Here is an 81,936-nt window from a genome sequence, read left to right as displayed (position 1 = left end):
GTTTAGGCCTTTGTTTTTTTGCGTTTTATATGAAGTTCATTAAATTTGGTGGTAGGCTGCTGAACCTTTTCTAACTTACGAAAAGGAGAAGAGTATAGTGAAATCTCTTTTTGAAAATTCTGTCAGAGCATTTATTACGTAACATATCATAATGAAAATGAATGTATTACTTTAGCTGAAAACATTAAATCAAAAGTATCCTCATGTGGGAGTTCCAGTGTTGCATATTCACTATTCATTTTCTATTAATCATGTTAGTGATGAATGATGATTTATATGTCTTACTTGTAATCAAGTGGCTCGAATCGTTTCTGCTTATAAGTCGTTTCACTTACTGTAAACATCCGTAGTGTGTACTGCAACATAATAGTTGTCAGTTATAGAGATGAAACAAGCTGATAATCGGAAACGTTGGCTTTTTCTTGATTCTGTTCACATTTACTTTTCTAACAAATTGTTTTGTATACAGCAATGAATTCACGGTTCGAATTACTATTAGATTTCCTTCATCCCTTGAAATCCAAGTGCATCTTCGGAGTTCTTTCATTTACTGTAGTGCTAACAGTGAAATGGAACAACCTTTCAGACTTACGAGTGATGCTGGCTTAAACAATTGCTTGTTTATTTCACGAGCCAGTGCTTTACTAAACTATTCGGTAAACCATTTAAAAATCACTTCTATATGGCTACCAGCTGTTATTAAGCAACCAACCACCGTATTCTTCTTTGACAAGATGTTTTATTATCTTGTCACTTATTTAATACCCGCTCTACAAAAATATAACCTTTTTTATTAAAAATTTTTTATTTTTTTTATATAAAAAATCAGAACATTATAATTGTTTATTGTGAGCATTTATAATAGAATATATTAAAACCAACTAAACTTATTTGAATTTAATTATTTAAAAGGGAGAGATGAATATGGCGGTACAAACATTTAAAGTGAAAACAACTTTAAAAGAGGGTGTATTAGTAGAAACTGAAGCAAGGGGACATAAGGTTATTGTTGATGAGCCAAAGAGTCTAGGTGGAACGGACAAAGGGATGAATCCTGTTGAATTAATATTAGCTGGATTAGGCGCATGTCAATCAATCGTTGCTCGTACATATGCAAAGAAGTTTGATATTGAATTTGAAGATTTCTGGATAGAATTAGAAGGTGATTTAGATACAGATGGTTTCCTAAATAAATCAGATGTAAGACCAGGGTATTCAACAGTAAGATATACCATCCATATTCAAAGTGATGCTCCAGAAGAGAAAATTGAGGAGTTTATCAAATTTGTAGAAGCACACTGCCCAGTTGGAGATACGTTCGCAAATGTAGTTGATCTTGTTTCAGCGGGTGTAGTAGTTGAAAGTACAGTGAAATAATATTACAGAAAGACGGAAGGCAGGTTGCCTTCCGTCTTTCTGTGTCATTCATATAATAATAAGGGTAGTAATGAGGTGGTAGGTTGCTAACCGCATTGCCTTTTTAATGAAAAGGTAAGCATTAGTACTTAAAATTTACGATGATATTCGTTCCACTCTGTATGCAGAGTTTTATCATTTTTTACATCCTCCAAGAGTTTACTTTCTATAATGTTACTGATTACATCTATCTGATCAGCCTTTAAGGGTTTTGTTTACTCTTACTGTTAAGGTGTAAGAATGAAGGTTTCTGACATACAACCATTTACTTTCATACTATTGTTAAATACTAAATAAACAGATGTTACATCTAATCTATGTCATTTTACAATAGTGAAATGGTAAGAACTTTAGTATCGGGTGATGCTAATTTTTTTGCTATAGAGTGAACGAACTTGTTCACTATATGAGCATGGTAGAATGCTAGTAATATAGCTTTTCTCCAAGCATATAGAGCAACCTTCCACCAGATGATGACGAGTATTTGCTCGTCACTTATATATACCCGCTACGCATAATAATAATCACTTGTATCAAAAAAAAGTTCTCTTTATATGGAGGTTTGGGAAAGTTCTTTTTTGAATGTCTAATAATGAAGATACATCGATTTCATCTCTACCGAAAGCGCCAAATAGAGACAATTTAACTTACTCGGAAAGTTAATAAATTTAATGAAACCCTGCTACGAAGCGCAATAAAGCGATAAACGGCGTTAGAAAAGTGAGTGAAATCACTTTTCTAACAGCCTGCCTCTATATTTCGTCAATGCATTTATAACTTCTTGTTGTCTTTGTTTTGCGCGGTCATAATGTTTGCTGAGAGCATAGGCGCTAGGTGCTTGTGGTAAGCCAGCTAGCAGAGTTGCTTCTTCATAGCTTAAATTGATTGGTTTCTTATTAAAATAGTTCATACTGGCATTTTTAATACCATAATTGCCATCACCGTAGTAAATGATATTGACATATAGTTCTAATATTTTATCCTTATCAAATGTTTCTTCTATGTGATGAGCGACAAATAATTCAGCCACTTTACGAATGAAACTTTGTTCGTTTGAAAAATATAAGTTTTTAGCAACTTGTTGTGTTAATGTACTTCCACCTTGAACGCTTTCACCTTTTATACTGTTAACAATTGTTGCTCTTGTTAGACCAATAATATCAATTGCACCATGCTCGTAGAAGCGATGATCTTCAACAGCAACGATTGCTTGAAGAAAATCAGGACTAATATCTTTAGTTGGTGTATAGCTAGGTTTTTCAGTGATAGCAGCCACTTTATCTGTTAGTGGTGTAGTATTAATAGCCATTTTATATTTTCCATAGCCAAACGCAATGATTAATGTGGCTCCAATAAGTAGGAGGGTAAAGATCAGTTTAAATAATTTTTTGATTAGTCTTTTCATATAGTAAACCTCTGTTTGTTTTAATCTTTAGTAACATGAGAATTCGTAAGTCATAATCGAGTCGGCTGAAGTAAGTAAATGGACTAAAGCTTTGTTTCATTATATATCCTTTAATTGTGAATAGATATTGAATCTCATGACAGACTCTTACATAATTGTAAGGGTTCTTTTAGTATGCGTTTAAAGTAGTAAGAAATAATTCTTGATTTTCAATCATTGTAAACCCTTTCTTCTAAAATCAACATAAAACATGTGAAAATGTGAACAAAGTTTGAAAGTGTTTTAAATGCTGTTGATAAATTATTATTATGGTGATAAAGTTTTATTGTAATAATAATTTATTATCTCGATAAGAAATTATCAAATGAAGTAAGAGCAATTATAACGGTTTTGTTACTACTTTAAGGTGTAAAGGGGGGCGTTAAGAATTGGTGGAGGATATTCATCTTTCTTTAAAGCCTTATCTTGAAATAATGAAATTCCTCACTAACATTCTTGGAGAACATTCTGAAGTGGTCTTACACGATTTAACTCGTGAAGAGCATACGATTGTAGCAATTGAGAATGGTTCTGTAAGTGGGCGAAAAGTTGGAGATACACCAACGAATTTCATCCTTCAGGTAAAGCAAAAGAAGATGTATGCGGACCAAGACTATCTATCGAATTATAAAGCTGTTGGTAAAGATGGAAGAGTATTTCGATCATCGAGCTTCTTTATTAAAGATGATCAACAGCAACTAGTTGGAATGCTTTGTGTCAATACGGATATTAGCTTCTTTCAAAAGGCTAAGGAAGTAATGGATTATTTCACTACCTTTTCCGAAACGACAAAAAATATACCACAAGTGGTGTCAGATAGCAATCATGCAGATGAATATCTACATGGGAATCTAGATGATGCTTTAGAATCGGTAGTTCTTGAACAGCTACGTAAGAGTGAAGTTACTTTTGAAAGAATGTCACCTGATGAAAAAACAAGTTTCATCAAAGTGCTTTATGAGCAAGGTGTCTTTCTATTGAAAAGTAGTGTGCATCGAGTTAGTGCATTGCTACAAACTTCTGATCCTACAGTGTATCGTTACTTGCAGAAAGTAAAGGAACTGTCCAAACGGGATTAGAAACTACATTGCTTCGTGTATTAAAAAAAAGAAGTTGAAGTGTACTTTGAATTGCTCATGATTTCACATTCTTTTTCCGCTTATCATTGTGAATATATTCACATGAATATATTGGGGAAAATATCTTCCTAAAGATGAGGAGAAAATAAGAGCAGTTGAACTACTTTCATTGAAGATGAGGGGATTACATGAATTACAAAGATCTACAACATGTACTTGAAAAAGAATTAATCGTTGCGATTGGATGTACAGAACCAATTGCTATAGCGTATGCTACAGCGGTTGCTGCTGAACACACAACAGCTCCTATCGAGAAGATAGAACTATCATGTAGTCGTAACGTAATCAAGAATGCCATGGCTGTTGCAATACCTGGTAGACAACATACGGGTATCGCATTTGTTGGGGCACTTGGTGCAATCGTAAAAGGTTCAGACAAGAAACTCTCTTTAATTGAAGCCGCTACTGAGGATCAAGAAAAAGAAGCAGTTGCTATGTGTGAAGCAGGAAAAGTTACTGTTACTGAAGCAGACACTCCAAAAGTGTTAGTAATTAAAGTAACAATGGAAACAAAAAATGAAAATGTAGTTGTCTTAATTGAGGACGATCATACAAATATTACTTCTATTAAAGTAAACGACGTTGAACAATTACAAGAACAAACTACAGAAGAAGCTACAGAAGGCAGCAAGAAAGACAATGATTTCACATTAGATGAAATTGTAGATTTCTGCTTAAACTGCCCGCTTTCTTCACTAGACCTCGTTAAGAAAAGCATTGATATGAACATGGCTGTTGCGAACCATGGTTTAGAAAATGCTTATGGTATGCAAGTAGGTAAATTAATCAAAGAGCAAGTGGAAGAAGGAATTCTTTCAGATGACCTAGCAAGTCGGGCGATGAGTTATGCTGCTGCTGGTTCAGACGCACGTATGGGTGGTGCAACATTACCTGTAATGGCGAACTCTGGTAGTGGAAACCAAGGTATTGCGGTAACACTTCCTGTTATTGCTGCTGCGGACAAGCTTGGTGCAGACGAAGAGAAAACAATTCGTGCTGTTGCCTTAAGTCATCTAATTGCAATCTTTGTTAAATATCAATTCGGACGTTTATCTGCATTATGTGGTGTAACTATTGCGGGAGCAAGTTCTGCAGCTGCCATCACATACTTGTTAGATGGAACGAAAGAACAAATGTACTTCGCAATTCAAAACACATTAGGAAATGTTACGGGAATGCTATGCGACGGAGCAAAAGCAGGCTGTGCGATGAAAGTTTCTACGTGTTCTGGTGCGGCAGTTCAAGCGGCATTAATGGCGAAGAAAAATATCTGCATTCCAGGAACAAATGGATTTGTAGAAAATGATGTTAACAATACGATTCGTAACTTCTCACAAATTGGAAACGAAGGTTCTCCAACACTAGATACAATCGTTTTAAAACAAATGTTAAATAAAAAGAACTAATTAATTTTTTAGAAGAAGGTGCACTTTTAATGGAAACAACTCTATTTGTTGGGTTAAGTATCGCAGCATTATTAGCAATGGTATTTGTATTATACCGCATGCAAACTAAATACGTTTCGTTCTCTAAGCGTGTATTCGCTGGTTTAGGAATGGGTATCGCTTTCGGGGCAATCCTACAATTAATCTTCGGATCAGATTCAGAAGTAGTTAAAACATCTACTGACTGGTTCGGTATTATCGGTAATGGTTATGTTCGTTTATTAAAAATGATCGTTATGCCACTTATCATGGTTTCAATCATCTCTGCTATTACAAACCTTAAGTCTTCAAAAGGCTTAGGAAAAATGGCTGGTTTAATTATCGGTATTCTTGTATTCACAACGTTAATTGCAGCAACAGTAGGTATTTTCTCTGCAAACCTTTTTGACTTAAACGCTGAGTCTATTCAAGCTGGTGAAGCTGAACAAACTCGTGCAGAAGATTTAGAAGGTCGTGTAGATGCAGCAAACACATCTATTCCACAAAAAGTATTAGAGTTTATTCCAACAAACCCATTTGAAGATATGGCTGGTGGACGTTCAACTTCAACTCTGGGTGTCGTTATCTTCTCAGCATTCGTTGGTATTGCATCATTAGGTATTAAGCGTAAAAAACCTGAGCAATTTGAAACATTCCATAAGATTGTTGGTGCAGCATATGCAGTAACAATGCGTATCGTAACATTAATCTTACGTTTAACTCCATTTGGTGTATTAGCATTAATGGCAAGCACAATTGCAACAACTAGCGTCGACGGTATTATTAACTTATCAACATTCGTAATCGCTTCTTATGTAGCGTTAATTACAATGATTATTGTTCACTTAATCTTAGTAACAGTAGTAGGTTTAAGCCCAGTTCAATTTATCAAAAAAGCAATGCCAGCTTTAACATTCGCATTCACTTCTCGTACAAGTGCAGGTGCTATTCCATTAAACGTTAAAGCTCAAACTAAAGGTATGGGTGTATCTGAAAGTGTAGCTAACTTCGCGGCATCTTTCGGTTCATCAATCGGACAAAACGGTTGTGCAGGTATCTACCCAGCAATGTTAGCTGTAATGATCGCTCCAACTGTGGGTATTAACCCAATGGATCCTGGATTCATCTTCCAAGTAATCATAATCGTAGCTATTTCTTCATTCGGTGTTGCCGGTGTTGGTGGTGGAGCTACATTCGCAGCTCTAATCGTACTATCTGCTTTAAACTTACCAGTAGGTTTAGCTGGTCTTCTTATCTCAATCGAGCCATTAATCGACATGGGTCGTACAGCAGTAAACGTTTCTGGTTCTATGACAGCAGGTGTTGTTTCAGCTAAAATTTTAGGTGAAATGGATACAACTGTTTACAACAGCAACCATGACTTAACTGACGAAGAAGATTCTGACGTAGCTTAAGTAGTAAAAATATGTGGGTAGGGAAACGAATGGTTTCCTTTCCCACTTTACTTGTTTATAAAACCATTTAGTAAATTGAAATATCTCTTCATTGAGAAAGGACGAATATCATGAGAATTATTATTATCGGTGGCGAAGCAGCTGGAATGAGTGCCGCAGCAAAAGCAAAACGTATGGCGAAAGACGCAAGCGTAGTAGTTTATGAAATGGGTGACATCGTATCATTTGGTGCATGTGGCTTACCGTATTATGTAGGTGATTTCTATGATAACGAAGATCGCTTAATTTCTAGAACTCCTGAGAAATTCCGTGAATCAGGAATTGAATTAGAAATCCTTCATCAAGTAACGAATGTTAACACTGTTGACAAGAAGGTAACTGTGAAAAACTTAACTACTGGTGAAGAATTCGAAGATAACTACGATCGTTTATTTATCGCTACAGGAGCTTCAGCTGTAATTCCTCCATTTGAAGGAAAAGATCTTGAAAATATCTTTACACTAAAAACAATGGAAGATGGAAGAGCATTAAAACAAGCTGCATTAAAAGAAGAAAATAAAAATGTTGTTGTAATCGGTGCTGGTTTCATCGGTCTTGAAGTTGTAGAAGCAATGAAGAAATTAGGAAAAGAAGTAACGTTAATTCAATTAACGGATCACATTTTACCAGATACCTTCGATGGTGATATTGCGACAATTCTTGAAAAAGAAATTGAATCTCATGATGTAAACCTTAAATTAGCTGAAGGCGTTACTGCTTTTAAAGGCGATGGAAAAGTACAATCTGTTGTAACAAATAAAGGCGAATATGCTGCTGACATCGTAGTAATTGCTACAGGTGTACGTCCAAACACTGCTTTCGTTAAAGAAACAGGTATGGAAATGTTAGGGAATGGCGCTATCGTAATTAACGAATATGGCGAAACTTCAATTGAAGATGTATACGCTGCTGGAGACTGTGCATGTGTATATCACTTAATCCGTCAAGAAAATGTATACATTCCATTAGCAACTACTGCTAACAAAATTGGTCGTATCATTGGTGAAAATTTAGCAGGCGCTCGTTCTACTTTCGAAGGAACAATGGGTTCTGCATGTCTTAAAGTAATGGACTTCGAAGCTGGCCGTACTGGTTTAAACGAGCAAGAAGCTGAAAAAATGGGTATCCCATACAAAACAGTATTCATCACTGATAAAAACCAAACAAGCTACTACCCAGGTCAAGAAGATATCCACGCTAAGTTAGTGTACCATGCTGAAACTAAGAAAATCTTAGGTGCTCAAGTAATCGGTAAAAACGGAGCGGTTCTTCGTGTAGATGCTTTAGCTGTAGCAGTTTACGCTGGTTTAACAACTTCTCAACTTGGAATGATGGACTTCTGCTATGCGCCACCATTCGCAAGAACTTGGGATGTAATGAACGTTGCAGGTAACGTTGCAAAATAAGATTATATTAAAAAAAGAACTTCCGATATAATGGAAGTTCTTTTTTGTTTAAAATAAATGATTTTATAATGGCAATAAGAATAGACGTATTTTTTCAATTCATAAATCTTTGATGTATATAGTTCTTAATGAAATTATATATTTGAATTATTGTTTACTTCTTTAGGATCATTTGAGACGGGGAATTTTTTGATTCTATTTGAAGTAATAAATTTTGTGTCTATACATCCGACCAATACGAATAGTAATAAGAATACTAAAACGAATAGTATTTGAGTCATTATGCGCACCTCCAAAATGTATTATATTTATAGCATAATGTGAATATTGTGTGAATGCAATTTATTGATACTATTCCAAATTTTATTAAACAAAGAGGGCATCTTTGTTTAGTAGTTCAAATAATTTGATTTTATTGTTATTTCAAAATAATAATTGTATACTGTTTTTATAAGCTTACTAAAGAAAGGCTGATTTTTATGTTCAGAAATGTTATTGTTCGTGTTCCTTCAGAAACAATCTGTAATGGTATTACTAGTGCAGATTTAGGAAAACCAAATTATAAATTGGCACTAAAACAGCATGAAGAATATGTAAGCGCTCTTTCAAAAACAGGTGTCAATGTAACAGTATTGCAGCCGCATGATGAATACCCAGATTCTTGTTTCGTTGAAGATGTAGCATTATGCACAAGAGAATGTGTCATTATTACACGTCCTGGTGCTGACAGTAGACGGAAAGAAGCAGAACTACCGGACATGCTCGAAACCTTGAACAACTTTTATACGCATATTGAATACATAGAGGAACCGGGAACTGTAGAAGCTGGCGATATTATGATGGTTGGGGACCATTTCTATATTGGAGAATCTGCTAGAACGAATAGAGCTGGTGCAGAACAAGTCATTGCAATTCTTGAAAAGTATGGCTTGTCCGGATCAATTGTTCCTTTACAAGAAGTACTTCATTTAAAAACAGGTACGACTTATTTAGAAAATAATAATTTGTTAGTAGCAGGAGAATTTAAGAGTGTTCCTGATTTCGAAAAATTTCATAGAATTGAAGTTGAGGATGAAGAAGCATACGGAGCGAACTGCATTTGGGTTAACGACTATGTAATAGTCCCTGAAGGCTATCCAAAAGTGAAGAAAGCTATTAAGGCACTAGGCTATAAAGTTCTTGTAGTTGATACTTCAGAATTTAGAAAAATAGATGGTGGATTAAGCTGCTTATCGCTCAGATTTTAATGTTTCTTACTTTAATAAATATTGTGCGTAAAGAGGCGTCTTAAAAGCGATTGAAAATCGCTTTTAAGACGCCTCTTCTAATGTTATTTACCTCTATGCTTATTTTTGGCTTTTTGAACTTTTATCTCTCTTTTATACTGCTTTTGTGCTTCTTTTACTTCCTTCGTTTGGATGTGCTGAACTTTTTTTCGTTGTTCATATTCTTCTTTTAACGCTTCTTGAGCTTTAGTAGAGATACCTCTTTGCTGTATTTCCTTTGAAACTTTTCTTTGTAGCCGTTTAGGATTGATTTTCTTTAGACATTCTTTTTTGATTGGTACTCCTGTTTGATCATGTTTCTCAATCAAACGTAGTAAATCGTTGTGAATAAAGTCTAAAACGTCTTGATCTTTTGGTTCTTGCCCGAAAATATAACGATATACTTGAAGCTTATTGTTGGACTTGATTTCTACCAGTCCAATAAAATATTGGCCATCATAAAATATACTTAATTTCATGATAGGTCCCTCCTCTAAATTGATTAGAATGACGGACATCCCGAGGAGGGAAGGCTACTTGTATCAAATAACTTGATACACTCGGACTACCAACCGAGTTGTGTTTTTACATTCTATAATTAGTATATCCTATTGTATGCTGCTTTTGAAATCATGCATAAGCAAAACAAACAAAAGAAGAGAAGCGATTTTGCCTCTCTTCCTACTAAATAGCACCTATTTCTAATGGATGAATAATAATGGTGGTTAGGTTGCCTGTTACTTTTTCATTTCAGAAAAAGGAGGTAATAACTTGAACCATTTAACACACGTAATCTAGTGTAATGTCAGCATCGTTAGACTTTCTGATGATTCCTTTTACTGCTAGGACATCTACTTGTAATAGAACCATAGTCTGTCTTTCAATAGCTTCCATTCTTTGCAACGATTACATTTTATATAACTGAACCCCTTGTTAACCATAACTATTGTTTCTCCTCAACAGAAATGCTAAATCTAATGGAAAGCTTTCAGAACCCTTACGAATGATTTCTTCTTATTATTGATGTTTTCAAATCTGTAATATGAAATCATTGTGTGTTATTTTAGTGCTTTCCATCTGTTTTAAAGTTGATTCGAAACAGCACTTAGTTTGACAGTGAGAAAACAGCACTAAACACATCGTTACACTTTTTATGATGCCTGTTTGATGTAATGATTGCTTTGGAAGATTGAACTCATTAAATCCAATGTAGTGAATACCCCGATTGAAAAGAATAGTTCAACTTCTTTATGTGTTTCATTTACATCCTTACAGTATTGCCTTACATCATAAGATTCGGTTTTAGCTTTTCTGCTTTTGGGGTAAGATTCACTCGTAGTAGTATACTCTTGAGTGATTCTCCCATCTATTAAGCAACCAACCACCGCGGCTGACGAGATGTCTTCTTTATCTCGTCAATGTATATATACCCGCTTTACAAAATATTAACCATTTTATTAAAAAAGTTTTTAAATATTTTTTAGATGTTATTCTTTATTCTCAATAATAGTGATAAGTTGTGGTGAGAGTTCTTTGAACGAAGTCATTGAAGTTTCTGGTTTACTTGCTTTTTTAAATAAGAGCACTCCTAAAGTTGTATTTTCACCTTTAATTGATTGATATACTTCATGGTCCATAATCATGAATGAATCAACATGGTGGCGAGATGAGCCAATCACGATATTACCTTCATATTTGGTAGCATATGATTTTCCTTCAATTTCAGGATTTGAAATTTCATCTTTGGCAAATAGCACACTTTGTTCTTTCGTCACTGTAGGTAATGAATGAATAGGAGTAGATTTTTCATCTTTTATTTCACGGAACAATCCTTTTGCAAATAATGCGTCTGCTGTTGTTTTGTCCATAATCATTATTTTTTCTGCATTGCTTTCTGTTATTTTAGTTTCATATAAATGAAAGCTTTTTAAGTCATTTTTTACAGGGCTTACCTCTGCTTTGATTGCTTCTTCATTTCCATAAACAATGATTCCATTGGCGCGTTCACCAATTATTTTATCGATTAAGCTACAGCCAGCAAGTGCTGTAAAAGAGCATAATCCAACAAGTAAAATAATCCATTTCTTCATAGCTTGTTACCATCCTTTTTGTATTGGTTTCCTCTGCTCATTGTAGAGGAGACCATGAATTTGTCGTATCGAAATAGCTTTCGTAAAGCTTACATTTTTGTCATTTTAATCATTTGAAAAAGCGCCATACGTTATACATGATTCAATGAAACTTTATAGATAGAATTTTCGTATAAATAGGTAAAGGGAGTTGACATCAATGAGTGAAAAAGGATGTATCAAATGTGGAAGTAGAGATGCAGGAAAGAAAGAAGTAGCGATGACAGGTACAGGTTTGTCAAAGATGTTTGATATTCAACATAATCAATTTGTTGTTGTATATTGTAAAAAATGTGGATACTCAGAGTTCTATAACAAAGAATCTTCAACTGGTTCAAATATATTGGATTTGTTCTTTGGATAACGCAGTAAAGTCATAAATACGATGGAGAGATTTAGTATGGATCAGGTGCAATTATACAAACATGAAAATCAACAAGTATCTATTTATATTTGTGCATATATAAAGGATGGAAAATTAGAAATTATGGGGCAAGATTTAGGTTCCCTTGTTGAAGAAAAATGGGGTGGCAGGGAATACGAGTATTTTTATTCATTATCTAAGGAAGATACGAAAAAACTAAATGAGCTTTTACAAGATCATTTACAATCAAATGAATCAATATTACAGCTAGTAAAGCAAGTGTTTAGAGGATCAGAATGTGAGAAGAAGTTTCGAGATTTCTGTCAAAAGCATGGTTTACAGTATCACTTTTTTTCTTGTTGATAATATAAGAAAGCATCAAGGACTATTGTTCCTTGATGCTTTCATTTCATTCTTTATTCTTTTTCGGAAGAAACGTTATTCTACATGTTCCTGTAAAGTAACACTTTCTACATAGTTAACAAATCTTCTTAATTCTTTTGTTTGCTCTCTATTAATTTCGCCGGATGTGTACATTCTTTGGATTTCTGCGCGTTCTTTTTCCATGACGTTTATACGTAATTCTTCTTTTTGCTCTTCTCTTTTTTCATTATTGTATTTGGTAGGCTTTTTTAATTTGCCAATCATACTTTGATATTCTGAAATGACAGCTAATATGATGTCTTTTCTCTCTGATTTCTGTAATTGATTTTCTAACATTTCGAGAGCGGCCTGTGCGGCTTTTAACTGAATATTTTTTGAAAGTCGTAATGTCGTTAATGTAGCTTCTCGATCTTTACGTAAATGAAAGAATAGTTGATGCCATGCACGAATCATCTTGCCGAAAAGATATAAGAACTTGGAACGAAAATTATTTGAAAAAGCTTCTTCACGATAATCTAACAATTTTTCAAGTCTTTCAAAAGTCTTTTCTCTAATTTCTCCTTGGTTCATTATATTTTGTATGTATTTTCTTTCTGTTTTTAATGCTAATAATCGCACCTCAACGACTTTCCTCTGATAAGATACTATTTCATCATTTGTTTTTTGTTCAAATTGTGTTTGACGAAACATCCTTTTATACTCCGCAATTAATTCATTAGCTGCATCATGATTTTCTTCATTTTTTTCAATTTCAATCTGTTTAATAGCAGCTAATAAAACTTTTTGCTTCGCTTTATTAAAAGCGATATCACCAATTTCTCCTTTAGTCTTCTCGCTTTTGCTTAGCAAAGGTAGGAATACGGTTGCAACAATTAATGTGAATAAAATTACTCCAGCAGCAATGAAGAGTATTAAAGATCTTTCAGGAAATTCTTCACCTGTCATAACAACGTATGGAATAGACAGAACCCCAGCCATTGTAACAGCACCACGAACGCCAGTTAAGCTGATGACCATTGTGTTTTTGATGCTAGGCTTTTCGGGATTTTTTACTTTCTCGAAGCGATATTCATAATAAGAGAATAAGTAAGACCAGGCAAACCGAATAGCAAGAATAACGGCTCCAATCGCTAATACGTAGCCAATAATTAACCAATTACTAATTGTTGGATTGGCTATAGTAGTCATCATTGTTGATGGGATTTTTAATCCTAGTAGTAGGAAGACAATTCCATTTAAAATGAACAAAATGACAGACCAGAGGTTTTCTGTTACAACCTGCTCTTCTGCATGAACTGTTTCTGTACGTTCTTTCACTAAAGATGCTAGGATTCCAGCTACAACAACTGCAATTACACCAGAAGCATGTAATAGCTCCTCGGTAATAATATAGATGACAAACGGTGTCATAATTTGTAGTAAAGAGTAAAAGGTGACATCTCCAATTCCTTTTTTTCGTAGTGAAAACCTAATGCCGATAAATACAAAACCAAGAATCAGCCCTAGTATAGCTCCTGCAATAAACATATAAGAAAAATCGAATAGTGCTTCTTTTAACGAGAAATAGCCTGTAACAACAGCTGCAATGGCGTAATTAAAGGCAACTAATCCGGAAGCATCATTAATCAATGATTCGCCGCGAACAAGATTTAATACTTTATCAGGAATATGTATACGTTTTGCAATGCCATTTACAGCTACCGGATCGGTTGGAGATAGAATAGCAGCCAAAGCAAATGCAGCTGCTAATGGAATAGCGGGAATCATCCAATGAATAAAATAGCCACCAATTACTGTTGTTAATAAGACAAGAATAATGGCATTTCCCATTATAGAAGCTCTCATCTTCCACAATTCTTCACGAGGAAAATGCCTTCCATCATTGTACAAAAGCGGAGCAACAAACAATAATAAAAACCATTCTGTTTCTATATTTAAGGTTATGTCCTGCACGAGAAGTGCTAGTATAATGCCAAATCCAATTTGGATTAGGGCGGTTGGGATAGAAGGTATGTAATGACTAATTACATTGGAAATAAGCAAACAAATGAGCAATAACAAAACGGTTATCAATAAACTCATGACATTCTCCTTTCGTTATATGGTTTGATAATTTAATTTTATCATTTTCTTGAAATAATATTAAATAGAATTAGGTTTGAAAATAGGAGGTTTTCTAAAGAGTCTTAATGGGTCTATTTATATCTATGTGTAAGTTGGTTATTGTTTTCTTAATTCAAAAGATTTATGTACATCTTTTTAAAATCTTACAATTAAGAAAAATATTTGAAAATACTCATTGATAAATCAGCAAAGGTGAATGGGAATCTGGGACGGTTTAGGATTAGTTGAAGAAGAAAAAGAGTTAGAGACAACCTTTATGAAGGTTGCTTTTTAATGTATCAATTTTGGATGCAAATTTTTGTAGGTGGTAAAAGTGTATAATATAGTTAAAAAATTATCCAGAATAGCCTTTACTCCATCTTTATAAATACTAAATAATCTTCTATACTTTTAATAAAAAATAGTTTTTAGGAAGGATGAGCTTTATGCCAGTTCACAACAAACTAGTACGTGATTTAATTCCAAATATTATTGAAAAAACAGGAAAAGAATTTTCAACAAAAATTCTTAATGAAGAGGAATATATTATTGAATTACGCAAGAAAAGCGAAGAAGAGCTACGTGAGTATTTAGAAGCAAAAGATGATGCTAGTGCAATAGAAGAATTAGCGGATTTATTGGAAATCATTCATGCCCTAAGTCGTTGTCATGGTGCTACTCCTGAGAAAGTAGAAGAAGTTCGAAAAGAAAAAGCTATAAAGCGTGGGGCTTTTGATGAGAAGATTTATTTAATAGAGGTAAGTGATGACAAGTAATATTCAACTTATCACTAAAGACTTATCAGCACATGTGAAAGAGAGCATTAGAAGGGCTAACTCTTGTTATATATTAACTTCATTTGTGATGAATTCAGGGGTTAAGCTACTGGAAGATAGTTTACGCCAAGCAGCGGAAAATGGTAGTGATATCAAAATATGTACAGGTGATTATTTATATATTACGCAACCAGAAGCTTTAAAAAGATTAATTGAGATTCACCCTTCAATTGAAGTTCGCCTTTGGAAAAGTAGGGGTGTTTCTTTTCATCCGAAAGCGTATATCTTTGAAAATGAAAGCGATGGCATATTCTATGTGGGTTCATCGAATATGTCACGTTCTGCTCTAACTAAAGGTGTAGAGTGGAATGTCTCGATTAAAGGTGAGAAAGAAGCGGATATATTGGAGAATGCTATTCATGAATTTTTATCATTATATTATGATGAAGCCACTATTTCTCTCAATAATGAAACGGTGAAACAATATCAACTGGAATATGAAGAATTCCATAAAATTCATCCACAGCTCGCTAAAACATGGACAAAGCAAGAAGAAATCGATATGACTTTACCAGAGCCAAAAGAGAATGCAGTTCTACCGGAAAAGATTATAGAAACGAAAGAAAAGTATACAACTATTGCTCCTAGATTTGCACAAGTGGATGCTTTGACAGAGCTGAAAACGATACAAGACGAAGGCTATGATAAAGCAATGGTCGTAATGGCAACAGGTCTGGGTAAAACTTACTTAGCGGCTTTTTTCTCGAAGCAATTTAAACGAGTATTATTTATCGCTCATTTAGAAGAGATTCTTTTCCAAGCGGAACAATCATTTCAAAAAGTTATTCGTAATGCTAAAACTGGAATTTATAATGGAAAGCATAAAGATGCTGAAGCAGACGTTCTTTTTGCTTCTATTCAAACATTAAGCCGTAAACGCCATTTAGAAGTTTTCTCACCTGATGATTTTGATTTAATCATTGTAGATGAATTTCATCATGCTGCGGCTAATACATATCAGAAAGTATTGAATTACTTTACTCCTAATTTTTTATTAGGAATTACAGCGACGCCTGATCGTAATGATTATCGTGATATTTATAGCATATGTGACGGTAATGTTGCTTATAGAATCGATTTTATAGAAGCTATTCAAAGGCAATGGCTAGCACCATTTCATTACTATGGTGTCTACGATGATACAGATTATTCGCAAATACGATGGTTAGGTACGAAGTATGATGCAGAAGAATTGGCAATTGTACAATTGAAAGATGAAGTTGCTGAAAAGATTCTACAGGCTTGGCTACAATATCGTCAAACACGGACGATAGTCTTTTGTTCTAGTATTGTTCAAGCTGATTTTTTATCTCAATATTATAATAATCATGGATATAAAACGGTTAGTCTACATTCACAATCATCATTTGCTCGGGATACAGCCATTCAGCAATTAGCAGAAGGTGAATTAGACTGTATTATGACGGTCAATTTGTTTAATGAAGGTGTGGATATTCCTACAGTTGATACGTTATTATTCGCCCGTCCAACAGAATCTTTGACAGTTTTTACACAGCAAGTTGGTCGAGGACTACGTATTGCTGAAGGGAAAAGTCATTGTGTCATTATCGACTTAATTGCTAACTATCGTAATGCAGATGTTAAGCAATCGCTTTTTTATGTTCAAAATGATGAGAAGAAAAAAGTAAATGCAGGTCAACCAATTGTTCCTGAAGGCTGTCATGTAGAGATAGAGTTAGAAGCAAAACAATTATTAGACGAATTAGCTAAAAAGAAGATGCCACGAAAAGAATTAGTGAAGCAGAGCTATGAGCAAGTGAAGTTAGAAATCGGTAGACGACCATCATATTTAGAAGTGCATATGAAAGGTTCAACAGATAGTCGATTATATAAGCAGGAATTCAAATCATATATTCATTTTCTTCAATGGGCTGATGAACTTTCAGATGTGGAATCACAAACGTTTTTGCGTTATGAGGATTGGTTTACTGAAGTAGAAAAGACGGGTATGGCAAAGAGCTATAAGATGGTATTGCTTCTAGCCATGTTACAACGAGGTACTAATCAATGGATGAAGCCCATTTCTGCAAAGGAAGTAGCACCCTTTTTTTATACATATTTAACAGAAAAAGAATATCGAAAACGTATCGATTTTAGTGATAGTTCTTCAAAGAAGCTATGGGAATATGATGAAGATAAGGTTGCTAGTTTAATAGAGAAAATGCCTATGACGAAGTGGAGCGGCAGTTCGAAGGGAATGTTGAAGTTAGAGAATGGGATATTCACACCGAATTTTGAGGTCAGTGAAGAAGATCAAGCGATTGTTTATGCATTTACTAGGCAGATATGTGAATACAGATTGCATACGTATTTTGAGAGGAAGAGTAAGAAGTGAGTCATGTAAGTAATTGCTTAAAAATGATAAGTATTTTAAATTCTAGTGGGCTTGTGAAATCAAAGGATTTAACATCGATGTTAGAAGTAAAAGAAAGGATGATTAGAAAATATAAAAGTGATATCGAAATGGCAGGAATACAAATTGGAGCTAAGGCTGGAAGATATGGTGGCTATTATTTGGAAAAGAAGAGTGCTTTTCCTGAAATGGAGTTTCAACAACATGAATTAAATGCTTTAGAAATATTAAAAGTAACATATTATCAGAATTATAGATTACTAGAAAGGTAAGGTGAAAACATGGCATTTTGGAATTTCCCCGCTGTAACGGGTGGTAATATAAATTCAATAAATAATGCAGGGTTAGAAACATTCCGTGATAATGCATTAGATTCTTTAACACGTGAAATTTGTCAAAACTCATTGGATGCAGTGAAGGAGCATGATAAACCAGTTATTGTTGAATTTCGTAAGTTTTCAATTTCTTCAGAAGCATTTCCAGGTAAAGATGAGTTAGTTTCTGTCTTTCAGGATTGTAAAGATACATGGAGAGGAAAAAATAAGAAGAGTGAAGAGTTTATTGAACAAGCATTATCTATTTTAAACAGGCCACATATGGAATTTTTACGAATTAGTGATTTTAATACAATTGGTCTGAAAGGTGCTAAGGATGCAGATTTAGGTTCAGCATGGAGTTCTTTAGTAAAAGAAGCAGGATCTTCTAATAAAGAAGATGAATCTGGAGGAAGCTTTGGAATTGGAAAGGCAGCACCATTTCTAAATTCTCATCTTCGAACACTATTTTATTCAAGTTACGATGAAGATGGATATAAGTCTCATATTGGTGTTGCGAATATTATGTCTTATAAGAAGAATAATGAAATTACGTTAGGTAGTGGTTATTACACAAATAATCATGCATCCCGTGCTATAGAAGGACTACTCAACCTTGATCAAGCTTTTGAAAGAAGTGAGACAGGTACTGATATTTTTGTTTCAGCATTTGAACCTGTTGAAGATTGGCAAAAGGATATTATCCATTCTATTCTACATAACTTCTTTATTACGGTTTGGAATAAAAGATTAATTGTTAGAGTGAATGACTTTGAGATTAATCATAAAAATCTAGGGGAGTTAATTGCCCAACTAGAAGATAGTGAAGAAAATAGCGTATTGAAGAATTACTATAAAGCGCTTGTTTCTAAAAGGACAAGTAAAATTAAGTATCCTGCTCAAAAGTATAAATATAATATTGTATTTAATGAGGGAGAAGCAGAGTTATATTTAATGAGTGGAGAAGATTTGAATCGTCGCGTGTTGATGACGAGGAAAACAGGTATGAAGATTTTCGAGCAGAAAAATATTAATGGTAGTATTTCATTCACTGGAATACTCATGATTACAGGTACTAATATGAATAGTATTTTTAAACAGTTAGAAAATCCTGCTCATAATGGCTGGATGCCTAATCGATTTGAGAAAGATGCTAAATTAGCTGATAAAATATATAGTGATTTAAGAAAATTTATTAGGACGCAAGTAAAAGAGTTATTCCAACAAAAAACAGCGGATGTTATGGATGCAGTGGGATTAAGTGATTTTTTACCGAATAATACCCTTCTGTCAGATGAAGGTAAAAATAAAAAAGAATCAATATCGTCCACCATTAAAGAAATTACCTATAAGAAAAAAGAACAAGAGCCGAAAAAGAAAAAACGTAAAATGAGAGAGTTACCATCAAAGCTTGATGAAGAATTGATGGGAGAGTTTGGCATTATGCCAGAAGAAACAACAAGTGTAGAAACAAATGAAAATTCAACAGATACGGAAGAGAACTCTACCGAACAAACATCGAATTCTAATAATAATAGGACCGACAAAGATAAGCCAGGAGAAGCAATTGGAGAAAATCTTAAACCGAGAAAGAGCAAACCTGTTGGTAGTAAGCAAAAGTATATTTGTTCGAATAAGCAGGATGGAAAATACAATTTCCTAATTTCTACGGATAAAGCTATCGCAAGAGGTGAATTAAGATTTAAATTATTAGGAGAACAGAGTGATTATGATCTCCCAATTAAAACAGCCAAGTTTAATGATGGTAGTATTAAGCCTGAAGAGATTACTAATAATAGTATTTTCTTTATATCTTCAGCAAAAAAGAAAAGTTTTAGCGTAAGTATTGAAGTGGATTATTCGGAGTATTGTGTAATGGAGGTCGAGGTATTTGAAGCTTAGTCATTCGTATCCTTACCCTGTCCTACAGAATGAGAATGACGATTATCGGAAATCTTCATTTATTATTGACTATCATGTGGCTACAGAGTTTGGTGAATTAAAGGTCGAAGCTAATTGTATTTTATCAAATGAAGGAATCAAAGGTTTAATAGCTTCTAATGCAGCAGTTTATATGATTCATATTGAATGTGGACAAACAAGTTATCGCAGAGTATTTAAGACTGTGGATACGTCTATCCAGATAACTATTCCCGCAAACTTGCTTCGTGGAAAAGTAACGGTTCATTCATTTATTGTCGCTACAACCGCCATCTCAAATTATACGAATGAATTATTAAATGACTGGTATAAAGGGTTGGATATTCGTTTTGAAAAAGGGAATTTTTTAGCAATTGGCAATGCAATTGAGATGACATTATTTGAAGAAAATACAGAATTTTTGAATCTCCCTTCTATAGTTAATATTCAGAAGGCGGTTAAAGGTGAGTTTATGGAAGTTGATATTCATTCAAATCTTATCATTATTTCTTTACCGACGTATGAGTACGACCAATATGCAGGTAATGCAAATTCAAGATTAAAGAATACGATTTTATCCATGATTATAGTTCCTTGTCTGACGGAAGTATTTTCTAAAATCAATGAATATGGTGATGATTTAAAGGAGTATACATGGTATCAAGTTATGGAAAAAATCTTTACCGATAACAATTATCGATTTGAGGATGTTGGTACGGATAAGCTGTCATCTTTAAAGGCTGCTCAATTAGTACTTAGAAAGCCATTTAAATCGAGTTTTGAAGAAATAGAGAAAATGAATAAATTAGAGGATTGAACATGAAATTAAAGATTATTTCAGAAGAGACACTTCAAGATTTACGTGTTAATTTTACTGCTTATTGTAATCATTATTATACGCAAGATAATAATTGGTTTGAACAGTATTTTCAAGAAGAAGGTAGAGTCATAGAGACTACTATCGATTTTGAGATGCCAGAGCTATGCTATGGGGAAGAGTATGCGAAAAGTGATAAAGAAAATGTAAAACACATATATAGTTCATTAAGACATTTAACCATTGTTCAAGCAACACAAGAACGTTTATGGTCGGGACTTGCGCATCTTCAATTCAGAGATTTTTCATACTATCGATTAAGCAAAGAATTAGTAACAAAAAATGATAAAAGAATAAATACAGCATTGTTCTTTAAAAATGGTGCTAAGCGATCTCTATTTGTTCATATACTAGCTCGTTTATGGTGGGTTGGTTATATGACATATGATGAAGAAAATATGGATAATCCATATTGGCTAACAGATTTTTTCTGTGAAAAAGACTTCTCGGCAAGAAGTACAGTGTTTTTTTCAAGCAATTTTACTTCAAATAAAGACATAACGATTGGTATTCTTAGAGCACTTATTAAACTAAAGGAAAATGGATTAGAGATAAAAAGGGATCACTTTGTCCAAGCAACGAAATATTTAAACGTTATTGGTGGTGCAATGGTGCTCGATATGTTAAGTGTTGATGAAGTAGAAGAAATGGTTACAAAGCATTTGAAGAAGCTGTTCAATTTAGAGGGGATAGAAGGTAATATGACTCTTGTAAAATAAAGAATCTATTACCCTGAAGTGCTTGAAAGGACTAAAAAAATGAACCAACAACTAAAATCCAGCCTTCTGGGCTTCGTAATCGGAGACGCAATGGGGGTTCCTGTAGAATTTGTTAGTAGAGAAGAATTGAGAGAGAATATTGTAACTACTATGCAGGGCTATGGTTCACACGAATTAGAAGCTGGTACATGGTCGGATGATACATCTATGACTTTAGCGACTATGAAATCTATTGTAGATCAGCGGGCTATTGATTATAAAGCTATTATGAATAATTTCGCTTCATGGGCTAATTATGGTGAGTTTACAACTGATGGCAAAGTGTTTGATATGGGAATAACCTGTCGCAATGCCATCCTAAATTTTGAAAGAACAAAGTGTAATCCAATTGATGCTGGATTGAGTGATATCTTTAATAATGGTAATGGTTCATTGATGAGAATGCTGCCTATAGCATTGTATTCGTATTATAAACACTTGAATAGTGAAGAGGTAATTAATGTTGTAAACAATACTTCTTCGTTAACACATGGTCATGAAATTAGTAGACTTGGTTGTTATTTATATGTAAAATATGTAATGTTTTTATTGGATTATCATTCAAAAGAGTGTGCTTATCAAAAACTCATGGAATTAGAATTAAGTAGTTATAGTAAAGAAACTATTAATTGTTATAGCAGAGTATTAGATGGTACATTACAATCATTAACTTTGGATGAAATTGAATCTACAGGATATGTTGTTCATACTCTAGAAGCCAGTTTATGGGTAGTATTACATACTTCTAGCTTTAATCAAGCCATTATTGATGCAGTGAATTTAGGGAATGATACAGATACAATTGGTGCTATTACTGGTTCACTAGCGGGTCTTATTTATGGGTGGGATGAACTAAATACTGAATGGATGCATTCTATAAGAAATAAAGAATATTTATTTTGTTTAATAAATGATTTTATTCAAGCTTTAGGCTATGAATTGTAAGGTTTATTGGTAATGAAAAGTAGTATATTGTAACAATAATGTCTAAAACACTCTTTTACCTTTCCCTTGACAATTCCTCCATTCCGCGCAATAATATTAAAAAAATATCGAACGGTTAATAGAGAATTAGTAAGCAGTCCCTACGGTGAAAGAGAGCGAGATTTATAAGCTGAGAGATCTCGTCATTTGTGAGTTGCTGAACCTATCTCTTGAGTCCTGTGCAAACATAGGCGCGTGTCCTTTGCGTTATAAGGCTTAAGTGGGATGTTTATTTAATGAAATAAATGAACATTCAATCAAGGTGGTACCACGGAAGCAGAGCCCTTTCGTCCTTTAGTATAAGGATGAATGGGCTTTTTTTATTATAAAAAATGGGAGTTTTCGCAAATGGGAAAGAAACGTATTGTTGTGAAGATTGGAAGTAGTTCATTAACGAATGATAAAGGTGAAATTGATCAAAAGAAATTAGATGATCATGTGCATGCCTTGGCGGCTTTACGTCAGGAAGGGCATGAGGTTATTTTGGTATCTTCGGGCGCAGTTGCAGCTGGCTTTGCTCGTTTAGGCTATTCCTCAAGACCGATTACGTTGAAAGGAAAGCAGGCGGCAGCGGCTGTTGGGCAAAGTTTATTGATTCAATCATATATTGAAAAGTTTATGCAGTTTGATATTGCACCAGCGCAAATATTGTTAACACGCATGGATTTTTCAAATCGTGATCGTTATAAAAATGCGTATGAGACATTGATGGAGCTACTTGAACGCAGAATTTTACCAATTATCAATGAAAATGACACAGTGTCGGTTGAGGAATTAACTTTTGGTGATAATGATATGCTTTCTGTTCTAGTGAGTGGCTTGATTCATGCAGACCAGTTAATCATTTTGACGGATATTAATGGGCTTTATGATGCGGATCCTCGTAGTAATCCAGATGCGAAGAAGATGGATTATTTAGAAGAAATAACAGATGAAATGTTAGGATTTGCAGAAGGTGCGGGTTCCAAAGTTGGAACTGGTGGAATGAAGTCTAAGCTAATTGCAGCTAAGACAGCACTTAACGTCGGTGTTCCTGTTTTTATTGGACGTGGAGAAGGCAGCGATAAATTACTAGAAATTCTTGCTGGTAATGGTGATGGCACATATATTCAAAACAATGATCTTACTCAAGTAAAAACAACTCGTCAATGGATTGCGCTTCATTCAGAAATAGCTGGAAGTATTACTGTTGATGAAGGCGCAGAGCAGGCAATTCTTTTTAAAGGAAGTAGTTTATTGCCAGCAGGTGTGTTTGAGGTAAAAGGAGATTTCCAAAAAGGTGATGTTGTCGAGGTTTTTGGAAAAACAAGCTTGTTAGGTCGAGGCGAAGTCGCTTATTCGTCTGAAGAGCTAGTTAAAGTAATGGGGAAGAGAAGTAATGAGAGAGAGAATATTGAAGTTTCTTCAGTTGAAGTAATTCATAGAAATAAATGGGTGAAAATCTAAAGGAGGAATAGTAGGATGAGTGAGGTAAAGAGAAAAGGACAGTTGGCAAAAGAAGCAAGTTATGAGTTAGTAGGAGTAACAACAGAAGAAAAAAATGCGGCTTTACAACTGATAGCTGAACAACTGCGCCAAGATGCAGCAGCAATTATTGCAGAAAATGAGAAAGACTTACAAGCTGGTCGAGATAAAAATTTCACAGATTCATTACTTGATCGTTTAATGCTAGATAGCAATCGTATCAATGCTATGGCAGATGCGATCGGCCAACTTATTGACCTGAAAGATCCAATTGGCGATTCTTTAGAGAAGATTGAAAAAGAAAACGGTTTGCATATTGAAAAAGTTCGTGTACCAATAGGTGTTGTTGGAATGATTTATGAAGCAAGACCGAATGTAACGGTTGATGCAGCAACACTTAGTTTAAAAACAGGTAATGCGGTTATTTTACGTGGAAGTTCTTCAGCTTTCTATTCGAATGTAGCAATCGTAAAATCGATTCATAAAGCATTAGAGAAAAGTGTTATTCCTGTAAATGCTGTTCAATTGATTGAAGATACAAGTCGTGAGACAGCAAAAGAATTATTTCATTTAAATGAATATTTAGATGTGTTAATTCCACGTGGCGGCAAAAATTTAATTGATACGGTTGTTCGTGAATCAAGTGTCCCAGTAATTGAAACAGGTGCAGGTAATTGTCACGTATTCATTGATGAGACAGCTCAATATGCTTTAACTGAACCAATTGTTTTAAATGCGAAAACACAACGTCCTTCAGTATGTAATACAATTGAATCATTATTAATTCATGAATCATGGTTTGTGAAATACGGTAAACAACTACTTGAAGCGCTTCATGAAAATGGTGTTGAAATCCATGGTGACGAGCGTGTTTGCCAAGCATTTGATACAGCAATTTTGGCAACGGAAGAAGATTGGGGCACAGAATACTTATCACTTACTATTAGTGTGAAAATTGTAGGTGGGGTAGAAGAAGCAATCAACCATATTAATAAATATGGTACGAAGCATTCGGAAGCTATTCTTACAGAAGATGCAAAAAACGCAGCTGTTTTCTTAAACAAAGTGGATGCAGCAGCAGTGTATCATAATGCATCAACACGTTTTACAGATGGCTTCGAGTTTGGTTATGGAGCAGAAATCGGTATTAGTACACAAAAGCTTCATGCACGTGGACCAATGGGATTAGAGGCATTAACTTCTAGCAAGTTTGTCATTCGTGGTGAAGGACAAATTCGAGGATAAAATATGGATAGATAGAGCTTCTCTGAATAGGGAGGCTCTTTTTAAAACTGAACGATTGTTATAATTCAAAATATTTCAATAGTAACTTTACTTGGCACTTTTCCGTCTAATTGATAAAGGGGGATTGCTATGAATCAACGTGTGAAGTTACTCATTTTGTTTGTTGGATTGTTATTAGTAGGTTGCTCCTCTGAGAGTTTACCTGGAAAGAAGCCTCCAGACGTTTTTATAGAATGGAATAAGGAAAAATTCGAAACAGTATTAGGTACATATTGTTGGAATTCAGGCAAGAATGACGTTTGTGTGGATACAACTGGTCCAAAGGATTTGTTGGAAGGTAAGAAACGATTAAGAGTAAAAGCGGGTGATAGGCTTAAGCTAGTGATGGATTATGAGCCGAAACCAAATGAAATCAGCCTTACTCAAATGAGTGGAGAGCAGGAAAAGAAAGTTGTTATGACAAATCAATATTTCACAGCGCCAACAGAAAAAGGATTATATTATTATTCGTACAGTGTATGGTGGATGGATGAAAAAGAAAAGAATGTATCCAAAGGGGATGCCCATTATGCTTTTGCTTTAGAAGTATATTAGTTTTGGGAGGGTGTATTTATGAAAAGGATGTCATATGAACGTCCCACAGATTATTATGATGAGCGTCTTTTACCAATTGATGAACAAATTTGTGCACTTTTGCAGCAGCGAAAAGAAGTTTCGAAGAATAATCCTGGATTTCCTGAAGACGAAATCATTTCGGAATGGTCGAAAAAGTATAATTTATATGAGGATTTTTTGAAATCTCTATTTAGTACGATGTTAAGTGATTCAATCTTTAAGCCACAAGTAGAACCTACAGTTTTTAGAAAGCATATACCAATTTTAAAATCAAAAGAATTGGATGAGACTATTTACACAATATCATATGTTAAACAATATTCTAATGCGAGTATTTTAACACTATATGCAGATTGGTATGAAGAGGAAGAGGAGGACCCATACCTGAGAATGCGTAATCGTAGAGAGTCGCATTTTGAGCTGTCTATTAGTGATGAATTTGATTGTCGTTGGGAAGGTGGCGGAGGAGGATCAGGGCACTTCGTTCATAATTATGTTATTTCACCACCACTACCTGATAATCCTAAAGGGCTAAGCTTTGTTTTTGAAGAAGTAGATCAACCGTTTATGGGGGCAGTTACTGGTCAAGAATTAGTGTTTAAAATGGAGTAATTCAAAACAAATATGAATGAAGAACTATACTTCTAAGAATGTGGAAAAGCTGATTCATATTTTGTATGAATCAGCTTTTTGGTGTGCTGTCTAACCTTACACCTGCTATGCTCGGAAATAAGCTCTTTTTTGATTGAAAGTATCCCAAGGAGCTTAAACAATAATCAAAAAAGACCGGTGATGGTTTTTCTTGAAAGATAAGAATGTATATAATTTTGTGCGGTGTCTAGCTCCAGCGCCCAGCGACTAGTAGATTTCGCTCATCTCCCTACGATAAGTCAACACGAAAAAGGCTACCGCCTCTTCGTGTTGACTTTATCTCAGTCGAAGTGCTCCAATCTATACGTCGCAAAACGGACGCTAGCGCTTTTCTTAATTAAAGCTCTTCAAAACTGCTAATACTATTGATTTTCTTCTTGCTCGCACGGTTTACTTTTAGTCGTAGAGTTGTGCCAATTTCGAAGTTTTTGCTACTGTTAAATGCTACTGTTATTGTTTTTCCATTGTCGTTTTGCGCATTCATTTTATAACAATACTGAGTTGTATTTTCTTCGTCTATGCTTTTTCCAGTCTCTTCGATTTGGACATAATAGTATTTTGGACGCCAAAATTTCATTTCGTCCGAAACATTTTTGAAAGCAGTACGTAAATTATTCAGGGTAAGAAAGAGATTTTTCCCTAATAAAGTGTGAATACCACTTTTTAATTCCATTGTTTAACACCTCGAAACAGTCATTGTATGTTTAAATTATACTTGCTTATTTAAAAAAGTCCCATTTATTTAGCTGACAAGTACCTTACAGTTTTGTAAGATAGTCAAATGGTCATTACTTTATTATGGACATATAGATAAGAATGCATACAAAAAGAGGAGAATCAGAAGGAATAACGATAGGAGGAAATATGGAGACTAAAAAGAAAAGTAGGGGTAGTTTAAAGTCTTTCGTTTTATTAATAAAAAAACCAACCCTTCATATGCCAGACTAGGATTTGCACTCGGCTTGAGTATTATTACAACACTTGTCAGCCTGTTAATTCCATTGATGACAAAGGAACTTGTTGATGGGTTTAGTATGTCTTCGTTATCATGGAAACAAATTTGCTTAATTATTGCTGTCTTTATTGTGCAAGCCTTATTGAGTGCTTATGCAACATATGCACTTAGTTATAATGGACAGAAAATTATCGCAGGATTACGTGAATTGCTGTGGAAGAAGCTCATTAAACTGCCTGTATCTTATTCTGATCGTAATGGTTCAGGAGAAATGATTAGCCGAATGACGAATGATACGATGGTTGTAAAAGAATTAATTACGACGCATATTACTGGAGCGGTTACGGGGATTATTTCAGTGATTGGAAGTATCATTATTTTGTTTGTGATGAACTGGAAGCTTACGATGTTAATTTTTATCGTATTACCTTTGGCTGCACTAATCTTAGTACCAATTGGTAGATTGATGCACAGTATTTCAAAGGAAACACAAGCAGAAACAGCGACTTTCACAGGTATACTTAATCAAGTTTTACCAGAAATACGTCTTGTTAAGGCATTTAACGCGGAAGATATAGAATTTAATCGTGGAATGAAGGGCATTTCTAAACTATTCAAGCTCGGTTTAAAAGAAGCGAGAACACAGTCACTAGTAGGGCCTATTGTAACCTTAGTATTAATGGGGGCACTTGTTGCTGTAATTGGTTATGGTGGTATGCAAGTATCAAGTGGTGTCATTTCGGCAGGTTCACTAGTTGCCTTCATTTTATATTTATTCCAAATTATTATGCCGATGGGACAAATTACGGTTTTCTTCACACAACTGCAGAAATCAATTGGTGCGACAGATCGTATAGTGGAAATATTAGCAACTGAAGAAGAAGATTTACAAGCAGGTAAGACACTATCTAATGCTAAGCAATCCATCATATTTAATGATGTTACCTTTGCTTATGAAGAAGGAGAAACGATCCTCTCACACATTGATTTGAAAATTGAAGCAGGGAAGGTAACAGCGATTGTTGGACCAAGTGGTAGTGGTAAAACAACTTTATTTAAACTATTAGAGCGTTACTACTTGCCGAGTGAAGGAAGAATTGAAATTGGTAGTGAACAATTAAATGATTTCTCTTTGCAATCTTGGCGAAATCATATTGGCTACGTATCACAGGAAAGTCCGCTTCTTGCTGGTACTATTCGTGATAATATTTGTTACGGATTAGATCGAGAAGTAACTGCGAATGAATTAAAGAAAGCGGCGCAAATGGCATACGCATTAGATTTCATTGAAGAATTACCAGAGCAGTTCAATACAGAAGTTGGTGAAAGAGGGTTAAAGCTTTCGGGTGGACAACGTCAACGAATTGCCATTGCTAGAGCTTTGCTTCGTGATCCAGAAATATTAATGTTGGATGAGGCAACATCAAGTCTAGATAGTCAATCAGAGCAATCTGTTCAAATGGCGTTAGATCAGCTTATGGTTGATAGAACAACCATTGTCATAGCACATCGTTTATCTACTGTTGTTGACGCAGACCAGCTTGTATTTCTAGAGAAAGGTGTTATTACTGGAATTGGAACACATAGTGAATTAATGAAGTCTCATGCACTATATCGTGAATTTGCACAACAACAATTGAAGATTAATAGTGAATTGGTAGAGAAGGTTTAATAAGAAAAGGGCGTCCGAAAAGTAATTTTAAATTATTTTTCGGACGCCCTTTTTATGCTTTTTTTACTATTCGAAATTGGTTTCATTTATATCTTATTTTTGGTGCTTTTGGTCAAGATATAGCTTCATAAACCACTGAACCATTCAAAGCTTATTTTATACAAACTAATCAATCATTAGTCTGACTTATAGAATGCTCTATTATTATGTTGAAATAATAATTTTCTGCTATTTATATTTATTATTATGATATAATTTTTATATGTTTAAAAAAATGTGAAACCAATTAAACCATTAATCGCATTATAAAGGGGTTTTTAGTATGTTTCTTAACACGATTTGGTTATTCTTTTCACTTATACCTTTTCCATTTATCACAAGTTATTGGAATATGAGTCAAGACTATTTACCAGATACTTTTATTTTATTTTGGCTACCAATTGTTATTTCTACTTTTGTAGCAGTTATTTCAATTAGAATAAATGTTTTCTATGTCACTTTATTAAATTTAGCGATAACGATTTTGTCCTTTATTAGTATTTTAATACACTCTGAAATAAATCCTTTTTATTATGAAGTTCTTGGTCTACATATTTCTTTTCTTTTCACTATAATCATTTATGTTTTATATCCTTTTTTTGTACGTGCTTTAATAAGACTTTGGGGAGTAAGGATTCAGAGGTAATAAAAAAAGTCTGCTATTTGCAGACTTTTTTTTATTTAGCTAGCTTGTGCCATACGTTTTGCAGAAGCTGCTTTTCTTCCATGAAGGAAATAATATAAAAATAAACAAGCGAAGACAACAATACCAATCATGACGTACATGGAACGGAAGCCTGTAATTGGGACTAAAAATCCAAGTAAAAAAGGACCAACGCCAATACCTAAATCGGTAAAAATAAAGAAAGTACTTGTAGCAAGACCGATACGGTGTGGTGGTGATACTTTTACAGATATTGCTTGTGAGATGGATTGAACTGTACCATACCCAAGTCCAATTAATGCACCTGCTGCGAGTAAAATGGTGCCATGATGTGCTTGACTAATCATCAACATTCCGATTCCGAATAAGAATAGCGAAGGATACATAACTGTGTTTGCACCTTTCAAGTCAAACCAACGGCCGGTAAATGGTCTTGAAGCAAGGATGAACACCGCATAAACGATGAAGAAGAAACTTGCAGCTTCTACCAAATGAATCTCTTTTGCATAAAATGTTAGGAAAGATAGCACACTCGCATAACAAAAACCTGTTATTGCACTAATCACTGAAATAGGTACAGCCTTTGGTTCCAATAAGTTTGAGAACTTAAATCCTTTCATTTCTTGAATCTGTTCTTTTGTTAAAGTAGATTTCGGTACTTTTAAAAAGAAAGAAACTACAAAACTAAAGATTGCAAAGATAGCAGTTGTAATAAAAATCGTACTAAAGCTTGTATGTTGACTTAAGAATAAACCTAGAAAAGGTCCAATTGCTGTCGCGAGTGTCACACTCATACTATAATAACCTGTTCCTTCACCACGGCGAGAATCTGGAATTAGATTAGCTACTATTGTTCCTGTAGCTGTTGAGGCAAGACCAAATGCGACTCCGTGTAAAAAACGGTTAATCAATAGAAATACGATACCATTCACTGCAAAATAAAGTAGAGCAGTTATTACGCTCAAAATTAGTCCAATATACAATAGTTTTTTTCGTCCGATTTTTTCAATGGAAGGCCCTGCATACAGACGAGCAATTAATACACCAATGATGAAAATACTTGAAGCAAGCCCAGCGGTGCTTTGGGATGCTCCAAATTCATCTACTGCAAATACTGAAATGGTTACCATTAATAAATAAAAAGATAAAAAAAGAAAAAAGTTAGCCGAGGCTACAATTAGAAAATCCTTTGTCCATAAACGATCTTTCCCCACTGATTCGTCACCCTACTTTATTAAATTATTTCGAATTTCTCCCATAATTCGAATTACATCTTGCTGTTCATTATCTGAAACCCCTTGTAATAATGCCGCATCAAAGGCATCAAGTTTAACACGTATAGCCGAGTACACTTCCTCTCCCAAAGGTGTTAGTACTAGCCTTTTTTCCCGTTTATCTTTTCCTGGTATATGCTCGATATAGTTGCGCTGTTCTAATGCTTTTACTGTCCTCGTAATTGTTGGCTTCTCCACATGAAAGAGCTTCGAAATTTCTACTGGTGTCAAAGATCCATAATTTTTGATGAAAAACATAATCGACCATTGCGAGCTAAAAAGCTCGTATTCTTCTAATTGTTTATTCAACTCACTAATAAAAGGTCGATATAACAACATAAATTCATGGAAGAACTTTTGATAAGAATGCATCTAATCCTCCTTTCTTCAATATTAGTTATCTAGGGTAACTATATTCCTTTTTAGAAGAAAATGCAAGGGTAGTTACCTAGGGTAACTAAAAAAAATATGAATGGATTATTATGAAAGCTTTTGGGTTAAATATGTAAGTGAAAATGCTTTCATAAGAGAATGAATATTTGTTAAAATATTTTGACTAATACTTTTATAGAGGTGTGCTAACATGAATGAAATTATTGAGAAAATTTTAGATCACAGATCCATTCGTTCGTTTGAAGACAAATTATTGTCAAAAGAACAAATCGAAACAATCGTAGCATGTGCGCAGTCAGCTGCCACATCGAGTTACATTCAAGCTTACACAATTATTGGTGTAACTGACCAAGAGAAGAAAGCAAAGCTAGCAGAATTAGCTGGCAATCAATCATATGTAGAGAATAACGGTCATTTATTCGTCTTTTGTGCAGACTTACATCGCCACGAAATAGCAGCGCAAATGGAGAATCAAGACATAACAGAATCAATCGAAAGCACTGAGAAATTCATGGTTGCCTGCATTGATGCAGCCTTAGCTGCACAAAACGCAGCATTAGCAGCTGAATCAATGGACCTAGGCATTTGCTATATCGGAGGCATTCGCAATAATTTAGCAGCTGTGAATGAACTATTAAATATCCCAACAAAGGTAATTCCACTATTTGGACTTGTTGTCGGATATCCAAAGAATCGTTCAGAAAAGAAACCACGTTTGCCATTTGTAAATGTGTATCATGAAAACGAATATTTACGTGATGAAGAAGTATTCAAGAGCCAATTAGGAGAATACAATGAAACCATTTCGGCTTACTATGAACATCGTACAAATGGTAAACGTAATGATACGTGGACAAGCCAGATGATGGATATGCTAGGTAAGAAGAGTCGCTTGTATATGAAGGATTTTGTTGAAGGACAAGGGTTGAAGAGGAAGTAGGATATAAATATTAAAAAAGACATTTTCTGTAATATGTAATTTAGAAAATGTCTTTTTTATCATATAAATTAAATATGACTGTGTTGATATAATTTTAAAAAATGAAATTATACTTTATACTCTAATTATAATTTATAAAATACATACTTTTGTAGGAGATCTAAATGCATACTAGAGAAGGCTTTTATGAAGAATTATTACTGAAAAATAAAGATTATCCCGAAAATCAATTGGTACAAAAGATTACACCAAAGGAATATGTTGAAGTACTAATATTAGATACAGCCAAGAAATTAGATGAAAAATATTCAGAGTTGGCTGTCTCGGAAAATTATGATGAAATTATCGAACTTACACAACGAGTGAACCAACTTTTATCAGGAAAGAGTGATTCATTTAAACTACCATTATCTATGATTACGTACAGTACAGAAAATGAAATCCCAGCGATGGAAGATTTATATTTAACTAGGTTAGGTTTATTACATAATGAAAAGAATTCGGTGAAGAATTTCTTTAAAACACTTAAATATGAAATGAGAACAGCGGATGCTGTTGATTTTATGGTGAGTTTCACGAGAATGTCAGGTTTACAGTTAATTATTCGAGCGTTAAAGGAATTAGAAGAAAGAGGGGTTCCAGTTCGAATTATTACTTCCACTTACATGGGGATAACGGAAGCAAAGGCACTTAGAAAATTATTAGAATTTAAGAATGTAGATGTAAGGGTAATTGATACGCAAAAAGAATCTTTCCATACGAAGGCATATAGTTTTCATCGTGTGTCTGATTTGAATACAGTCATCATTGGTTCATCTAATCTATCACATTCAGCGTTAATTAATGGTCATGAATTAAATGTGAAAATCCCAGATACTTCTTATTTACCAATTTATGAGGAGACGAAAAGAATATTTGAGAATACATGGAATAGTGAGCAAGCCTATTCTTTAACATCTGATTTCATTGAGAAATATGAATTGACGCAAGAAAGGAAAAGAGAATCTAATCCTGAGTTAATGTTGATTAAGGATAAGAATGATGAATATGATGTTGAAGTTAAGCCAAATTTTATGCAACGTAAAGCATTGGAGAATCTACAGTATACTAGGGATTTAGGAAATAATAAAGGTGTTGTCATTGCAGCAACTGGTACAGGGAAAACGTATTTAGCTGCATTTGATGTAAAAGCATTTAATCCAAAGAAACTGCTGTTTTTAGCTCATCGTGAAGAGTTACTTGATAATGCAGTTAATACTTTTAAAAAGGTTATTAAGAAAGATGAATTATTTGGGAAAATTACGGGGAGTGTCAAAGAGTATGAAAAGCCATTTGTTTTTAGTACAGTTCAAACACTTCATAAAGAACATTCGTTAACTAAATTTTCTCAAGATGAATTTGACTATATTATTATTGATGAATTTCATCACGCAGAAGCATCGACATATCTTAAGATTATTGAATACTTTAATCCGAAATTTTTATTAGGAATTACAGCAACGCCTGAAAGAATGGATGGCAGAGATGTCTTGGCTTTATGTGATCATAATATTGTGTATGAAATACGCTTAAGGGATGCTTTGGAAGCGAAGTTACTTGTACCTTTTCATTATTTTGGAGTAACAGATGAGACAATTGATTATAATCTTATTCCAATTAAAAATGGTTTATTGGATGAAGATGCCTTAGTAAAAGCTTTGAATACGAATGAAAGAACAGATTATATTATTGAAATGATTAACAGGTATGGTTTTCATGGAGATAAAATGATTGCATTAGGTTTTTGTGCAAATATTAAACATGCTCAATATATGACTGATGAATTTAATAAAAGAGGTATTAAAGCCGCTTGTTTAACCGGAAACGATAGTGTGTCTTATCGAGAAGAAATAGTTTCAAGATTAGAAGATACTCATAATCCATTAGAAATAATTTTCACTGTGAATATTTTTAATGAGGGTATTGATATACCAAAAGTAAATCTTATTTTATTTTTAAGGCCAACGGAATCGTCAACTATTTTTATTCAACAATTAGGGAGAGGACTTCGTAAAGTTGAAGGAAAAGAGTTTGTTACAATTTTAGATTTTATCGGTAATTATCAAAAATCGTTTATCGTCCCATTAGCTTTATCAGGTCAAATTAATCATAAAGCATTTGATAAAGATTCTTTGCGAGTTGCTATTACTCATGAATTTGCAGATTTACCAGGCGGTTCTTATGTTGACTTAGATCCAGTTTCACAAAAGCAAATATTAGATAAAATTGATTCCATTAAAATGGACGCAACTGAAATGCTTAAAGCATTATATCAACAATTTAAAAATGAACTAGGTCGATCACCTGAAATTATGGATTTTTTATATAGTGAAGAATCGCCTAGTTTAACATTTTTTATTCATAAATATAAATCATGGGCAAATACGAAAGATGCTATGAATGATTCAAATGAATTTGAACAAAGTATTTTAAGTAATCAATTAAAAAAGGAAGTAGTCGAAAGGTTAGAACAGCAAATTCCTTTAAAATGGCCTTATGAAATGATTATTCTAGAATTAGCTATTAAGAAGGATTGTGTCAGCCTAGATGATGTGATTAAGCGGTTAGAAGAACGGTTTGCAACTAAGATTTCACGCTCGCATCACGAGAGTTTTATTAATCGATCGTTCGAAAGCCTATCAAACTTAGAAAGAAATCAAAAGTGGATGTTTGGTTATGTAGATAGGGAATTATTTATATTGAATAACGAAATAAAAGAACTACTTCGTGAAGAAGAGTATCGAAAATATATTCTTGAAAGAATAGAATATGGAATTATTGATTATAGAAGGACATTCAAGGTTAAATTGCTTTCTCTAAACGAAAATCTAACCCTATATCAAAACTATACAAGAAACGATATTCAATTTTTATCTGGTTCAACGGCAAAAAAAGGTACGTGGAGAGAAGGAGTAAGTAGGGTTGGAAATCATTATTTTCTATTTGTAAATTTAAACAAGTCGGAAGACGTTTCAGAGCACTTACTTTACAAAGATTATTTTATTGATCAATCTCACTTTCATTGGCAAAGTCAAAATAAAACTTCTCATGCTTCTACAGTAGGGCAAGATTATATTAATCATAAAGAAAAAGGTATTAAAATACATTTGTTTGCAAGAAAGTTTAATAAGATGCACGGGATTACATTACCATTCACATATTTTGGTGAATTAGACTATGTTTCTAGTCATGGAGATAAACCAATGAGTATTAAATGGAAATTACAACATCCCGTGCCAGAAGATTTATTTATTGATTTAATTCGTTAACAAAGTTTCAATCGTAGGAATATCTGCAGGTGCCCATTCAAGCGCTTTTAGTTCTTGGATCGGCACCCATTTTAATTCTGCATGTTCTTTTGCAATTGGGCTGCCATTAATTATTTTAGCACGATATGTAAGTAAGTTTACTATTACAGCTGGATATTCGTGCACAATATCTTCTACTAAATCGAAAACCTCTATAGTACAACCAAGTTCTTCATCAATTTCTCGAATAAGAGATTGTTCAGGACTTTCTCCTTGTTCAATTTTACCGCCAGGAAATTCCCATAAATTAGGTAGAGTCATATTAGGTGAGCGAAGTGCACAAAGTATTTCATTTTGTTCATTTTCAATAACTGCTCCTACTACCTTGACTTGTTTCTTCATGTTTAAACCATTCCTTTATATTGTTAATATACTAACAAATTATATCAGTTTATAAAAAAAGTTGGGTTATTTTCCTTCGTTTTAGTAATCAAACTCTTTCATTTACTATTTATAAAACAACTCCAACCATTAAAAATTCCCAGAATAAATTATGATTTTACAAGTTGTAAATTATTTGGCAGAATAGCGATAGATGCTTTTAGGAAGGATCGTGTGCCATTGATAGATTCACTTCGTAGAAATCATGTTTCGCTTTTTCTGATTGTTTTATTTTTATTTTATGGCATTTTAGTTAAGTGGTATGATGGTGTTTTGGTTTCTTTAATTATCGGGACTTTCCTCATTCATTCACTTATTTTTGTATTTATAAAGACTGGCTTGAAATCATTACTGCTTTTAGTTGGTAGTGTTTTTTTATTTGGCTGTCTTGGAGTAGCTCATTTCATGATTAATCCGGAGTTATTTACCGCAACTACGCTCTTTTTTATTATTGTGTATTCAATATGCTTATTTATTATTTGGTATTTATTATACGTTCAGAAAGTGAACGACCAAGTAAAGGAAGAGTTACAAAACAAGGTAGAGTCTCTAGAGAAGTATAGTCATGATGAACATATATATCGAATGAAGGAATTTAATGATCGAGCTCGTTTAATTGTAAGTAGTTGTATTAGACGTAAGGAAGATGGTTATTTTGTGATTATTACGGACCAAACACAAAGTAATCGTAAAGCAAAAGAGGCATTTCATTATACAATTGGTGAAGTATTAGTACGTAGTACAAGAATTCATTTTGATATTGTTGGCGAGAAAGACGATCAAAGTTATGTAGTACTATTACAAAATATTTCTAAGAATCATGTTGATGTGGTAATTGAACGTTTTTATAAAGAATTAGAGAAAGTTGTTTCTTTAAAAGATGTTACGCTTTCAATTGATTTGCAAGATATATACAAGTATAGGCCTGAAGTGGAGGAGCTGAAATGAAACTCTTTTTCTTCATAACCAATGCAGTCTTTTGGAGTATTCTTCTTTATTACATGGTACTCACATTTGCTGGATTGTATCATCGCTTTAAGAGTAAAAAACGTTCTCAATATATACATTACCCTTCTTTGGATATTTTCATTCCTTCGCACAATGAAGGAATCGTTATGAAAAAAACGCTTGAAGCAATGGCAAAGTTAGAGTATCCAGGTAATATGCAAATTTATATTTTGAATGATCAATCGACAGATGAAACAGGTGAGATAGCGCAAGAATTCGCAAGCTTATATCATCATATTCATCATGTCGTTGTTCCGGATAACGATGAACCTAAAGGGAAATCTAGAGTGTTGAACTATGGTTTATCCATTTCAGATGGTGAATACTTTATTGTGTATGATGCAGATAATCAACCGAATAAGGATGCGGCTGTTCGATTAATGGAGACAACATTGCAAACGAAGAAGGCGGCTGGAGCAGTAGGAGTTGTAAGAACAATGAATGCTGAGCATAGCTTGCTTACTCGGTTTATTGCGATTGAGTTTCAAATTTTTCAATTGTTAATGCAGTCTGGACGATACGCACTTCATAAAATTGGTTCGCTTCCAGGTACGAATATGTTACTGAAGCGTTCTATATTAGAAGAGATGGGCGGATATGATCCATACGCATTAGCTGAGGATGCGGAGTTGACGATTCGACTTGCTTCGAAAGGATATATTATTGCGGGTGATCCACATTCACAAACATGGGAACAAGAACCACAATCGTTGAAAGCATTAATTCGCCAAAGAACACGATGGTTGCAAGGAAATTTATATATAATGCTTAAATTCTTTAAAGAGCCATCGTGGTGGAAAGTGAAATGTTTTGTTCATTTGACTTATTATTTAACGGTATATGTGATTTTTACTTTCTTATTATTAGCCTCTAATGCAGCTTTTGTAATAGGATTATTGTTTGGATTTTCATTTGAAACGAATATTCCATATATGCTGCTTTGGTATTTGGCATACTTTATATATACAATGCAGTTGATTATTGCTATTACGTATGATCGTATGTTAACGGGGAAGAATGTTGTAGCAGCAGCTATTATGTATTTTTCTTATGCACAACTCTTTATCTTCCTGTTATTCCGAAGTATTATCATGATTATGAAAGATCGTAGAAAAGGAACTGTATCATGGGATAAAACGGATCGTGTTTCTGTATAAAGGTAAGCTGTTCCATTCGTTGGAGCAGCTTTTTTGTATTGGTATAATAAAATTAATAATAATTTATATTAATATTAGCAAAATATTACAATGTCTTATATAATATAATAAAACCAAGTAAGTTAATAAGAATAATGTATCATTAATGTGAAGAAAGGATTGAATAAGATGGGAATCAAAGCAAATTGTATGTTTGAAGAACCTACGTTTTATGATATAGCTGAATTACGTAGACATCGTCAGGAACGATTGGCTGGCGCCTTTCGAATTTTGAATCATTTCGGATTTAATGATTGTGTAGGAGGTCATATAACAGTTCGTGATCCAGAGAGGCGAGATCATTTTTGGGTTAATCCAATAGGGATTTCTTTTGGAGAAATGAGAGTAAGTGACCTTCAGTTAGTGAATGGACAAGGGGATATATTAAAAGGGAATCTACCTGTAAATCAAGAGGCATTGGAGGTTCATTTGCAAATCCATCAAGCTCGTCCAGATGTGGTTTCCGCTATTCACGTTCATTCTTTACATGGTAAAGAGTGGTCTGAATTAGGTAAGTATGTTTCACCTTTAACAAAAGATTGTTGTGCATTTTATCAAGATCATGGATTATGTAATCTATTAGCTGGAACGAATAAGGATTGTGATGTGGTGGCAACTGCATTAAAGCAATATAAAGCGGTTATTTTACGAAATCAAGGTTTTATGACAGTCGGTTATAGTGTAGATGAGGCAGTCTCATGGTTTATTGCGATGGACCGCGCTTGTAAAGCACAATTATTAGCCGAAGCAGAGGGAAATGAAAATATCATGAATGAAAGAAAAGCGGTTAATATGCATTCGCAATTTGGTACTGCCCATGAAGGATGGTTAAACTTTCAACCGCTATGGTACAAGCTTATTGAAGAAGAGCCAGATGTTCTCCATTAAAATAAATAAAAAGGCACGAACAATTAGAATATAAGTGCCTTTCTTAGAAGATTAAGAATGTATATAAATTTGTGCTGTGTCTAGCTCCAGCGCCCAGCGACTAGTAGATTTCGCCCATCTCCCTACGATAAGTCAACACGAAAAAGGCTACCGCCTCTTCGTGTTTCCTTTATCTCAGCCGAAGTGCTCCAATCTATACGTCGCAAAACGGGTGCTTGCGCTTTTCTTATAAAGTTAGGCTTGTCTCAAGTGCAAGCTCAATCATGTCAGTAAGAGCCTTTTCACGCTCTTCTGATGTAATTGTTTCGTTCGTTAAATCATGATCTGTTACTGTTAGGATAGAAAGTGCTTTAACATTGAATTTAGCAGCTACTGTATATAAAGCTGCAGTTTCCATGTCGCTAGTTAGAACCTGATAAGATGCTAGTTTTTCTCTTGCTTCATCATCACCATCATAGAATTGATCATCTGTGACAACTAAGCCAGCTTTTACAGGTTTATTCATTTTTATACCGGTGTCGAAAGCGTTACGTAATAACTCAAAATTGGCAATTGGTGCATATGAATAATTACCGAAAAGATGTTTATTCATATTTGAATTTGTACATGCTCCCATTGCTAAGATTAAATCCATTTGTTTTACGTCAGGATGTTTAGTGCCACTTGAACCAATTCGAATTAAGTTTTTTGCATCGTAGTCTTGAATTAATTCTGTTGTATAGATAGACATAGATGGCATTCCCATTCCTGTACCCTGAACAGAAATACGTTTTCCTTTATATAATCCTGTATAGCCAAGTACGCCACGAATATTGTTATAGCATATGACATCTTCTAAATAAGTATCTGCAATATATTTTGCTCTCTTTGGATCGCCTGGTAGTAGAACTGTTTCAGCGATATAGCCTTTTTTAGCTTCTATATGAAAACTCATTTTGAATCAAACTCCTCCATTAAAAATATTAAGCGTTTTCTAGTCCTTCAATAGAAGGAGTATCTTGTTTATTTGTATTTAAATCTTGCTTCCACTCACGTAGACCATCGATGCATATAAATAGATTAATTAAGTTTAATATGAACATTACGTATAGACCTGTTGTTGCACAAACAACTAGAAGAATAGCATTCATACCAATCCAGATATACCAGTTCTCAAGAATTTTCTTGCTTAATAAATATTGACCGACAAGACCCATTACAGCAACTAGAGCATCTAAATAAGGGCTTGTTGCATTCGTATATTTAAGTTGTAGGAATGACCAAATAGCAGTAGCTACAATGATAATTGCTGACCAAGTAATGATTCCTTGTGTAGATAATCTTGTTGTTGGAGCAACATCTTCTTCACCTTTGTTCTTAACCCAGTAGTACCAGCCGAAAATATTAAATAATAATTGTACGAATGATAAGACGACCATTGCGTAAAGACCAGTTTGAAAGTAAATGTACATAAAGCTAGCTACTGTAATGGCACCGAATAAGAAGTTAATGACTTTTTGACGGGCAAGCAGCCAAACGTTTAACACACCCATAACTGATGCGAAGATTTCGATATAAGAGGATTTCATGAAGAAACCTGCAACTATACATACAATCGTTGCAATAACGACGAATAAAGGATTTTTAATCATAATTTTCTCTCCTAAGTTAATAATGTTGTGTCTGAAAAGTTGAAAGGGTTTTCATTTTCTGTTAAAAATGATTTATTGTGTTTTCATTCTTTTTGTAATCGTTTCGTATCTAGAACAATAATGATTTGATTTTTAAAATCGATTATTTGCTTTTCTTTCAAAGTTGATAAAACTCTATTAATACTTCTTTGTGTAACGGCAAGTCTTTCGCTAAGCTGATGCTTATCAATCGTGATAGCAATCCCGTTAGCCTGTTTCTTGCCAGTAGGAATTTTCTCTAATAAATGCTTGCATATTAAATCGTGTAAGGAATATAGCTTATAATCTTCATCCTTTTTAGTGATGATATAAGATAATTCAATAGATTTACGAATAAAGTGCTGATTAAAGTTTTGATCGAGCTGTAACCATGATAGAAAAGCATCACGTTGTAATGTAATAATCGTGATATCCGTTTGTGCTTCTACGCTACTCATATAGGGAACTTGGTTAAATATTTCAATTTCGCCAATCATGTCTCCTGTATAATAAGTAGATTGAACATATTTCTTTCCGTTTTCTGCTACTGCATAAATGTTTGCTACGCCGTCTACAATGAGACTGAAATGATTGTAAACTTCTCCTTGGGTATAGAATGTTGAACCGCTTTCAAATTGTTCTACTGTCCATTGTTTTAGAATTTCATAAGGACAATGTTTTAAAAGATTGTATAAGGTTTTATTTTCTTCCATGTAAGTAATTACTTGTTGTATACTCATGAGCTTATCCTTAGTATAAATTTTTTTATAGGCATAAATACAGGACATGTGTCAGTGGATTTGGGGTGGAAACATAGTTATTAAAAGGGGAATGAATAGAAAATGAGGACATATGTCTTTTGTGTTGTAATTTATCATTAGTTTTATTAATTTGTTCAAAGTGAAATCGTTCATACAGTTTTCTATATATTTGCGATCCTTAAAACGAAAAAGGTGTTCAAAAGTAACTTTTGAACACCTTTTTTCATTTTATTTAGTTGTTGAATTTTTTAAGCCAAGTACATTGATGACAAAGCAAAGGATTCCTAGACTCATAATGGTTGCACCTGTTGCGATATAAGGAACTGTTCCGGAGCTTCCGGCTTCATTCATAATGAGGGCAATCATCATGATTGGTAGCCCGATATTGTGAAGCCAAAAGTGAATTTTGCTGAGAGTATTTGTTGCAATGGAAGGAAAAAGATGATAAATAAGACCAGCTAGTGCTAGGGAAACCCAGCCTAATAAATTAATGTGAGCATGAGAAGGACCGTAAACAAATTTATCTGCAATGCTCATATACAATCCGAAACAGATACCAATTAGAAAATAAACAACAGAGATTTTTAAACATTTGATACCCATATATTTCACCTCCTTCTATATAGTTATATGAATTGTTTGCGAGGAAAATATGAGGCTAGTGTCCTAGTTGACGAAAAAAATTAAAAGCGTGAGAGTAGTAAAAATCTAAACTTACGCTTTTTTATGCAATGTAGTTAATTTGCCTTTTCAAAAGCTAATTTCACACTGAAAATGATTAAAACCACGCCAGAAATAGCTTGAATAGCCTTTTGTGTGGATGCTTTCTTCATAAAAATGTGAATTTTATCTAGGAGCAGAATATATCCAAGCATAAATAGCAAAGTCAATATTATATAGGTTGCTCCTAACAAAATGAATGGCATGAGTGTGCTTTCATTTGGATTCACGAACTGTGGAAGAAATGTTAAAAAGAACACAGCCACTTTTGGATTAAGTAAATCTGTTAAAAATCCTTGACGGAAGCTTGCTTGTTTATTAGAAGTTGAGTTGTTTGGTTCTTGCTCTACTTGTGTTTTACGTCTTGTAGCAAGAAGAGAAGTAACTCCTAAATATAATAAATAGGTAGCACCAATAATTTTGAATAAAGCAAAAAGGTGAGAAGAATGTACAATTAATGCTGATAAGCCAACTACTGCTATGAATGTATGAATGCAAAGAGCAAGGCATATACCAAGAAGTGTTTTGGATCCTGCGGATATTCCCGCACCTAATGTGTTCTTTGTAACCATAACCGTATCAGGGCCAGGTAAGATGACAAGTAAAAATGATAAAAGTACAAATGAAGCAAAGTTAATCACAATTGTTCCTCCTTATTTTTTTATCCTTAATTATATTTAATTTTTTGAATTAATAAACAAGTGATTGGTTAATCCTACAAAAATAAAAAAGAAGATATAGGTGAATAAAGAGTGAAATGTTATCCATAAATAACAAATCGCTAGGGAATACTATAATAAAAGTATGTACATTTTATGACAAACATTCCATTACAATAGGAAAATTAGTAAGATAGAGAACGGAATATTTACTATTAGAAAATAATATTTTTAATTCAAGTTAACAGTGTGATTACAACCATATGAGGAGTGTCAAAAAAATGAAGATTTTATCCTGGAATATTCGACAAGGCGGTACGAATGGGCGTTATAAACCTATCTCGACTACATTAGTAGAGTATAATGCTGATGTTATTGTTTTGTCCGAGTTTTGGGAAGGTGAAAAAGGCGATTTTATTAAAAAACAATTGACTGAAGCAGGGTATATCTATCAGGTAACTCATCAAGCACCATTTAAGGTTAATAGTGTGTTTGTCGCTTCAAAAATTGCATGTGAAGACATTACGAATATGGATGAGTATGCTGTTCCTTATGAAAGATGGACAGAATTCTATTTTCCAGAAAGTGACTTTACGTTGTTAGGCGTTCATATTCCAAACCATAATTGTAAATTACATGATAAAGAAGTGTTCTGGGAAGAGATGAACACATATGCGAAGAATAATTTACAGAAGAATGGACTCATTATTGGTGATTTCAATACAGTGCTACAAGAAGATAGCCAAGACAAGCCACTTAGTTGCACGAAATATTTGTCACAATTGGCTGATACAGGGTGGATGGATTGTTGGCGCTTTAAGCATGAGAATGCAACAGAGTTTAGCTACTTTAATACAGAAGGAAAAGGCTTTAGACTAGATGATGCATTTATTACGCCATCACTGCAAAATAAGGTGGTAAGCTGTGAACTTTCACATAAAGAAAGAGAAGAAAAATTATCCGATCACTCCATTTTACTTGTGGAGCTTGATATATAGAAGGCATTTCTTGAACTTGTAAAGAATATTCTATTCTTTACAAGTTTTTTTAGTATTTTTTATTTTAAAAATTTGAAATTATTAAAAAATAGGGTACAATAAGGATTAATGTTCAGCACATCGACGCACTGAAGCGTCTTTGTGTTGATGTAATTTGTCGAAAATTTGGGGATTTTTCTAAAAAAGATAAATGGGAGTGGAAGGTCATGTCAAAGATTAAATTTCATTCAGGAGAAAATGTGCCATTAGAGATGCACAAAGTTCGTATCGTTCAAAAGTTAAACTTACCACCAGTTGAAGATCGTCTAAAAGCGATGGAAGAAGCGGGGTATAATACATTCTTATTAAAGAATCGTGATGTATTTATGGATATGTTAACTGATAGCGGTGTGAATGCGATGAGTGATAAGCAACAAGCTGCAATGCTTGAAGCAGATGATAGCTATGCAGGCTCTGAAACATTTACAAAGCTAGAGAATAAAATTAAAGAAATTTTTGGAACAGAATATTTTTTACCAACTCACCAAGGTCGTGCGTGTGAGAATATCATTTCACAAAGCTTTGTAAAACCAGGTACGATTGTTCCGATGAACTATCACTTTACTACTACAAAGGCGCATATCGTATTAAATGGTGGGCGTATAGAAGAGATTTTCATCGATGAAGCGCTAAACTTAACAAGTGATAATCCTTTTAAAGGGAATATGGATCTGGATAAGCTTCGTGATTTAATTGAAACAAGCGGTGCTGATAAAATTGCTTTTGTTCGTTTAGAAGCAGGTACAAACCTTATTGGTGGACAACCATTTGCTGTTGAGAATATGCAACAAGTTCGTAAAGTATGTGATGAGTTCGGATTAATGTTAATTCTAGATGCAAGTCTTTTAGCGGATAATCTATACTTCATTAAGGAAAGAGAAGAACAATGTAAAGAGATGACTGTTCGCGAAATTACGCGTACAATTGCGGATCTTGCAGATATTATTTACTTCTCAGCTCGTAAGCTAGGAAATGCTCGTGGTGGTGGAATTTGTACGAATAATCGTGATGTATATATGAAAATGCGTGAGTACATAACACTTTATGAAGGTTTCTTAACATACGGTGGTATGAGCGTTCGTGAAATGGAAGCTATTACTGTAGGTCTTGAAGAAACAATGGATGAAGAAATGATTAACCAAGGACCACAATTCATTTCATTCATGACTGAGGAATTAATTAAGAAAGGTGTACCAGTTGTTACACCAGCAGGAGGATTAGGTTGTCATATTAATGCGATGGAATTCGTTGACCATATACCACAAAGTGCATATCCAGCAGGTGCACTTGCAGCAGCACTTTACATTGTCAGCGGTATTCGTGGCATGGAGCGTGGAACACTTTCAGAACAACGTGATGAAGAGGGTAACGAAACATTATCACATATGGAATTATTACGTTTAGCGATGCCACGTCGTGTATTTACACTTTCGCAAGTAAAATATGCAGTAGATCGTATTGCATGGTTGTATGAAAACCGTAAACTAATCGGCGGATTAGAATTTACAGAAGAGCCAAGCGTATTACGTTTCTTCTTCGGTAAATTAACAACTTCAACTGATTGGCAAAATAAATTAGTAGCGAAATTCAAAGCGGATTTTGGAGATAGTTTATAAGGTTTCAATGAGGGGGGCTGTGTCAAAAGTGGGGTCGAAACCACTTTTGGCGCAGCCTCTTTGGTGGTTTTAGTTGAACTTAAATTGATTAATTGTTGTAATTCATCCAAAAGCAAAAAAGCCGGTGAGAATAGCAATCTCAAACGACTTTTATATATAGCATTTAGTCTATTTTGAATTGGTTAACTTGTTGCTGTAAATCAGCTGCAAGTTTTGCTAAGAGTTGAGTGGAAGCTGTAATTTCTTGCATGGAAGCGGTTTGCTCTTCTGTAGCTGCAGCCACATTCATTGTATGCTGAGATGTTTCTTTAACAACAACTGAAATATCACTGACAGTAGCTGATACCTCTTGTGCACTTGCTGACATTTGTTCAACTGTAGAAGCCATATTGGTTACTTTTGAATCCATATCATTTAACGCATGTAGGATATCTTGGAAGCTTTCTTCTGTTTGTTCTACAATCTTAATACCGTCTTCCACTTCTTCTTGGACTTGAAGCATTGAGGCTGTGGAGAGAGACATATTGCTTTGAATTTGTTTAATTAAATCCGATATTTGACTAGCTGATTTTTGTGACTGCTCAGCTAACACACGTACTTCATCTGCCACAACTGCAAATCCTTTCCCATGTTCACCAGCGCGAGCCGCTTCAATTGCAGCATTTAAGGCAAGTAGATTCGTTTGATTGGCAATAGCTGTAATAACAGCTGATATTTTATCTATTTCGGCGGATCTAGTATCTAATAATTGCAATACTTTACTACTTTCATGCACTCGATTATGAATCAAGCTCATTTGTTTAACAGTTTTTTCTACGAATACGTTACCTTGCTGCGCTTGTTTTGAAATCATGGTGCCAGTCTCTGAAATGACTGTAGCATTTTCTGCTAAGTCTTGAATGGCAGTACTAAATTCTCCTAATGATTTTGAGCTATCTTCTAAATTACCAGTGCTACCTTCCGCTCCGGTAGCGACTAGTTGAATAGAGTGGTTAATCTCATCAGTTGCTCGACTTGTTTCGTCTGCACTTGCAGTTAACTGTTGAGAGGACGCTGCCACTTGTTCAGTGGAATGAGATACTTGGTGGATCAGTTGCTTCATATTATTTTTCATATGGTTATAAGCTTTTACTAGTTTTCCAACTTCATCATTCGAAGAAATCGCTACGTCGTTACCTGAAAAATCACCATCTGCTGTTCTAGTTAACTCTTTACTAATTGCAACAATTGGATTTGATAAACGCACTGAGAAGAAGAAGGAAATGATACCGCCAATAATGAGTGCAATCACTGAGATAATAGAAACGATTTTTAACACTTCCGTTGCTGGATTATTGAATTCAGAAACATAGGCGCTTGAAGCAATGTACCAACCCCAATTAGGTTCACGCTCAACATATGTAACCTTGCTTCCTACCTTATTTGTTTCAGCGTTTAGCCACTTATAATAAGCAAAATCTCCTTTTTTTCCTATCTTAAAAAATTCTTTCCCAAGATTTACGCCATCTTCCGTAGTAATAGCGGTAAGATCATCACCTTCATTCACAGGATTCATGATGGATATACCGTTTTTATCCATAGCGAATATATAACCAGTTTCACCAAACGTATATTTTTGATCGAGAGATCGCTTATTTTGGTCATTTTTAGGACCCAGGATTTTTGTACGGAACTTTTCTTGTGCTTCTTCTAGTGTTAGGTTACCAGATCTAACATCCTCATTTAAAAGTTCAATCATCCCAATAGCTAATTTCGCGCTTTTTTGTAGTTGTGTTTTTCCGGCATCATCTAGTTTATCTTTGGAAATATTGTAGGAAGAAAAACCTATAATACAAGCAGAGAAAATTAGTATGGACAAACATAAAATAATTAGTTTGATACGCAATGATAGATTTTTCATTGTAACGAGAAACCTCCTTATGTATACAGTAAACGACAATATTAGCAAAATTATCCTTGTAAGTAGTATATAAAATTACTGAAAATTGTAAATGATTACATAAGGAAATTATATCTACATTTCGTTTTAAATAGGGAAAAACCACATAAAAAAGCGAAAAAAATACAATTAGTAGAAAAAATACATATTAAGTAAAAAGTTAGGTATTAAGATAAGTGTTTTAGTAGTTTCATAAAAACTAATTGTACAAGCAATATTTTTCTGATATAGTTTATTGGTAATTTTAGTACTAGGTTATAAAAACAAATAATAAAACTACATACTAATTGTGGGTTTTGAAGGGATGAATAGAATGGAAGCAACTACAGTAACAACGCCTGCTCCAAAGAAACGAAGGTGGCCAAAAGTTGTCGGATTCACAGTACTTGGTCTGATAATTGTATTGGCATTGGTTCTTTTTGGAGCAAATATGTTTGCGAAGCGTTCGTTACCGCAAATATCAGGAGAAATTAAACTCGATGGTTTAATAGATACAGTAACGGTAACAAGAGATGAGCAAGGTGTACCACATATTGAAGCAAAGAATGAGCATGATTTATATATGGCGCAAGGATATGTAACTGCACAAGATCGTATGTTTCAAATGGACTTAAGTCGTAGGCAAGCCTCAGGAGAATTGAGTGAGGTAATTGGTGAAAAACTAGTAGAACAAGATAAGTTCTTTCGTACATTTGGATTAAGGCGTGCAGCTGAGAAGTCATTACCTGATTATTCAGATGAAATGAAGGAAGTATTACAATGGTATGCAGATGGCGTGAATAGTTTTAGACAAGAAGCTATTAGTAATAAGAAGCTACCTGTTGAATTCACAATGCTAGGTTATGAGCCGAAAGAATGGACTATTCTCGATTCGGTTACGATTGCGAAGTATATGGCATATGACTTAGGTGGACATTGGGAAGGACAAGCCTTCCGCCAGTATATGTTAAGTAATTTCCCAGAGGAGAAAGCATTAGATATTTTCCCGTCGTACCCTAAGGATGGACCTACCAACATCCCAAAAGGTGAAATAGATTACGAGAAAAGTTTTGTACATGCTGTTATTCCACCAGAATTTAATGGAAGCAATAACTGGGTAATCAGTGGTGAAAAAACGGAAAGTGGAGCACCGCTATTAGCGAATGATCCACATTTGAGTTTAGCAGCACCTGCAATTTGGTATCAAACTACGCTACAAGCACCTGACTTAAAGGTGAGTGGAGTCATTTTTGCAGGTATTCCTGGTATTATTTTAGGACATAACGAAGACATAGCGTGGGGTATAACAAATGTTGGCCCAGACGTACAAGATTTATATATTGAGAAGCGTAATCCAAATAATTCAAAACAATTTTTACATAATGGTAAATGGGTCGATGCTGAAGTTATTAACGAGAAGATTTCAGTAAAAGGGCAAGAGGCTATCAATCATGAAGTAACGATTTCACGCCACGGTCCAGTTATTTCAGAGTTTGCTCACCAAAATGATGGTGAAACAGCATTAGCTTTGAAGTGGACAGCTTTAGAATCTACTCAAGATTTAGAAGCAATTATTGGTATGAACAAGGCGAAGAGTTGGAAAGAGTTCGATCAAGCAGTTGAAGTATTTAAAGCACCAGCTTCAAACTTTGTATTTGCATCGAAGGATGGAACAATTGCGTATAAAGCAGTAGGGAATATACCAATTCGTAAAAAAGGTGATAGTACGGTTCCTGTGCCAGGTTGGAATGATGATTATGAATGGACAGGCTACATTCCCTATATAGTAAGGATCCAATCCCGGTTGGTGGAAGTAAAGTAACAGTTCAAGCAGCGGAGCGAAATGTTGAAACAGGTTTAGTTAACCACGGAGCATCATGGCGTTTCGTTATCGATGTAAATGATTTATCGAAAGGTTATCATGTTGTTGGACCTGGTCAGTCGGGACATTTTAAAAGCAAATGGTATGATAATCAAGTAGAGGATTGGGCTAATGGTGGTTATCACGTAACAAATATGTCAGAGAAAACATCAAAGAATCAGACACTGACGTTAATTCCACAATAAATAAGACAAAAACACCAATTTTTTTGGTGTTTTTGTTTTTTTATGTGTGCATATTTTGAAATAATTCAATGACAAGACAGTTAACCTTCATTATAATTATACTTATATAATAAATGCATTTGTAACGTTTAAAATAAATAGAGAAAGTGGCGTTATTTTTATGCTTCGATTAAAGTATGTAGTAACTGTAATAGTAGCAGTTATGTTTATATTCATTTGGAGAAATTCGATAAAGCATATCCCTGATTTAAAAGAAATGAAAGCTAATACGGATCAAGTAATAGAAGAAACAAAATTTAAAGATTATGTGCAGGGAACATCATTTATTTTTCATAAAAAGCCTAGTGAGAAAGAAGTTGTAATCACGGTAAAGGTGAAATTGAAAGAAGCTTTTTTAAATTTAACAGAGCCAGAACAATATTTGGTTATGAGTCTTGCTCAACGGTATTTGTATTCTAATTATCAACATGTAGATTCATATCAATATTTTTTTGGAATTAAAGCAACTTATGAAAATGAAGAGTATTTCTTTAATGACAAGACAGAAAACTTGATCATTAACGGAGAAAAGGTTTTATCTAGAGATGTTCTACAAGAATTGGATTTAGCAAGCTATCACATTTATGAACCTTATACATCAAATGGTCATTTAAAAGTAAACGTGTATCATTTTGTAGAGCGATTGTATAATCTTATTACTCAGAATGGTAGGTACTATAATCCAAAAGAACATAATGAAATCATTATAAGTGAAACGAGGAAGAAGTTTAGTCTTTCTCTTGCGGAAATAAGAAAGGTTTGTCAATACATATTCATTTATAAAATGAATCTTATAGAATAAATAAAGTTTGAGCCCGCTTTGTAATCAAAGAAAGGGCTTTTTGTGTTTTTGTGGAAGATGTGGGAGGTTTTTGAATAATTTTAATGATAGTTTACTAGTAGGAAAGGCTTGTTTTTTGTCGTTAAAACAGAAAATTCACATAAAAAGCAATAATATTGTAGAAAAAAATGGTATATTAATAGGACAATACATAGAATAGAAAGGACATATTATAAATGAAAACATTTGCGAAACTACTTCTTGGTTTAGTTGTCTTTATCTTTAGTATTTGTACTTTAGATACTTCAAAAACAGAAGCGGCAACAACGTTTAAAGACATTAGCACGAATCATCCAGCCTTTGACGAAATTGCATTTTTAGCTCAAGGGAAAATAACAAGCGGAGATGAGAATGGTTACTTTAAACCGCGGCAAAATGTAACTCGCGCAGAATTTGCGGCGATGGTAGGGCGCGCGTTAAACTTGGATGGCACAAAGAAAAAGACAAAATTTAAAGATGTTGGTTCAGGTAATTTTGCCTCAGGTTATATTCAATCTGCAGTTGATAAGAAGATTATTTCTGGTTACTCAGATGGTTCATTCAAACCTAATGGATTAGTAACTCGCGGTGAAATGGCAATTATGATTAGCAGAGCTTTTGGTTATGAGTTTAACAATACCACTTCTGGAGCCGCAAAAGCTATTACATCAAGAGGAATTGATACTACACAAGCGGATGGAACATTTGCTGCAGAGCGTCAAGCAGTTCGCGAAGAAACAGCTATCTTTATTGCGAGAGCCATTGACTACACAATGCGTTTAAACAATCCTTCAGTATCATTTAGCAGTGAAAGATACGTAACAAGTAGCACGTTAAATGTAAGAAAAGGGCCATCAACAAATTATAATGTAGTGAAAGTTTTGAAATATAAAGAGAAAGTAACACTTGGATACCAAGTTGGAAATTGGGTGTTAATTAAGGCAGACGACAATACGATTGGGTTTGTATCAACAGATTATTTATCAACAAGTAATCCAACTTCTTCAGGTGATAATCCAGGAGATACAAGTGGTGGTAAGTCTCTAGCTTCACAAGTACTTGTTATTGATCCAGGGCATGGAGGAACGGACCCTGGTAAAGTTGGTTTTGGACTCAAGGAAAAAGATATTGTTTTAAATACAAGTCTACTATTAAAAAAATTACTCATTCAAACACCATTAAACGTAAAATATACGAGAGAAACAGATGTAACACTTGATCTTGTTAAAGACCGTGTACCGTATGCACTTAGTGTAAAAGGTAATACATTCGTTAGCATTCATGCGAATGGTGGTGGTGGAACAGGTAGTGAAACTTATTATTGGGGTAAAGTAAGTAAAGCAGCCACCAATCCGTATGTTTCAGATAGCAAAATGTTAGCTGAATTTATTCAAAAGCGATTAGTTGTAGCACTTGACACGAGAGATCGTGGAATAAAGCATGGAGACTTTCATGTTATTCGTGAAAATCAAATGCCTGCTGTGTTAGTTGAATTAGCTTTCATGGATACAAAAGCTGATAGTGAGAAATTAAACTCTCCTGTTTATCGTCAAAAAGCAGCAGAAGCTATTTACCTTGGTATACTAGATTACTATAAAGCAAAAGGCTTTGATGTTGCACCATATTATGATGTAGTGTAAAAGTTTAAAATGAAATGAAGATAAGACTGTTCATTAGTCAGAATTACGGACTATGAGCAGTCTTTTTTTTAGCAAAAAAGGTTGTAAAAAAGGTTGTAAAAAAGGTTGTAAAAAAGGTTGTAAAAAAGGTTGTAAAAAAGGTTGTAAAAAAGACTAACTCGACGGTACAATAAAAAAGTCCGAACAGACGGTTTTGAGGAGGCGTATTGATTGGAATCAAAAGCGAAAATAAAACGTGACTTAATATTAAAGTCAGCTACAGAATTTGTTATAGAGCATGATTTTAATGCATTAACGCTTGATGCAGTTGCCAAGCACGCGGGTATCAGCAAAGGAGGGTTGCTATATCATTTTCCTAATAAGGAAGCTTTATTTCTTGGCTTAGCAGAACATATTATCGAGGATTTCATGCAACGTTTTAATGAATTTGCGCAACAAGATACCTTTGAGCAAGGAAAATATACAAGAGCACTAATTGATGCATCGATTTGTGATTTGAACGAAAACGGAGAATTAAATATAGGGCTTTATGCTGCTTCAGCCTTAAATCCAGTACTGGCAGAGAGTATTTCTAATAGCTATCAAGATGCACAGAATAAAATTGAACAAGATGGAATAGATCCAATAACGGCAACAATTATACGTCTAGCTATGGATGGTCTTTATTATTCAGAGTTATTTAATATAGCACCTATTGATGATGAGTTGCGTAAAGGTGTAATTGATAGGTTAGTAGACATGACAAAATAGAAGGGGGATTTTCAATGAATCCTTTTGTATTATTATTTATTGCTATCATTTCAGAGGTGTTTGGAAGCTCTATGCTTAAGGTTTCTAACGGATTTAAAAGACTTTGGCCATCTATAGGGGTTGTTATTGGGATGGGGATTGCCTTTTTTTGCTTATCTCTATCTTTAAAACATCTACCATTAGGAACAGCGTACGCAATTTGGTCAGGAGTGGGAACTGCTTTAACAGCTGTCATTGGAGTATTAGTTTGGAAAGAAAAGATGCATGCTAAGAAACTTGTAGGATTAATTCTCATCATTGGTGGAGTTGTAATTATGAAACTTTCTGGTGCCGCGCACTAGAATTGAAAGAATGGAGAGTGTGATATGAACGGTTATGTTGCGTTGGCTTTAGCGATTACAAGTGAAGTATTTGGAACAACTATGCTTAAATTGTCTGAAGGATTTACTAATGTATTCCCATCTATAGGAGTAGTTTTGGGATTTGGTTGTGCTTTTTATTGTTTATCGCTCTGCTTAAGAACAGTTTCTTTAAGTTTAGCCTATGCAATCTGGTCAGGAGTAGGTACAGCAATAACAGCCTTACTTGGCATTCTTATTTGGAATGACCCTTTTAGTATGATGACCTGCTTAGGGTTAATATTGATTATTGGAGGAGTCGTTTTACTTAATTCTAAAGAACTAGAAAGTGGAAAAACACCATCAAATGGCTAATTTGATGGTGTTTTTAATTGATGATTTTTAGTTTTTTGAGAGTTTTTTCCTATATAATAAGAGTAAAGTTAATCAGCGAAAGGATTGAATAGATGAAAGCAAAGTTGGCAGTTCTTATTTCGATTTTGATTTTATTGGAGCTGATTTTTTTAGTTGCCAACTTGTCTCAAAAAACGCCAAGTAATCCACCTACTGCGGAAAATGGCATACTCGATTTAAGTAATTGGGATTTCGAAAAGGATGGCATAGTCCCGTTAAATGGTGAATGGGAATTTGTTGGAGATAAACTACTCCTTCCTAAAGATTTTAATAATGCCAAAAGTATTTATGAAAAAGTACCTAGAGGTTGGAAAAGTGATAGCTCAATTGGAACTTATCGATTAACCGTATATTTGCCGAATAATGAGAGGAATATTGGTTTAACGATTCGAAATATTTGGTCTTCTCACGTTCTTTATGTAAATGGTGAAAAAGTAAAACAAGTTGGATATCCCGACGAAAAGAAAGCTAAAACTATTAATAAAAATGTTCCTTATGAATATTTTTATTCTATTAAAAATTCAAAGTTGGAACTTGTGTTTCAAGTAGCCAACTATAGCAATACGGAAAGTGGCATTGTTCAGCCTATTGATATAGGTACAGAGCAAGGGATCAATAAAGCAGCGCATTATAGCTTTACGACAGAATGGGCGGCAACGGTATTTTTATTAATATTTGCTGTATACCATTTAACGCTTTTTATGATGAGACAGAGAAATACAATGTACTTTTATAGTGGTGTTTATTTCTTTGTAATAAGCCTTTTGATTGCTACTAGAAAAGAACGAATTATTAGTCGTATTTTTCCTGACATTTCATTTGAATGGCTCTTTACCCTACAGGATTTATCTACGTACGGAAGCTATGTTGTCTTATTTGCCTTTTTAATTCATGTTGAACCTAAACTAGTGCGAAAAAGTGTAGCTGTGATATGTTTAGCACCTATTATTCTATACGTCATTTCATTTATTGTGTTACCGGCACGAGCAATTTCTGTTATTCAAGCGCCTGTTACAATTTATAGTAATATTCTTTTTTTCTATTTTTATATAAGATTGCTTATTATGGCTTTTAATAATCAATCCTCTATGAATAGAAATGAAGTATGGTCTTTAAGTGGAGTTATCTTCTTTCTATTTGTTACTTCATTAAGTGGAGCGTTAGATGCTGCAAGACTTAGTGGACTTGAATTTTATAATCATATTGGAATTTTAGGATTTATTGTTATGATGAATGCTTTTCTTGCGACACGATTGAAAAATGAAACTGAAAAGGCTGAACAGCTTGCTGTTAGTTTACAAAAAAGTAATCGAATTAAAGATGAATTCTTGGCTATTACATCACATGAAATGAAAACACCACTGCATGGCATAATGAACATCGTTAATGAAATAACAAAAAAACCACGAAAGAATTTAACAAATGATCAATATGATAAGTTGTTAATAGTGGAACAAACTACGGAAAAACTAAATTATCTTTTGAATGATTTGCAGGATTTCACGAAGATGCGATTTGATGATTTGAAATTAGAAATAGGTGCTATTGATATTCGGGTTATTACGAGTATTGTTTATGAATTGTTAGCTTCTGATCTTGACCATAAACAAATTAGCTTTGAAAATAATATTCCAGCAAATTTATGTATGCTTGGTGATGAAAATCGTTTTCGCCAAGTATTATTTAATGTATTGCATAATGCAATGAAATTTACGGCAAATGGAAAAATTGTTGTTTCAGCACTTAAAATGCAAAACGATGTGTACCTTTATATAGAAGATACTGGATGTGGAATGGAAAAAAAGGTTATACCATCTATTTTTGAGTTTTTGTATTCTGAAGATTATGATAGCGTTTCGTTCAATAGTCGTGGGATGGGATTGGGTCTTTATATTAGTCATCAATTAATGAATAATATGGGTGGAAGAATTTGGGTAGAGAAAACGGAAGTAGGGAATGGAACCATTATAGCTTTAGCATTGCCTTTTGCAGAAGCTAAATCTTTAATGGTAAGAGAAGAAATAGAATTTAAAACGAAATCAAAAATTCAATTGGAGTTGTCCCCTAATAAAAAAGATAAAGGTGAAAAAGTTCTTATAGTAGATGATAATCCCGTTAATATTCAAGTGTTAAATCTATTATTGGAAGAAGAATTTATACCGATAGCGGCATATTCAGGATTTCAGGCAATGAAAATACTGGATGAAATGAATGATATTAAATACGTTATTACAGATGTTATGATGCCTGGTATGTCAGGGGTTGAATTAGTAAAGAAAATTAGAGAGCAATATACGTTGATGCAACTTCCTGTTATTGTTGCAACAGTATTAGATGCACCAAGAGATATTGCAATGGCTTTTCAGGCAGGTGCGAATGACTACATTACAAAACCATTCAACAAAGAAACTGTCTTAACACGCTTACATACAGTAAAACAAATTCGAGTGTCTATGCAGAAAGCGTTAGAACACGAAATGGCTTTTTTACAGGCGCAAATTAAGCCACATTTTCTCTACAATGCATTAAATGCTATTATTGCGTTTTGCTATATTGATTCAGAACGTGCCTCACATTTACTGACGATGTTAAGTTGCTACTTAAGATATGTCTTTACTACAGGGAAGGAAGGGCACGTGACAACACTAGAAGATGAACTTGAAGTTACCAAAGCGTATGTAGAGATTGAACAAGCTCGTTTTGGAGAGCGTTTATCTTTTGTCTGTGATTGTTCTGAAGAAATAATAGAGCAGGATATTGAAATACCGAGTCTTTTTATACAGCCAATGGTGGAAAATGCTATACAACATGGTTTATTTAATAAAGCAGGGAATGGGACGGTTTATTTGCGAATAGAAGAGAAGGAAGCGGGGTTCCTAAGCATTACAGTTAAAGATAATGGTGTTGGAATGTCTAAACAAAGACTGCAGAAAGTGACTTCTGAACCAGATGCTAGCAATGGTATTGGCTTGAGTAATGTTAGAAGAAGAATTCGAAATATTGAAGGAGCAGAGTTCTATATTTTTTCTGAGCTAGATGAAGGTACAACCATCAAAATTGTCATTCCTAAAAAAGTGAAACTTTGCTAGGAGGGGATTCATCCCCTCCTAATATTAATTGAACGGAAAAAAGGAGAGAAAAAGACTAATGCATAAGTGGAAAATTATTATTGTAGAGGATGAAATGTTAATATTGAAGTTTCTAACACGCTTGTTTTCTCAGCATCCAAATTTTGAGGTGATTGCTACCTTTTCATTACCAGAAAAAGCATTGGTGGAAATTCCATTACTACAAGCAGATGCTCTTCTATTTGATATTGAAATGCCTAGAACAACTGGTTTGGAATTAGCTGAAAAACTAGTATCATCAGGGATGGATGTCCCAATCTTTTTTTCAACTGCGCACCCGCAATATGCTTTAGAAGCCTTTCACGTACAAGCTCTACATTATATTTTGAAGCCTATGACAGTATCAAAAATTCAACAAATAGATGAGCGTCTTCAAAAATATTATGGTGTAAAAAGAGAATTGGAGAATGAGACAGAACCTATAATACAGGTGAAATTATTCGGTGAACCGATGGTACGTATAAATGATCAAGTTGTTGTAAAATGGCCTACAAAAGTTACGGAAGAATTATTTTATTACTTTTTATTACATGATAATCAAATTTGTTCTAAATGGAGGATTATTGATGAGTTATGGCCGAATATGGATGAAAAAAGAGGTTCAGCTAATCTATATAATACGATTTATAGAATCCGTCAATTATTCTCTGAGAAAAATGCTCCCGTACAAATTAATCGTTTAAATGATGGCTATATGTTTGTTACGAATAGTGCATTAGATTGTGATTATCATAGTTGGGTTAAGGAAATTAATCAGATTAGTAAAGGTAAAGTACAGATTACGAAATCAATTGTGGGAGAATTGTGTGATAAGCATTGGGGGGAATTACTTGAAACGAAAGGATATCTTTGGGCATTACCATTTCAACAACGAGTTTATGAAATGAAAAATCGAATGCAAGCTACTCTTTGATAAAGGTAATACCTCTTATTTTAAAGTCTTGTGTTATTTAGCGAATAGAGAGAAAAAAGTACTATATTTATAAAAAATAGTGCTTAATTTCCTAATTGTGAGAGTTTTTTGAGAGCCTCTTCTTATAAAGTGTTATTGAAAGAATAGGAGGGGGATTAAAAATGATTAAAAGGAAGCTATTTGTGTATTTAGTAGTAGTACTTTTTCTTTTGTCGTTGCTACCAGTTAAAACAAATGCGAATATGCTTTCAAAACAACTGAATAATTCAGGTGAATCACATGCTTCAATTATAGAGTCGAGAAATCTACAATCATCTTTGTCTGTTGCGGGAATAGTTGCCGATGTAGTCGATGGTAATATAAACGAGAATTCTCTCGCTCAAATTCAGGTAAAGAGAACAAAAGCTGCAAGTGGCATCGTAAAAGATGTACTTACCCTAGACTCAAACACAACTAGATAAATTATTAATAAACTACAAACTCAGACGATAAAAACACCGCGTGTTGTTATTCCAGATTCAAATGATAGTGTAACAGAAACGTTGGTTAACCTTCCAAAAGCTTCATTGAAAAATATTGCTGGTGCACAAGCAAATTTAGAAATTGAAACACATAATGCGCGCGTGTTTGCTCAATCATCATCAATTAAAGCGATGAATCAGGATGTATACGTTCACTTAATACCAGTTAAGAAAGAGTCAGAACGTAAGCTAATAGAAGAACATGTAAAACAGAAGGAAAACATTCGTGACATGATGAAGAACCCATCATCAGAAATAAAATTAGTTGGTCGTCCAATGAAGATGGAGACAAACATGCAAGGTAACTCACTTTCATTAACAGTTCCAATTGAAAGGTTTCTACCTGAGGATAGTCAGAAGAGAAACCATTTACTAGTTAATTTAATGATTTATGTAGAGCATCAAGATGGAACGAATGAAGTAGTTGGGGGACGAATTGTTGAAATGAAAACAGGAGAAGTAGGTGTGGAATTTACTGTTGACGAATACTCTATGTTTACACCAGTTTATGTTGATGGAGCTGCTGATTATTTTACAGAAGGGCTGAATGTGAAAGAACATCAACCATATATTTCTGGATATAGCGATGGTACTTTTCGACCAACTGCTATCGTAACACGAGCCCAAATGGCAGCGATGCTTGTTCGTAACTTACAGTTAATACACGCTGGTAATAGGAATTCATTGTATGAGGATATTCAAAACTCTTTCGCGGGCGATGAAATTGAAATTGCTTCGGCATTAGAGCTTATGAAAGGCTATAGTGAAAAGAAATTCGCTCCAAGTGAAAAAATAACGCGAGCTCAAATTGCTGTTAGTGCAAGTCGTTGGATGACGAAAGAATGCACGAAACAAGTTGATCAACCGGCATATTGTGTGAAAAAAGCTGGAGTATATAAATATCGTGATGTTCCTAATTCTCATTGGGCGATACAAGAAATTCAACAAATGAGCCGTGCTCAAATGATGAGTGGATTTTTAAATGGGACTTTTAAGCCTGAGGAACCATTAACACGTGCTCAAGCAGTGAAAATCATAAATCGTTTGTTTACTAGAGGGGAGATTTCAGGTATTAGGTCTTCACCTTTTAAAGATGTACCAACTTCACATTGGGCATTTCAAGATATAGTTGAAGCTTCAACGAGACATCTAACCATTAATTGAGAGTAATTTAATGAACAGGCTATAAATAATTGATAATGTTTTAAGATGACTTTGCGCATATGAAAAGAAGTCATCTTTTTGTATTGACTATTAATTGTGAGGAAGAAAGTGATTTCTAACAATAGAGCTCATAACAATTAGAAAATTGGATTTGAAAACATAAGAGCTGTGCCAAATGTGAGATGAAATCACTTTGGCACAGCTCTTATGTATTTTCAAAAAACATTTCTCGTAACTCTTCTTCAGTTATTGTATAAGTACCTAGTCGAAAAGCGGCAGATACTTTTGTATTGCCAAATCTTTGTCCAATGACTAGATAATCGGTTTTTGAGGTTACGCTTCCAGTCATGATTCCACCATGCTTCGTAATTTCAGCAGCAATTTCTCTTCGAGTTTTGGAAAGAACACCTGTAATTACAAAGGTTTTTCCATGTATGGGGTGTACGGCTTTAACTGTCAACTGTGTCACAATCCTTTTTAATGAATAAACAATATCATCTATTATAGCGAAAAATAGACTTTATACATACACCGTCTTTTTCGTTATGTATTTAACTTTTTTAAGTGAATCCTTTTTTTGGTTAAATTCGTCTATTGATTAAACAAGGGGAAGTAGCGAGCATTTATTATGAAAACTGGGGAATGAACGAAATTCAAGCGGGCTCCGTATATTTTATCTATAAGAAGATGAAAAATGGTTGGGAGCGAATGAATCAAGAGCTAGCTTTTACTGATATTTTAATGACTTTACAACCAACTGCTATTCATGTAGAACATATTGATTTAAAAGGATTAAAAGAAGGCTCATATAAGATTATAAAAGGATTTTATCGTGATATACGGATGGGGAATACGGGTTTTCAATTAGGTGTAGAATTTAAAATTAGTAATAAGGAATCTAAATAATGAAAGAAGGCTGTCCTTGTGATAGCCTATTTATTTTGAGTGAAGCGGATGGTTATTGACAAATTATAAACGTTTTAATAATATGTTTAATATATAATAAACTTTTTAAGGTTGTGTTTATAAATGGAGATTTCGGAACTATTTTGGAATGCATCAGTTGAAGAACTGAAACAAGGATATGTATGTGAGAATGATACATATACTTGTTTGCTATGTGGAGAGAAATTAGAGAAAGGCGTAATTTATCCACACGAAAATGTATTATATGATGCGAAAAGATATATGCGTGTTCATATTCAAGAAGCTCATGGCTCTGTATTTGAATATTTAATTGGTTTAGATAAGAAGTTGACGGGATTAACAGACCATCAAAATAAGCTTCTACAATTGTTTTATCAAGGAAAAAGCGATTCAGAAGTACAGAAGGAATTGGGGATTGGTAGTGCTTCGACAATTCGTAATCACCGTTTTGTATTGAAGGAAAAGGAAAGACAAGCAAAGACTTTCTTAACGATGATGGAGTTGTTAAAGGAAAAAGATCAATATGCACCTGCTTTTGTTTCACCTCCTAAAACAGCAAAAATGGTAGATGACCGATATAATTTCACTCAAGAAGAGCAAGAGAAGGTTGTGGCAAAATTTTTCCCTGAAGGAACGAATGGAAGTTTGATTAGATTTCCACTGAAACAAAAGCAGAAGTTAATTGTGCTACAAGAAATTGTAAAACGTATTGAAAATAATCGAATTTATAATGAGAAGGAAATTAATGAAATACTTCAAACTATTCATGAGGATTATGTAATGTTAAGAAGATATTTAGTCGAATACGGGTTTCTTGACCGTAAGTCTGATGGTAGTGAATATTGGTTGAAACAATAGATGAAGGAGAATGAAAATGGAAAGAAAAAAGGAATTGAAACAACTTTATAAGGAAACACCAATTGAAGCTGGGGTGTATCAAATTACGAATACGAAGAATCAAAAGATATTTGTAGCAAGTACTCGAAATTTGAAAACATTGAATGGTGTTAAGTTCATGCTGAAAAATGGTGGGCATATGAACAGCCAGCTACAAGAGGATGCGAAACAATTTGGTGCGGATATTTTTGAATTTGAGATTTTAGAAGTTCTCAAGAAGAAGGAAACAGGTTTTTTTGATGAGAAAAAAGAGTTAGAAAAACTAGAAGAAAAATGGATAAATGAATTACAGCCATTTGGTGAACGTGGGTATAATGCCTAGAATAATGGTTAAATCTTTATCATTTAAAGGGAAAGCGAGAAAAGGATTGTCTTTTCTCGCTTTTTGATATTTATTTTCGAATAGCCAAATGAGCGAAATGAAAGTGATCGAATGCATGCATTTCATCTTCTCTTGTTGAAAAAAACATATCTTCAATTTGTTCGGGCGATAAGTTTTCATAGAGTAACATTTGAGAATTTTGAAGTTCAATATCTAGTGTTAATGGATCAAAGCCTGTAATAATATGTTCTCCTGTTGCAGCTGTAATTTGTCTCATCTTCATTATTTTGTCAGATGCGCAATCATCGTTAAAAGCGTCATTATCTAAGTAATCGAATACGACGGAGCTTCCATTTGGCGCAATTTCTGCAATTGTTGAAAGTAGTTTGAAAAAGTCAGGTTTATTTAAGTACATGACTACACCAAGAATACTAAAATAACTGAATGCATCTTTGTTGAATCCGTGTTTCATTAGTTCATGTTGTAAAGAACGATGAGTAAAATCAACGGGAACAAACTTTACATTCTCAGGAATTAGTATGCCCATTTCTTTCAGACGTTGTTGTTTAAATTGTTGAGTGGCAGGGTGATCTACTTCATAAATCATAAAGTCTTCTGGTAAGTTTTCTTGTCTATAAGCAAAGGTATCCATACCAGCACCTAATATAACATATTGCTTAATACCCCTTTTAATCGCCGATATAAGTTGATCCTCAGCATATCTTGATCTGCTCACTAATTGAGGAATACATTGTGTATTCATAACCCAACTTAATTTCTCATCTGTGGTTAAAGGAGCATTACTTGGCTCAGGATGAAAAAAATGATAGGCATTTGCCCAATTTGTAGCGATTAGCTCTTGTTCATCTTCTTTGATTAAAGATAAGGCGAGTGTATCGTTAAATATAGGATTCTTACTTTGTAATGCGTGATATCCTCTTGCAAAGCAACTAACTAACGCGGTTAAACTTTCTTTATTATTTTCCATAACAAACGCCACCCTTATATGATAGTTTAAGAACGCAGAAAAACTCCTAATGATATTCATTAGGAGTTTATTATATTGCTGAAAATTAATGTTGTAAAGTTATTAAAATTTAATCATAACACATAAATATTTTCTTGTCAATGTTTTTTTAATCCTCATGATCAATTTCTACTACGCCAGTTCTTGCGCTTACTTTTACAACATTTAATAAATTTTCTGGTGTTTTGATTTCAATTTCATATTCGAATTCAGAACGTGGTAAGTTATCATCTTCAAGCTCAAAGTCTTTAGTTATGCTAAGAATTTCACCTTGTGATTGTGATAAGGCAATTTCACGCACTTGTTTCTCCGTGTAATTTTCATTTTTCTTAGCATAATTGTAACCAATACCATAATATCCACCCGCAATAGCGATACCAATTATGAATACAGTAACAATACTTATGATTATTTTCTTTTTATGTTTAAATAGTTGATTTAACATTTTCATTCACTCCTCTATTATTAATCGTCAATCCCAAATCTTATTTCGAGCGCATTTTCCGCTTGATCTAGTTGATCTTCAAGTGCATCTAATTTTCTTTCTTGTGTTTGATATTGTTCAGCGGTTAGATTACCTGCGTGATAATCTGCTTCTAGCTGGTCGTCATATGCATCCATGCTGTCATCTAATTGTTCAATTTCTTGCTTAACTGCTAAGTACGTATTTAAGTTCTCATCTTTTGTTCCAATTGGTTTTGTGCTTTCTGCTTTTTTAATCATTGCAGCAACTTCGGCTGAGAAGTCTTTTGGTTGTTGAGTATTATTTGTAGTAGGCTGTTGTTGAACAGTTTCTGTTTGTTGTTCATTATTGCTTGCTTGAGGTTGTTGTACTTTTGTGTCTTTATTATTCTCATCGGAGCATGCTGTTAAGAATAAACATGATATTGCCCCAATCATCATCCATTTTTTCATCGTGTCTTCCTCCTTATAAACTGTGTTTCCTTTTCCTTGTCTTTATCATACCGAGCGAACATTAAAGGACGATTAATGTGAAAAAAATTACATGATATAATAAGAAAAACCGTCACCGGTCTTTTTCGATTGATGCCTACGCTCCTTGATTTACTCTCAAACGAAAAAGAGCTATGCGGCAGAAAAACCGTCACTGGTCCTCCTTGATTTAGAATTTGTTTCTAATCTTTCTTTAATATTTTGAGATTATAGTGATACATATAAATGAGAAGAAAAGGAGATTACGTATGCGAATTTTGATTGTTGAAGACGAACAAGACTTACAAAATATATTAGTAAAACGATTAAATGCAGAACATTATAGTGTTGATGCATGCGGTAATGGAGAAGATGCACTAGACTATATCCGTATGGCTTCTTATGACATAATTGTCCTAGACATTATGATTCCAAGAATAGATGGTTTACAAGTGTTACAAAGAATGCGAGCGGAGAATAATACAACGCCTGTCCTCATATTGACAGCGAAAGATTCGATAGATGACCGAGTGAAAGGGTTGGATTTAGGGGCAGATGATTATTTAGTGAAGCCATTTGCTTTTGATGAACTACTAGCAAGAATTCGAGTGCTAATGCGAAGACAAACTGGAAATACATCGAATATTTTTGAAATCGATGATTTAGTAGTAGATTGTAATACGCATAAAGTGACTAGAGGTAATCAAGTAATTGAATTATCGAGTAAGGAATTTGCTATTTTGGAATATATGATTCGTAATAAAGAAGTTGTGCTAACACGAGATAAAATCGAGCAGCATGTATGGAACTATGATTATGAAGGGGGATCGAATATTGTTGACGTATATATTCGATACTTGCGTAAAAAAATTGACAGCCAGTTTGATACGAAGCTGATTCATACAGTTAGAGGTGCTGGTTATGTATTGAGAGTAGAGTCATGAACAGATTATCGATAAAAATGAGAGTGACCTTGTGGTATACAGGGCTGATTGTAATTATTATGGCACTGGTGTTAGCTTTTATTTTGGCATCGTCAGATAAAGTGTTACTTTTTAAAATGCAAAATCAATTAGAGAGTACGGTAAAAGAAACATTTGAAGATATTGAATTCAAGCATGGCAAATTAGAGATTGATGATGATGTAGAGTACTTTGAAGATGGTGTAAGTATTCTCATATACAATAATCAAGGTGAGCTACTTAAAGGGAGTATTCCTTCAGGCTTTAATGAAACAACATCTTTGAAATCGGATGAATTACAAACAATAAAAGAAGGTAACAAAGAGTGGATGGTCTATGATTATTTTCAAGGGAAGGAGCGGGTTTGGGTTCGTGGTTTGATGACGAAGAATCAATTATCATCAGCTATGAATGCGATAATAATCGTAACTCTCATCTCGTTTCCTTTTCTTATACTCATTGCGGCAGTTGGTGGATATTATATTACACGTAGAGCTTTTCGTCCTGTTCAGCAAATGATTGATTCAGCAAGTGAAATTGGTGATGGCAAGGATTTGTCAAAGCGAATCAACTTGCAAGGTTCATCGAAGGATGAAATTTATAACTTAGCAAAAACCTTTGATAATATGTTTGAACGATTACAAAATTCTTTTGAAAGTGAAAAGCAATTTACTTCTGATGCATCTCATGAGCTGAGAACACCAACTTCCGTCATTATTTCACAATGTGAATACGCTTTATCACAGAGTGATAATCCGAAAGAAATAGAAGAATCACTTGAGGTTATTTTGAAACAGTCTCGAAAAATGTCTGCGCTCATTTCTCAGTTGTTATTATTAGCACGTGCTGATCAAGGGAAACAGAATACGTTTATATTTGAGCGAATTAATATGAGTGAACTAACAGAAATAGTCGTAGAAGAATTACAGTTAATGGCTCAGGATGCTTCTATTAATATAACAGCAAATATTGAAGAAAATCTTTTTATGAAAGCAGATCAAACATTGATGACAAGATTGCTTATGAATTTGATAAATAATGCGATTGCCTATAGTAAAGAAAACGGTCATGTGAATGTACGTCTATTTAGTGAAGGAAACAACATTATAGGTAAGATTTCAGATGACGGTATAGGGATTAGTCAACAGCATATCACTAAAATATGGGATAGATTCTATCGAGTCGATGAATCACGAACAGCTTCTAATAATGGAAACACAGGTCTAGGATTATCCATGGTGAAATGGATTGTTGAATTACATGGTGGGACTATTACTGTTGAAAGTGAATTAGGTGTAGGCAGTACCTTTACTTTTCGACTCCCAATTGAGAAACAAGCATAAAATTATATGCTTGTTTTTTTGTATGTCGATTGCACGCTCATTATTGCAGGATATTAAACATTTCTGTCGTATATTTACATATAAAGTTTTTGTAGGGAAAATATTCAAAAATAAAAGTTCATGCAAATAGAGGGGGAAACGATATGGTAACGGAAGGTACATTACTATGGCAACCAAACAATTTTATAAAAGAAAACGCTTACGTAAGTAAGTATATGGAATGGCTCCGTCAAACAAAGGGATTACAGGTTGAAGATTATCAAGCTCTTTATCGTTGGTCTGTGAATGAACTTGAATTGTTTTGGAAATCGATTTGGGAATACTTCGATATTCAATCTTCTACTCCGTATGAAAAGGTGTTAGTAAATAAAACAATGCCGGGAGCAAAGTGGTTTCAAGGGTCACATGTGAATTTTGCACAGCATGTATTAAGACAAGGAGAGACTAACAAGGTAGCGATTCATCATCAATCTGAAATTCGTGGTCTGGAAGGCATGACGTGGGATGAATTAAAGAAGCAAGTGCTTATTATAGCAACGGAACTCCGAATAATGGGTGTTCAACCTGGTGATCGAGTAGCGGCATACTTACCAAATATACCAGAGGCTGTTGTCGCAATGCTGGCTTCAATGAGCATTGGTGCTGTTTGGACGAGCTGCTCTCCTGATTTCGGAAATCAAAGTGTGCTTGATCGCCTTCAACAAATTGAACCAAAAGTGTTATTTGCAGTTGATGGTTATAAATATGGTGGACAATCGTTTGATCGAAGAGTGGAAGTACAAGCGATTATTGAACAGCTTCCTAGTTTAAAAGAGGTCGTTTATGTAACGCATCTTTATCGAGAGGAAAATCAAGCAATAGTAGATGCGAAAAACTGGAGTGAATTACTAAACCAACCTGAAATACCATTTTCTCAATTTAGATTTGAAGGAGTACCTTTTGATCATCCTTTAAGTATTATGTATTCATCTGGAACAACTGGTATTCCGAAGGCTATCGTTCATAGTCACGGTGGGATGTTATTAGAAGCTTATAAAGTATTATCTCTTCACGCTAATCTTGGGCCTGAGAGCTGTATTTTCTTCTATACATCAACAGGATGGATGATGTTTAATATCTTAACATACGCATTGCTGACAGGTTCGGCTATCGTTCTTTATGATGGCAATCCAGGCTATCCTCATTTAGGGACGTTATGGGAGATTGCTGAAAAAACCAAAACAACAATGTTTGGTGCAAGTCCGATGTATGTGAATTTAATGAAAAAAGTAGGGCTTTCACCAAAAGAAAAATATAATCTTTCGCATATGCAAAGTGTGATGCTAAGTGGAGCGCCTTCGGGTCCTGAAATTTTTGAATGGATATATCAACATGTGAAACAAGATTTATGGCTTACTTCTCAAAGTGGTGGAACCGATATTTGCTCTGGGTTTGTTACAGGTATACCAATTGAACCTGTTTATGCTGGTGAAATGCAAGTCCGAGCTCTTGGTGTAGATGTTCATGCTTATAGTGATGAAGGTGAAACGCTAATTGACGAGGTTGGTGAATTAGTTGTTCTTCAACCGATGCCTTCTATGCCTATATACTTTTGGAACGATGATAATAATGAGCGTCTAAATGAAAGCTACTTCGAAACATTTGCTGATATTTGGCGTCATGGTGATTATTTGAAAATCACATCAAGAGGAACATGTATAATTTATGGGCGTTCTGATTCAACATTGAATCGTAACGGTGTACGCATGGGAACGAGTGAAATTTATTCAGCTGTTGAATCATTAGAACAAGTTCAAGATAGTATGATTGTAAACTTAGACCTTGAGGGAAGTAATTCTTTCATGCCGTTATTCGTTGTGTTAAAGCAAGGTGCTGAGTTAGATAATTCATTGAAGAAAAAAATAAAAGAAAGTATTCGCACACATTGTTCACCACGTCATGTACCAGATGGAATCTTCCAAATCGTACAAGTACCTTACACATTAACAGGCAAGAAAATGGAAGTACCTGTTCGTAAGATTATTATGGGAGTACCAATGGAAAAAGCAGCAAATCAAGACGCGATGGCTAATCCAACATCTTTAGATTACTTCAAAGACTTCTCCGAAACACAATTGAAACAAATTATTTCCAAATAGATTAGTAGAAAAGGGCTTTCGAATGGTGTTTTAAATCACTGTTCAATGCCCTTTTACGCTTAGTTAAAGCTTATAATAAATAGTAGGATAAGAGAAAATTCAGGAGGTGTAATTTGATACAAATACATAATCAATCGGAAATACTTGTGATTGTTATTCATGAAATATATGGGTTGAATCAACATATGCAGGATGTATGTAATGTATTTGCTGAAAATGGTTTTGATGTGCTTTGTCCGAATTTATTACATAGAGAAGAGCCTTTTAGTCATGATGAGGAAGAGATAGCTTATAACTATTTTATGAGAAACATTGGTTTCATGAACGCTACGAATAAAGTAAAAGAATTAGTAAAGGAAATGAACACACAATATCGAGCTGTGATTTTGATTGGCTTTAGTATTGGCGCGACGATAGCTTGGCTAAGTAGTGAGGAAGAAGGTGTTAATGGTGTAGTAGGATTCTACGGCTCGCGTATAAGAGATTACTTACACATAACACCTCAATGTCCTATATTACTTTTCTTTCCAAAAAAAGAGCCATCCTTTCAAGTTGAAGCGTTGCTCTCAAAATTAATACAGAAAAATATTGAATGTGTTATGTTGGAAGGTCTTCACGGATGTTTGAATCCATATGCTCCTAAATATGATGAGCAGTCTGCGCAAATGGCGTTTCGTAAAGTGACGAACTTTTTATCTCGATTTTGTGGGCAATAAATAGAAACTCGCTGATTAAAGATACATTTCACTAGCAAGTGTGAAAAAAGTCATCAATTCATAATTATTCTTGATAGAATACTACATTATTATAGAATTGTTAAAGAAGGCTATAGAAAAGAAAACGCCTGCTGATTTATATAATATTCAATTACATGTAATAATTAGGATAATATTAACAATATATGTATGGTAAAATTATGTAAAATAACAAAGGGGAAAGCATCATGATTTTAAAAAGAAACAACCTTCACCACGTCTGGCTTGCTTTATTTTTGTTAGTAGTAGGATCTAATATTGCCATTTATCATACAACATTGGGAACTAGTATCTTAACAGAAAGCGCTACTGGTGCAGTTATTGGTTCTATAATTGATTTAACCATCGTTGCACCACTATTAATACTTAGGTGGAAACGTAAGTGGAACTGGAAATTTACAGTTACTTTAATGGCATCAGGTCTGATAATTACGAGATTTGTAATTCCAATGGAATATTTAGAGCCTTTTGCAGCGGTTACGTGGATTGGGTTTGCTGTAGAGGGAGGAATTGTTTTATTGGAGGTTCTCGTTCTTGTAACATTGTTTAAGCATTTACCTGCTATTGTGCGAAAAGTGAAAGAAAGTTCGCTGCCAGTGGTTTTTTCATATGCAAAAGCAACGGATGAGAAAGTGAAAAGTATTCCAATTATTCAAATCATATGTTCGGAATTATTGATGTTTTATTATGCGCTTGCTAGTTGGAGAACAAAGCCGATTCTGAATGAATCATCATTTACCGTATATCACAAATCAAATGTCATTACGTTTCAAGTGATGCTTATTCATGCCATTGTTCTAGAATCTCTTGGGCTGCATTGGTGGTTACACAATCAATCACTTCTATTGTCAGTGATTTTATTAGTAATCAATATATACTCTGTTATTTTTATATTAGGTGATATTCAAGCTTTACGATTAAATCCATTACAATTGGCAGAGGACCGTATGTATATTTCACTTGGCTTAATGAAGCGTATGGAAATTAAATACGAGGATATTGAGGAGCTTGTAGCTGATTCTGAAACACTAGAGAAAAAGCTACCTAAAACCACAATTGACTTCATGGCTCGTGATTTTGAACAAATCACTCCCCACTTGATTTTGAAGTTAAAGCGACCTGTAGAAGCAACACTTTTCATGGGGATTAAAAAACAATATGAAGAAGTTGCAATCAGAGTTGATGAGCCAGAGAGATTTATTCGTATGTTAATAGATAAGGGTAATTTGAATGAATTTAAATAATCTATGTATGGTTCAGAGCCTATATCAAAAGTGATAATCTCTCACTATTGACATAGGCTCTTTTTGAGTGGGTGTAAAAAAATCTGTAATAATTTAATCAAAAAAACGGTGCCGTTTTTTCTATATAGAGGATTCCCTATTGAGAAATAGGGAGATTACGAATATTCTTTTTGTTTGACTTTATTATAGTAGAGGTAGGGGAATCAATAACGTCATTCAGATTATATATTACAACGAGAGGATGAAGGAAAAGATGAGAATTACCAAATGGACACCAGAAGATGAAGCCTTTTGGAATGCGGAAGGTAAGCGACATGCGAATAGAAATTTATGGATTTCAATACCTGCACTTTTTCTTGCATTTGCTGTTTGGCAAATATGGTCGGTTGTTGCTGTTCAATTAAATGAAGTAGGATTTAACTTTAGCTCTGATGAATTATTTACATTGGCTGCTCTTCCAGGTTTAGCGGGTGCAACTTTACGAATATTCTTCACCTTTATGCCTGGAATTGTTGGAGGGAAGAACTGGACTGTAATCAGTACTGCTGCTTTACTTATTCCTGCAATAGGAATTGGTATTGCTGTTCAAAATCCTGAAACTAGCTTTACAACAATGGCTATTTTAGCAGCGCTTTGTGGTATTGGAGGCGGTAACTTTTCATCTTCAATGGCGAATATTAGCTTCTTCTATCCAAAGAAATCAAAAGGTACTGCTAATGGTTTAAACGCAGGAATCGGTAATCTTGGCGTAAGTGCTATTCAGTTTTTAACACCAATTGTTATTACTTTAGGAGCATTTGGCGGTTTCGTAGGTGCTTCACAATTAAAAGCAGATGGAACAGAGATTTGGTTACAAAACGCAGCTTTCATATGGATTATTCCTATAGCTATTACTGCTATTGCGGCACTATTTGGAATGGACAACCTACCGAATACTAAGCAATCTCTTAAAGATCAAGCAGCTATGTTTAAGCATAAACATACATGGATTATGACTTGGTTATACACAATGTGTTTTGGATCTTTTATCGGTTTTGGTGCAGCGTTCCCATTATTGATTAAACAAGAGTTTCCTGAAATCACAATTCAATTAGCCTTCCTTGGACCTTTAGTTGGTGCAGCAGTTAGACCTGTCGGAGGATGGGTTTCTGATAAACTAGGAGGAGCAATTGTTACATTTTGGGACATCATTCTTATGATAATAGCTACTTTTGGTGTTATTTATTTCATTAATGCTCACAATTTCACAGGTTTCTTAATTATGTTCTTAGTTCTTTTCTTTACAACTGGTATTGCAAACGGATCTACTTTTAGAATGATTCCGATGATTTTTGATGCGAAGTTAGCGGCACCTGTACTAGGGTTTACTGCAGCGATTGCGGCTTATGGGGCTTACTTTATTCCTAAAATCTTTAGTTGGTCTATATCTAAAACAGGATCTGTAAGTTTATCACTATACATTTTAATTGGATACTACGTAATCAGCTTATTTATTTGTTGGTACTATTATTCTAGAAAAAATGCAGAAATTAAATGCTAATAGATTCAATGGTTTGGTTTGGTCATACAACTTTTACAGGAGTTGAAAATACTAATGAGTAATAATACTAGCTTTTTGAAAAGTGGTCACTTACCGACATTGTTATCTTCTTTTCTATATTTTGATGTCAGTTTTATGATATGGGTTATAGTCGGTTCCCTATCAACCTTTATGGTTCAAGATTTTGGTTTAACCGATGCACAAAAAGGATTAATGGTAGGGATACCTATATTAGGGGGTTCACTACTAAGGATTCCAATGGGGTTACTTGCGGATCGTTTTGGTGGAAAAAGAATAGGGGCCATCGGTATGATTTTAACGATGATACCATTATTGTGGGGATGGCTGTATGGAAACTCTTTAAATGAAGTTCATGCATTTGGTTTTTTACTTGGAATTGCTGGTGCTAGCTTTGCAGTTGCTTTACCTTTGGCGAGTCGCTGGTATCCTCCTGAACATCAAGGTTTAGCAATGGGAATAGCAGGTGCTGGTAATAGTGGAACAGTACTAGCAACATTGTTTGCTCCACGAATTGCTGAGGCATTCGGCTGGCATGCAGTATTTGCTATAGCACTTATTCCGTTAGTTATCGCGTTTATCGTATTTATAATTTTTGCAAAAGATTGTCCTAACGCAGTAAAACCAATGACAATTGCTCAGTATTTATCAATTGTAAAGATTAAGGAAACATGGATTTTAAGTTTCTTTTATAGTCTATCATTTGGTGGATTTGTTGGTTTAACTAGCTATCTTTCTATTTACTTTGTCGATCAATTTGCAGTAAGTAAAGTTACAGCAGGGGATTATGTAACAATGGCTGTTCTTGCAGGAAGTTTTATAAGACCGATTGGCGGATATATGGCAGATAAATTAGGAGGAATGGGTCTTCTTCTAAAACTATATGGATTATCAGCAGTTATTCTAGCTGCTATAGGATTTATTCAAGTATCAGCTGGTGTATCACTAGTCATGTTTATTCTGTTAATGCTTGTATTCGGTATAGCAAACGGAGCTTTATTCCAAGTAATTCCTACGAGATTTCCAAAGAAAGTTGGAATTTTCACAGGTTTCGTTGGAGCTGCTGGTGGATTAGGTGGTTTCTTTTTACCGAATATTCTTGGGACATTTAAAGAAATGACAGGATCTTTCTCATTCGGATTTTGGTGGATTGGGTTAACATATATCGTTTCTCTTATATTAGTAATGTGGTTAATGAAGGATTGGAAAAAACAAGGTTATTTGAAAAAAGTAAGCTAAATAACTTACAGTGATAGGAAGAACATGAATAGTCATAGTTGCTTGCAGATCCTTAACAGAAGATGAGCTAAGCCCTTTCAAGGGATAATTTGAAAGTACGTTTATTTTGTACACTATTTCAGATTAGTCCTTGAAGGGGCTTTATTATTTACTAAAAATGTATGCAGACTTCATTGATCTTCTTTCTATTAATAGATAGCATGTATATTTTTGCTAGATAGGGGATTTCCCTCGAAAAATAGAAACTTCCCTAATAGTATTCCCCCTATAATTGTTCAATAATGAGCATATAAGAATGAACAAACAATTGATTCCCTATCAATCTATTTCATTCTGCAAAAGGAGTGGTTTTGTCCGATGAAAAACAAATTTGGACTAAAATTCTTTAAACCGACAGAGCGTTTTTCTGGAGACTGGTCGATTCTTGAAGAAAAGAGCAGAGAATGGGAAAACATGTATCGTCAACGCTGGTCACATGACAAAGTTGTAAGAACAACGCATGGTGTTAACTGTACAGGTTCTTGTAGTTGGAAAGTATTTGTTAAAAGTGGAATTATAACTTGGGAAAATCAGCAAATTGATTACCCTTCATGTGGTCCTGATATGCCAGAATTTGAACCGCGTGGTTGCCCTCGTGGAGCATCATTTTCTTGGTATGAATATAGCCCGTTACGTGTGAAGTATCCTTATGTTCGTGGGAAACTATGGCGTATGTGGCAACAAGCATTGAAAGAACATACAAACCCAATTGATGCTTGGGCTAGTATTGTAGAAAATCCTGAAAAATCAAAAGCATATAAGCAAGCTAGAGGTAAAGGTGGACATGTTCGTGTTAAATGGGAAGATGCCAACCGATTAATTTCTGCTCAATTAATTTATACAATTCGTAAATATGGTCCAGACCGTATTGCTGGTTTTACACCAATTCCAGCGATGTCGATGATCAGTTATGCATCTGGTGCTCGTTTTATCTCTTTATTAGGTGGAGAAATGTTAAGTTTCTACGATTGGTATGCTGACTTACCACCTGCATCTCCACAAATTTGGGGAGAACAAACCGATGTGCCTGAATCAAGTGATTGGTATAACGCCGGTTATTTAATTATGTGGGGCTCTAATGTACCTTTAACACGTACTCCAGATGCTCACTTTATGACAGAGGTTCGTTATAAAGGCACAAAAGTTGTCTCTGTTGCGCCGGATTATGCTGAGAATGTTAAATTCGCTGATAATTGGTTAGCTCCAAACCCAGGTACGGATGCTGCAGTAGCGCAAGCTATGACGCACGTTATCTTAAAAGAGTTTTACGTAGAACGTCAGGAGCCAATGTTCTTGAACTATGCAAAACAATATACAGATATGCCTTTCTTAATCATGTTAGATGAACATGAAGGAAGCTTAAAAGCAGGTCGCTTCTTACGTGCAAGTGATTTCGGTGAAACATCACAACACGCTGAGTGGAAGCCAGTAATCTTCGATAAAACAGCGAATGAAATCATCGTTCCAAACGGTACGATGGGACAACGTTGGGAAGAAGATAAGAAGTGGAACTTAATTCTTGAACGTGAAGATGGAACAATGATTGAGCCAGCTTTATCTATTGAAAAGCATGAAGCTGAGTGGAATGAAATTGTATTCCCGTTCTTTGATAATAAACAGAATGGCACATTCAAACGTGTTATTCCAACGAAAAAAGTGAAACTAGCAGATGGAACGGAAAAGTTAGTTGCTACTGTTTATGACTTAATGTTGAGTCAATATGGTGTAAGTCGTATCGACAGTGAGTTTAACGCGAAAAGCTATGAAGATGCAGCATCTCACTATACACCAGCATGGCAAGAGCAACATACAGGTGTTAAGCCATCTCTTGTTGTTCAAGTTGCTCGTGAATTTGCGCAAAACTCAATTGATACAGAAGGTCGCTCAATGATTATTATGGGAGCGGGTGTCAACCACTGGTTTAATAGTGATACGATCTATCGTTCAATACTTAATCTAGTCGTGTTAACTGCTTCTCAAGGTGTTAATGGTGGTGGCTGGGCGCACTATGTTGGACAAGAAAAATGTCGTCCAATTGAAGGCTGGTCAACAGTTGCGTTTGCTAAAGACTGGCAAGGTCCACCACGCTTACAAAACGCTACATCATTCTATTATTTTGCAACGGATCAATGGAAGTATGAGGAGACCGGTGTAGATGCATTGCAGTCACCAACAAGTAGAGATATTCGTTATAAACATCCTGCTGACTATAATGTATTGGCTGCTCGTCTAGGTTGGCTTCCTTCATATCCACAGTTTAATAAGAGTAGCTTGAAGTTTGCAGAAGAAGCGAAAGAGCAAGGAAAGACAACGAATGAAGAAATCGTAAAACATGCTCTAAATCAAATTACTTCTGGAGCAACGCAGTTTGCAGTGGAAGATCCAGATGCACCTGAAAACTTCCCTCGTTCTTTATTTGTATGGCGCTCGAACTTAATTTCAAGTTCAGCTAAAGGACAGGAATATTTCATGAAGCATCTACTTGGAACACATAATGGTTTATTATCTCAACCAAATGTAGATGAGAAACCGGAAGAAATTACATGGCGAGAAGATGTAGAAGGTAAATTAGACCTTTTAGTTGCACTTGATTTCCGTATGACAGCAACACCGATGTATGCAGATGTTGTGTTACCTGCTGCTACTTGGTATGAGAAGACAGATATATCTTCTACAGATATGCATCCATTTATTCACCCATTTAATCCGGCGGTAGACCCACTTTGGGAATCTAGATCGGATTGGGATATTTATAAAACACTAGCGCAGACATTCTCTGAAATGGCGAAAACACATCTTCCAGGTGTGCATAAAGATGTTGTAACATCACCACTTGGACATGATTCAATCAATGAAATCGCTCAACCTTATGGCGTTATTAAAGATTGGAAAAAAGGTGAAATCGAAGCGATTCCAGGCAAAACGATGCCAGGGCTTGCTGTAGTTGAACGTGATTATACGAAGATTTATGACAAGTTTATTACGCTAGGACCTAACTTATCGAAAGGGAAAGTCGGCGCTCATGGTGTTAATTTCTCAGTAGCGGAAGAATTTGAAGAATTAAAACATGTAAATGGTATGTATTCGGATGAATCAATTAAAAATGGTTTACCTAAATTACAATCAGCTCGACAAGCTGCAAATGCCATCTTAAATCTATCTTCTGCAACAAATGGTAAAGTATCTCAACGTGCTTGGGAAGCGGCTGAAGAAGATACAGGCGTAGAGTTAAAAGATATTTCAGCGGACCGTGCTGCGGAAAAAATTACTTTTGAAAACATTACAGCACAGCCACGTGAAGTAATTCCGACACCTGTATTCCCTGGTTCTAATAAAATGGGTAGACGTTATTCGCCATTTACAACGAATATTGAACGTCTTGTTCCATTTAGAACATTAACAGGAAGACAGCATTTCTATATTGACCATGAAATTTTCTTGCAGTTTGGTGAAGCTTTACCAGTCTTTAAACCAACATTACCACCAATGGTATTTGGTTCGAAAGATAAGCAAATTATTGGTGGACAAGATTCACTAGTACTTCGTTATTTAACTCCACATGGTAAGTGGAATGTTCATAGTATGTACCAAGATAATCAACACATGCTGACATTATTCCGTGGAGGTCCAACGGTTTGGCTTAATAATGAAGATGCTGATTCAAATGATATTAAAGATAATGATTGGCTTGAAATTTATAACCGAAATGGTGTTGTTACAGCGCGTGCAGTAGTCAGTCATAAAATGCCTAAAGGTACGATGTTCATGTATCATGCACAAGACAAGCACATCAACGTTCCAGGTTCGGAAATTACAAATGAACGTGGTGGTAGCCATAATGCACCAACTAGAATTCATGTGAAACCAACACAAATGGTTGGTGGCTATGCACAATTAAGTTATGGATTTAACTATTATGGTCCAATCGGAAATCAGCGGGATGTATATGTTGCAGTCCGCAAAATGAAGGAGGTAAAGTGGCTTGAAGATTAAAGCGCAAGTAGCAATGGTATTGAACCTTGACAAATGTATCGGATGCCACACCTGTAGCGTGACTTGTAAAAACACTTGGACGAATCGTCCAGGTGCAGAATATATGTGGTTTAACAATGTAGAGACAAAACCAGGTATCGGTTATCCAAAGAGATGGGAAGATCAATCACAATACAAAGGTGGTTGGGAATTAAAGAACGGAAAGCTAGATTTAAAAGCAGGTAGTAAATTATCAAAAATTGCTTTAGCGAAGATTTTCTATAATCCTGATATGCCTGAGTTAAAGGATTACTATGAGCCTTGGACATATAATTACGAGCATTTAACAAATGCTGGTGAGAAAAAACATCAACCAGTGGCACGCCCACACTCTGTTATTACAGGTGAAAAAATGGATTTAGAATGGGGTCCTAACTGGGAAGATGATTTAGCGGGTGCTCATGTTACAGGTCCGAAAGACCCTAATATCGAGAAAATCGAAGAAGATATTAAATTTAATTTTGAACAAGCATTTATGACGTATTTACCACGCCTATGTGAACATTGCTTGAACCCAGCTTGTGTAGCATCTTGTCCGTCTGGTGCAATGTATAAGCGTGATGAGGACGGCATTGTGTTAGTAGACCAAGAGGCATGTCGTGGATGGCGCTATTGTATGACTGGATGTCCTTATAAGAAAGTGTATTTCAACTGGAAAACGAATAAAGCAGAGAAATGTACATTCTGTTTCCCACGAATTGAAGCAGGGTTACCGACTGTATGTTCTGAAACATGTACAGGACGTATCCGTTATCTAGGCGTTTTATTATACGATGCTGATAGAGTATCAGAAGTAGCATCAATTCAAGACGAAAAAGAACTATACAAAGCACAATGTAGTTTATTCCTTGATCCAAACGATCCAAAGATAATCGAACAAGCGAAAAAAGACGGTGTAGCAGATAAGTGGATTGAAGCTGCGCAAAATTCGCCAGTTTATAAGTTGGCAATTGAGTACAAGCTAGCATTCCCACTTCACCCAGAATATCGTACACTTCCTATGGTTTGGTATGTTCCACCGCTTAGTCCGATTATGAGTTATTTTGAAGGTAAGGATTCAATTCAAAATCCAGATTCAATATTCCCAGCTATTGAAGAAATGCGTACGCCTATTCAATTTATTGCGAATATGCTTACAGCTGGTGATACGGTAACTGTAAAAGAATCATTACAAAAAATGGCGATGATGCGTCTGTATATGCGTGCTAAATCATCTGGTAAAGAATTTGATGAATCGAGATTAGAACGTGTAGGATTAACCGCTGCGCAAATTGAAGCGATGTATCGTTTATTAGCAATTGCTAAATATGAAGATCGTTTTGTTATTCCAACGTCTCATAAAGAGGCTCATTTGGACCCTTATCGTGCACAAGGTATGGAAGGCTACAATATGGATTGCGGCGGTTGCGGAGTAATGAGTGGTTCAACAAATAAGAGTGGTAAAGAAATTTACGAAGAAAACTTCTATGGAGGAATTTGGCGTGATTAGTTTACAGAAGCTTTATGAACATAAACATGCTTTCGGTTTCTTTGCTCAACAGTTGAGTTATCCAGAAAAACTCCATTTTCATCCGATGGTTTTTGAGGAGTCATTTGACTCCTCAGAGCCAGGATATGAAGATATTAAAAAGTATTGGAATTTAATACAAGAATATAGCTTAGAAGAAATTGAAGAAATGTATGTAAAAACATTTGATTTTGATAAGAAATCTACGCTTTATATGACGTATTTTAAATTTAACGATACGAAAGAACGCGGACAAATGCTTGCAAAGCTTAAAGTAATGTACGAAATGTTTGGACTAGATATGGCAAAAGAAGAACTTTCTGATTACCTCCCATTAATGTGCGAATTTTTATTCGCTGCAGAATGGTCAGGAGATCAAAGAGCACAAGAAAGTTTTGATATGATGCTTGCAGTTTTAGAAGATGGAACGTATCATCTTTTACAATCGTTAAAGGACAGTGATACACCATATTTCTATTTAATTAATGCGTTACGTGAGACGTTTAAAGCCTGTATTGAACAGGAGGAGCAGTGATGAATATGATCGAACAATTTCTATGGGTAATAGTGCCTTATCTTGCTGTAGCAACATGTATTGTCGGGCATATATTCCGATATAAGACAGATCAATTTGGTTGGACGGCTAAATCAAGTGAATTTGTTGAGAAGAAACAGTTAATGGTTGGTAGTATACTGTTTCATATTGGGGTTATTCCAGTAATATTAGGACATGTTGCTGGACTTGTTATTCCTAAAGAATGGTTGCATGCTATTGGAGTAAATGACCATTTATATCATATTGGAGCAGTATATATTGGTAGTATATTTGGATTTATTACATTGGCCGGTATGATTGTATTAACATCTCGTCGATTTACTAAAAAGAGCGTTCGTCAATTAAGCTCAGTATCTGACCTGATTGTTAACGTTTTATTATTATTCATTGTGATTATGGGTACGTATAGTACGGTTGTAACTAATGTTGTTGAGCCAAGCTTTGATTATCGTGAAACGATTTCTGTATGGTTTAGAAATCTCTTTATCTTTAGTCCTGATGCTTCATTAATGGCTAATGTGCCACTAAGTTTTAAAATTCATATTCTTACGGGACTATTTATTTTTGCAATGTGGCCATTTACTCGACTTGTTCACGTGTGGAGTGTTCCTGTTAGCTACATTAATAGAAGTTATATTATATATAGAAGAAATAAAAGATAAAGAAGAGGGGCTAACCTTCTTCTTTTTTATCTTTTGTAGTTATATTACAATAATATAAGATTATATTTACTGAAATTGAATAAAAGAGAACTCTTACTAAAGTGCGCTCTATATGAAGGAGTGTTATGTATGAATGAACAAGCTAATTTAAAAATTCAGCAAGAGCTAGATCATATACGTAATGAATTTGCGTTTGATTTAGTTACATTAACAATAGTGCAAAAAAATATAGAATTTCCTACATTAAAGTGGCATTATGCTTCTGGAAACTTGAATAATCGATATAAACGAATCGTTTTACAATCCGGTAAAGGAATAGCAGGTATTGTTTATAAAACAGAAAAACCATTATTGATGAAAAATATTACACAAGAAGTGCCTCATTCTGAGTTAATTAGTTATCCAATAATCATTTCTGAACGATTAAAAAGTTTAGGAGCTATTCCGTTATTTCACCAAGGCTGTTTAGTAGCAATCCTGTTAGTAGCTTTTCGCTATGAAGATGGCGTTACGGAAGAATTATTTCGTGAATTTAAGCAAAAAGTCATTCCTGAATTTGAATCATTTTATTCTGAGGAGATGAAGAGCTTTGATTTGTCATAATGGTTTTCAATTAAATGAAGCTATGATGAATCTATATCATAATAGCTCTGCTGGAATATTATTTTTTGATCAGGATTCACAACTACTTGCCATTAATCCAGTTGCTGAATCATTATTAGATTTAGATAGTATGGATTGTACACAATTGAGACAATCTCAGTCGATTTGTCACTTTTGTAAAGGGTTTACAAGTGAGGAAGAACAGCAAACATGCTTGAAGTGTTATTTAAAGGAGCCAAATCAAAATTTCTCTTCTTTCCAAATATATTTACAAACAAAAAAAGATGGTGTTTTACCCTTTACTGCAAGCTTTACTCTCATCGATGAAGAGAATGGAATTAGTGTTTTAACGGTTCTAGATGTGACAAAACAATATAAAACGAGAGAGATGCTGTATGAGAGAAATCGAATGAAAAATGTGATTAAAGCTCAGGAAAATGAAAGAAAGAGAATTTCTCGTGATTTACATGATGGTGTTGCACAAGAATTATTAAGTACATTAGTGGATATACGTTTATTGAAATATATGAATTTGGATGAAGATGTTCAAGGTAAACTAAAACAAACTGAGACAGCTTTATCAAGAATATTAGATGATATACGAAATATTTCTGTTGAATTACGACCAGCGGCTTTGGATGACTTAGGATTAGAAGCAGCTTTTCGTTCTCATTTCAAATGGGTAGAAAATAATTATGGAATTGTTGTTTTATTTACTTCGGCATTATCTGCTGCTCGTTATAGTAATGAAATAGAAACAGTTGTGTATCGAATTGGTCAGGAAGCAATCCTTAATGCCACCAAATATGCAGATGTAGATCAAATCGAAGTAAACTTATTCGAAGAGAATGAGAAGCTACATCTTATAGTGAAGGATGAAGGAACGGGATTTGATGTAAATGCAATCGAAGTAAAAGGAACGGGACTTGGTCTTTATGGAATGCGTGAGCGGGCAGAGCTTGTTAATGGTAATTTGACAGTTAAATCTGAAGTTGAGAAGGGGACAGCTATACAACTCAGTATCCCTTTGTTTTTGAATCAAACAGAGGAGGAAATGAAATGATTAGAATAGTTATTGCGGATGATCACGCTGTTGTACGAAGTGGTTTTTCGATGATTTTGAACTATCAAGTAGACATGGAAGTTGTGGCAACAGCGGCTGATGGAAAAGAAGCCTATTCTATGGTAGCGGAGTATAAACCTGATATTCTTCTGATGGATATTAGTATGCCTCCAGGAGAGAGTGGTTTAATTGCGACCGGGAAAATTAGTCAAGATTTTCCAGATACAAAAATCATCATTTTGACGATGTTCGATGAAGAAGAATATTTATTTTATGTATTGAAAAATGGAGCATCCGGTTATGTGTTAAAAAATGCCCCTGATGAAGAATTAGTGTCAGCTATTCGTAAGGTTTATGAAGGGGGTACATATATTCAACCGAAAATGGCAACATTGCTCGTTCGTGAAGTATTTAAGAATAATGAAGATTTAGATGAACATGATCCATTTAAAGTACTCTCTCAACGCGAGTTAGAAATATTAACACATGTGGCAAAAGGCTACGGTAATAAAGAGATAGCAGAAAAACTATTTATATCTGTTAAAACAGTGGAAGCACATAAGTCGAAAATTATGGAAAAGCTTCATTTGAAAAGTAGACCAGAAATAGTGGAATATGCGTTAAAGAAGAAGTTATTGGATTTTTAAAGTAA

The 81,936-nt window shown here is 34.5% G+C and carries 72 protein-coding genes and 1 pseudogene; 55 read left to right on the top strand and 18 right to left on the bottom strand.

Features of this window, described 5'->3' with window-relative positions:
- Positions 1-924: 924 nt before the first annotated feature.
- Entirely contained in the window at positions 925-1,377 is a 453-nt protein-coding gene (locus tag TX86_RS13660; protein WP_042349337.1) for an OsmC family protein, read from the top strand.
- A 769-nt stretch (positions 1,378-2,146) separates the two neighbouring features.
- On the opposite strand, the gene TX86_RS13655 is transcribed toward TX86_RS13660, so the two are convergent.
- Positions 2,147-2,821: a biosynthetic peptidoglycan transglycosylase gene (locus TX86_RS13655; protein WP_042349336.1), complete on the bottom strand. Its 675-nt coding sequence runs from the start codon at positions 2,819-2,821 to the stop codon at positions 2,147-2,149.
- A 431-nt stretch (positions 2,822-3,252) separates the two neighbouring features.
- On the opposite strand from TX86_RS13655, the gene TX86_RS13650 reads away from it, so the two are divergent.
- The 5 genes from TX86_RS13650 to TX86_RS13630 all read left to right on the top strand — a co-directional run bounded on the left by TX86_RS13650 (position 3,253) and on the right by TX86_RS13630 (position 9,530).
- Positions 3,253-3,939 (top strand): helix-turn-helix transcriptional regulator, encoded by a 687-nt coding sequence (locus tag TX86_RS13650; RefSeq protein WP_230203660.1) that lies wholly within the window; start codon positions 3,253-3,255, stop codon positions 3,937-3,939.
- Between the two features lie 188 nt (positions 3,940-4,127).
- Positions 4,128-5,405 (top strand): L-cysteine desulfidase family protein, encoded by a 1,278-nt coding sequence (locus TX86_RS13645; RefSeq protein WP_042349335.1) that lies wholly within the window; start codon positions 4,128-4,130, stop codon positions 5,403-5,405.
- 29 nt (positions 5,406-5,434) lie between these two features.
- Positions 5,435-6,838, top strand: a complete 1,404-nt coding sequence (locus TX86_RS13640) for an L-cystine transporter (RefSeq protein WP_042349334.1) — start codon at positions 5,435-5,437, stop codon at positions 6,836-6,838.
- A gap of 110 nt (positions 6,839-6,948) precedes the next feature.
- Positions 6,949-8,283 (top strand): CoA-disulfide reductase, encoded by a 1,335-nt coding sequence (locus TX86_RS13635; RefSeq protein WP_042349333.1) that lies wholly within the window; start codon positions 6,949-6,951, stop codon positions 8,281-8,283.
- Between the two features lie 479 nt (positions 8,284-8,762).
- Positions 8,763-9,530 (top strand): dimethylarginine dimethylaminohydrolase family protein, encoded by a 768-nt coding sequence (locus TX86_RS13630; protein ID WP_042349332.1) that lies wholly within the window; start codon positions 8,763-8,765, stop codon positions 9,528-9,530.
- Positions 9,531-9,613: 83 nt separating this feature from the next.
- On the opposite strand, the gene TX86_RS13625 is transcribed toward TX86_RS13630, so the two are convergent.
- The gene (locus TX86_RS13625) at positions 9,614-10,027 is read right to left on the bottom strand and encodes a YjdF family protein (protein WP_042349331.1); all 414 of its coding nucleotides are present in this window, start codon (positions 10,025-10,027) and stop codon (positions 9,614-9,616) included.
- 1,008 nt (positions 10,028-11,035) lie between these two features.
- Positions 11,036-11,638, bottom strand: coding sequence for a lipoprotein BA_5634 family protein (locus tag TX86_RS13620; RefSeq protein ID WP_052343667.1), 603 nt, complete (start codon positions 11,636-11,638; stop codon positions 11,036-11,038).
- 199 nt (positions 11,639-11,837) lie between these two features.
- Here TX86_RS13620 and TX86_RS13615 point away from each other — a divergent pair, with 199 nt between their 5' ends.
- The gene (locus TX86_RS13615) at positions 11,838-12,041 is read left to right on the top strand and encodes a zinc ribbon domain-containing protein (protein WP_042349330.1); all 204 of its coding nucleotides are present in this window, start codon (positions 11,838-11,840) and stop codon (positions 12,039-12,041) included.
- A 36-nt stretch (positions 12,042-12,077) separates the two neighbouring features.
- On the top strand, positions 12,078-12,404 hold the full coding sequence (locus tag TX86_RS13610; protein WP_042349329.1) for a hypothetical protein: 327 nt from the start codon (positions 12,078-12,080) through the stop codon (positions 12,402-12,404).
- Positions 12,405-12,479: 75 nt separating this feature from the next.
- Here the strand turns inward: TX86_RS13610 and TX86_RS13605 are convergent, their stop codons facing one another.
- Positions 12,480-14,507 carry a Na+/H+ antiporter gene (locus tag TX86_RS13605; protein WP_042349328.1) on the bottom strand — a complete coding sequence of 676 codons (2,028 nt, stop codon included), beginning with the start codon at positions 14,505-14,507 and terminating at the stop codon, positions 12,480-12,482.
- 467 nt (positions 14,508-14,974) lie between these two features.
- Between TX86_RS13605 and TX86_RS13600 the strand changes: the two genes are divergently transcribed.
- From TX86_RS13600 to TX86_RS13550, 11 genes are all read left to right on the top strand, one after another.
- Complete coding sequence (locus tag TX86_RS13600) at positions 14,975-15,304, top strand: nucleoside triphosphate pyrophosphohydrolase (protein ID WP_042349327.1); 330 nt, start codon at positions 14,975-14,977, stop codon at positions 15,302-15,304.
- The gene (locus tag TX86_RS13595; RefSeq protein ID WP_042349326.1) at positions 15,294-17,720 is read left to right on the top strand and encodes a DEAD/DEAH box helicase family protein; all 2,427 of its coding nucleotides are present in this window, start codon (positions 15,294-15,296) and stop codon (positions 17,718-17,720) included. Before TX86_RS13600 ends, TX86_RS13595 begins: the two co-directional genes overlap by 11 nt.
- Entirely contained in the window at positions 17,717-18,010 is a 294-nt protein-coding gene (locus TX86_RS13590) for a helix-turn-helix transcriptional regulator (RefSeq protein ID WP_042349325.1), read from the top strand. The genes TX86_RS13595 and TX86_RS13590 overlap by 4 nt, the downstream gene beginning before the upstream one ends.
- A 9-nt stretch (positions 18,011-18,019) precedes the next feature.
- Complete coding sequence (locus TX86_RS13585) at positions 18,020-19,954, top strand: hypothetical protein (RefSeq protein ID WP_154663112.1); 1,935 nt, start codon at positions 18,020-18,022, stop codon at positions 19,952-19,954.
- Positions 19,944-20,789, top strand: coding sequence for a hypothetical protein (locus TX86_RS13580; RefSeq protein ID WP_042349324.1), 846 nt, complete (start codon positions 19,944-19,946; stop codon positions 20,787-20,789). Before TX86_RS13585 ends, TX86_RS13580 begins: the two co-directional genes overlap by 11 nt.
- A 2-nt stretch (positions 20,790-20,791) precedes the next feature.
- Positions 20,792-21,568: a DUF6339 family protein gene (locus TX86_RS27255; protein ID WP_230203618.1), complete on the top strand. Its 777-nt coding sequence runs from the start codon at positions 20,792-20,794 to the stop codon at positions 21,566-21,568.
- Between the two features lie 39 nt (positions 21,569-21,607).
- Positions 21,608-22,552: an ADP-ribosylglycohydrolase family protein gene (locus TX86_RS13570; RefSeq protein ID WP_042349323.1), complete on the top strand. Its 945-nt coding sequence runs from the start codon at positions 21,608-21,610 to the stop codon at positions 22,550-22,552.
- A 387-nt stretch (positions 22,553-22,939) separates the two neighbouring features.
- Positions 22,940-24,037 carry a glutamate 5-kinase gene (gene proB, locus TX86_RS13565; RefSeq protein ID WP_042349322.1) on the top strand — a complete coding sequence of 366 codons (1,098 nt, stop codon included), beginning with the start codon at positions 22,940-22,942 and terminating at the stop codon, positions 24,035-24,037.
- Positions 24,038-24,052: 15 nt separating this feature from the next.
- A complete protein-coding gene (locus tag TX86_RS13560) occupies positions 24,053-25,300 on the top strand; it encodes a glutamate-5-semialdehyde dehydrogenase (protein WP_042349321.1) in 1,248 nt (415 codons plus the stop codon).
- A gap of 129 nt (positions 25,301-25,429) precedes the next feature.
- Positions 25,430-25,894 carry a hypothetical protein gene (locus TX86_RS13555; protein ID WP_042349320.1) on the top strand — a complete coding sequence of 155 codons (465 nt, stop codon included), beginning with the start codon at positions 25,430-25,432 and terminating at the stop codon, positions 25,892-25,894.
- A gap of 18 nt (positions 25,895-25,912) precedes the next feature.
- Positions 25,913-26,527: a chorismate mutase family protein gene (locus tag TX86_RS13550; protein WP_042349319.1), complete on the top strand. Its 615-nt coding sequence runs from the start codon at positions 25,913-25,915 to the stop codon at positions 26,525-26,527.
- Between the two features lie 376 nt (positions 26,528-26,903).
- Here the strand turns inward: TX86_RS13550 and TX86_RS13545 are convergent, their stop codons facing one another.
- On the bottom strand, positions 26,904-27,239 hold the full coding sequence (locus tag TX86_RS13545; RefSeq protein WP_042349318.1) for a DUF1093 domain-containing protein: 336 nt from the start codon (positions 27,237-27,239) through the stop codon (positions 26,904-26,906).
- 289 nt (positions 27,240-27,528) lie between these two features.
- Here TX86_RS13545 and TX86_RS13540 point away from each other — a divergent pair, with 289 nt between their 5' ends.
- Positions 27,529-29,193 carry an ABC transporter ATP-binding protein gene (locus TX86_RS13540; protein ID WP_272867249.1) on the top strand — a complete coding sequence of 555 codons (1,665 nt, stop codon included), beginning with the start codon at positions 27,529-27,531 and terminating at the stop codon, positions 29,191-29,193.
- A 720-nt stretch (positions 29,194-29,913) separates the two neighbouring features.
- Here the strand turns inward: TX86_RS13540 and TX86_RS13530 are convergent.
- Positions 29,914-31,110 carry an MFS transporter gene (locus TX86_RS13530; RefSeq protein WP_042349315.1) on the bottom strand — a complete coding sequence of 399 codons (1,197 nt, stop codon included), beginning with the start codon at positions 31,108-31,110 and terminating at the stop codon, positions 29,914-29,916.
- A gap of 12 nt (positions 31,111-31,122) precedes the next feature.
- The gene (locus tag TX86_RS13525; RefSeq protein WP_042349314.1) at positions 31,123-31,542 is read right to left on the bottom strand and encodes a MarR family winged helix-turn-helix transcriptional regulator; all 420 of its coding nucleotides are present in this window, start codon (positions 31,540-31,542) and stop codon (positions 31,123-31,125) included.
- Positions 31,543-31,753: 211 nt separating this feature from the next.
- On the opposite strand from TX86_RS13525, the gene nfsA reads away from it, so the two are divergent.
- Positions 31,754-32,503, top strand: coding sequence for an oxygen-insensitive NADPH nitroreductase (gene nfsA / locus TX86_RS13520; protein WP_042349313.1), 750 nt, complete (start codon positions 31,754-31,756; stop codon positions 32,501-32,503).
- A gap of 164 nt (positions 32,504-32,667) precedes the next feature.
- Positions 32,668-35,811: a DUF3427 domain-containing protein gene (locus TX86_RS13515; protein WP_042349312.1), complete on the top strand. Its 3,144-nt coding sequence runs from the start codon at positions 32,668-32,670 to the stop codon at positions 35,809-35,811.
- Here TX86_RS13515 and mutT read toward each other — a convergent pair.
- The gene (gene mutT / locus TX86_RS13510) at positions 35,800-36,192 is read right to left on the bottom strand and encodes an 8-oxo-dGTP diphosphatase MutT (RefSeq protein ID WP_042349311.1); all 393 of its coding nucleotides are present in this window, start codon (positions 36,190-36,192) and stop codon (positions 35,800-35,802) included. The two genes, TX86_RS13515 and mutT, sit on opposite strands and share 12 nt — an antisense overlap.
- Before the next feature lie 213 nt (positions 36,193-36,405).
- Here mutT and TX86_RS13505 point away from each other — a divergent pair, with 213 nt between their 5' ends.
- The 3 genes from TX86_RS13505 to TX86_RS13495 all read left to right on the top strand — a co-directional run bounded on the left by TX86_RS13505 (position 36,406) and on the right by TX86_RS13495 (position 39,323).
- A complete protein-coding gene (locus TX86_RS13505; protein ID WP_042349309.1) occupies positions 36,406-37,179 on the top strand; it encodes a hypothetical protein in 774 nt (257 codons plus the stop codon).
- Positions 37,176-38,396 carry a glycosyltransferase family 2 protein gene (locus TX86_RS13500; protein WP_042349308.1) on the top strand — a complete coding sequence of 407 codons (1,221 nt, stop codon included), beginning with the start codon at positions 37,176-37,178 and terminating at the stop codon, positions 38,394-38,396. The genes TX86_RS13505 and TX86_RS13500 overlap by 4 nt, the downstream gene beginning before the upstream one ends.
- Positions 38,397-38,564: 168 nt before the next feature.
- Positions 38,565-39,323 carry a class II aldolase/adducin family protein gene (locus tag TX86_RS13495; protein ID WP_042349307.1) on the top strand — a complete coding sequence of 253 codons (759 nt, stop codon included), beginning with the start codon at positions 38,565-38,567 and terminating at the stop codon, positions 39,321-39,323.
- Positions 39,324-39,549: 226 nt separating this feature from the next.
- Here TX86_RS13495 and deoD read toward each other — a convergent pair whose 3' ends face one another.
- From deoD to TX86_RS13470, 5 genes are all read right to left on the bottom strand, one after another.
- Positions 39,550-40,257 carry a purine-nucleoside phosphorylase gene (gene deoD / locus TX86_RS13490; protein ID WP_042349306.1) on the bottom strand — a complete coding sequence of 236 codons (708 nt, stop codon included), beginning with the start codon at positions 40,255-40,257 and terminating at the stop codon, positions 39,550-39,552.
- Positions 40,258-40,285: 28 nt separating this feature from the next.
- Entirely contained in the window at positions 40,286-40,954 is a 669-nt protein-coding gene (gene pnuC, locus TX86_RS13485; protein ID WP_042349305.1) for a nicotinamide riboside transporter PnuC, read from the bottom strand.
- An 83-nt stretch (positions 40,955-41,037) separates the two neighbouring features.
- Positions 41,038-41,712 carry a Crp/Fnr family transcriptional regulator gene (locus TX86_RS13480; RefSeq protein ID WP_042349304.1) on the bottom strand — a complete coding sequence of 225 codons (675 nt, stop codon included), beginning with the start codon at positions 41,710-41,712 and terminating at the stop codon, positions 41,038-41,040.
- A 249-nt stretch (positions 41,713-41,961) separates the two neighbouring features.
- Positions 41,962-42,336, bottom strand: a complete 375-nt coding sequence (locus tag TX86_RS13475; RefSeq protein ID WP_042349303.1) for a cytochrome-c oxidase — start codon at positions 42,334-42,336, stop codon at positions 41,962-41,964.
- A 134-nt stretch (positions 42,337-42,470) separates the two neighbouring features.
- Positions 42,471-43,097, bottom strand: a complete 627-nt coding sequence (locus TX86_RS13470; RefSeq protein WP_042349302.1) for a LysE family translocator — start codon at positions 43,095-43,097, stop codon at positions 42,471-42,473.
- 296 nt (positions 43,098-43,393) lie between these two features.
- On the opposite strand from TX86_RS13470, the gene TX86_RS13465 reads away from it, so the two are divergent.
- Together TX86_RS13465 and TX86_RS13460 are read left to right on the top strand one after the other, a co-directional pair.
- Entirely contained in the window at positions 43,394-44,110 is a 717-nt protein-coding gene (locus TX86_RS13465; RefSeq protein ID WP_042349301.1) for an endonuclease/exonuclease/phosphatase family protein, read from the top strand.
- 206 nt (positions 44,111-44,316) lie between these two features.
- A complete protein-coding gene (locus TX86_RS13460) occupies positions 44,317-45,765 on the top strand; it encodes a tryptophanase (protein ID WP_042349300.1) in 1,449 nt (482 codons plus the stop codon).
- A 163-nt stretch (positions 45,766-45,928) separates the two neighbouring features.
- Here the strand turns inward: TX86_RS13460 and TX86_RS13455 are convergent, their stop codons facing one another.
- A complete protein-coding gene (locus tag TX86_RS13455; protein WP_042349299.1) occupies positions 45,929-47,665 on the bottom strand; it encodes a methyl-accepting chemotaxis protein in 1,737 nt (578 codons plus the stop codon).
- 343 nt (positions 47,666-48,008) lie between these two features.
- Here TX86_RS13455 and TX86_RS13450 point away from each other — a divergent pair.
- The 11 genes and pseudogenes from TX86_RS13450 to TX86_RS13405 form a co-directional block, all read left to right on the top strand.
- Positions 48,009-49,466 (top strand): annotated as a pseudogene (locus tag TX86_RS13450) (penicillin acylase family protein); the annotation flags it as partial.
- Positions 49,445-49,750 carry a penicillin acylase family protein gene (locus TX86_RS27850; RefSeq protein WP_052343664.1) on the top strand — a complete coding sequence of 102 codons (306 nt, stop codon included), beginning with the start codon at positions 49,445-49,447 and terminating at the stop codon, positions 49,748-49,750. The pseudogene TX86_RS13450 and the gene TX86_RS27850, both read left to right, overlap by 22 nt.
- Positions 49,751-49,910: 160 nt before the next feature.
- Positions 49,911-50,591 (top strand): hypothetical protein, encoded by a 681-nt coding sequence (locus TX86_RS13445; protein ID WP_042349298.1) that lies wholly within the window; start codon positions 49,911-49,913, stop codon positions 50,589-50,591.
- Positions 50,592-50,806: 215 nt separating this feature from the next.
- The gene (locus tag TX86_RS13440) at positions 50,807-52,249 is read left to right on the top strand and encodes an N-acetylmuramoyl-L-alanine amidase (protein WP_042349297.1); all 1,443 of its coding nucleotides are present in this window, start codon (positions 50,807-50,809) and stop codon (positions 52,247-52,249) included.
- A 210-nt stretch (positions 52,250-52,459) separates the two neighbouring features.
- Positions 52,460-52,999, top strand: a complete 540-nt coding sequence (locus tag TX86_RS13435) for a TetR/AcrR family transcriptional regulator (protein WP_042349296.1) — start codon at positions 52,460-52,462, stop codon at positions 52,997-52,999.
- 14 nt (positions 53,000-53,013) lie between these two features.
- Positions 53,014-53,340 (top strand): DMT family transporter, encoded by a 327-nt coding sequence (locus tag TX86_RS13430; RefSeq protein ID WP_042349294.1) that lies wholly within the window; start codon positions 53,014-53,016, stop codon positions 53,338-53,340.
- Positions 53,341-53,364: 24 nt separating this feature from the next.
- Complete coding sequence (locus TX86_RS13425; RefSeq protein WP_042349293.1) at positions 53,365-53,712, top strand: DMT family transporter; 348 nt, start codon at positions 53,365-53,367, stop codon at positions 53,710-53,712.
- A 92-nt stretch (positions 53,713-53,804) separates the two neighbouring features.
- Positions 53,805-56,840, top strand: a complete 3,036-nt coding sequence (locus tag TX86_RS13420; RefSeq protein ID WP_042349292.1) for a hybrid sensor histidine kinase/response regulator — start codon at positions 53,805-53,807, stop codon at positions 56,838-56,840.
- 58 nt (positions 56,841-56,898) lie between these two features.
- Positions 56,899-57,792, top strand: coding sequence for a response regulator (locus tag TX86_RS13415; RefSeq protein WP_052343663.1), 894 nt, complete (start codon positions 56,899-56,901; stop codon positions 57,790-57,792).
- Between the two features lie 161 nt (positions 57,793-57,953).
- Positions 57,954-58,253 (top strand): hypothetical protein, encoded by a 300-nt coding sequence (locus TX86_RS13410; protein ID WP_042349291.1) that lies wholly within the window; start codon positions 57,954-57,956, stop codon positions 58,251-58,253.
- Positions 58,254-58,334: 81 nt separating this feature from the next.
- The gene (locus tag TX86_RS13405) at positions 58,335-59,477 is read left to right on the top strand and encodes an S-layer homology domain-containing protein (RefSeq protein ID WP_042349290.1); all 1,143 of its coding nucleotides are present in this window, start codon (positions 58,335-58,337) and stop codon (positions 59,475-59,477) included.
- Between the two features lie 205 nt (positions 59,478-59,682).
- Here the strand turns inward: TX86_RS13405 and TX86_RS13400 are convergent, their stop codons facing one another.
- Positions 59,683-59,937 (bottom strand): BRCT domain-containing protein, encoded by a 255-nt coding sequence (locus TX86_RS13400; RefSeq protein WP_042349289.1) that lies wholly within the window; start codon positions 59,935-59,937, stop codon positions 59,683-59,685.
- Positions 59,938-60,071: 134 nt separating this feature from the next.
- Between TX86_RS13400 and TX86_RS13395 the strand changes: the two genes are divergently transcribed.
- From TX86_RS13395 to TX86_RS13385, 3 genes are all read left to right on the top strand, one after another.
- The gene (locus TX86_RS13395) at positions 60,072-60,383 is read left to right on the top strand and encodes an immunoglobulin-like domain-containing protein (protein ID WP_154663111.1); all 312 of its coding nucleotides are present in this window, start codon (positions 60,072-60,074) and stop codon (positions 60,381-60,383) included.
- Between the two features lie 123 nt (positions 60,384-60,506).
- Complete coding sequence (locus TX86_RS13390) at positions 60,507-61,262, top strand: DUF2087 domain-containing protein (RefSeq protein WP_042349287.1); 756 nt, start codon at positions 60,507-60,509, stop codon at positions 61,260-61,262.
- A 16-nt stretch (positions 61,263-61,278) separates the two neighbouring features.
- Positions 61,279-61,623 (top strand): GIY-YIG nuclease family protein, encoded by a 345-nt coding sequence (locus TX86_RS13385; RefSeq protein WP_042349286.1) that lies wholly within the window; start codon positions 61,279-61,281, stop codon positions 61,621-61,623.
- Between the two features lie 70 nt (positions 61,624-61,693).
- Here TX86_RS13385 and TX86_RS13380 read toward each other — a convergent pair whose 3' ends face one another.
- The 3 genes from TX86_RS13380 to TX86_RS13370 all read right to left on the bottom strand — a co-directional run bounded on the left by TX86_RS13380 (position 61,694) and on the right by TX86_RS13370 (position 63,565).
- Positions 61,694-62,611: a class I SAM-dependent methyltransferase gene (locus TX86_RS13380; protein ID WP_042349285.1), complete on the bottom strand. Its 918-nt coding sequence runs from the start codon at positions 62,609-62,611 to the stop codon at positions 61,694-61,696.
- 148 nt (positions 62,612-62,759) lie between these two features.
- Entirely contained in the window at positions 62,760-63,101 is a 342-nt protein-coding gene (locus tag TX86_RS13375; RefSeq protein ID WP_042349284.1) for a PepSY domain-containing protein, read from the bottom strand.
- 14 nt (positions 63,102-63,115) lie between these two features.
- Positions 63,116-63,565, bottom strand: a complete 450-nt coding sequence (locus tag TX86_RS13370) for a hypothetical protein (RefSeq protein WP_042349283.1) — start codon at positions 63,563-63,565, stop codon at positions 63,116-63,118.
- Positions 63,566-63,852: 287 nt separating this feature from the next.
- Between TX86_RS13370 and TX86_RS13365 the strand changes: the two genes are divergently transcribed.
- The 14 genes from TX86_RS13365 (at position 63,853) to TX86_RS13300 (ending at position 81,931) form a co-directional block, all read left to right on the top strand.
- A complete protein-coding gene (locus tag TX86_RS13365) occupies positions 63,853-64,527 on the top strand; it encodes a response regulator transcription factor (protein WP_042349282.1) in 675 nt (224 codons plus the stop codon).
- The gene (locus TX86_RS13360; RefSeq protein WP_042349281.1) at positions 64,524-65,888 is read left to right on the top strand and encodes a sensor histidine kinase; all 1,365 of its coding nucleotides are present in this window, start codon (positions 64,524-64,526) and stop codon (positions 65,886-65,888) included. Before TX86_RS13365 ends, TX86_RS13360 begins: the two co-directional genes overlap by 4 nt.
- Before the next feature lie 143 nt (positions 65,889-66,031).
- The gene (locus TX86_RS13355) at positions 66,032-68,026 is read left to right on the top strand and encodes an acetoacetate--CoA ligase (RefSeq protein WP_042349280.1); all 1,995 of its coding nucleotides are present in this window, start codon (positions 66,032-66,034) and stop codon (positions 68,024-68,026) included.
- A gap of 113 nt (positions 68,027-68,139) precedes the next feature.
- Entirely contained in the window at positions 68,140-68,742 is a 603-nt protein-coding gene (locus tag TX86_RS13350) for a dienelactone hydrolase family protein (protein ID WP_042349278.1), read from the top strand.
- 227 nt (positions 68,743-68,969) lie between these two features.
- Positions 68,970-70,025 carry a hypothetical protein gene (locus TX86_RS13345; protein WP_042349277.1) on the top strand — a complete coding sequence of 352 codons (1,056 nt, stop codon included), beginning with the start codon at positions 68,970-68,972 and terminating at the stop codon, positions 70,023-70,025.
- Positions 70,026-70,278: 253 nt separating this feature from the next.
- On the top strand, positions 70,279-71,565 hold the full coding sequence (locus tag TX86_RS13340) for an MFS transporter (protein ID WP_042349276.1): 1,287 nt from the start codon (positions 70,279-70,281) through the stop codon (positions 71,563-71,565).
- A gap of 54 nt (positions 71,566-71,619) precedes the next feature.
- The gene (locus TX86_RS13335) at positions 71,620-72,822 is read left to right on the top strand and encodes a nitrate/nitrite transporter (RefSeq protein ID WP_042349275.1); all 1,203 of its coding nucleotides are present in this window, start codon (positions 71,620-71,622) and stop codon (positions 72,820-72,822) included.
- A gap of 357 nt (positions 72,823-73,179) precedes the next feature.
- A complete protein-coding gene (locus TX86_RS13330) occupies positions 73,180-76,854 on the top strand; it encodes a nitrate reductase subunit alpha (protein ID WP_042349274.1) in 3,675 nt (1,224 codons plus the stop codon).
- Positions 76,844-78,382 (top strand): nitrate reductase subunit beta, encoded by a 1,539-nt coding sequence (gene narH, locus TX86_RS13325; protein WP_042349273.1) that lies wholly within the window; start codon positions 76,844-76,846, stop codon positions 78,380-78,382. Before TX86_RS13330 ends, narH begins: the two co-directional genes overlap by 11 nt.
- Complete coding sequence (gene narJ / locus TX86_RS13320; protein WP_042349272.1) at positions 78,375-78,935, top strand: nitrate reductase molybdenum cofactor assembly chaperone; 561 nt, start codon at positions 78,375-78,377, stop codon at positions 78,933-78,935. The genes narH and narJ overlap by 8 nt, the downstream gene beginning before the upstream one ends.
- Positions 78,935-79,618 carry a respiratory nitrate reductase subunit gamma gene (narI, locus tag TX86_RS13315; protein WP_042349271.1) on the top strand — a complete coding sequence of 228 codons (684 nt, stop codon included), beginning with the start codon at positions 78,935-78,937 and terminating at the stop codon, positions 79,616-79,618. Before narJ ends, narI begins: the two co-directional genes overlap by 1 nt.
- A gap of 129 nt (positions 79,619-79,747) precedes the next feature.
- Positions 79,748-80,221 carry a GAF domain-containing protein gene (locus TX86_RS13310; protein WP_042349270.1) on the top strand — a complete coding sequence of 158 codons (474 nt, stop codon included), beginning with the start codon at positions 79,748-79,750 and terminating at the stop codon, positions 80,219-80,221.
- Entirely contained in the window at positions 80,208-81,284 is a 1,077-nt protein-coding gene (locus tag TX86_RS13305; RefSeq protein WP_230203617.1) for a sensor histidine kinase, read from the top strand. Before TX86_RS13310 ends, TX86_RS13305 begins: the two co-directional genes overlap by 14 nt.
- Positions 81,284-81,931 (top strand): response regulator transcription factor, encoded by a 648-nt coding sequence (locus tag TX86_RS13300; RefSeq protein ID WP_042350475.1) that lies wholly within the window; start codon positions 81,284-81,286, stop codon positions 81,929-81,931. The genes TX86_RS13305 and TX86_RS13300 overlap by 1 nt, the downstream gene beginning before the upstream one ends.
- The last annotated feature ends 5 nt before the right edge of the window (positions 81,932-81,936 follow it).

Source organism: Bacillus massiliigorillae, from assembly GCF_000380245.2.
In the GTDB taxonomy this organism is placed as follows: Bacteria; Bacillota; Bacilli; order Bacillales; family DSM-1321; genus Bacillus_AD; species Bacillus_AD massiliigorillae.
This window is presented reverse-complemented; position numbering and strand designations above follow the sequence as displayed.

What these genes read in the sequence shown, in the direction of transcription:
- TX86_RS13660 (WP_042349337.1), top strand. Translation starts at nt 925, where the DNA reads ATGGCGGTACAAACATTTAAAGTGAAAACAACTTTAAAAGAGGGTGTA.
- TX86_RS13655 (WP_042349336.1), bottom strand. Translation starts at nt 2,821, where the DNA reads ATGAAAAGACTAATCAAAAAATTATTTAAACTGATCTTTACCCTCCTA.
- TX86_RS13645 (WP_042349335.1), top strand. Translation starts at nt 4,128, where the DNA reads ATGAATTACAAAGATCTACAACATGTACTTGAAAAAGAATTAATCGTT.
- TX86_RS13640 (WP_042349334.1), top strand. Translation starts at nt 5,435, where the DNA reads ATGGAAACAACTCTATTTGTTGGGTTAAGTATCGCAGCATTATTAGCA.
- TX86_RS13635 (WP_042349333.1), top strand. Translation starts at nt 6,949, where the DNA reads ATGAGAATTATTATTATCGGTGGCGAAGCAGCTGGAATGAGTGCCGCA.
- TX86_RS13630 (WP_042349332.1), top strand. Translation starts at nt 8,763, where the DNA reads ATGTTCAGAAATGTTATTGTTCGTGTTCCTTCAGAAACAATCTGTAAT.
- TX86_RS13625 (WP_042349331.1), bottom strand. Translation starts at nt 10,027, where the DNA reads ATGAAATTAAGTATATTTTATGATGGCCAATATTTTATTGGACTGGTA.
- TX86_RS13620 (WP_052343667.1), bottom strand. Translation starts at nt 11,638, where the DNA reads ATGAAGAAATGGATTATTTTACTTGTTGGATTATGCTCTTTTACAGCA.
- TX86_RS13615 (WP_042349330.1), top strand. Translation starts at nt 11,838, where the DNA reads ATGAGTGAAAAAGGATGTATCAAATGTGGAAGTAGAGATGCAGGAAAG.
- TX86_RS13610 (WP_042349329.1), top strand. Translation starts at nt 12,078, where the DNA reads ATGGATCAGGTGCAATTATACAAACATGAAAATCAACAAGTATCTATT.
- TX86_RS13605 (WP_042349328.1), bottom strand. Translation starts at nt 14,507, where the DNA reads ATGAGTTTATTGATAACCGTTTTGTTATTGCTCATTTGTTTGCTTATT.
- TX86_RS13600 (WP_042349327.1), top strand. Translation starts at nt 14,975, where the DNA reads ATGCCAGTTCACAACAAACTAGTACGTGATTTAATTCCAAATATTATT.
- TX86_RS13595 (WP_042349326.1), top strand. Translation starts at nt 15,294, where the DNA reads ATGACAAGTAATATTCAACTTATCACTAAAGACTTATCAGCACATGTG.
- TX86_RS13585 (WP_154663112.1), top strand. Translation starts at nt 18,020, where the DNA reads ATGGCATTTTGGAATTTCCCCGCTGTAACGGGTGGTAATATAAATTCA.
- TX86_RS27255 (WP_230203618.1), top strand. Translation starts at nt 20,792, where the DNA reads ATGAAATTAAAGATTATTTCAGAAGAGACACTTCAAGATTTACGTGTT.
- TX86_RS13570 (WP_042349323.1), top strand. Translation starts at nt 21,608, where the DNA reads ATGAACCAACAACTAAAATCCAGCCTTCTGGGCTTCGTAATCGGAGAC.
- proB (WP_042349322.1), top strand. Translation starts at nt 22,940, where the DNA reads ATGGGAAAGAAACGTATTGTTGTGAAGATTGGAAGTAGTTCATTAACG.
- TX86_RS13560 (WP_042349321.1), top strand. Translation starts at nt 24,053, where the DNA reads ATGAGTGAGGTAAAGAGAAAAGGACAGTTGGCAAAAGAAGCAAGTTAT.
- TX86_RS13555 (WP_042349320.1), top strand. Translation starts at nt 25,430, where the DNA reads ATGAATCAACGTGTGAAGTTACTCATTTTGTTTGTTGGATTGTTATTA.
- TX86_RS13550 (WP_042349319.1), top strand. Translation starts at nt 25,913, where the DNA reads ATGAAAAGGATGTCATATGAACGTCCCACAGATTATTATGATGAGCGT.
- TX86_RS13545 (WP_042349318.1), bottom strand. Translation starts at nt 27,239, where the DNA reads ATGGAATTAAAAAGTGGTATTCACACTTTATTAGGGAAAAATCTCTTT.
- TX86_RS13525 (WP_042349314.1), bottom strand. Translation starts at nt 31,542, where the DNA reads ATGCATTCTTATCAAAAGTTCTTCCATGAATTTATGTTGTTATATCGA.
- nfsA (WP_042349313.1), top strand. Translation starts at nt 31,754, where the DNA reads ATGAATGAAATTATTGAGAAAATTTTAGATCACAGATCCATTCGTTCG.
- TX86_RS13515 (WP_042349312.1), top strand. Translation starts at nt 32,668, where the DNA reads ATGCATACTAGAGAAGGCTTTTATGAAGAATTATTACTGAAAAATAAA.
- mutT (WP_042349311.1), bottom strand. Translation starts at nt 36,192, where the DNA reads ATGAAGAAACAAGTCAAGGTAGTAGGAGCAGTTATTGAAAATGAACAA.
- TX86_RS13500 (WP_042349308.1), top strand. Translation starts at nt 37,176, where the DNA reads ATGAAACTCTTTTTCTTCATAACCAATGCAGTCTTTTGGAGTATTCTT.
- TX86_RS13495 (WP_042349307.1), top strand. Translation starts at nt 38,565, where the DNA reads ATGGGAATCAAAGCAAATTGTATGTTTGAAGAACCTACGTTTTATGAT.
- deoD (WP_042349306.1), bottom strand. Translation starts at nt 40,257, where the DNA reads ATGAGTTTTCATATAGAAGCTAAAAAAGGCTATATCGCTGAAACAGTT.
- pnuC (WP_042349305.1), bottom strand. Translation starts at nt 40,954, where the DNA reads ATGATTAAAAATCCTTTATTCGTCGTTATTGCAACGATTGTATGTATA.
- TX86_RS13480 (WP_042349304.1), bottom strand. Translation starts at nt 41,712, where the DNA reads ATGAGTATACAACAAGTAATTACTTACATGGAAGAAAATAAAACCTTA.
- TX86_RS13475 (WP_042349303.1), bottom strand. Translation starts at nt 42,336, where the DNA reads ATGGGTATCAAATGTTTAAAAATCTCTGTTGTTTATTTTCTAATTGGT.
- TX86_RS13465 (WP_042349301.1), top strand. Translation starts at nt 43,394, where the DNA reads ATGAAGATTTTATCCTGGAATATTCGACAAGGCGGTACGAATGGGCGT.
- TX86_RS13460 (WP_042349300.1), top strand. Translation starts at nt 44,317, where the DNA reads ATGTCAAAGATTAAATTTCATTCAGGAGAAAATGTGCCATTAGAGATG.
- TX86_RS13455 (WP_042349299.1), bottom strand. Translation starts at nt 47,665, where the DNA reads ATGAAAAATCTATCATTGCGTATCAAACTAATTATTTTATGTTTGTCC.
- TX86_RS27850 (WP_052343664.1), top strand. Translation starts at nt 49,445, where the DNA reads ATGGACAGGCTACATTCCCTATATAGTAAGGATCCAATCCCGGTTGGT.
- TX86_RS13445 (WP_042349298.1), top strand. Translation starts at nt 49,911, where the DNA reads ATGCTTCGATTAAAGTATGTAGTAACTGTAATAGTAGCAGTTATGTTT.
- TX86_RS13440 (WP_042349297.1), top strand. Translation starts at nt 50,807, where the DNA reads ATGAAAACATTTGCGAAACTACTTCTTGGTTTAGTTGTCTTTATCTTT.
- TX86_RS13430 (WP_042349294.1), top strand. Translation starts at nt 53,014, where the DNA reads ATGAATCCTTTTGTATTATTATTTATTGCTATCATTTCAGAGGTGTTT.
- TX86_RS13425 (WP_042349293.1), top strand. Translation starts at nt 53,365, where the DNA reads ATGAACGGTTATGTTGCGTTGGCTTTAGCGATTACAAGTGAAGTATTT.
- TX86_RS13420 (WP_042349292.1), top strand. Translation starts at nt 53,805, where the DNA reads ATGAAAGCAAAGTTGGCAGTTCTTATTTCGATTTTGATTTTATTGGAG.
- TX86_RS13415 (WP_052343663.1), top strand. Translation starts at nt 56,899, where the DNA reads ATGCATAAGTGGAAAATTATTATTGTAGAGGATGAAATGTTAATATTG.
- TX86_RS13410 (WP_042349291.1), top strand. Translation starts at nt 57,954, where the DNA reads ATGATTAAAAGGAAGCTATTTGTGTATTTAGTAGTAGTACTTTTTCTT.
- TX86_RS13390 (WP_042349287.1), top strand. Translation starts at nt 60,507, where the DNA reads ATGGAGATTTCGGAACTATTTTGGAATGCATCAGTTGAAGAACTGAAA.
- TX86_RS13385 (WP_042349286.1), top strand. Translation starts at nt 61,279, where the DNA reads ATGGAAAGAAAAAAGGAATTGAAACAACTTTATAAGGAAACACCAATT.
- TX86_RS13380 (WP_042349285.1), bottom strand. Translation starts at nt 62,611, where the DNA reads ATGGAAAATAATAAAGAAAGTTTAACCGCGTTAGTTAGTTGCTTTGCA.
- TX86_RS13375 (WP_042349284.1), bottom strand. Translation starts at nt 63,101, where the DNA reads ATGAAAATGTTAAATCAACTATTTAAACATAAAAAGAAAATAATCATA.
- TX86_RS13370 (WP_042349283.1), bottom strand. Translation starts at nt 63,565, where the DNA reads ATGAAAAAATGGATGATGATTGGGGCAATATCATGTTTATTCTTAACA.
- TX86_RS13365 (WP_042349282.1), top strand. Translation starts at nt 63,853, where the DNA reads ATGCGAATTTTGATTGTTGAAGACGAACAAGACTTACAAAATATATTA.
- TX86_RS13360 (WP_042349281.1), top strand. Translation starts at nt 64,524, where the DNA reads ATGAACAGATTATCGATAAAAATGAGAGTGACCTTGTGGTATACAGGG.
- TX86_RS13355 (WP_042349280.1), top strand. Translation starts at nt 66,032, where the DNA reads ATGGTAACGGAAGGTACATTACTATGGCAACCAAACAATTTTATAAAA.
- TX86_RS13345 (WP_042349277.1), top strand. Translation starts at nt 68,970, where the DNA reads ATGATTTTAAAAAGAAACAACCTTCACCACGTCTGGCTTGCTTTATTT.
- TX86_RS13340 (WP_042349276.1), top strand. Translation starts at nt 70,279, where the DNA reads ATGAGAATTACCAAATGGACACCAGAAGATGAAGCCTTTTGGAATGCG.
- TX86_RS13335 (WP_042349275.1), top strand. Translation starts at nt 71,620, where the DNA reads ATGAGTAATAATACTAGCTTTTTGAAAAGTGGTCACTTACCGACATTG.
- TX86_RS13330 (WP_042349274.1), top strand. Translation starts at nt 73,180, where the DNA reads ATGAAAAACAAATTTGGACTAAAATTCTTTAAACCGACAGAGCGTTTT.
- narI (WP_042349271.1), top strand. Translation starts at nt 78,935, where the DNA reads ATGAATATGATCGAACAATTTCTATGGGTAATAGTGCCTTATCTTGCT.
- TX86_RS13310 (WP_042349270.1), top strand. Translation starts at nt 79,748, where the DNA reads ATGAATGAACAAGCTAATTTAAAAATTCAGCAAGAGCTAGATCATATA.